107 protein-coding genes and 1 pseudogene (1 of these 108 running past the window's edge) are annotated in these 113,951 nt (G+C 63.9%); 34 read left to right on the forward strand and 74 right to left on the reverse strand.

Going from position 1 to position 113,951, the window contains the following annotated elements:
* Positions 1-1,839: the 5' portion of a S1 family peptidase gene (locus tag M1E17_RS18430; protein ID WP_457963373.1), read on the reverse strand. Its footprint begins 282 nt before the window's first position; only the first 1,839 of its 2,121 coding nucleotides appear in the window; its start codon is at positions 1,837-1,839; its stop codon lies beyond the left edge, outside the window.
* Positions 1,840-1,862: 23 nt separating this feature from the next.
* Positions 1,863-2,582: a tyrosine-protein phosphatase gene (locus tag M1E17_RS18435; protein WP_457963374.1), complete on the reverse strand. Its 720-nt coding sequence runs from the start codon at positions 2,580-2,582 to the stop codon at positions 1,863-1,865.
* A 153-nt stretch (positions 2,583-2,735) separates the two neighbouring features.
* On the opposite strand from M1E17_RS18435, the gene M1E17_RS18440 reads away from it, so the two are divergent.
* Positions 2,736-3,635 carry an SGNH/GDSL hydrolase family protein gene (locus tag M1E17_RS18440; RefSeq protein ID WP_457963375.1) on the forward strand — a complete coding sequence of 300 codons (900 nt, stop codon included), beginning with the start codon at positions 2,736-2,738 and terminating at the stop codon, positions 3,633-3,635.
* Between the two features lie 30 nt (positions 3,636-3,665).
* On the opposite strand, the gene M1E17_RS18445 is transcribed toward M1E17_RS18440, so the two are convergent.
* Positions 3,666-4,274, reverse strand: coding sequence for a GNAT family N-acetyltransferase (locus M1E17_RS18445; protein ID WP_457963376.1), 609 nt, complete (start codon positions 4,272-4,274; stop codon positions 3,666-3,668).
* Between the two features lie 110 nt (positions 4,275-4,384).
* Between M1E17_RS18445 and M1E17_RS18450 the strand changes: the two genes are divergently transcribed.
* On the forward strand, positions 4,385-4,627 hold the full coding sequence (locus M1E17_RS18450) for a DUF6480 family protein (protein ID WP_457963377.1): 243 nt from the start codon (positions 4,385-4,387) through the stop codon (positions 4,625-4,627).
* Positions 4,628-4,637: 10 nt separating this feature from the next.
* Here the strand turns inward: M1E17_RS18450 and M1E17_RS18455 are convergent, their stop codons facing one another.
* The 5 genes from M1E17_RS18455 to M1E17_RS18475 form a co-directional block, all read right to left on the reverse strand.
* Positions 4,638-5,510 carry a 3-hydroxyacyl-CoA dehydrogenase family protein gene (locus M1E17_RS18455; protein WP_457963378.1) on the reverse strand — a complete coding sequence of 291 codons (873 nt, stop codon included), beginning with the start codon at positions 5,508-5,510 and terminating at the stop codon, positions 4,638-4,640.
* Positions 5,510-6,322, reverse strand: coding sequence for an enoyl-CoA hydratase/isomerase family protein (locus M1E17_RS18460; protein ID WP_457963379.1), 813 nt, complete (start codon positions 6,320-6,322; stop codon positions 5,510-5,512). Before M1E17_RS18460 ends, M1E17_RS18455 begins: the two co-directional genes overlap by 1 nt.
* Entirely contained in the window at positions 6,322-7,551 is a 1,230-nt protein-coding gene (locus M1E17_RS18465) for a thiolase family protein (RefSeq protein ID WP_457963380.1), read from the reverse strand. The genes M1E17_RS18460 and M1E17_RS18465 overlap by 1 nt, the downstream gene beginning before the upstream one ends.
* Before the next feature lie 223 nt (positions 7,552-7,774).
* On the reverse strand, positions 7,775-8,437 hold the full coding sequence (locus tag M1E17_RS18470) for a pentapeptide repeat-containing protein (RefSeq protein ID WP_457963381.1): 663 nt from the start codon (positions 8,435-8,437) through the stop codon (positions 7,775-7,777).
* Complete coding sequence (locus tag M1E17_RS18475) at positions 8,437-8,895, reverse strand: SRPBCC family protein (protein WP_457963382.1); 459 nt, start codon at positions 8,893-8,895, stop codon at positions 8,437-8,439. Before M1E17_RS18475 ends, M1E17_RS18470 begins: the two co-directional genes overlap by 1 nt.
* 153 nt (positions 8,896-9,048) lie before the next feature.
* On the opposite strand from M1E17_RS18475, the gene M1E17_RS18480 reads away from it, so the two are divergent.
* Positions 9,049-9,225, forward strand: a complete 177-nt coding sequence (locus M1E17_RS18480) for a CsbD family protein (RefSeq protein ID WP_267279287.1) — start codon at positions 9,049-9,051, stop codon at positions 9,223-9,225.
* Between the two features lie 279 nt (positions 9,226-9,504).
* Positions 9,505-9,846 (forward strand): hypothetical protein, encoded by a 342-nt coding sequence (locus tag M1E17_RS18485; protein WP_457963383.1) that lies wholly within the window; start codon positions 9,505-9,507, stop codon positions 9,844-9,846.
* 1,364 nt (positions 9,847-11,210) lie between these two features.
* Here M1E17_RS18485 and M1E17_RS18490 read toward each other — a convergent pair.
* From M1E17_RS18490 to M1E17_RS18510, 5 genes are all read right to left on the reverse strand, one after another.
* Positions 11,211-12,134: a GAF and ANTAR domain-containing protein gene (locus M1E17_RS18490; RefSeq protein ID WP_457963384.1), complete on the reverse strand. Its 924-nt coding sequence runs from the start codon at positions 12,132-12,134 to the stop codon at positions 11,211-11,213.
* 118 nt (positions 12,135-12,252) lie between these two features.
* Positions 12,253-12,669, reverse strand: a complete 417-nt coding sequence (locus tag M1E17_RS18495; RefSeq protein ID WP_457963385.1) for a LapA family protein — start codon at positions 12,667-12,669, stop codon at positions 12,253-12,255.
* Between the two features lie 15 nt (positions 12,670-12,684).
* The gene (locus tag M1E17_RS18500; RefSeq protein ID WP_457963386.1) at positions 12,685-12,990 is read right to left on the reverse strand and encodes a DUF3040 domain-containing protein; all 306 of its coding nucleotides are present in this window, start codon (positions 12,988-12,990) and stop codon (positions 12,685-12,687) included.
* A gap of 416 nt (positions 12,991-13,406) precedes the next feature.
* Entirely contained in the window at positions 13,407-13,814 is a 408-nt protein-coding gene (locus M1E17_RS18505) for a four-helix bundle copper-binding protein (protein WP_457963387.1), read from the reverse strand.
* A gap of 59 nt (positions 13,815-13,873) precedes the next feature.
* The gene (locus tag M1E17_RS18510; protein WP_457963388.1) at positions 13,874-14,356 is read right to left on the reverse strand and encodes a hypothetical protein; all 483 of its coding nucleotides are present in this window, start codon (positions 14,354-14,356) and stop codon (positions 13,874-13,876) included.
* Between the two features lie 331 nt (positions 14,357-14,687).
* On the opposite strand from M1E17_RS18510, the gene M1E17_RS18515 reads away from it, so the two are divergent.
* The 5 genes from M1E17_RS18515 to M1E17_RS18535 all read left to right on the forward strand — a co-directional run bounded on the left by M1E17_RS18515 (position 14,688) and on the right by M1E17_RS18535 (position 18,269).
* Complete coding sequence (locus M1E17_RS18515) at positions 14,688-15,215, forward strand: DUF421 domain-containing protein (protein WP_457963389.1); 528 nt, start codon at positions 14,688-14,690, stop codon at positions 15,213-15,215.
* Positions 15,216-15,310: 95 nt separating this feature from the next.
* Positions 15,311-15,898: a hypothetical protein gene (locus tag M1E17_RS18520; protein ID WP_457963390.1), complete on the forward strand. Its 588-nt coding sequence runs from the start codon at positions 15,311-15,313 to the stop codon at positions 15,896-15,898.
* Between the two features lie 641 nt (positions 15,899-16,539).
* A complete protein-coding gene (locus M1E17_RS18525; RefSeq protein ID WP_457963391.1) occupies positions 16,540-16,965 on the forward strand; it encodes a hypothetical protein in 426 nt (141 codons plus the stop codon).
* Between the two features lie 560 nt (positions 16,966-17,525).
* Positions 17,526-17,885: a hypothetical protein gene (locus M1E17_RS18530; RefSeq protein WP_457963392.1), complete on the forward strand. Its 360-nt coding sequence runs from the start codon at positions 17,526-17,528 to the stop codon at positions 17,883-17,885.
* A gap of 51 nt (positions 17,886-17,936) precedes the next feature.
* Entirely contained in the window at positions 17,937-18,269 is a 333-nt protein-coding gene (locus M1E17_RS18535; protein ID WP_457967830.1) for a universal stress protein, read from the forward strand.
* A gap of 113 nt (positions 18,270-18,382) precedes the next feature.
* Here M1E17_RS18535 and M1E17_RS18540 read toward each other — a convergent pair whose 3' ends face one another.
* The 8 genes from M1E17_RS18540 to M1E17_RS18575 form a co-directional block, all read right to left on the reverse strand.
* Complete coding sequence (locus M1E17_RS18540) at positions 18,383-18,670, reverse strand: LapA family protein (RefSeq protein ID WP_457963393.1); 288 nt, start codon at positions 18,668-18,670, stop codon at positions 18,383-18,385.
* Positions 18,671-18,767: 97 nt separating this feature from the next.
* Positions 18,768-19,259 carry a hypothetical protein gene (locus tag M1E17_RS18545; RefSeq protein ID WP_457963394.1) on the reverse strand — a complete coding sequence of 164 codons (492 nt, stop codon included), beginning with the start codon at positions 19,257-19,259 and terminating at the stop codon, positions 18,768-18,770.
* 156 nt (positions 19,260-19,415) lie between these two features.
* Positions 19,416-19,835, reverse strand: a complete 420-nt coding sequence (locus tag M1E17_RS18550; protein ID WP_457963395.1) for a PRC-barrel domain-containing protein — start codon at positions 19,833-19,835, stop codon at positions 19,416-19,418.
* 493 nt (positions 19,836-20,328) lie between these two features.
* On the reverse strand, positions 20,329-21,627 hold the full coding sequence (locus M1E17_RS18555; RefSeq protein ID WP_457963396.1) for a DUF2254 domain-containing protein: 1,299 nt from the start codon (positions 21,625-21,627) through the stop codon (positions 20,329-20,331).
* A complete protein-coding gene (locus M1E17_RS18560; RefSeq protein ID WP_457963397.1) occupies positions 21,624-21,959 on the reverse strand; it encodes a hypothetical protein in 336 nt (111 codons plus the stop codon). Before M1E17_RS18560 ends, M1E17_RS18555 begins: the two co-directional genes overlap by 4 nt.
* Positions 21,960-22,404: 445 nt before the next feature.
* Positions 22,405-23,208 carry an SRPBCC family protein gene (locus M1E17_RS18565; RefSeq protein WP_457963398.1) on the reverse strand — a complete coding sequence of 268 codons (804 nt, stop codon included), beginning with the start codon at positions 23,206-23,208 and terminating at the stop codon, positions 22,405-22,407.
* Positions 23,205-23,783, reverse strand: a complete 579-nt coding sequence (locus M1E17_RS18570; protein WP_457963399.1) for an ArsR/SmtB family transcription factor — start codon at positions 23,781-23,783, stop codon at positions 23,205-23,207. Before M1E17_RS18570 ends, M1E17_RS18565 begins: the two co-directional genes overlap by 4 nt.
* Before the next feature lie 106 nt (positions 23,784-23,889).
* On the reverse strand, positions 23,890-24,960 hold the full coding sequence (locus M1E17_RS18575) for a DNA polymerase IV (RefSeq protein ID WP_457963400.1): 1,071 nt from the start codon (positions 24,958-24,960) through the stop codon (positions 23,890-23,892).
* 118 nt (positions 24,961-25,078) lie between these two features.
* On the opposite strand from M1E17_RS18575, the gene M1E17_RS18580 reads away from it, so the two are divergent.
* Complete coding sequence (locus tag M1E17_RS18580) at positions 25,079-25,804, forward strand: dienelactone hydrolase family protein (RefSeq protein WP_457963401.1); 726 nt, start codon at positions 25,079-25,081, stop codon at positions 25,802-25,804.
* Positions 25,805-25,925: 121 nt separating this feature from the next.
* Here the strand turns inward: M1E17_RS18580 and M1E17_RS18585 are convergent, their stop codons facing one another.
* The 6 genes from M1E17_RS18585 to M1E17_RS18610 form a co-directional block, all read right to left on the reverse strand.
* Positions 25,926-27,386, reverse strand: coding sequence for an amino acid permease (locus tag M1E17_RS18585; protein ID WP_457963402.1), 1,461 nt, complete (start codon positions 27,384-27,386; stop codon positions 25,926-25,928).
* Positions 27,387-27,559: 173 nt separating this feature from the next.
* Positions 27,560-27,928, reverse strand: coding sequence for a Rieske (2Fe-2S) protein (locus M1E17_RS18590; protein ID WP_457963403.1), 369 nt, complete (start codon positions 27,926-27,928; stop codon positions 27,560-27,562).
* Positions 27,925-30,360, reverse strand: a complete 2,436-nt coding sequence (gene nirB, locus M1E17_RS18595; protein WP_457967832.1) for a nitrite reductase large subunit NirB — start codon at positions 30,358-30,360, stop codon at positions 27,925-27,927. The genes M1E17_RS18590 and nirB overlap by 4 nt, the downstream gene beginning before the upstream one ends.
* A gap of 110 nt (positions 30,361-30,470) precedes the next feature.
* Positions 30,471-30,818, reverse strand: a complete 348-nt coding sequence (locus M1E17_RS18600; protein ID WP_457963404.1) for a molybdopterin oxidoreductase — start codon at positions 30,816-30,818, stop codon at positions 30,471-30,473.
* A 194-nt stretch (positions 30,819-31,012) separates the two neighbouring features.
* Positions 31,013-32,695: an ABC-F family ATP-binding cassette domain-containing protein gene (locus M1E17_RS18605; RefSeq protein ID WP_457963405.1), complete on the reverse strand. Its 1,683-nt coding sequence runs from the start codon at positions 32,693-32,695 to the stop codon at positions 31,013-31,015.
* A 113-nt stretch (positions 32,696-32,808) separates the two neighbouring features.
* Positions 32,809-32,952 carry a hypothetical protein gene (locus tag M1E17_RS18610; RefSeq protein ID WP_457963406.1) on the reverse strand — a complete coding sequence of 48 codons (144 nt, stop codon included), beginning with the start codon at positions 32,950-32,952 and terminating at the stop codon, positions 32,809-32,811.
* 182 nt (positions 32,953-33,134) lie between these two features.
* Here M1E17_RS18610 and M1E17_RS18615 point away from each other — a divergent pair, with 182 nt between their 5' ends.
* Complete coding sequence (locus tag M1E17_RS18615) at positions 33,135-34,091, forward strand: hypothetical protein (RefSeq protein WP_457963407.1); 957 nt, start codon at positions 33,135-33,137, stop codon at positions 34,089-34,091.
* A gap of 94 nt (positions 34,092-34,185) precedes the next feature.
* Here the strand turns inward: M1E17_RS18615 and M1E17_RS18620 are convergent, their stop codons facing one another.
* Genes M1E17_RS18620 through M1E17_RS18630 form a run of 3 tightly spaced genes read right to left on the reverse strand, consistent with a single transcriptional unit; the run spans position 34,186 to position 36,833 of the window.
* A complete protein-coding gene (locus tag M1E17_RS18620) occupies positions 34,186-35,052 on the reverse strand; it encodes a metal ABC transporter permease (RefSeq protein WP_457967833.1) in 867 nt (288 codons plus the stop codon).
* 12 nt (positions 35,053-35,064) lie between these two features.
* Positions 35,065-35,826 carry a metal ABC transporter ATP-binding protein gene (locus M1E17_RS18625; protein ID WP_457963408.1) on the reverse strand — a complete coding sequence of 254 codons (762 nt, stop codon included), beginning with the start codon at positions 35,824-35,826 and terminating at the stop codon, positions 35,065-35,067.
* 5 nt (positions 35,827-35,831) lie between these two features.
* Complete coding sequence (locus tag M1E17_RS18630; RefSeq protein ID WP_457963409.1) at positions 35,832-36,833, reverse strand: metal ABC transporter substrate-binding protein; 1,002 nt, start codon at positions 36,831-36,833, stop codon at positions 35,832-35,834.
* A gap of 154 nt (positions 36,834-36,987) precedes the next feature.
* On the opposite strand from M1E17_RS18630, the gene M1E17_RS18635 reads away from it, so the two are divergent.
* Entirely contained in the window at positions 36,988-37,749 is a 762-nt protein-coding gene (locus M1E17_RS18635) for a CPBP family intramembrane glutamic endopeptidase (RefSeq protein ID WP_457963410.1), read from the forward strand.
* On the opposite strand, the gene M1E17_RS18640 is transcribed toward M1E17_RS18635, so the two are convergent.
* Genes M1E17_RS18640 through M1E17_RS18655 form a run of 4 tightly spaced genes read right to left on the reverse strand, consistent with a single transcriptional unit; the run spans position 37,746 to position 42,745 of the window.
* Entirely contained in the window at positions 37,746-39,572 is a 1,827-nt protein-coding gene (locus M1E17_RS18640) for a hypothetical protein (RefSeq protein ID WP_457963411.1), read from the reverse strand. The genes M1E17_RS18635 and M1E17_RS18640 overlap by 4 nt on opposite strands.
* Before the next feature lie 26 nt (positions 39,573-39,598).
* The gene (locus tag M1E17_RS18645; protein ID WP_457963412.1) at positions 39,599-40,516 is read right to left on the reverse strand and encodes a carbohydrate ABC transporter permease; all 918 of its coding nucleotides are present in this window, start codon (positions 40,514-40,516) and stop codon (positions 39,599-39,601) included.
* A gap of 3 nt (positions 40,517-40,519) precedes the next feature.
* The gene (locus M1E17_RS18650; protein ID WP_457963413.1) at positions 40,520-41,464 is read right to left on the reverse strand and encodes a carbohydrate ABC transporter permease; all 945 of its coding nucleotides are present in this window, start codon (positions 41,462-41,464) and stop codon (positions 40,520-40,522) included.
* Positions 41,465-41,467: 3 nt separating this feature from the next.
* Positions 41,468-42,745: an ABC transporter substrate-binding protein gene (locus M1E17_RS18655; RefSeq protein WP_457963414.1), complete on the reverse strand. Its 1,278-nt coding sequence runs from the start codon at positions 42,743-42,745 to the stop codon at positions 41,468-41,470.
* A 231-nt stretch (positions 42,746-42,976) separates the two neighbouring features.
* Here M1E17_RS18655 and M1E17_RS18660 point away from each other — a divergent pair, with 231 nt between their 5' ends.
* The 4 genes from M1E17_RS18660 to M1E17_RS18675 all read left to right on the forward strand — a co-directional run bounded on the left by M1E17_RS18660 (position 42,977) and on the right by M1E17_RS18675 (position 46,611).
* Positions 42,977-43,417, forward strand: a complete 441-nt coding sequence (locus tag M1E17_RS18660) for a VOC family protein (protein ID WP_457963415.1) — start codon at positions 42,977-42,979, stop codon at positions 43,415-43,417.
* Positions 43,418-43,438: 21 nt separating this feature from the next.
* Entirely contained in the window at positions 43,439-44,407 is a 969-nt protein-coding gene (locus M1E17_RS18665) for a 1,4-dihydroxy-2-naphthoyl-CoA synthase (protein WP_457963416.1), read from the forward strand.
* 12 nt (positions 44,408-44,419) lie between these two features.
* Complete coding sequence (locus M1E17_RS18670) at positions 44,420-45,643, forward strand: AMP-binding protein (protein ID WP_457963417.1); 1,224 nt, start codon at positions 44,420-44,422, stop codon at positions 45,641-45,643.
* Between the two features lie 86 nt (positions 45,644-45,729).
* On the forward strand, positions 45,730-46,611 hold the full coding sequence (locus M1E17_RS18675) for a 1,4-dihydroxy-2-naphthoate polyprenyltransferase (RefSeq protein ID WP_457963418.1): 882 nt from the start codon (positions 45,730-45,732) through the stop codon (positions 46,609-46,611).
* A gap of 9 nt (positions 46,612-46,620) precedes the next feature.
* Here M1E17_RS18675 and M1E17_RS18680 read toward each other — a convergent pair whose 3' ends face one another.
* Positions 46,621-46,989 (reverse strand): DUF4229 domain-containing protein, encoded by a 369-nt coding sequence (locus M1E17_RS18680; RefSeq protein WP_457963419.1) that lies wholly within the window; start codon positions 46,987-46,989, stop codon positions 46,621-46,623.
* Positions 46,990-47,050: 61 nt separating this feature from the next.
* Here M1E17_RS18680 and M1E17_RS18685 point away from each other — a divergent pair.
* Positions 47,051-47,398: pseudogene (locus M1E17_RS18685) on the forward strand (PLDc N-terminal domain-containing protein); the annotation flags it as partial.
* A gap of 638 nt (positions 47,399-48,036) precedes the next feature.
* On the forward strand, positions 48,037-48,465 hold the full coding sequence (locus M1E17_RS18690) for a hypothetical protein (protein ID WP_457963420.1): 429 nt from the start codon (positions 48,037-48,039) through the stop codon (positions 48,463-48,465).
* A gap of 46 nt (positions 48,466-48,511) precedes the next feature.
* Here the strand turns inward: M1E17_RS18690 and M1E17_RS18695 are convergent, their stop codons facing one another.
* The 10 genes from M1E17_RS18695 to M1E17_RS18740 all read right to left on the reverse strand — a co-directional run bounded on the left by M1E17_RS18695 (position 48,512) and on the right by M1E17_RS18740 (position 62,553).
* Positions 48,512-49,996 (reverse strand): dynamin family protein, encoded by a 1,485-nt coding sequence (locus M1E17_RS18695; RefSeq protein WP_457963421.1) that lies wholly within the window; start codon positions 49,994-49,996, stop codon positions 48,512-48,514.
* Positions 49,993-51,822 (reverse strand): dynamin family protein, encoded by a 1,830-nt coding sequence (locus M1E17_RS18700; RefSeq protein ID WP_457967835.1) that lies wholly within the window; start codon positions 51,820-51,822, stop codon positions 49,993-49,995. Before M1E17_RS18700 ends, M1E17_RS18695 begins: the two co-directional genes overlap by 4 nt.
* Positions 51,823-52,029: 207 nt before the next feature.
* Positions 52,030-53,094 (reverse strand): IniB N-terminal domain-containing protein, encoded by a 1,065-nt coding sequence (locus M1E17_RS18705; protein ID WP_457963422.1) that lies wholly within the window; start codon positions 53,092-53,094, stop codon positions 52,030-52,032.
* Between the two features lie 166 nt (positions 53,095-53,260).
* Complete coding sequence (locus tag M1E17_RS18710) at positions 53,261-55,291, reverse strand: LuxR C-terminal-related transcriptional regulator (protein ID WP_457963423.1); 2,031 nt, start codon at positions 55,289-55,291, stop codon at positions 53,261-53,263.
* A 206-nt stretch (positions 55,292-55,497) separates the two neighbouring features.
* Positions 55,498-57,465, reverse strand: a complete 1,968-nt coding sequence (locus tag M1E17_RS18715) for an Hsp70 family protein (RefSeq protein ID WP_457963424.1) — start codon at positions 57,463-57,465, stop codon at positions 55,498-55,500.
* A gap of 156 nt (positions 57,466-57,621) precedes the next feature.
* On the reverse strand, positions 57,622-58,734 hold the full coding sequence (gene ccsB, locus M1E17_RS18720; RefSeq protein WP_457963425.1) for a c-type cytochrome biogenesis protein CcsB: 1,113 nt from the start codon (positions 58,732-58,734) through the stop codon (positions 57,622-57,624).
* Complete coding sequence (resB, locus tag M1E17_RS18725) at positions 58,734-60,473, reverse strand: cytochrome c biogenesis protein ResB (RefSeq protein WP_457963426.1); 1,740 nt, start codon at positions 60,471-60,473, stop codon at positions 58,734-58,736. Before resB ends, ccsB begins: the two co-directional genes overlap by 1 nt.
* Complete coding sequence (locus tag M1E17_RS18730; protein WP_457963427.1) at positions 60,473-61,228, reverse strand: cytochrome c biogenesis CcdA family protein; 756 nt, start codon at positions 61,226-61,228, stop codon at positions 60,473-60,475. Before M1E17_RS18730 ends, resB begins: the two co-directional genes overlap by 1 nt.
* 15 nt (positions 61,229-61,243) lie before the next feature.
* Positions 61,244-61,870: a TlpA family protein disulfide reductase gene (locus tag M1E17_RS18735; protein WP_457963428.1), complete on the reverse strand. Its 627-nt coding sequence runs from the start codon at positions 61,868-61,870 to the stop codon at positions 61,244-61,246.
* Positions 61,871-61,872: 2 nt separating this feature from the next.
* The gene (locus M1E17_RS18740) at positions 61,873-62,553 is read right to left on the reverse strand and encodes a histidine phosphatase family protein (RefSeq protein WP_457963429.1); all 681 of its coding nucleotides are present in this window, start codon (positions 62,551-62,553) and stop codon (positions 61,873-61,875) included.
* Positions 62,554-62,768: 215 nt separating this feature from the next.
* On the opposite strand from M1E17_RS18740, the gene M1E17_RS18745 reads away from it, so the two are divergent.
* The 3 genes from M1E17_RS18745 (at position 62,769) to M1E17_RS18755 (ending at position 65,505) form a co-directional block, all read left to right on the forward strand.
* Entirely contained in the window at positions 62,769-63,317 is a 549-nt protein-coding gene (locus tag M1E17_RS18745) for a YceI family protein (RefSeq protein ID WP_267276173.1), read from the forward strand.
* A gap of 229 nt (positions 63,318-63,546) precedes the next feature.
* Positions 63,547-64,368: a hypothetical protein gene (locus tag M1E17_RS18750; RefSeq protein WP_457963430.1), complete on the forward strand. Its 822-nt coding sequence runs from the start codon at positions 63,547-63,549 to the stop codon at positions 64,366-64,368.
* Between the two features lie 300 nt (positions 64,369-64,668).
* Positions 64,669-65,505 carry a hypothetical protein gene (locus tag M1E17_RS18755; RefSeq protein ID WP_457963431.1) on the forward strand — a complete coding sequence of 279 codons (837 nt, stop codon included), beginning with the start codon at positions 64,669-64,671 and terminating at the stop codon, positions 65,503-65,505.
* A gap of 101 nt (positions 65,506-65,606) precedes the next feature.
* Here M1E17_RS18755 and M1E17_RS18760 read toward each other — a convergent pair whose 3' ends face one another.
* Both M1E17_RS18760 and M1E17_RS18765 read right to left on the reverse strand, forming a co-directional pair.
* Complete coding sequence (locus M1E17_RS18760) at positions 65,607-66,422, reverse strand: redox-sensing transcriptional repressor Rex (protein ID WP_457963432.1); 816 nt, start codon at positions 66,420-66,422, stop codon at positions 65,607-65,609.
* A gap of 89 nt (positions 66,423-66,511) precedes the next feature.
* Complete coding sequence (locus M1E17_RS18765) at positions 66,512-66,766, reverse strand: glutaredoxin family protein (RefSeq protein WP_457963433.1); 255 nt, start codon at positions 66,764-66,766, stop codon at positions 66,512-66,514.
* Between the two features lie 88 nt (positions 66,767-66,854).
* On the opposite strand from M1E17_RS18765, the gene M1E17_RS18770 reads away from it, so the two are divergent.
* The gene (locus M1E17_RS18770; RefSeq protein WP_457963434.1) at positions 66,855-67,673 is read left to right on the forward strand and encodes an HAD family hydrolase; all 819 of its coding nucleotides are present in this window, start codon (positions 66,855-66,857) and stop codon (positions 67,671-67,673) included.
* A gap of 146 nt (positions 67,674-67,819) precedes the next feature.
* On the opposite strand, the gene M1E17_RS18775 is transcribed toward M1E17_RS18770, so the two are convergent.
* From M1E17_RS18775 to M1E17_RS18810, 8 genes are all read right to left on the reverse strand, one after another.
* Positions 67,820-67,918 (reverse strand): 30S ribosomal protein bS22, encoded by a 99-nt coding sequence (locus M1E17_RS18775; RefSeq protein ID WP_003792170.1) that lies wholly within the window; start codon positions 67,916-67,918, stop codon positions 67,820-67,822.
* A gap of 157 nt (positions 67,919-68,075) precedes the next feature.
* On the reverse strand, positions 68,076-68,288 hold the full coding sequence (locus M1E17_RS18780; RefSeq protein ID WP_457963435.1) for a helix-turn-helix domain-containing protein: 213 nt from the start codon (positions 68,286-68,288) through the stop codon (positions 68,076-68,078).
* Positions 68,289-68,430: 142 nt separating this feature from the next.
* Entirely contained in the window at positions 68,431-69,558 is a 1,128-nt protein-coding gene (locus M1E17_RS18785; RefSeq protein WP_457963436.1) for a 3-deoxy-7-phosphoheptulonate synthase, read from the reverse strand.
* Between the two features lie 311 nt (positions 69,559-69,869).
* Positions 69,870-70,889 carry an acetylxylan esterase gene (locus M1E17_RS18790; protein ID WP_457963437.1) on the reverse strand — a complete coding sequence of 340 codons (1,020 nt, stop codon included), beginning with the start codon at positions 70,887-70,889 and terminating at the stop codon, positions 69,870-69,872.
* A gap of 185 nt (positions 70,890-71,074) precedes the next feature.
* Positions 71,075-72,610 (reverse strand): rhamnulokinase, encoded by a 1,536-nt coding sequence (locus M1E17_RS18795; protein ID WP_457963438.1) that lies wholly within the window; start codon positions 72,608-72,610, stop codon positions 71,075-71,077.
* Entirely contained in the window at positions 72,607-74,646 is a 2,040-nt protein-coding gene (locus tag M1E17_RS18800) for a bifunctional aldolase/short-chain dehydrogenase (protein ID WP_457963439.1), read from the reverse strand. The genes M1E17_RS18795 and M1E17_RS18800 overlap by 4 nt, the downstream gene beginning before the upstream one ends.
* A 5-nt stretch (positions 74,647-74,651) precedes the next feature.
* Positions 74,652-75,830, reverse strand: coding sequence for an L-rhamnose isomerase (rhaI, locus tag M1E17_RS18805; RefSeq protein WP_457963440.1), 1,179 nt, complete (start codon positions 75,828-75,830; stop codon positions 74,652-74,654).
* A gap of 65 nt (positions 75,831-75,895) precedes the next feature.
* Entirely contained in the window at positions 75,896-76,249 is a 354-nt protein-coding gene (locus M1E17_RS18810; RefSeq protein WP_457967836.1) for an L-rhamnose mutarotase, read from the reverse strand.
* Positions 76,250-76,402: 153 nt separating this feature from the next.
* On the opposite strand from M1E17_RS18810, the gene M1E17_RS18815 reads away from it, so the two are divergent.
* From M1E17_RS18815 to M1E17_RS18825, 3 genes are all read left to right on the forward strand, one after another.
* On the forward strand, positions 76,403-77,446 hold the full coding sequence (locus M1E17_RS18815; protein WP_457963441.1) for a LacI family DNA-binding transcriptional regulator: 1,044 nt from the start codon (positions 76,403-76,405) through the stop codon (positions 77,444-77,446).
* 250 nt (positions 77,447-77,696) lie between these two features.
* The gene (locus M1E17_RS18820; RefSeq protein ID WP_457963442.1) at positions 77,697-78,416 is read left to right on the forward strand and encodes a GAF and ANTAR domain-containing protein; all 720 of its coding nucleotides are present in this window, start codon (positions 77,697-77,699) and stop codon (positions 78,414-78,416) included.
* A 12-nt stretch (positions 78,417-78,428) separates the two neighbouring features.
* Positions 78,429-78,836 carry a hypothetical protein gene (locus tag M1E17_RS18825; protein WP_457963443.1) on the forward strand — a complete coding sequence of 136 codons (408 nt, stop codon included), beginning with the start codon at positions 78,429-78,431 and terminating at the stop codon, positions 78,834-78,836.
* Between the two features lie 90 nt (positions 78,837-78,926).
* On the opposite strand, the gene M1E17_RS18830 is transcribed toward M1E17_RS18825, so the two are convergent.
* On the reverse strand, positions 78,927-79,145 hold the full coding sequence (locus tag M1E17_RS18830; RefSeq protein ID WP_457963444.1) for a hypothetical protein: 219 nt from the start codon (positions 79,143-79,145) through the stop codon (positions 78,927-78,929).
* 267 nt (positions 79,146-79,412) lie between these two features.
* Between M1E17_RS18830 and M1E17_RS18835 the strand changes: the two genes are divergently transcribed.
* Positions 79,413-80,156, forward strand: coding sequence for an ANTAR domain-containing protein (locus M1E17_RS18835; protein ID WP_457963445.1), 744 nt, complete (start codon positions 79,413-79,415; stop codon positions 80,154-80,156).
* A gap of 56 nt (positions 80,157-80,212) precedes the next feature.
* Here M1E17_RS18835 and M1E17_RS18840 read toward each other — a convergent pair whose 3' ends face one another.
* A complete protein-coding gene (locus M1E17_RS18840; protein WP_457963446.1) occupies positions 80,213-80,998 on the reverse strand; it encodes a rhamnogalacturonan acetylesterase in 786 nt (261 codons plus the stop codon).
* Between the two features lie 271 nt (positions 80,999-81,269).
* Here M1E17_RS18840 and M1E17_RS18845 point away from each other — a divergent pair, with 271 nt between their 5' ends.
* Positions 81,270-82,547 carry a Gfo/Idh/MocA family protein gene (locus M1E17_RS18845; protein ID WP_457963447.1) on the forward strand — a complete coding sequence of 426 codons (1,278 nt, stop codon included), beginning with the start codon at positions 81,270-81,272 and terminating at the stop codon, positions 82,545-82,547.
* 1 nt (position 82,548) lies between these two features.
* On the opposite strand, the gene M1E17_RS18850 is transcribed toward M1E17_RS18845, so the two are convergent.
* From M1E17_RS18850 to M1E17_RS18875, 6 genes are read right to left on the reverse strand one after another with little or no spacing between them, the layout of a single operon-like run.
* Complete coding sequence (locus M1E17_RS18850; protein ID WP_457963448.1) at positions 82,549-83,835, reverse strand: pyridoxal phosphate-dependent aminotransferase; 1,287 nt, start codon at positions 83,833-83,835, stop codon at positions 82,549-82,551.
* 55 nt (positions 83,836-83,890) lie between these two features.
* Positions 83,891-85,171 carry an MFS transporter gene (locus M1E17_RS18855; protein WP_457963449.1) on the reverse strand — a complete coding sequence of 427 codons (1,281 nt, stop codon included), beginning with the start codon at positions 85,169-85,171 and terminating at the stop codon, positions 83,891-83,893.
* A gap of 59 nt (positions 85,172-85,230) precedes the next feature.
* Positions 85,231-85,935 carry a Poxvirus protein I5 gene (locus M1E17_RS18860; RefSeq protein WP_457963450.1) on the reverse strand — a complete coding sequence of 235 codons (705 nt, stop codon included), beginning with the start codon at positions 85,933-85,935 and terminating at the stop codon, positions 85,231-85,233.
* Positions 85,936-85,958: 23 nt separating this feature from the next.
* The gene (locus tag M1E17_RS18865; protein WP_457963451.1) at positions 85,959-86,876 is read right to left on the reverse strand and encodes a carbohydrate ABC transporter permease; all 918 of its coding nucleotides are present in this window, start codon (positions 86,874-86,876) and stop codon (positions 85,959-85,961) included.
* A complete protein-coding gene (locus tag M1E17_RS18870) occupies positions 86,873-87,823 on the reverse strand; it encodes a carbohydrate ABC transporter permease (protein WP_457963452.1) in 951 nt (316 codons plus the stop codon). The genes M1E17_RS18865 and M1E17_RS18870 overlap by 4 nt, the downstream gene beginning before the upstream one ends.
* Before the next feature lie 45 nt (positions 87,824-87,868).
* Positions 87,869-89,158: an ABC transporter substrate-binding protein gene (locus M1E17_RS18875; protein ID WP_457963453.1), complete on the reverse strand. Its 1,290-nt coding sequence runs from the start codon at positions 89,156-89,158 to the stop codon at positions 87,869-87,871.
* Between the two features lie 169 nt (positions 89,159-89,327).
* Between M1E17_RS18875 and M1E17_RS18880 the strand changes: the two genes are divergently transcribed.
* Together M1E17_RS18880 and M1E17_RS18885 are read left to right on the forward strand one after the other, a co-directional pair.
* Positions 89,328-91,343, forward strand: coding sequence for a beta-galactosidase (locus M1E17_RS18880; RefSeq protein ID WP_457963454.1), 2,016 nt, complete (start codon positions 89,328-89,330; stop codon positions 91,341-91,343).
* A gap of 191 nt (positions 91,344-91,534) precedes the next feature.
* Positions 91,535-91,789 carry a hypothetical protein gene (locus tag M1E17_RS18885; RefSeq protein ID WP_457963455.1) on the forward strand — a complete coding sequence of 85 codons (255 nt, stop codon included), beginning with the start codon at positions 91,535-91,537 and terminating at the stop codon, positions 91,787-91,789.
* Between the two features lie 13 nt (positions 91,790-91,802).
* On the opposite strand, the gene M1E17_RS18890 is transcribed toward M1E17_RS18885, so the two are convergent.
* Positions 91,803-93,110: an IS256 family transposase gene (locus M1E17_RS18890; protein ID WP_457965858.1), complete on the reverse strand. Its 1,308-nt coding sequence runs from the start codon at positions 93,108-93,110 to the stop codon at positions 91,803-91,805.
* Positions 93,111-93,274: 164 nt separating this feature from the next.
* On the opposite strand from M1E17_RS18890, the gene M1E17_RS18895 reads away from it, so the two are divergent.
* The gene (locus tag M1E17_RS18895) at positions 93,275-94,894 is read left to right on the forward strand and encodes a DUF222 domain-containing protein (protein ID WP_457963456.1); all 1,620 of its coding nucleotides are present in this window, start codon (positions 93,275-93,277) and stop codon (positions 94,892-94,894) included.
* Positions 94,895-94,917: 23 nt separating this feature from the next.
* On the opposite strand, the gene M1E17_RS18900 is transcribed toward M1E17_RS18895, so the two are convergent.
* The 5 genes from M1E17_RS18900 to M1E17_RS18920 form a co-directional block, all read right to left on the reverse strand.
* Entirely contained in the window at positions 94,918-95,574 is a 657-nt protein-coding gene (locus M1E17_RS18900) for a class I SAM-dependent methyltransferase (protein ID WP_457963457.1), read from the reverse strand.
* A 90-nt stretch (positions 95,575-95,664) separates the two neighbouring features.
* The gene (locus tag M1E17_RS18905) at positions 95,665-96,132 is read right to left on the reverse strand and encodes an AAA family ATPase (RefSeq protein ID WP_457963458.1); all 468 of its coding nucleotides are present in this window, start codon (positions 96,130-96,132) and stop codon (positions 95,665-95,667) included.
* Positions 96,133-96,485: 353 nt separating this feature from the next.
* Positions 96,486-97,859 (reverse strand): ABC transporter substrate-binding protein, encoded by a 1,374-nt coding sequence (locus tag M1E17_RS18910; protein WP_457963459.1) that lies wholly within the window; start codon positions 97,857-97,859, stop codon positions 96,486-96,488.
* 272 nt (positions 97,860-98,131) lie between these two features.
* Complete coding sequence (locus M1E17_RS18915; RefSeq protein WP_457963460.1) at positions 98,132-99,082, reverse strand: carbohydrate ABC transporter permease; 951 nt, start codon at positions 99,080-99,082, stop codon at positions 98,132-98,134.
* A complete protein-coding gene (locus M1E17_RS18920) occupies positions 99,072-100,016 on the reverse strand; it encodes a carbohydrate ABC transporter permease (RefSeq protein WP_457963461.1) in 945 nt (314 codons plus the stop codon). The genes M1E17_RS18915 and M1E17_RS18920 overlap by 11 nt, the downstream gene beginning before the upstream one ends.
* 431 nt (positions 100,017-100,447) lie before the next feature.
* On the opposite strand from M1E17_RS18920, the gene M1E17_RS18925 reads away from it, so the two are divergent.
* From M1E17_RS18925 to M1E17_RS18940, 4 genes are all read left to right on the forward strand, one after another.
* The gene (locus tag M1E17_RS18925) at positions 100,448-101,614 is read left to right on the forward strand and encodes an acetylxylan esterase (RefSeq protein WP_457963462.1); all 1,167 of its coding nucleotides are present in this window, start codon (positions 100,448-100,450) and stop codon (positions 101,612-101,614) included.
* A 16-nt stretch (positions 101,615-101,630) separates the two neighbouring features.
* Complete coding sequence (locus tag M1E17_RS18930) at positions 101,631-103,742, forward strand: DUF6807 family protein (RefSeq protein ID WP_457963463.1); 2,112 nt, start codon at positions 101,631-101,633, stop codon at positions 103,740-103,742.
* Positions 103,739-104,932: a M24 family metallopeptidase gene (locus tag M1E17_RS18935; RefSeq protein ID WP_457963464.1), complete on the forward strand. Its 1,194-nt coding sequence runs from the start codon at positions 103,739-103,741 to the stop codon at positions 104,930-104,932. The genes M1E17_RS18930 and M1E17_RS18935 overlap by 4 nt, the downstream gene beginning before the upstream one ends.
* A gap of 466 nt (positions 104,933-105,398) precedes the next feature.
* A complete protein-coding gene (locus tag M1E17_RS18940) occupies positions 105,399-107,783 on the forward strand; it encodes a solute carrier family 23 protein (protein WP_457963465.1) in 2,385 nt (794 codons plus the stop codon).
* 78 nt (positions 107,784-107,861) lie between these two features.
* Here the strand turns inward: M1E17_RS18940 and M1E17_RS18945 are convergent, their stop codons facing one another.
* The 5 genes from M1E17_RS18945 to M1E17_RS18965 are packed head-to-tail and all read right to left on the reverse strand — an operon-like array spanning position 107,862 to position 113,783.
* Entirely contained in the window at positions 107,862-109,313 is a 1,452-nt protein-coding gene (locus M1E17_RS18945) for an aldehyde dehydrogenase (NADP(+)) (protein ID WP_457963466.1), read from the reverse strand.
* 27 nt (positions 109,314-109,340) lie between these two features.
* Positions 109,341-110,444: a mandelate racemase/muconate lactonizing enzyme family protein gene (locus M1E17_RS18950; protein WP_457963467.1), complete on the reverse strand. Its 1,104-nt coding sequence runs from the start codon at positions 110,442-110,444 to the stop codon at positions 109,341-109,343.
* Positions 110,444-111,349, reverse strand: coding sequence for a 5-dehydro-4-deoxyglucarate dehydratase (locus M1E17_RS18955; protein WP_457963468.1), 906 nt, complete (start codon positions 111,347-111,349; stop codon positions 110,444-110,446). The genes M1E17_RS18950 and M1E17_RS18955 overlap by 1 nt, the downstream gene beginning before the upstream one ends.
* On the reverse strand, positions 111,346-112,311 hold the full coding sequence (locus tag M1E17_RS18960; protein WP_457963469.1) for an NAD-dependent epimerase/dehydratase family protein: 966 nt from the start codon (positions 112,309-112,311) through the stop codon (positions 111,346-111,348). The genes M1E17_RS18955 and M1E17_RS18960 overlap by 4 nt, the downstream gene beginning before the upstream one ends.
* A gap of 14 nt (positions 112,312-112,325) precedes the next feature.
* Positions 112,326-113,783, reverse strand: a complete 1,458-nt coding sequence (locus tag M1E17_RS18965; protein ID WP_457963470.1) for a Gfo/Idh/MocA family oxidoreductase — start codon at positions 113,781-113,783, stop codon at positions 112,326-112,328.
* Positions 113,784-113,951 lie beyond the last annotated feature (168 nt).

Genomic DNA, 113,951 nt, shown 5'->3' on the forward strand with positions numbered 1-113,951 from the left:
GACCGGTGTGGGAGCGACCGGTGTGGGGGCCGCGAACTCAAAGCTGCCGGCTCCCGAGGCGCTGTAGCCGTTCCTTGTCTCTGCTGTGAAGCGCAAGGGGCCGGCCGTGTCAGGTGCGGTGAAAGTCCAGTGACCGGCCGCGTCCAGCGGGACGTCGAACGGGGCTTGTCCGGGGAGCGTGATCCTGACAGTGGACCCTGCTGCGACAGCGGAGGCAGGGGCCGCGGATACCTGCCCGGTCACTGTCTGGCCAGGCTTGACTGTTCCACCGGGCGCGGGGGAAACCACCAGCGGCTTGTTGAGGAAAAGCTCCAGCTGGTAGCCGGGCAGCACGGCCAGGGCGTCATCCAGGGTGGCCGCCACGGCGAAGTTCTGCACGTTGCCGAACTCGTCCGGAACGTCTCCGGCGCTGTGCGTGCCTACGGCGTAGTTGCCGCTGACCCAGGGTCCGCCGGAGTCGCCGCCGCTGGACTGGACACCAAAAGAGAGGAAGCCGTTGAAGGCCCGAAGGTCCGTAGGGTCCGCAGCGAATCCCGGCCCGGGCACCACATAGATGCCCACTTCGTCGATGGTTCCGCAGGACCAGGCCGATGACCGTCCCGACCGGCAGACCGGCTGGCCTTCCACAGGCGCCGCCGTGCCGATGATTTTCACGTCCGGTCCGGGTTCGGAAGAATGTCCCCACGTACTGGCGGCGGGTGCGGGGTCCAGGCCAGGGCGGATGGACTCGATGACCGCAATGTCCGTTCCCACATTCCCTGGCTTGTCCGGATCGGCAGTGTTGCCGTCAATCCCGGTTATGGCGCTGTTGCCGGGACCGCCGAACTGGTTGAATCCGAAGGTCCCCAGCAGGCCGATGGGATTCGCCTGGTATTCCAGGGTGGCTTTGTCTACGGAGCCGTCGTCCGAGCAGTGCCCGGCAGTGAGGACCGCTGGAAGGCCGGCGGGGTCAAAAGCCGAAAACCCGGTGGAGCATATCTGCCCGTTGTCCGCGAAGTAGCCCTGGCCGCCCAGAACCTCCGCCGCCTCGGGAACCAGCTCCGCACCGGCGTCGAGCTCCACATTCGCATACCTGGCCACGAATGCCTCCGCGGACATCTTCGTCCCGCCGCGTTGGGCAGCAGGCCCCCTGGCGGCCTGTAATTCCTGCTCAACAGATTCGGAGGCGGTGGCTCCCCCTGTACGGATGACAAACCTGCCGCGGGAGTAGGCCACAGCTTGGAGGTCCTCCGGCCCCACCTCACTGACATAGGCCTGGAACAGCTGCTGGGTGCTGGCGGCAAGCTCACTCCCGCGGACAGGAGCGGCGGCCTCACTCTCACGGGAAGCGGCAGTCTGGTTTGGGGTGGCCTGGTCTGCGGTGGCCTGGTGTGCCGTGGCCGGCTCCCCTGCGGCAGGCGTCTCGAGCAGCAGGGCAGGGATGCTTCCGGACAGCCCGGCCACCTTCGCCTCCAGCTCCGGGCCCTGGCCTGTAACCAGGATCCGGGTGTCCTGCAGCCGGATTCCAACGTACCCGGGGACGTCCCGGAGTGCCGAAGCCGCTTGGGCCGCCTGCTTGCCCAGCTCTCCGGCAGCGTTGAACTGCTCAGGACTGAGGCCAAGGTCGCGCAGGACGGCCTCGGCGAGGCCGTCCTCGCTGATTCCCGTGCCTGCCGCCGTCGGGCTCTCAGTCCTCGCGGGAGCCGAAGCTGCCGGCACCGGATCAGGCGGCAAAGTAGTGGCGACCGCGGGAACCGCCCCGAACGTCGCAGCCATGGCGAGGCCTGCCACCCCTCCCCAGGCAAGAGTGGGGACAGGCCTCCGCTTCAACGCTTTACCTGATGCCGTCGGGCTACTCATCGGCACGGCTTTTACAGCACCGTTCACAGCGCCACCCGGCTGCCCAACACAGACCGGACCGCGGCCAGTTCAGCCGGGGTCAGGCCGTGTCGGAGCAGGAAGGACGAGGTCTCGAGGGTACGCACAACGTCCACAACCGCTCGGCCACGCTCCGAGAGTATCGGCGCCAGCTCGGCCTCCTCGATATAGCGCTCCCTGTCATGCGGCGGCCCGTGCGTGCGGTAGCGCTCATTGATGCCCCGCGCAGCCTGCTCGTAGCCGCCGGCGATCTGCTTGTCCGAGTCCCCGGCCAGATCCTGCAGCATGGCCGCCACCATTCCGCTGCGGTCCCGCCCGGCAGCACAATGGATCACCACACCGCCCGCTGGCGCGGATGTGGCAATGGCGCGGAAGATGGCCACAAACTTCTCCGGATAGAGGCGAACGTTGTGGAGGTAGTGCGCAGGATCCTTGATGTAAGGTCCGCACACTGAAGTCAGCCGCGGATCGTCCGGATCCTCAGTGGGGGTGGACACCACGGCGAGTCCGGACCAGGCAGTTTCAGCTATCACGGGGTCGGTGTCCCGGCGGCGCGCTTCATGGGAGTTCCGGAGGTCAATGACCGTGCGGACGCCTTCGTCGTACGCCTGCCGCCAACCCGCCTCCGTGAGCCATTCGCGGCGGCCCATCCGGTAAACGCTGCCCGCCACGTGCCAGGCATTCACGGCGCCGTCCCAGTCCACCGCCCCGCCAGGTTTCTCCATCCGGACAGCTAACCACAAGCCCGCAGCGCCCGCATATCAAAAACAGGTAGTGCCGGCAGGAAATTAGGTACTCGGAGCCGGTGACCCGGACCCTTGTCAGGCGTACGGTGGCACATACCCTCACCCGCACTTTGATCAACTTTAGGGGACACAATGGCACACTCAACAGGACGACGGCGGCTCCCGGCTTTTGCCGCTGGCCTCGCCACCGCGGCCATGGCACTAGGCTTCACGGCCATTCCTGCGGGCGCAGCGCCGCCGGTTCCGGATGTCGACCTCGTGGCGGTCGGCGACTCTTACACGGCCGGTGTTGGGGCCGGGGACTACACACGGCCTTTCCCTTGCCCCCAGACAAGCACCGGCTATGTAGATCTGCTGAGAGCTCTGCCCATTATTGACGACGTTGCCAGCAATGAAGCGTGCGGTGGAGCGCTCCTGGTCGACAGTCCATCCGTCGTACCCAGCGTAATGGAGCAGATCGCGGCCCTCGCCGCCGCCGAAGGACTGTCCGGCCGGACCGAACTGGTCACATTGACTGCGGGGGCGAATGACCTTGACTTCACCACACCCTTGGCTATCTGCGCAACGTCCACGCTCTTTGACTGCGCCCAGGCTGTACAAGCAGCTCGCACCAAGTTTCCTGTCATTCAAGCCAACCTTGTGGAAGCGCTGATCGCAATCCATAAGGCCGCCCCGCGCGCCAAAATTGTGGTGTTTGGTTACCCGCTCCTTTTTGATCCCGAAGGCGGGCTGACGCTGCTGCCCCCAGAGGCACAAATGCTGGTCAACGCAGGCACGGCAGCCCTTAACGAGGCGATCTCCGACGCTGTGGCTATCGCCAACGCTGAGGCAAAGGCTAACGCTGTGTACGTCGACGTCACGGAGGAGTTCGCCGATCACGCCATTAACTCCCTCACCGCAGAATCGTGGATCAACTTCAATCCTCAGGTCCCATTTGCCCCGGAGAATTTCCACCCCAACCCGGCCGGACACGACGCTTACGCCGACGCCCTTGTCGCTGCGGTAAACCTCCAGGCGCTCGCCCGGCGTTAACCCACTGCGCCAACGCGGCCGCCAGGCAGCCTACCGCTGCCTGGCGAGCCGGAACTCCAACCCGGCGCGGACCATGGGCCACTCGTGCTCCAGGATTGAAAACACCACGGTGTCCCGGAGCACGCCGTCCGTGGTCCGCGAATGGTTGCGCAGCACACCGTCCTGCTTTGCGCCCAGCCGGGCAATGGCGTCCCGGGACTGGTGGTTGAGCCAGTGCGTCCGGAATTCAACCGCTGGGCAGCCCAGCACCTCGAAGGCGTGGCGCAGGAGCAGCAGCTTGGAGTCCGGGTTGGTACCGGTGCCCTGGACCGACGCCGCGTTCCAGGTGGAGCCGATCTCCACCCGGGGCGTACCGGCGTCGATGTTCATGTAGGTGGTCATGCCGATGATCCTGCCAGGGCCGCCCGTAGCAGGATCGATCAGCCGCGTGGTGAACGGCAACATGGATCCCTGGTCCTGAAGCCCGAGGCGCCGGCTGATCTCCGCCGCCATCCCGTCGGGCGTGGGGACCGAGGTGTACCAGAGCTTCCAGAGCTCGCCGTCCCGCGCTGCCGCCACGAGGCCGTCGTGATGCGCGTGGTTGAGGGGTTCCAGGATGACGTACTGCCCGGTCAAGGTGATGGGTTCGATGGAGGTCACCGCACCAGCCTAGGCCTGGACCTTGCCATCCCGTTAAGCTGATACATGTCCCATCAGGAGGCTCCGGCGTTTCCTGGTGGCCCCACGGCGCGCCTAGCGAGGGAGTTAACATGACAGGGCCAAATCCGGACCCACTGGAAAACAACATCTCCGGCCTGGAGCCCGGCGGCGGCGTTCCCCCGGGAGAAACCCCGCCCGGCGAGTCTTCCACCGCCGGCCCTCAGGGCCACGACGAACACGGCACCCGGAAAGTCACGCAGTACTTTTGGATCGGCGTCATCGCAGTGGTGGTCCTGCTGGCCCTGCTGTTTTTCGTCGGCTACCTTGTGGGGCTGCTCCCCCGCCTGACGTGAGCGGCACCCGCTACCCGGTCCAGTCGAAGAAGCCCTTGCCGCTCTTGCGGCCCAGTTCGCCCCTGGCCACCTTGTCCCGGAGAATCTGCGGCGGGGCAAACCGCTCACCGAGGGTGGAGTGCAGGTACTCGGCGATGCCCAGGCGCACATCCAGGCCCACAATATCCGTGGTCCTCAGCGGGCCGGTGGGGTGCTTGTAGCCCAGGACCATCGCAGCGTCGATGTCCTCAGCGGACGCCACCCCCTCCTCCACCATGCGCATGGCCTCCAGCGCGATGGCCACGCCCAGACGGGAGGACGCGAACCCCGGGGCGTCATTGACGACGACGGCGGTCTTGCCGAGTGCCTCAACCCACTTTTTTGCCGCAGCCGCCAAGTCCGGGGACGTCTGCTCGCCCAGCACCACCTCAATCAGGGTGGAGGCGGGCACCGGGTTGAAGAAGTGCAGGCCGAGGAAATTCCGCGGCCGCTTCAGCTCGCCGGCCAGGCCGTTGACGGACAGCGAGGACGTGTTGGAAGCGAGGTAGGCATCTTCACCGAGCCGCTCCTCAATCCCCCGCAGCGAGGTGACCTTAAGGTCCCAGTCCTCAGGTACGGCCTCCACCACTAACTGGCGGTCAGCGAAATCGTCATAGTCCACCGTGACCGCAAGCCGGGAAGCCATCTCCTCCAGGTTGCCGTCCGTGGTTCCGCGTTCGATGCTTGCGGCAGCCGCCGCTTCCACCCTCTCCTGTGCGGCCTGGGCTGACTCTTCGTCGCGCTCCACCACCACCACGTTGGCACCCTTGATCAGGAAGGCGTGCGCGATGCCGGCGCCCATGCGGCCGCCGCCCAGCACGCCCACGGACGCGGGTAAACCTGGGGCAAGTTCAGAGTTGGCCATCAGTTCTTCTTTCCGTCAGCCTGGTTCGCGGCTTCCTGGGCTTTCTTGTCAGCCTTCCGGTCCAGGAAAGCCTGCATCCGGTCAAACTTCGCCGGGGATTCAAACAGGATTCCCTGCGCCAGCTGATCCACCAGCGGGTGCGCCTCGGCCGGTGCATGGAACACTGTCTTGGTGATGCGCACCGCGAGCGGATCCTGGCGGCCAATCCTGTCCGCAAGGTTGTGCGCAGCCTCCATCAGGAGGGGCGCCTCGTGGATCTCCGTGATCAGGTGAAGCGCCAGCGCCTCCTCGGCACGGAGCACCAGCCCAGCCAACAGGATCTGCTTGGCCACCGGCTCCCCCACCAGTTCCCTGAGCCGCCAGCTTGCACCTGCCGCGGCCAGGATCCCCAGTCCCGTTTCCGGGTTGCCGATCCGGACGCTGGGGGTGCCGATCCGGAAATCAGCAGCGTAGGCGAGCTCGGCGCCGCCGCCCAGGCAGTAGCCGTCAAGCGCGGCGATGACAGGCATGGGAAGCTTGGCGATCCGCACAAAAAGCGTGGAGTTGATGCCCTGGAGGGCGTCGTCCCGGCGCCGTTCGCGCAGCTGGGAGATGTCCGCGCCCGAGGCAAATACACCGTCCACGCCGGCGATGATGAGCACCCGGGGATTCTGCTCCAGCGCCGCGCAGACCACGTGCAGCTCATCCACCATCTGCTGGTCGATGGCGTTCCTGACGTCCGGGCGGTTGAGCAGCACCACCACCCGGTCATCCCGCTCCTCGACCAGCAGGGTGCTGAAGTGTTCATTCGCGAGGTCCCGCGCGTCCGCCATCAGACCCGCTCCAGCAGCATTGCGGTGCCTTGCCCCACGCCGATGCACATGGTGGCCAGTCCGATCCCGGCATCCTCGCGTTCCATCCGGCCCAGCAGGGTAATGGCGATCCTGGATCCGCTCGAACCCAGCGGATGGCCCAAAGCGATGGCCCCGCCGTCGTTATTCACCATGTCCGGGTCCAGGCCCAGCCGGCGGATGCAGGCCAGCGACTGGGTGGCAAAGGCTTCATTAAGCTCGACGGCGCCGAGGTCACCGACGCTGATGCCCGTGCGCTTGAGTACCTTCTGGGTTGCCGGGACCGGGCCGATGCCCATGATTTCCGGTTCGCAGCCCGCGGAGGCGCCGTCGATGATGCGGGCCCGGGGCGTCAGCCCCAGCCGTTCGATGGCGGCCTCGGACGCGACGATGATGGCGGAGGCGCCGTCGTTGAGGCTGGAGGAGTTGCCTGCGGTCACCACGGAGCCGCCGTTCGCTACCGGTTTAAGGTTTGCCAAGACGTCCATGGTGGTTCCGGCCCTGGGCCCTTCGTCCGTGTCCACCACGTGTTCGGACTTGCGGCTCTTGACCGTGACCGGGACGATCTCATCCTTAAACCGGCCAGCCTCGATGGCGGCGAGGGAACGTTCGTGGGAGCGGACGGCGAAGGCGTCTGCGTCGTCCCGGGAGATGCTGTCCACTCGGGCCACTTCCTCCGCGGTTTCCGGCATGGAGTAAGTCATTTTCCCGTCCCGGGACAGCTCGCCGTGCTGGAACTGCGGGTTGGCGAAGCGCCAGCCAATGGAAGTGTCGAAGATCTGGCCCGGCTTGGCGAAGGCGCTTGTTGGCTTTTCCTGCACCCAGGGCGCACGGCTCATGGACTCGACGCCCCCTGCGATGACAACGTCCGCGGCGCCTGCTTTGATCATCTGGCTGGCCTGAATAATGGCGCTGAGGCCGGACGCGCACAGCCTGTTCACCGTGATGCCGGGAATATGGACGGGCAACCCTGCCAGGAGCGTGGCCATCCGGGCCACGTTCCGGTTTTCCTCCCCGGCCCCGTTGGCGTTGCCGAGGATGACCTCGTCGATGCTGTCCGGATCGAGCCCGGCGCGCGCCACTGCCTCCCGGATGACCAGGGCGGCGAGGTCATCGGGGCGGACCGACGAGAGGGCGCCCCCGTAACGGCCCACCGGTGTCCGGACACCGCCAACAAGAAAAGCCTGTGGTCCTGCGGTACCTGCAGCCATGGAAACACCCTTCACACGATAAACGGCTCTGTCATCATCTGCTTGCAAACGGACAGGCAGCAGGACGAATCCACTTACCGACCGTTCGTTCTGTAAAGACTACACTGTGGCGGCAAGGGCAACCAAGAGCCCGCCCCCTCCCCGGAGTTTTTGTCCATTTGTGGCGGGCAAAAGTGCCTTTTGCCCGCCACAAATGGACAAAAATTCTAAAGGGGGAAGGCTGTTAGAGGACCACAACGCCCAGGTGGCCGGCCAGAAGCGGGGCAAGAAGGCTGAGCTGGTAGTCGTCGATCACCATGCCGGCCATGCTCCCCAGGCCGTTGACTGTGCGGAAATCCGTGCCGCGAAGGTCCACGTCCTTGAGCTTGGCTCCGCCTATATCCAATGTGCCGATAGTGCAGTCCTTGAGCACCACCCTGGTGGCGGAGGCTGAGCCGAGATCAAGCTCATTGATGATGCAGCCCGTAATCAGGACATCCATCAATTTGGAGCCCCGGAGGTTCAGGAAGTCCAGCTTGCCGCCGTCGATCCGGACGGACTGCCAGCCGCTCTCATACATCTCAGCGGAACCCAGGCGGGGGTTGGTGATCTGCACGTCCCGCCAGGTGGAGCGGGCCGCCTTGAACACCGGCGCGTAGAGCTCGGCCAGGAGGCAGTCCTTGAAGGTGGCCCCGCGGAGCTGCGCGTCATTGAAGGAGACGCCCTGGAACTCACATTCGGCGAAGTCAGTGCCGCTCAGTTCCAAACCGTCAGCCGCGGCGCGGCTGTACCGGACGCCGTCGTACCTTTCGCCCCGCTGGAAGTCCGGCGCGGGGTCCTCCGCCAGCCCTTCGAGGTGGATTTCCGAAAGCCGTGGAGGTGTTACCTTGGGCGCTTTGGCCGCCACTACAGGGATTCCGCCTTGGCAGCGATTTCCGCCAAATCCTTGGCCAGCGCCTTCCGGGTCATCTGCATGCCGAGCTTACCGAAAAGGGCCATAGTGATCCGGCTGAGCAGGCCGGGCTTGACCACCTCGGCGCCGAAGGTCAGGGTGAGGTCGGTTCCGTCGCCGCGTTCCGCCAGGTTGAAGCGCGTGGTGTAGTCGGCGCCGTTCTGCATGGCCTTGACCGTGGTGCTGCGCGGCGGATCAGCCTGCGCCACCCACATCTCCACCGTTTCCGACTTCCCCATCATGGTGCGGGTTTCCTTCCAGCGGGTCCCTTCGCCATAGGGTCCGTCGCTGAGCATCTGTACCGACTGGACGCCGGACAGGGTTCCCGCCGAGCCCGGAATGTCCGAAATGACGGACCAGACCTTATCCGGCGAAGCGTGGATGTGCTGGGTGAGGCTGGTGCTGTGATCCATGCTTCGAGCCTAGCCCCAGCCCCGGACATTCAACAGACGTTCCATACAGGGTCCACGGGGACGCTCAGGTGGGGGCTTGAAATAGTAAGCATGCTTCGTGTTATGGTGAAAAGGCATTGTTTGATCAATCGGAAACGAAAGGTGGCCGACACCATGGGCCTCGGAGACAAGATCAGTAACGCAGCAGAAGACATGGGCGGCAAGGCCAAGGAAGCGGCTGGCAAAGCCACCGACAACGATCGCCTCAAGGCAGAAGGCCAGGCCGATCAGGTCAAGGCCGATGCGAAGAAGGTCGGCGAGGACGTCAAGGACGAATTCAAGAGGGACTAGTCCCCACCGCCGCTCCCCCGCGGCGCCGCACTACCTGGCAACGGGGCAGCGGCCCACAGACGAACGACGGCGGAATCCCATGGGGGATCCGCCGCCGTTCTTTTTTGTAACCTGTTCCTTGGTGGATCGCAGCGGCTTATGGCGTTGTTTTGTCACCACTATTGGGCGCCGCCTTCAGTCCTCGTCAGATGGCCTCGCTGCTGCCAAAACATGGCGCCAAAAGGCGGTGACCGGCCCCGCCGGGCGTATCCTGTTTGCACACTGATTGGGGGAATCACGATGAACCAGGATGCCGACGTTGCGCCAGCGGTTGAGGACGGCGGTTCATTGGAGTTCGTGCGCGCCCATGCGTGGGAAGTTAAACACAAGCTCGAGCAGAACCCGGATGAGATGGTGCACTTCGTCTGTTGCCGTGACCTGGACTGGCGGAAAGCTCTCTGCGGGTATGAGGAGCCCGAGATGACGCTCGCACCGCAGGCCACTGTCTTCTGCACGATGTGTGTTGAGGTCATGACAGCAAAGGGGGGTCTCCCCTGGGACGGAAATTGCCCGGTCGACGACCAGCCCTGCCCTGATGAAGAGGAAATAGACAGAATGATCGACGAGCGGACTTCCCGGTAGCGCGCGCAGGGCCTCTGATCCCTGTCCTTGCGCTTAAGAACCGTGCTGCAGACCGAAACTCCCCACCCACAATTTAACAAGCTGGTCGTTTTTGACCTCACCAGAGTCGCGCGTGGTGAGAGGTCTCTGCTGCTCCCGGAAGCGTCAGGCGGCTAACTGCGCTGACCGGACGCCGAGGGGCGGAGAGATAGAAAACGCGCAGGAGTCACCTGTCATAGCGCCGGGGCCGGTGGTGGTTCGAAGGTTTGCTCCGGGGAACAACAATCCTTGTGACCGAGGAGGAAACTTCCAGAGGCCTCCCACTAGTCGACGTGAACACCCTTTAGGAACATCCCCGCAGGGCTTCATGTTTCGAGCACGTCCCTCGGCCGGATCAGGCATCGTTGACCTGTAGGTCACATCCGGAGACCATGTGCTTATGAGACGGCTGTTTGCGTCTGCTGTGACGCTTGTCCTACTTCTGGGTGGCTGCTCGGGAGTTCCAGAACCCTTGGTCTCGGGAACACCGGCCAGCCCCGGATCTTCGGCGACTTCTCCGGACGGGCCGGTCGGCACCGCCCCGGAGGTAACGATTCCCCCTGAGGGAGTAGGCCCGGGCACCGGTCGTCCGGATGATTCCGGGCGCTATGCCTATGTGTGCACGAGTTTGTATCCCGTGCCGGATGTGAAGCTCTCCAGCCTGGCCGAGGTGTGGGCATCGCCGGGTTATCTCAGGCTGCGTTCCTGCACGGCACTCTACGAGGGCCCCGAACCATATGTACCAACAGAGGGTGAGGCCGGCATCATTGCGATCGCCGCTCCAGGGACACCTCCAGCCGAGGGGCTGGAGGTGTTCCTGTCCGCACTTGAGCTCTGCACGAGGGTCAGCGATGAGGTTGCATCCGAAGTGTTTGGAGGCAGCAGCCGCCAATTGCTCCTTGCGGCAAGCAAACTCTGCCCGAAGGCCCCACAAGGTAAAATACTAGCCCTGTGGGCTGAGGGGTCCCGGGCCGGCGACGGGGAGCACCACGTGGGTGACACTGGACTTTCTTCCGGTACGTTTCATCTGAGCAAGGCCCCGCCCCAGGAATGCACCTGGACCATCGAGGCCCCGGACGGCCATATTAGGACCTCTGGTGGCCCAGCCGAAGGGCAAGAGGGCATAACGTTGGCCGAAGGCGAGGTCCTGAACAGCGAAGCCTGCGGAATCTGGGAGAAACTCCCTTGATGGCAGGCAGCCACAGCGGCGCAGCAGCTCAGCAGCTCAAGCCCATAGCCGCAACTGACGTCCCGTCAGCAGAAGGACAAACACAAGCTCCCCTTCAAACCCTCCCGTGGGAGGCAAAGAGGCCGGAGCTGCGCCGTCCAGCCTCGCTACCAAAGGGTCATGGGTCAAAATGAACAATGATGCTGGTATCGCCGGAGACCGTTGCGACGACGGAGGCGGCCAGGTCGCGTAGTTTCACGTTTCTGGAACTGGCAGCGCGGAGGAGAATCTTGAAAGCCGTGTCATGGTCACAGCGGTTCTGGCCCATCACCACTCCCAGTGCTGAATCAATGACCGTTCTATGTTCAAGTGCTGCGTACAGGTCCTGTACGGTTTCCGTTAGCTTGCTGATCCGCAGGGCAGATCGGAGCACCCTTGAGGCCTGCTCTGCGAATACCTCGGCGGCATAGATGTCCTGGGGCGAGAAAGCACCTGATGTGACGGCAGTTAGGCTCATGACTGCCCGGTTTGGGCCTTCCACTTCCAGGGGGATGCTCAGGCAGGATCTGATGCCTCGTTCGGTGGCGGATCTAGCAAGGCGGGGCCAGCGGTGATCGCCGGTTAGGTCGGAGGCATGGACCGTGCGTTGCTCGGTCATGGCTGTCTGGTTTGGCCCTTGTTTGAGGTTGTCCTCCAATTGGTTCAGTGACCGGGCCAAGGGCCCACTTGAGGCCTCTATTGGATGCTTTTTCGGGCGACTGATTGTTATGGAGCAGACGGCGTCGGGGCTGTCGCAGTTCACCGTGTTTGCCGCAACGGCGGTGAGGCTTTCCACGAAATCCTCGAGTTTTCCGTTGTTCAGAATGAGGTCCTCCAGTTCCATAGCCAAATCCGGTTTCGGTATGGCCGTGACCGTGGTCTTTCTGCGGTGGTCCTTGCTCGGCCCAGTACGGGCGCAATCGGGGAGTTCGGTGATTGCAGCTACGGCGGCGTGTTTGTCGGCGAATGGTCCGGATACGGCGAAGACGCTGCCATCGGGTGCGAGGAGCTGGAAACGTATCTGGAACTGATGATCGGTGAAGACTTCGGTATGTCCGGCCATGATGGCCATCCTCCTTGCAGGGTCAAGATCGAGGTCCTGAGCTGTCGGCGGGTAGAAATTAGGTTTTGGTAGGCGCATGGTCAGAGGTGCGTCAGGTCCCGGTGGCTCGCTGCCTCCATCACCTGACGGGGTGTCCGTGTCTGAACAGTTGATGCCCCACCTTTGTTGGCCTCGTCGGGGAACGGTGTCGTAGGCGAGTGGCGGCAGTTCGCAGTTGCACGATACGGATTGCGCCGGTGACTGCCACGAGGAGTCCGCCGACGACTGCGGCGATGGAAAGGGCGATGCCAAGGGGCACCGCGCCCGCGAGCCCGAAATACTGTACGTACACCTGTTCCTGGTTTTGCAGGATGAAGACAATTACGAGTCCCAGGAGTACAAGGACAGCGATGGTGGCCGTCCATACAAGAGCGGCGCGGGTGGGGTGCGGCGGGTCTGCGTTGGTGCCGTTGGAGGGCGTGCGCGGGCCGACCGCCGGTTGCCGTGCCGGCGGTGGAGGGATGGAAGTTCGAGGAGTTAGCGGATTTGTTTGCATGTTGCCACCTTCCTTTCAGGTTTCATGGTGTGTCTCCTCTGTCCCTGTTTGAAGTTCGAGGCCTTTGATGAACCAGTGTGCGCCGGCCATCATCAGCAGGAACCCTACGGCGCCGATGATGATGAGTTCTGTTGCGATGCCCACAATGACAAGGGCGAATCCGGCTACCAGCGTGAGGATTCCGCGGACCATCGTGGTGGCCTCCCGAGGGTGGTGCCCGGGCGCTCCGGTCTGCAGTGTCCGCTCCAGATCCGGGTCGCTGGAAGCCAGCTCCTGTTCGAGCATTTCAAGGCGTTTTCGTTCTTCCTCTGACAGTGCCATGGATTCCTCGCTAAGTTCTTGGGTCAGGCGGGGTGGGAAATCAGCCTTGGGCACGCGGATGTGATGTGACGATTTTTGAGTGCTCGGTGCATGGCTGTTTCCGGTGTCCGGCAACAAGCGCCCAAGGAGACTCCTGCGGATTAGTCGCTCCGTTGATCAAATCTGAATCCACACGCGCACCGGTAAGTGTGCAGCCCGCGGTCGTTCTTTGCTGTGGCTCGGTCGCCCGGCAGGGCGGGATGAACGATGATCAGTTCCATGTCCTGGCCACAGTGGATGTGGGAGGTCAGCATGCGGCGCAGTTGCGGATCCTCGGAAGGTCTCCCGCCTCCGGCGCCCTTTAGTCGTTCCTTCCGGCGTGCACGACGAGCTGGTCGGGAAAGCTGTGGATGGCCCATTTTGACGGCTCCCCTAGCTCAGTTCAGCGAGGCGAGAAGTTCGGCGCAGGCCCGCTCACACCGGCGGCAGGCTTCGGCAGAAAGCTCGCAGTGGCGGTGCATGGAGGCATGCCGCCCGCATTCGTCGGCACAGGCCTTACAGGCTGCGCGGCACGCTTCGAGCACCGAGCGGGTGGTGTCGGTGTCAAAGCCCGCTTGGCGGGAGAGGATCTTGCCGGCGGTGGCACAGATGTCAACACAGTCGAGGTTGGTGCGGATGCATTTGGTGAGTTCGGCGACCATGTCTTCATTGAGGCAGGCATCGGCGCAAGCGGTGCAGGTTTGCGCGCAATCAAAGCACGCCTGGATACATTCAGCGAGCTTGGTCCTGTCGACGCTTCCGAGGTCTTTCGGGCGTGCTTCCAGCATGGACTGTACGTGTGTCATTGCAGTCTCTTTCCAGGTGTAAAACAGCAGGGGTTGACGAGGTTGAACGGCGAACCGTTCTACGTCCTGCTGATGGAAAGCTCGACCACGGTAAGCGCCGGCAGGTCCGGCTCCGGAGGCGCTGCACCATTGAGCAACGCGTCACCGGGCTGTTGGTAAGTCACGATCGGCGGGTCCAGGGCACCAGTCCTCATAGGGGCTGGTTCTCCGCGGGGCGCATGGCGGCGCTGGCAGCAGTCCTTTTCGACGTCTTCAGTCCCCAGTGATGGCGCGGCCAGGTGTACGGCACGCGTTGCCTGAGAGGTCCATAGTGAAGTATCAGCGGGACTGGCTGCGGGTTCCGCTTGCGGCGGCACTTCCTTGGGACCCAGATCGTCTGCTGTCTGAACCGGGCCGTATCCGGGAACGATAGCGTACCGGCTGCCGTGGGTATAGGACGCGGCTCCCGTCAGGAGAAGGGTCAGAAGGAGCCACACGAATAGGCTTCGCAGCGAAAGGGGGCTGCGAAGCATTCCCAGTGAGGACCAGTTCAGCGCGGCCATCTCCGAGTCCCGGTATGTGCCATTTAAATAGCCTAGCTACGGGCGCTCGTCTCATGGTCACGCATGTATCACTTTTAGGCTTCAACTTTAAGGACGCGCAGGATAAAGCGGACGGCTTCCTGATCTCCAATGAAAAGAAATACTTCCAGCTGTAGTGAGAGTGCTTCAAACATGAGCTCCTGCTTCCTGCCACGGCACGCCCGGTGCCATGCGGCCGGCGCCCATTGCCCCTTGGTGCAGCTAACCCAAGGGGAAATACTAAGCGTACTGTCAGTGACGATGTCCCCGTCCTTGATACTGGCGAATTCTCTATCGAAGGAGCTTGAAGCGTATGTGGTTTGATTCCTGGCCGGAGATTCTCCGTGTCCTGATCATCGGCTCGGTGTCGTATGCCGCCTTGGTGGCGGGCCTGCGGGTCACTGGCAAAAGGACACTGGGGCAGCTGAACGCGTTCGACTTCATCGTGACAGTCGCCTTCGGATCCACGCTGGCGACAATCCTGCTCAATTCCGAAGTCGCGTTCCTCGAGGGGTTTACGGCACTCGCGCTGCTGGTGGGCCTTCAGTTTCTCGTGGCGTGGGTGTCCGCGCATGTTCCTGGGGCCAGATCAGCTGTGACGTCACGACCAGTGGCACTGGTTGTGTCCGGGGAACTTCAGCATGCCCAACTGCGCAGGAACCGCCTCAGCCAATCCGAGGTCCTGCAGGCGGTCCGGGCCACCGGTTCGGGTGACCTCTCGAACGTTGCAGCGGTGATACTGGAGACCAACGGGACCATCAGCGTCATTCCCCGGAGCAAACTCGGCAACGGATCCGCTCTTGATGGTGTCCAGGACGCTCCCGGGCCCGAACATCCATGAAAGACCACGAACGCCGGTCAGGCTCCACGGGTGCGTCTCTAGGAAGAGGCCGGCTTCGCCGTGCTGAAATACTGGCCCGGCGGCTGGATAAACCTATGGGAATCCTCGGCGTGATCTTCCTCTTCGTAGTACTCGGCCAGCTCGTGGCCAAAGAACCGGCCATGGTCAGTGCGTTTGCAGTCGCGGGTTGGTTGTTCTGGGCTGTGTTCGTTGCTGAATTTCTGTTGCGGGCCTACATTGCCGGCTTCAGTAAGGACTTTTGGCGGAAAAGCTGGTGGCAGGTCATCTTCCTGCTCGTACCGTTCCTGCGGTTCTTCCGGGCATTGCAGGCACTTCGGCTCTTCCGTATCGCCAGACTGGCCCGCTACGGCTCCATCCTTTCAGCCGGCGTCCGGGGTTCCCGGTCGGCTGGGCGGCTTTTGACCAGCAGGATCGGCTGGCTCACCGCCGTCACCGCGGTGGTCATCCTCGCCTCCAGCCAACTCCTCTACGCAACAGGTGAGCTCAGCTCCTACGCCCAGGCCCTGTACGAGTCGGCCATGGCTGCTATCACCGGTGACGGCATCACCGGGACCAGCACCTTCTCACGCATCATCCAGGTCCTGCTGGCCATCTACTCGGTGGCCGTCTTCGCCACGCTTGCAGGTACCCTCGGCGCCTTCTTCCTCCGGCAAAAAGAATGACGAGAAATCGCAAGATGGCCCCACGCCCTGATGCACGCACTTCAGGTGGCCCCTGGCTTGGAGCAGAGTTACGGGCGCGTCAACAATGACCCAACGCCATCACAGGTGCATAACACGGGGTTGTCAAGGCAGATCTGGCACGTAGCCTGATTAATAAGGCATTGCGGAACCGGCACCGGAACCGAATGCGAGCAGGATGCAGAACCTGCTATCCCCCCAACGGGACCCGTGAGATATCCGGGACCAACCCCTTGCAAGATGGGCGCACCGGCGCAGCCGATGGCTTGGCAGACGCATCACCACCTGCCTTTATTCGGCAGTGGCCGCAAGCAGTAGCCGGCCTCAACCAACACGCGGTTGTGTTCTTGTGCGCCGCACGGGAGGAGCAACACCATGCCAGATGAAAAAAGGTAGAACTAAGGAAACTCAGCGACACCGCCCAAACAGTAGACCTTGTACAGCTACTACGGCTATGCGCCCTACTGGACGCCAGGTTACGTCTACCCGGCCTACCCTTTCGTGCCCCGCTAGCACCAAGAGTTGCGGCCGGGACGGGCCCTGCCCCCCGGGCGCCAATGACAGGGCAGGAAATCCCACGCCGGCAGGGACGTCCGGCCGGAAACCAGTAAAAGGAAGTGATTGTGATGGCACTGAAAAGCAAAGCAGGCGTACTGATCGCAGGATCTGCCCTGGTGGCAGGCCTCCTCACAGGTTGCGGGGAAGAAACAGTGGTCGAAGAAGCCCAGGAAGCGGGACCGACCGCGGAGGCGGCCATTCTGGGCGAGACCGTCACCGTGCAAATAGAGGTCCAAGACGTGGCCGGCCCCAACGCCTTCACCGTAGGCGACGCGCTGGAGGAAGGCACTCTGGTCCTGGGCAAGGGAATCAGCGAAGGTCTGGAAGAGGGTAACAAAGTACAAATTACCGGCACTGTCCGCAGCTTTATAAAAGCCGAAGTGGAAAAGGACTACGACATCGATTTCAACGACGATGAAGATAGTTTCGTGGTCGAATACGAACAGGACCTCGCCGTCGTGGCCGACAAGGTTCGGGAACTTCCCGAATAAGCAAACCTCCGGAACCGTCTATCACGCCTGCAAACAAAAGGCAGCCAGAGGCTCTTCACTCCTTTGGCTGCCTTTCAGTGGCCGATCAAGCCGCTGTCGCGAAAAACTGGCAGCCCAACAGGCCTCCCCGTTCTCTTCCCCACAGCCCCTATTGCTTAGAACCCATGCTCCGCGATCAGTGCAATTCCTCTGGAAGGACACCATTGTGAATAACGCAAGAAGTGCTCTCGCGGCGGTGTTGTCGCCGTGTGTTTGTAAGCCATTCGCAGACCCGGATCCAGATCCCGCCACCAAAGCCGTAGGCAACACCGTTTGTCCTGTTGCTCTCCTAGGTGAAGGGATGGATTTCTCTTGGCGTCTTCCATTCGGCGTCCGACGCTTGGTCCGTGTGCGCTCGATGAGGTTTCGCTGCCATTACCCCGCTGATCCCACTGGCCGGTGCCTGCCGACTAATCTGGAGGCCGGTCAGTCCCGCCGTTGATCGAAGGTGAACCCGCACGTGCACGCGTCATCGCGTAGGCTCTGTTTGAGAGCCCAGACGGATGTGGTCAGGAGTTTCAATGAGCCGGTTCAAGTTCGTTGCATCCATACCTCAGCCGCTGAAGACCCTCTATATCCTGTTCTTCATTGCCTTTGCTGCCGCTCTTGTCTCGATTCCGCTCGGCGTCCCGGATATCGCACGCTGGTCATTCGCGGCCCTCGGTATCGTGGCCGTCCTTCTCGGACTCTGCTTAGCCAGCAACCTCAATGGCTCCGCTTCTGCAACGGCAAACTATCTGAAGAGATCCAAACGGATGGGCATCGATTACTCAAGAACCTTTTTGGCCAGTACCGGATATGCCAGATTTTTCGGCGGATTCTTCGCACTCGTCGGGCTGATTTTGACAGTCGTAGCGTTCACCCGATCCGGCATCATCTGATGTCCTCGGGCAGAACGTCTCGCAGTCCCCTTGAGCGCCGACATCGAGGCGTTGGCTTGCTGGGAGTATCCGAACACATATCAGTCTTATCTGGCTGTTGGAATCGGAAGATTCAGGGAGCATGCCGAGCAACTGCTGGAAGACGCCCTGATCAGGGCCTTCGGCAGCGAACGTCCAAGTAACGTACGTGCCCGCCTCGTGGAAGGATACGCACGGATGATACTTATCGAGGCCAGCAAGGAAGCCGATCTTCTAGTACTCGGACCCAGAGGGCACGGCGCGTTCGCTGGGTTGCTACTCGGGTCGGTAACCTCAGCATGCATCGCCCACGCTTACTGTCCCGTTCTTGTCGCCCACGGACGCGCCGCTACAACGGGCCCGTGACCCGCGAATCATCCTGATTCAAGTCCACTGTCGACGAGGGCGCCGCTACCGGAACTGTCCGTTATCAGGGCCAACAGAATTTGGTTCGGCGGGATTTCCGGTGCTGTCTGTTGTCAGAACAGCCCGGCTTTCCGCTGGTGGCGTCGGGATTTGAGTTGGAGTATCCGGGCTGTCCCGGCCGCCGCCACCAGCAGGCCACCGCCTGCGGCAGCGATAAGGAGAGCGAGGCCCGATGCGATGGTGGCTTTGAGCCCGAACAGTGTGATGGTTAAGTCTTCCTGATTCTGGACGATGAAAGCGATAAGCAGAACCAATAGGATTAGTGAAGTTATTGTCGCGCTCCAGGCCATCCCCGCGCCGCTGGCGGCAGCCTGGTCGCGCATTTGTTTTCCTTTGCTCACTGTTCCTCCTCCAGAAATCCGCAGGGTTCTTTCCCGGGCCACGCCACTTGGCGTATTCCGCCAGGGGAAGGATCGGCTCTTCAGATGCGGCTCGTTACTATTGGGCTTCGACGCCGGAGGCGACGATGTAGGAATCTCCCTGCCACTGCTGGTTCAGGGATTCATCCAAATCAATCCCGGTTTCCTTTTCAACTTCAGCTACATTGAAGCCCCGGTAGACGATCCCGGTGACTTTGACTCTGGATTCAGGCCGCACGTCAGCGAGATCGGTTTCATGGACTATGAGAAGGTCGTCGACCAAGGGTTGCCCGGGATCGCTGATAGAGAAAGCTGAAGGGGAGATGATGTCATTTACTACGCCGGGCACTGTGACTCGCTTGTACTCCAGATTGGCATCCGGGACGACTTCCCTGATGGCATCAAGGTGAACATCTTCTATCTCAGTTGCTGCCTCCGGCTCTGAGGTGCCGCAGCTGCCAATAGCAGAGGCAGCCGCAACTACGGCCACTGCCACTGCCGTCATTCTGAGGAGCGGGCCTGCTCGCCAGGTCCGTGCCCTGTCCGTTGGATTCTCGGCTGTCTTTCCCATCTCTCCTCCTTGTTCCTAAGGTGCAGTGCTCAGACGCAGTTAGCGGGTTCCTTGCCTCGAACTTGCCAGGGCCCCGGTCGCTGTACGCCCGATCTTGGACTCCCTTGGGACGGTTGGTGCCGATTCAGCCGCTGAGAAATAGAAGGGCGGCTGGCATCAGCGGAAACGGTGAGGGTAGCCGCCATAGACGTAGCCTGGGCTCCAGTACGGGGAAAAGCCGTAGTAGCCGTACACGCTTTCGTAATAGGACCTGTCATCGGCCAATGCCGGGTCATACTCGGGTGCTCCGGCAATCTGCTCCCGGGTCCGGTCAACAACGACTTCCTCGTCATGGATGTTGCTCAGCGCGTCTACAGGAATGAACGTTTTCTCCTTTCCGATGCCGAGGAACCCTCCGGAGGCAACAATGAGGAATCTGACCTTTTGCTCCCTTACATCGACCAGGAGTTCTTCGACCTTGCCGATTTCCTCACCTGACGTTGTCCGGACGGTGTATCCCCGTATGTCTTCTTCCGCCCCTGCGACGGTTTTGCCGGTGTCACCGAGTTTCACCAGTTCAGTTGTATTTTCTTCCATCAGGGTTCTCCTTTCGTTCTTTGCGGGCCAACGACCCTACCGAGAAAAAGGGCTGGCGGTCCTGCCTTCTAACATGGTGAACCTAGGCTGGCTCCCCCGCTAACGGAGGCTGGCGGAGAAATTGCCGCAGAAGGCTTGTGAGCCCTTGAATGTAAGTTTCGACTGCGCCCGGGACGACGTCCTTGGTTTCAAGAACAGCCATAGCATGAGCTCCAGCGTTCCTTCCCTCTGAAGGATTGGGCTGCGCCTCGGGTTCACTATGTACTTCCCTCGATTTCCACGCTAAGCATGGCCCACAAGCCGTTCAACACCTTTAACTAAAATGCAACAGCGTTCGGGCCGCCTTAATTCGCCTGTTATTAGGTCCAGCTGCACGCTTCAAAGACCTTTGCCTCTCTCCCTGGTTACGACAGGCAACCGCCAACGGACTGTCGTTTATCGGAAAAATGTGCCGGGCAGCGTCAGCTTCCAAGCATTGATTTGATGGTCTGGATCAATGCCAGAAGGTGGAGGCGCTCTGCCGCGGCGTAGCTGCTGGCGTCAATGACTTCACGTAACCGGCGCAGCTGTTCCTCGATCTCAGTTCGGAAGGCGTGCCGATGGTCACACCAGGCAAGTTCCTGGAGCAAGAGCAGGAGCCGGCCGACGACTGCAGGGTCAGCGGCGCCGTAGAGCCTCGGCTGCGCCAATGCCAGGTCCAGCAGGTCACCAAAGGAAGGGAAGGCAAGGCAAGGACCACCCTCACACGCCCTTCGTCGTCAAGGAGCTCTTCCGGGCCCGGATTCCTGTCCACCAGCCGGCACAACAGGACGGAGAGATGGCCGATGATATGCACAGCCGTTGTTGGGTCGTTAATGCCGGGTGAGAGCGCCCGGACGGCTACGTCCACCAGTTGACGAAACCCGAAGCCGACGTCCTGGACGTTTGTCCGTTCGAAACCGGTTGAGATCGAAGCGTTGATGGCCATCTGAAGGTCTGCCGTTGTTTCCGGGCTGAACGTCCTGCCTTTGGAAAGGGGCCATGCTGTGGCGAAGGGAACCCCTTCCACTAAAGAACTGCCCGGCTGGCAATCCATCCGCACCACGGCCCCGGCCTCCACCGCCGACCCCAGGAGGGCATCTTTATCCACCGAGGTCAGGAACCCTGAGTGTGTAGCCCGGACCAACAGCGCCCCGTCCGGTTCCGGCGGCCCGGACTGGAGGAGCGGGCGGTCCTGGGGAAAGACCCGCTCGATGGTCGCCTGCGTTTCGACATTGACGCGCCGCATTATGGTCTCGACACGGATCTCCCGAGTGAGGTGAGCCAGGAAGAGCACCAGGCCTATGACACTGGCGATTGCCAGTGCAAACGCCACGGTGATCGAGATTTCAGGGACGAAGGCCGTAATCCCGCTGCCTTCGGCCCGCACAGTTCGAAGCACCGTCAGGGCGAAGGCAAAGGCAGCCAGGAACAGGGCCAACGTGGCATGGACGAAACGGTCCGCGGAAAACGTGCGCAGCAGCCGGGGGGAAAACTGGCTGCTGGCCAGCTGCAGCGTCACAACAGTGAGCGAAAATGTAAGCGACGTAACCGTGATCAGGGAACCGGCTATCGCCTGCAGCACTGACCTGGCCGCTTCAGGTCCGCCGCTGAAGAGTGGGGCGGCCCCGCTCTCGGGGATCTGGCCGTCAACAGCGGCGTCCACCGCCGGAAGCACGACGCCCAGCACTACCGACAGCACCACGGCGACCACCGGCAAGGGCCAAAGCTGGGTCTGCAGCGCGTCCCTTATTCGTGCTGCACGTCTATTCATCTGTTTCTACTTGTGGGCGGTTGGTGAGGCTCACCTTGGGGCTCAACGCGGACAGCGGCCCTGTCGTCCTCATCGGAAAAGACCAATTCCACCGGCTGCTCAGAAGTATTCAAAAGCATCCCCAAAAACCTTCCCGATTCATTGGCATTTTCAGCGACAAGGAGCAGGCTGCGAACCTCCACTCCACCAATATCGGCGTCCACGCCATTGGCCATCGCCTGCCAGTCTTCCTCAGGGGTTGCAGTGCTGCACCCCGATACACCCACAAAAAGGAGTACGCCTGCAAGGACGGGGCCAAGGATCTGGCTGTGTTGTCGGTAAGGTGTTCGCATCCTCGCTCCTGACTAAGCTGCATCGGATCAGGGGACCTTCGGGACCTAATCAGCCTCGCACCATCTGTACTTGTCAGCAAGGCACCCTGGGCCGGGCGTTTTTAGAGCTAGCGGCATTCAATGGACCCCGGCCCGCCTTTCGATGGGTTTCTGTACTGTCCGGGATCTGGTCGGGAGTACCTTGACGCCCCAGAGCTTCGTCAGTTGGTGCTTAGAACGCTCAATGAGCTGGAAAGATGAGCCGGGCTTGAGGAGAACGTTCGCCCACTACGAACGCCCGGGCGATATTCCAACTCGTCCCATGCGATAGAAACGGTCGTTCTTGATGACTTCCATGAGAAGGCCCAAGCTCATAGTCCGGGTCTCGCACGTACTCAGTCAACGGTTGGCCTGCAAATCCAGGGTTCAGCCCGAACAACGCCCCGGCTTCAGGCTGCCCGGAAGGTCAGGCCAGGACGACGAGCTCCTGCAGCCAGGTTTGCCACGCCGGCTCTTCGCGCCGCACGTAGTCCTGCGCGTCCGGGGAGAACAGGTACGCTCGTACGCCTGCCGTCGCCGTACCCTCGCGCGTACCCTCACCCTCGCCGTAAGCAAAGATGCTGAGCATCCCGGGCACCGGTGCGGTGAGCCGGACCAGCGCCTGCCGCTCGCCGGCACGCTCGACCCTGCCGGTAGCGCCGCGTATCTCGACCGCCGTACCCTCGTCGCCGAGCCGGAGGGCGTCCTGCAGGGTCGACCAGAGTGCCTGTGCGTCGCCGGGGTGGGAGGCGGTGGCCTCGAGCTGTGTGGCCTTTTGGCCTGGGAAGTGCGACAGGTAAAGGCGCAGGTTGTCGAAGAACGGCATCCAGTTGGCTCCCATGTCATCCCAGAACTCCGACTCCCAGTCAGCGCCGGTCCCAAAGCCGCTGGTGGTGACGCGCACAACGCAGGTGCCGCCGGATTGCGCCTCGACAAGGAACTCTGACGTCAGCGGGCTGAGTGCATCCGGGTCTTTGCCCATGAGGGCCGCCCAGTCCTCCTCGTATGCGAAGCGGCGCGGTGGATCCCAGCCAGTGACTTGGCCGTCTGAGCCCATCTCCGGGCCCATCGTGAAATGTAGGGAGCCTCCCTCGCGCTCCTCCATTTCGGTCGGCAAGAACCAGGCGCTCATGCCCGTGGCGGTAGCGATGGCCTGCCAGACCTGTTCAGGGGTCCCCGGTACCTCAATGCTGAACTCCAGGCGGTAAGGGACGGTTGGGGTCGTGCTCATCGGTTCTCCTCAGGAAGGGGGTGTGCTGCGACGACGAGCCTGTGCGGGCGCCCGTCGTCATGGTGGTAGCGAGCGGCCAGGTCGAGCACCGCGGCGGTCAGATCGTCAGCAAAGGCAGCCCGGTCGGCCGCCGATTGGAAGCCGATTTTCGTGTCGATGGTCAGCGTCGGCAGGCCCTTGCCGGACGCGTCGGCCCTGCGCGCCATGGCCCCGACCTCCCGCATCAGCCTTCCTGCCAGGGCAACGAGGTATCGCACTGACAGGTGGTCGTCGTTGGCGTCCGGATCAGCCGCCGTCGCGCTTAAAGCCGCTGGTGACACGACGAACGATGCAGCCGAGGCCCGCAGCACCCGCTCGGTGATGCCCCCGTGCTGGCGCTCTTCAAACAGCTCAACGAGGCCGTGCTCCTCAAGCGCCTTGAGGTGGTAGTTAATCTTCTGGCGCGTGATGCCGACTCGGGCGGCGAGGCCCCCGGCGGAGGCCGGAACGGCCAGCTCGCTGAGTAACCTGGCCCGGACCGGATCCAACGCGGCGGCCGCTGCCTTAGTGCTTTCGATAACTTCAACGTCTTGCACGTCACCATAGTGGCCTTGACAATAAATCTTGTCAAGGGTTTGTTGGACTGGTTGGACGAGCGAAAGTCCAAACGCCGCCGCCCCTGGCGCCGTCTCTAATCGCCCCTCACCATCCGCTGCGGGTGGGCGTATGCCCCTGCCGGGAGTCTTCGGGCATCGGCATTTCGGCCCGCAGCCCGAGGAGCCGGATGGGGCGGTCCGGCTCAATCTTCGCCACAAGGTCCAGGGCACGCGCGAGCACCTCCGCCGGGTCCGACGTCTCGGGGATCTTCCGGGCGTAGGTCTTGGTAAGGAACGGGGCGTAACGGACCTTGAGGGTCAGCCCGATCACTGGCCGCCCTTCGGCCGCGACATCTTCCAGGACGTGCCCCGCGAGCTCCCTGACGGCGTCGTCAATTTGGCCTGGCTCCGTCAGGTCACGCTGGAAGGTGGTTTCCCGGCTGTGCCCGCGCGCCACCCAGGGCGTGTCATCAACTGTCCGCCCGCCGTCTCCCCGGCCGAGCTGCGCATACCAGGGGCCCATCTTGGGGCCGAATTCTGGGACCAGGTCGTCGGGATTGCACGCGGCCAGCTCCGCAACCGTCCTGATGCCAAGCGTGGCAAGCCGGCGCGACACCTTCGTTCCCACGCCCCACAGCTCAATGGTGGGCCGGCTGCCCATGACTTCCAGCCAATTCTGGGCCGTAAGCCGGAAGACGCCGGCCGGCTTGCCGAAGGTCGTTGCTACCTTGGCGCGGACCAGGGTGTCGCCGATGCCCACGCTGCAGTGCAGCCGGGTCTCCTCAAGTACGTCGTGCTGTAGTTGCCGGGCATACGCCTCGGGATCCTCCACAACCACACCAACGAACGCTTCATCCCAGCCGAGCACCTGCACCGTAGCGCCGGGCTGCGAGCGCAGCACCGACATGACGTTTTCGGAGGCAGCGAAATAGGCCTCATGATCCACGGGCAGGATGACGGCGTCGGGCACTTTCCGTGCGGCGATGCGCAGCGGCATCCCAGAGCCGACGCCGTAGGCCCGGGCTTCGTACGAAGCAGTGGACACCACCGCCCGCTCGGTCGGATCGCCGCGGCCACCCACGATGATGGCCTTGCCCGCAAGCTCAGGCCGGCGCAGCACTTCAACGGCCGCAATGAACTGGTCAAGGTCAACATGCAGTACCCACGGTTCGCCCACAAGCCCCAGTCTGCCCCGGCAGCGCGCTACGCACCACCATTTCGCCTGCCCGCTTTCAGGATCCAGGAGAACGCCGACGGCGGGACTCACCTTCGGCGGGCCCGGTTAGCCTTGGGGCATGACCTACGCAGACCTGAGCGTCGAGAGCACCGCGGCGGGCGGCTCCCCATCCCTGGGCGGCTATCTTGCCACGCCACCCGGCGCCGGCCCGTTCCCCGCCGTCCTGATGATCCACGAAGCGTTCGGGCTGAACGACATGACGCGGCGGCATGCTGACCGGCTGGCGAAGGCCGGCTATCTGACCCTGGCGCTGGATCTGTTCAGCGCTGGCGGGCCGAGCCGCTGCCTGGTCAGCACGATGCGCAGCATGCTCAAGGGAACGGGGCGCCCTTTCACGGACCTGGCCACGGCCCGCAAATGGCTCGCCAGAGCCCCGCAGTCCAACGGCAAAACCGGCGTGATCGGGTTCTGCATGGGAGGCGGCTTCGCTCTGCTGGTGGCACGCGATGGGTTTGACGCTGCCTCAGTCAACTACGGCCGGCTGCCCGGCGACCTCGAGGAGGCGCTCCGCGGCGCCTGCCCCATCGTGGCCAACTTCGGCGGCAAAGACACCACGCTCGAGGGAGCCGCACACAAGCTCGAGACAGCCCTCACCAACCTCGGGATCGAGCACAGCGTCAAGGAGTTTCCCACCGCCGGCCATTCCTTCCTGAACGATGCGCACCTTGGCCCTGCAGTGTTCCGGCCGCTGATGCGGGTCATGGGAATCGGCCCGGATCCGGAAGCCGCCCCCGAGGCGTGGCAGCGGATCGAGGACCACTTCGCCCGGTACCTGAAGGACTGAACCCGCTGTCACTCCAGCCCGGAAGAACGACGACGGCGGGACCCGCCCCTCGCAAGGGCGGTACGCCGTCGTCGTACTGCTTTAGTCGTACTGCTCTAGCAGTACTGCTTCAAGTGAACCCTTAGCTGTACAGCGCGTTCTTCGGTTCGTTTTTCTTGACCTTCTGCCAGCCCAGCCAGAGGACCACGGCGAAGAACGGGATGGTGGCCAGGGTCCACAGGCCCAGGTAGAACACGTCGCCGCTCTTGCTGGTCATGGTGTCGAAGCCGATGAGCACGGTGATGGCCAGCAGTCCGATCAGGCCGGCCCAGCTGGCCCACGGCGAACCGGGCATGGGCAGGCTGGAGGTGACGCCCTTGCGGTGGCGCAGTGCGATCTGGCTGGCGAAGATGGCGCCCCAGGTGAAGATCACGCCGATGGAGGCCGTGTTCAGCGCCAGGTCAAAGGCGTGGGAGCCGCCCAGCCAGATGTTGAGCAGGATGCCCACCAGGTAGAAAGCTGCAATGGCGAGGATGGCAGCGTACGGGACGTGCCGCTTGGACATCCGGGTGAGCCACTGGGGCGCGTGCCCGTTGTTGGCCATGGTGCGGAACACGCGGCCGATCGAGTACAGGCCGGAGTTGCAGGAGGACAGGGCCGCGGTGATCACGATCATGTTCATCACGTCACCCACCCAAGCAAGGCCCATCTGGCCAAAGACCGTAACGAACGGCGAGGTGCCGGCCACGTACTGGTCGGACGGCAGCAGCATGGCCAGCAGGGTTACCGAACCGACGTAGAACACCACGATGCGCAGGACGACGGCGCGGATCGCCTTGGGCACTTCGCGTTCCGCGTTCTGCATCTCGCCGGCGGTAATGCCCACCAGTTCGATGCCGTTGTAGGCGAAGATAACGGCGTTGAGGACCAGGACCATCACCAGCGCGCCCTTGGGGAACATCCCGCCGTCGGCGGCAAACAGGTTGGCCACGGAGGCGTTGCCGTCACCCACCTTGGCGTTGGTGACCACCATAAACGTGCCCACGGCCAGGAAGATCACGATGGCGCCCACCTTGAGGCAGGAGGCCCAGAATTCAAACTCGCCGAACGCCTTCACGCTCAGCAGGTTCACTGCCACCAGGAGCGCCAGTGCCGCAATGGCGGAGGCCTCAACCGGAACGTTGGGGAAGAAGAACTGGAAGTAAAGCCCGATCGCGATCAGTTCCGCGATGCCGGTCATGCCCCAGTTGATGAAGTACATCCAGCCGGAAAGGAACGCGCCCTTCTTGCCGAACATTTCACCGGCGTAGCTGACGAAGGAGCCGGAGGTCTGGCGGTACATGATGAGTTCGCCCAGGGCCCGCATGAGGAGGTAGGCGATGACGCCGGCAATGGCGTAGGAGAAAATCAGGGCCGGGCCGGTGGAGGCAAGGCGTCCGCCGGCGCCCATAAAGAGGCCGACGCCGATGGCGCCGCCCATGGCGATCATGGTGACGTGGCGGCGGCCAAGGGTCTTGCTGTAGCCCTCGGCGCTGAGGGAAGGGTCGACGGCGATGGATGGTGCCGTGGGGTTTTGCAGGTCGATGGGGGTACTTTGAGGCACAACTGTTCCTTGTGGGTTGGGAATTGGCCGCATCCGTAACATGAATGATTCCGGCCACAAAATTCGGCATTTTGCCCTTCGGGCAACCGATTGTGATCGGAATCTCTCGTGTCGCCGAAGCTTCACGCGGCTTGACCATCCTACAAGACTGACCAGGCAGCACTGACGGGGACTTACACCTGGCCGGTCCGCAGGACGATGTTCTGCTCCTCGTCCGACGTCACCTGATACCTGGTCAGCGGATCGGCGCCGGTGGTGGAACAGCCTGTCCCAAGGTCAAAGGCATGCTGGTGCAGGGGGCAGATGACCACCTCCTGGTCAATGGTCCCGTCGGCGAGCGGGCCTCCCCGGTGCGGGCAAACTCCGGAGAGCGCGCGCAGGGAACCGTCCCTGAGCCGGAAGACGGCCACCTGCTTTCCCTCGACGGCGAACGCCCGCCCCTCGCCCAGCGGAATCTGTTCCACCGGGCCCAGGACGTGGAGAGCACTGGCTCCCGGTCCGCCGTCGTACGTCACTCCCAAGCCGGGCGATTCCGTACTCATCGGACCGGCACCTGCGGGAGGACCGTTAGCGGCAGGGATGTCCTGAACTGGCCCGGAGTAAGGGGATCGTCCCGCTCGCTCCAGGGATCCACATAATTGTCCACGGAAGCCTGCATTGCGGAATCGAGCCGGCCGGCAATCCCCTCCGAGTCCTCCACAATGACCGCCCTGATATGTTCGATGCCCACCCGGGGGACAAAGGCATACGTCCGTTCCAGCCAGTTGGCGTTCTCACGGTAGTACTGCATGAACCGGCCGGTCAGGACCTTGACCTCCTCCGGATCATCCACGGTTGCCAAGAGGTCCCCTTTGCGGATGTGAGCGCCGGCGGCCCCGCCAACGTAAATCTCCCAGCGGCCGCCCTCCACTGCCACCACGCCCACGTCCTTGACCAGGGATTCGGCGCAGTTCCGGGGGCAGCCGGACACCGCGAGTTTCAGCTTGGCCGGGGACTCAATCCCCTGGAAGCGGGACTCGATCTCGATGCCCAACTTGGTGGAATCGCCAGTGCCGTACCGGCAGAAGTCCTTGCCCACACACGTCTTGACCGTCCGGAAGCTCTTGCCGTAGGCGTAGCCGGAGGGCATGTCCAGGTCAGCCCAGACCTGCGGCAGGTCCTCCTTGGGCACCCCCAGCAGGTCGATCCGCTGGCCGCCGGTCAGTTTGATCAGGGGAATCCTGTGCTTCTCGGCCACGTCCGCGATCCGGCGCAGCTGCTGCACCGACGTCACGCCGCCCTTCATCTGCGGCACCACGGAGAAAGTGCCGTCGCGCTGGATGTTGGCGTGCACGCGGTCATTGATGAACCGGGCATCGCGTTCGTCGATGTACTGGTCCGCCAGCATCATCTTCAGCAACGAGGCCAGTCCCATTTTCGACTTGGCATCCTCGGCGCTCCCCGGCGCGAGCGACTGGAACACCTGTGAGACGGAGCGCAGCCCGCGTTTGCGGATCTCCGCCATCAAGGAGGGCTTGTCCAGCGGGATGCCGGGGACGTAGTAGCTGGCGGCCGGATCCTCCTCCACCGCTCCGTCCGCGGCCCATTCCACCACCTGCCGGACCAGGAGCTTGCAGGAGCCGCAGCCCTTGCCCGCGCGGGTGGCGTCCATGGCACCGGCAACCGAGGTGCAGCCACCCTTTACCACCCCCACCAGGTCCTTTTTGCTGACGCCGTTGCAATTGCAGACCTGGGCATCGTCATCCAGCTCGGCCACGCCCACGTCCTCCCCCGGAGTGCCGAGATCGAATAACAGGCTGATCCGTTCCTCGGGCAGCGGCAGCCCGCGGTCATAGGCCTGGGTCAGGTAGGCCACCTTGCGGCTGTCGCCCAGGAGCGTGGCGCCCACCATCTTGTTGTCGCGGACCACGATGGACTTGAACACGCCACGGCTGGGCTCGGAAAAGACAATGTGCTCGTCTGTTTCGCGTTCCGGGCCGTGCAGGCCCATGGACGCCACTTCAACCCCGGCCACCTTGAGCTTGGTGGCCGTGCGGGAACCCAGGTAGGCAGCACTGGTGTCGGTGCCGGTGACGTGGTTGGCCAGTACCACGGCCTGCTCCCACAGCGGCGCCACGAGCCCGTACACCTCGCCTCGGTGCTGCACGCACTCCCCCACGGCATAGATGTCGTCCTCGTCCTGGACGCGGAGCTGGTCATCCACCACGATGGCCCGTTCCACCGGCAGCCCGCTGAGCACGGCCAGGTCCACGTTGGGCCGGATGCCTGCCGCAACCACCACCATGTCGCAGCCAATATCCGGCTTGTCACGGAGCCTGACGCCGCTGACCCTGTCTGTTCCCAGGACGGCCGTGGTGCGGCCGCCGGTATGCACCCGGATGCCGAGCGCTTCCACACTGCGACGAAGCACCGCACCGCCGTCGGGCCCCATCTGGGCGTTCATCAGGTGCCCGCCGGAGTGCACCACTTCGACGTCGATGCCGTGGCTTTTCAAGCCATACGCGGCCTCTAATCCCAGGAGCCCGCCGCCGATAACAACCGCCCGGCTGTGGTGTTCATGCTGGGCGTGCTGGACCATTTTGCGGGTGTCATCGATGGTGCGGAACCCAAACACGCCGGGTTTGACGGATCCGCCCGGGGTGTACAACCCGTCCATGGGCGGCATGTGGGAGCGGCTGCCCGTGGCGATGATCAGGACGTCGTAGGGTGTCACCCGGCCGTCGTCGGAAAAGACGTTCTTGGTGAACCTGTCGATCCGCTCTGCCCTGACCCCGGAATGAAGGGTGATGTTGTTTTCCCGGTACCAGGAGAGGGCGTTGAGGAAGATGTCCGCATCGCTTTCCTCCCCCGAGAGCACGTGGCTGAGCATAATCCTGTTGTAGTTCCCGTACGGTTCGTCGCCGAACATGGTGATGCTGAACTGTTCGGCTCCGCCCCTGGCCAGGATTTCCTCAACGGCGCGGGCGCCGGCCATCCCGTTGCCGATCACCACCAAGCGACGGCGGGAAGCGGGCTTTCCTGAATGGGCACGTTCGTGAGGCTTATGCTCAGGCTTCTCCAGAGGCTTTTCCATAAGACCCGCCATCAGTGTTCCACCATGCCCAGGTCAATCACCACGGCTCCCGCGACGCCTTCTGGGGCCACCAGGTAGAGCTCGATCACCGAGCCGCCTTCAATGTCTTCCACCACCCGCAGCGGCACATGGACATCGCTCCTGGCTCCGATCGGGAAGTACCGCATGGGCACTCCGTCCCGCATCAGCACCACGGTGACCAGCTCCGGGCTGGAGTTCCCGCCCCGGAAGTAGAGCGTCTGGTTGATCACCCCGTCCGGAACGTAGTGCAGGAGTTCGCTGTGGATCGGGACCGGTTTATCCAGCCCCGCCCCGGCAAAGGGATAGATGCCCTGCAGGAAAAGGTTCTTGGTGATCACAGTGAGATCCTTTCGGCCGCCTGAGACTGGCATAGCCCCATCCTGCGCTGCCGATGTTTCCGCCTGCCGGTCCCCGGGTAACGATCCCTTAACGCAAATCTCACCGTTTTCGGGCACTCGGGCCGGCAGCGGCTCAGGCTAACCGTGCACGCCAATAGCGCGAACGGACACTTGAGGCCCCTCCGCCTGGGGCCTCAAGTGTTCGTTCGCGCTTCCTCCGCGAGCGCGCCGTTCTCCATCGAGTACCTGACCCAGCGCCCGGCGTCGTCCGTTCTTGCCTTATCGCTCTTCCGCGCGCAGGAGGCGAACCACTCTCGCAGGGCGCGGTCGTGGCTGACCATGACCAGCGTCCCGGCAAAGCCCGCGAGCGCCTCCTCGAGCTGCTCCACAAGCACCGGTGCCAGGTGGTTGGTGGGTTCGTCAACGATCAGGGTTCCGTAGCCGCCGAGCAAAAGCCTGGCTAAAGCAAGCCGGCGCTGCTGGCCGGCGGACATGCCACCCACCGGGACATGGAACTCACTGGTGCGGAACAGCCCCAGGCGCAGGAGCGCCTCCGCGTGCTCGTCGATGTTTCCACCCAGCCCTGCGGCAAACGCGGGGAGCAGCCGCAGCCCGGGCCGCTTCGGGAGCTCAAGCTCCTGCTGCAGGTAGCCCACCCGGGCAGGGCGCGTCACCTTCCCTGCAGCCGGCTCCAGCGTGCCTGCAAGCACCGAAAGGAGCGTGGATTTGCCTGCGCCATTGGGGCCGGTAATGAGAATTTTCTCCCCGACGGCGGCGGAAAAGTCCGTGGGGTCCAGGCGGCCCGGCACGGCCACGCCGCGGGCTTTGAGCACGGGAACCGCCAGCTGGGGCGCATCCGAACCAACGGTGAGCTCCGCGGCAAGGCGCAGCGGGACGGGCGGACGGTCCACCGGGCTGGCTTCCAGCCGGCGGAGGCGCTCCTGCGCGTTGCGGACCTTACTGGTGGCCGCCTTCTGCCAGGTGCCTGCCTTGAAGTCGAAACCCATCTTGTCGCCGTCGCGCTTGCGAGCGTAGCCCATCTTTCCGGCCACGGTGTCCGCCTGCCGCTGTTCGGCTTCCATCGCGTCCAGCCAGGTCTGATACTGCTGGACCCAGCGCGAGCGTTCGGCCGCCTTCTCCCGCAGGTAGCCCTCATAGCCGTTGCCGTAACGGGTGACGGAGCGGCGCTCGGCATCCACCTCGATCACGGTGCTGGCAACCTTCCGCAGGAGCACCCTGTCATGGGAGACCACCACCACCGTGCCGCGGTGGTCGGCCAGCCTGTCCTCCAGCCAGGCCGTTCCGCGCGCGTCCAGATGGTTGGTGGGCTCGTCCAGGAGCAGGATGTCGGCCGGGTCCGCCAGGATGCAGGCCAGGGCAACGCGTTCCTGTTCGCCGCCGGACAGCGAGCCGAGCACCCGGTTCCGGTCCAGGCCGCCCAGCCCCAGCCGGTCCAGGGCTGCCTCCACGCGGGACTCAGCAGCATAGCCCTCGCGCAGCTGATACTCGGTCTGTAAAGCGCCGTAGGCTTCCAGTTCGTCCGCTTCGGCCTCGGCCAGCCCGGTCTCCAGGCGGTCAAGTTCCGCCTCGAGGGCGCGCAGGGACGCCAGGGACTCGTCGATGGCGGCGCCAACGGTGAATGATTCCGGGAGTCCGTGGGTCTGGGCCAGGTAGCCCACCCGCCCGTGGCTCGCCACAGTTCCTTCATTCGGCGCCTCAAGCCCGGCCATCAGCCGCAGGAGTGTTGATTTGCCGGCACCGTTTTCGCCGACGATGGCCACGTGCTCGCGGGCGGTAATGACCAGGCTGATGTTGTCCAGCAGCTGGCGGTCTCCGTAGCCGTGGGAAACGCCCACAAGGCTGAGGTGTTCAGTCATCAAAAGTCCTCGAATAATCCGCAGTTTGGCCGCCGGAGCTGAAGGTGACTTCGGGTAAACGCTCAACGGGGCCCTGGCATCGGTGGAACAGCCCGGTCTGCTTGGGCTGCTGGCTAGGACTTCATCGCTCCAGCCTGCCCGGTGACGCCGTGAACGTCAAGGTGGGCGCCGCCGTCGCCCGCTTTGTCCGTTGCATTGAGAGGCTCCCCCAGCGCGAACTGGCAGGTAATGCCCTCAAAAGGCGGATCTGCGGGCATTACCTGCCGGTTCGCGCTCAGTCTCAGGGTCAGACGGCGAGGAGCGCACCACGAGTGAGGAAACGAAAAAGGGGTTGTTTGAAAGATTTTTCGATGCCGGTGTAATCATCCGGCCCGTGCTGGAAACAACATGTACGAGCAGCCAAACTGCTCAGTCAGTCCATGGGGGAAGGAACCCAACTATGAAGTACCGCCGATCCGACTATGCCAAGTACGCGACTCTCGCAACGCTTGCGCTGGCACTCACTCTCACCGCCTGCATACCGGCAGCCCTCGAAGCCAGTACTTCGATCACACCCGCAGCGTCAGAGGAAATCTCGATCCCTCCGCAGTCACCAGTTGTGCCTGTAGAGGTTAAGCTGCCTGAAGCCAGCGCTCCCAGCCAGGAAAGTGAACCGGCACAGATCACCGTTCCTGCACCCGCTGTCGTGGCTCCCGTCATTGCCACTCCTGTGAGGCAAGCGCCCGTGTCCGTGCCGGCAGCACCAAGCGTTCCTGCCCAACCCACTGTCCCCGCGCCCCAGGTCCCCACCCCACCTGCGGCACCCGTGGTAACGCCGATTACCCCCGTTGTTCCCGCAACCCCGCATGTCTCCCCCGACTACCCGCAGATCGGCACGTTCACGTTCCCTGATGGGCACATCTCCTTCCAACTGCCGGCAGGGTGGACAGTGCAAACCGAGCACCAACCCAATCTAGAAGACGATGACTACGCTGACGAGGACCACGCCGTCATTGCCAAGATCTACAACGAGATCGGCTACAACGTAGCGCGCATCGGCAGCGGTGGTTCCGGTGGTGTCGTCGCCGGACCGGTGAACCGCACCATCCTCGACTCACAGAAGCTCACCGCCTTCGAGAGCCGGGACGGTGCCTCCCACTTCGCCTTCTTCAAGGATGAATACCCCTTCGACCCCTCAACCACCCGCTACTTCATGGGTGTCGTGTCGGACGACCACATGACCGCAGGCCCCGGCAGCACCTCCGCCCATAGTTTCCTGGTCATGGACAACGGAGTAACCAACGCGGTTGCCCACATCGACGTTGCCATGTCCCCCGAAACCGCGGCGACGTGGATGAAATCGGTCCAGTACAGCAATCTGAAGGCCCTGTTCACCAGCATCAAGTACGCGGACTAGGCACAAACGGCCTCGCGACGATACCCGGCAGCCCTTCGAGAAGGTTTGCCGGGTATTACTGGTCCCCAAGGGCGTGTCGCGCTCAGCCTCAGGGTCAGACGGCGAGGACGGCAGCCTTCTTGCGGCGGGCCTTCGCGAGCCGGGTACCAATCAGTCCCTGCCTGGGACTGAAGAGATAGACGACGGCGAACACCGCACCCTGGGTGAGGACCACCATGGCGCCGGACGCGGTGTCCAAGTAGTAGCTGAGGTAGATTCCGGCGATGGAGCAGGCCGCCGAGATAGCGGGGGCGATAACCAGCATCCGGGAGAAGCGGTCAGTCAGCAGATAGGCCGTGGCGCCGGGGATGATCAGCATGGCCACCACCAGCACCACACCCACGGTTTGCAGCGCCACTACCGACGTCAGCGCCAGCAGGCCAAGGAGCAGCGCGCCGAGCCGTTTCGGGGAAAGTCCAATGGCGTGGGCGTGAGTGGGATCAAAGGCGTAGAGGGTGAGGTCACGGCGTTTCAGGATGAGGATGGCGAACGCCACCACGCCCAACACCACAACTTGGATGAGGTCAGGAACGCTGACGCCCAGCAGGTTGCCGAAGATGATGTGGTTCAGGTCCGTCTGGCTGGGCGTGACCGAGATGAGGACCAGGCCCAGCGCAAACAGCGAGCTGAACACAATGCCGATGGCGGCGTCCTCCTTGACCCGGCTGGTGTTGCGGACCACCCCGATCAGCGTCACGGCGATCAGCGCGAACACCAGGGCGCCCAGGGCAAACGGAGCCCCCACGATGTACGCCAGGACCACCCCCGGGAGCACGGCGTGGGAGACGGCGTCGCCCATCAGGGACCAGCCGATCAGCACCAGCCAGCAGCTCAGGACCGCACACACAACGGCGGCGAGCGCCGTGGTGATGATGGCCCGGACCATAAAGTCGTAGCTCAGCGGTTCCAGCAGCATGTCCAGAAGATCCACGGTTCAGCCCCTGCTTTCGGTGCGTGCCGGCTTGTCGCGGTTCAGGACGTCCAGGCCGAACGCCATCGCCAGGTTCTCGGGCTGCAGCACCAGTTCGGGCGCACCGTGCATCAGGACCCGGCGCATGAGCAGCACGGCTTCGTCGCACAGTTGCGGGAGGGCGTGCAGATCGTGGGTGGAGATGAGGATGGTGCAGCCGTCCGCGGCGAGTTCGCGCAGCAGCCTGGTAATGGTGGCCTCGGAGCGTTTGTCCACGCCGGCAAAGGGCTCGTCCAGGAGCATCATGGTGGCGCCCTGGGCAATTCCGCGGGCCACAAAGGCACGCTTTTTCTGGCCGCCGGAGAGCTGCCCAATCTGGCGGCCGGCATACTCCCCCAGTTCCACCCGGTCCAGTGCTTCGTCGACGGCGGCGCGGTCCGCCTTCGACGGGCGCCGGGTGAACCCCTGGTGCCCGTAGCGGCCCATCATCACCACATCGCGGACAGAAAGCGGGAACTGCCAGTCCACATCCTCGCTCTGCGGCACGTAGCCAATCCCGCCCTCCTTACGCGCCCTGGAAGGTGACTGGCCGTTGATCAGGACACGGCCGGCGTCGGGCTTGATCATCCCCATAATGACTTTGAACAGCGTGGACTTTCCGGAACCGTTCATGCCGATCAGGCCGCAGATCCGGGCAGCATCCAGTGTGAGGGAGGCGGAGTCAAGCGCCAGGACCTGACCGTAGTGGACGGTCACGTTCTCCACGAGGATGGCTGGTTTGTTCATGGTAATCATTGTGCTGCAGTAGTGGACGCCCCTGTAAGCGCCTTAGTGATGACCTGGGCGTCGTGGCGGATGAGGTCAAGGTAGGTGGGAACGGGACCGTCGGCTTCGGAGAGCGAATCCACGTACAGGGTCCCGCCGAACTTGGCGCCGGTGGCGCCCACAACCTGCTGCATGGGCGCGTCTGAGACGGTGGATTCACAGAAGACTGCGGGGACCTTGTTGGCCTTGACGTACTGGATGGCCCGGGTGATTTGCTGCGGCGTGGCCTGCTGCTCGGCGTTGACCGCCCAGATGTAAACCTCGTGCAGGCCGGCGTCGCGGGCAAGGTAGGAGAAGGCGCCTTCGCAGGTCACCAGGGCGCGCTGCGCCGCCGGCACGCCGGCGAGGCTCGATCTCATCTCGTCCTGCACAGCCTGCAGCTCGGCTTTGTAGGCGTCACCGTTGCTCCGGAATTCCCCGGCATTATCCGGGTCCAGTTCGGAGAAGGCCTTCACCATGTTGTCCACATAGATCTGGACGTTCACCGGGGACATCCAGGCGTGCGGGTTGGGCTTTCCCTGGTAGGAATCCTCGCTGATGGACATCGCCTGGACACCGTCGCTCACCACGGCATGGGGAACGTCCAGGCCCTCCACGAACTGCCCGAACCAGGCCTCCAGGTTCAGCCCGTTGTCCAGGATCAGGTCCGCCTTGGAGGCCTTGCGAATATCGCCGGGCGTGGGCTCGTAGCCGTGGATTTCGGCTCCAGCCTTGGTGATTGACTCCACGGTCAGCTTGTCCCCTGCGACGTTGCGGGCGATGTCCGCCAGCACAGTGAAGGTGGTCAGCACCACGGGTTTCTCCCCGTCACCGTTGGCGGACGTGTCGCCGGGTGCGGCGCCGCCACAGGCGGCCAGGGAAAGGGACAGGAGGACGACGGCGGCGGCACCGATGGCGCGGGACGCCACCGATCGCCGGGCTGAGGTTCGGCGGACTACTTTGGCGCACCGAAACAGAAAGTTAGGCATACCGAATATTCTACGGGACGCCGAAGTTGGACTGCAAACCTGCGCCCGTCCGCGCAGGCCTCCTCTACCCCCAACTGGGTCGCGCTAACTGTCGTTATGGACCCCCAAAACGACAGTTAGCGCTACATAGTTGGGGTGGGGATACGCTGAAGACATGGCTACACAACGTCGGAGACCACCTCCTCCGCAGCCTGAGCTGTACCGGTTCTCCGGCCTGGATTTCACCACCGTGGGCCTTTACGTCGGCCTGGCTGCCTTCATCGCCCTGGCCGGGCAGCTGCTGCTGCCACTCCTGCGCCAGCTCGGACCCTCCCGGCTGGCCGCTTCATATGGCCTGACTTTTGTTTATTTTGCAACGGTCGCGGTGCTGGCCCTGCTTGCTGCGCGCAGGGTAGTGGCCAGGGACCTCCGGGTGCTGGCCACCCGCCCGTGGTTCACCTTGTTCATTGTGCCCGCCACTGTAGTGGCCATGCTTATTTTCACCAGCCTGGTGGCGGCGGCAGTCGGTGGAACGGAGACTTCAGAGAACGAGGCCGTGTTCAAGGAGCTGATGCAGCGGTTCCCCATTTGGGTTACGGCTCCCCTGGTTGTGGTGATTGTCCCGTTCGTGGAGGAGTACCTCTTCCGTCACCTGCTGATCGGCAAGCTGAGCCGGCGGGTCAACATCTGGTTGTGCTCCGTAGTATCCGCGGTTCTCTTTGCCGTCCTGCATATGGTGGGCCAGGACGCTATCACTGTCGCAGTGTTGCTGCCTTACCTGGCAGCGGGCAGCGTGCTGGTTCTGGTGTATCTGTGGACGGGTAAGAATTTGATGTTCGCCTACTTCGTGCATGCCGCCAATAACCTGCTTGCCCTCGTCATCGCCTACGCCATTCCGCCCGAGGTCTACGAGCAAATCCAGCAGGTGCAGCCTTAGGAGGAAACGGAGATCCCGCGCAGGGTGAACGTGTGGCTGCCCCGGGTCCGGCCTGTGATGTAGACCTTCACCCCTTCCGTTGCATTCGTTCGATTGAGGTAGCGGTAGGCCTCCCCGGGGTTGTACACCGGCGGGTTGTCGGGGTCCGCTGCGTTGCCCGGACCGAACTCGATGACGTGCCCGCCTACGCGGTAACTGCCTGTTCCTTCCACGAGCTGGAAGGCATCGGGACTTCCGGCAGGCTCAACACCGTCAAGCTCGCCCCCCGGCCTGAATGTCAGTTCCAGGGCGAAGGACGTGTCAACGCCGTCAAAGCCGATCTCCAGGACGATTTCATTCCCGCTGACCTGGACCGCAACAGCCGTGGCGAGGCTGTGAACCACCGCCGGCCGGCTGGCAAAGTCCATGCTGGCACTGAAGCGGCCCTCGTGGGTGAGGCTGTAGATGCCGTCGCCGCGCTGCTTCTCCGGTGGAAGCGGCAGATAGAAGTTGGCGGCAAGGCTTTCGGACAGCGATACCGTGGAATTCCCCCCGGCAGCCGTCTCCTGGCTCCGGAACGGGCCGAGATCAAAGAAGCTCCGTGACAGCCGGACATCGCTCAGGACCGCCGCGCCATGTTCTAGGCGGAGGAACGTGGGGTTGGCGGACAGCCCTGAAACCACACCCGGCACCAGCTCGTCGCACCCGCCATAAACGGTGGTAACTGTCTCCCCTCTTCGGAACCGGTACAGGCCGCAGCTGTCCAGCGAGGCCTCAGCGGGGGCCAGTGCGTCCGGCAATGGATCGTAGGCGCCAGCGTGCGCGGCCATATCGCCCGCGCCCGCATCCGCCCCCGCGCCGGGCAGGGTTTTCGTCAGCCAGGGATCCAGCCGCATCCGAGCGAGCAGTTTGTCAGGTCCGTGCAGCGGGAACTGCTCCAGCCAGCGGGCGGCGGCGGTGAAGTCTTCCCGCCCGTCCTGGTTGGCCAGCCGGCGGTAAAGCATCAGGAAGACGGTAGCGTCAAAGGTCAGCCATTGGTCCTGGCGCCTCGAGAAGACGGATTCCACACTCCCGTCCGGATTGAACCAGGGCAGGAAGGCTGCCAGGTTCCGGCGGACATGGTCCAGCAGATCGGGCCTGCCGGCATTGTCTGCGATGGTCAGGAGCGACGGGTTGGTCACCGCCGTGGCATACAGGGGGCTGCGTTCGGAATACATGCCGTCCGGAAGCTGGTCGATCCCTTCGGCAAGCCATTGCCCGATGCGGGCCTCTATCTCCGGCTGGGGCGCATCCTCGCGGAGCTGGAGCTGATGGATCTGGGCCAGAGCGGCAGAGAGTTCCCAACGGTGGTTGGGGGTGTGGACCCCGCCGTCTACCAGGGACGCCGTGGCACGGGCAACGATCAGCCTGAGCCTGCTGCGGACGTCCCGCCAAACGCCGTCCCACAAAACGCCACCCTGCACCCCGCCGGCCTGCGCCCCGCCCGCCAGGGAGTCCATCAGGCCCAGGGCCAGGCAGGCGTCATTGATGGTGAAGGCCGAGTCCGGCGGGGAGCTCAGGTTGGTGCCGTCAAAAAGGCCGGCCGGGCCCTGGAGGCGTTCAAGCCGGTCCAGGCATCTCCCCATCGGTTCCTGCAGCCCTGATTGACCGTAATAGGCGGACCCCGGCTCGGAAAAAACCGTCACCAGGGCCAGCAGGCGGCTCATGGCGCCGCGGTGCGGAAGAGCCGCAACACCGCCGTTGGACGTTTCAAGGAGGGTGCCAACATGCCTGTCCGCTTCATCCACCACCCGGCGAAGAAAAACGGTATCGATGGCCGAATCCGTCTGCTGTTCGTTCAACATTCCATCTTTTCCAAGCGGCAAGGGAGCTAGTCCTTCAGGCCGGCGCTGACGTCGGCGTTGAGGACGTATTTCTGGAACACGAAGAACACCAGGACCAGCGGCAGGATGGAGATCACCGACGCGCCGAGGAGGACGGGCCAGTCGATGTTCTCGGCGCCCACGATGCTCCGCAGAGCCACCTGGAGGGTGTACCACTTGGGATCGTTCAGCACGATCAGCGGCCAGATGTAGTCATTCCAGCGCCACTGGAACGAAAAGATAGCCAGCGTGAACAGGATGGGCCGGGACAGCGGCAGCATGATCCGGAAGAAGATGGTCAGCTCGCTGGCACCGTCAATCCGGGCTGAATGCAGGAGGTCATCGGGGACCGTCAGGAAGAACTGGCGGAACATAAAGACGCCTGTGGCCGTGAGCACTGAGGGCACAATGATGCCCGACAGCGAGTTGTACAGGCCCAGATCCCGGATCACGGTAAACGTGGGGTTCAGGATCACCTCGGTGGGCAGCATGGTGGTTGCCAGGATGCACACGAAGAACAGGCGCGTGCCTGGGTTGTTGTACTTGGCCAGGGCATAGCCTGTGCAGGCGCTGAAAAAGACGGTCAGCACAGTGGTGACCAGCGCCACGGTGGCGGTGTTCAGGAAATACTGGGCAAAGTCCACGCGCTCCCAAGCGTCAACAAAGCCCTGGAAGGTCCATTCCCTCGGGATCATGGACAGCGGATACGTGAACAATTCGCTGCCCGGCTTGAAGGAACTGAGGATGAACCACAGCAGCGGCAGCGCGTAGATGGCGACGATCAGCCACATGAGGCCCGTCAGCGGCGCGGACAGTTTGGTCCGCCCGTTCCGCATGTTCCGCTGGTCCGCGGTGCGGGCGGCTTCTTCGGCCCCGATGACGGCCACTTCGTCCGAGACGGGAGGCAGGTTGGCAGCTGTTGCCATGGGTCAGCCCTTCTTCTTGTTGAAGCGAAGCTGGATCAGCGCGATAGCCAGCAGGACCACCATCAGCACCATGGACGCGGCGCTGGCGTAACCCACCTTGGACTGCTCAAAGCCGGTCTTGTAGATGTACTGGACGATCAGGACGTTCTCCGTGCCGGGACCGCCGTTGGTCAGCGCCTGAATCATGGCGAATTCCTTCATCGCATGGATCGTTGAAAGCAGGATGACCATGAACGACGTCGGGGCGATGCCGGGCAGTGTCACATGCCGGAACCGTTGCCAGGCGTTGGCCCCGTCCAGTTCGGCAGCCTCCAGCAAGGCTTCGGGAATGTTCTTCAGCGCTGCGATGAACAGGAGCATGTTGAAGGCGGTTCCGCCCCAGGCCGCGGCAAAGATCACCACGGTCAGGGCCAGGTTGGCGTTGCTGGACCACGGCAACGGGCTTCCACCCAGGGCGGAGATCACGAAGTTGACGAACCCGAAGTCCTGTCCGAACATCCATTTCCAGATGACACCCACCACAATCGGGGAGATCAGCCAGGGCAGGAAGATCACGATCTTGGCAGCGGTCCGCCCCCTGACGGCCCTGCTCACAAGGAGGGCCGCAACGCCGAGGGAGGAAACGTAGATCAGCGGCACCGACAGCAGGGTGTAGAGGAACGTGCGGGTCAGTGCAGCGTAAAACGTGCTGTCCGCGAAGAGCTTCTGGAAGTTGGCCAAGCCAATGAAGTTCAGCCTGCCCACACCGCGGTAGTCCGTGAATGAGTAGATCAGGCCCAAGGCCCCGGGCCAGACGAAAAACACGAGGAAGAGCACCACGTTGACCCCGATGAGGATCAGCGGGGCAATGACGTAGCGGTTGTGGCGCTTCTGCTGGGACTTGCTCCGCACGGCCGGCGTGCGGAGCGTCTCAGGCGTCAGCGTGGATCCCCTGGTTGGAGTAGCCACGGCTTAGCCGCCGTTGTAGAGCTTCACGATGTTATCCACCGTGGTTTTGGCGTCCTGGCTGCCGCCGAGCATCTTGACGGTTTCCTCACGCAGCGGGTCCCCGGAGAACGGGGTCTCGGCGTATGCTTCGGCCACCACCCGCTTGATGGCATTGTCACCCTTTGCCTCATTGCCGGCGATCTGCTTCTGGTACAGCTCGAAAGAGGCCTGCTGGAACGGGTACTCCACCTTCAGGTCTGCCTTGACGGGCAGGTAGCCGCCGAGCTTAGCGAACTCCGTGTAGTTGGCGTCATCGTAGAACCACTCGATGAACTTCTTGGCTTCCTCGTCGGCGCCGGTGTCCTTGAAGGCGACCATGAAGCCGCCGCCGAGGTTAGTGGCGCTGACTTCCTTCTTGGGCAGCGGCACGGAAAGCCATTCGAAGTCCTTGATGTTCTTGTTGAAGTCGGCAACCTGCCAGCTGCCGGAGTAGTACGCCGCCACCTGGCCGCTCTTGAACATGGCGTTGCCGTCTTCGCCGCTGAGCCAGACGGACTTCGGCATGGTTTTGTCGTCGTTGATCTTTTGGAAGTACTCCAGCGTTTCCACGGCCTTGTCGTCGCCGGCGTACTTGTCGCCTTCCTTGGCGAAGGCGCTGCTGCCGAACTCGTACATCATGGCGCGCAGGCGGTGGCCGGACCGGTCCATGACCACGCCGTACTTGGCGCCTGCCTTCTCGCGGACCTCCGTGACGGCCGCAACAAACTCATCCCAGGTCCAGGCGTCCTCAAGAGCGGAGGGGTAGGCCACGCCGGCTTTGTCGAAGAGGCTCTTGTTTACAAACAGTCCGACGGCGGTGAGGTCGGAGGGGATGGCCGGAATGGTTCCGTCCGGGGCCTCCTGCAGGAACTTTTCGTCGATGTTCCGGGACTTGGCGATGTCTGTCAGGTCCTGGAGCTGGTTGACCCACAGCGGGTCAATGCTGGTCACACGCGCCAGGGCCGGCAGGTCGTTGGCGGTGGCGGCGTTCTTGAGCTTGGTGGTGATGTCCGCCGTGGGGACGTCCACCACTTCGATGGTGATGCCGGTGGCTTCCTTGTACTTCTTGGCGGCTGCCGCAAACGCGCCGCCCTGGTTGGTATCGCCGGAGAGGATCAGCTGAAGGGGCTTTGAAGGATCTGCCGTGCCCCCTCCGCCGCCGCTTCCACAAGCGGTAAGCCCCGCGGCAAGGGCCGAAAGGCCAAACGCCGTCAGTCCGAACTGCCTGCGGCTGATGCTGGAGATTCTTGTCTGCTCTGACAATGCTCTGTCCTGTCTCTTGCGGGGCGTGGGCCGCTGCCTGCGGACCGGGCTGGGTAAAAAATGGAGGGACGCGGAGGCCACCCTGCCACTGGTTGGGAAAAGCCTTTCCCTCGCCCCCATACTGTGACTTATGTCATGACAATCTGTCAAGCGAACGTACATGCATTTGTCCACCTGAAGAAGGGAGCCTTGGCCTACCGGCCGGGCCTGCCGCCGTCGTAGGTTGGGTCCATGGGACTGAACATTCAGATTGTCACCGACTGCAGTAACCCGCACCAGCTCGCTGATTGGTGGGCCGAAACGCTTGAATGGGAGGTGGAGCCGCAGGACGAGGCCTTCATCAGGTCAATGATCAACCAGGGGTTTGCCACGGAGGACCAGACGCTGGTCCACAAGGGCAAGCTCGTCTGGCGCGAGGGCTGCGCCATCCGGCCGCCGGAGGAGCTCGAGGCGGCCAAGCCCACCAGGCGCCTCCTCTTCCAGACTGCACCCGAAGGAAAGACCGTCAAGAACCGGGTGCACTGGGACGTGGACCTGGACGGGCGGGACAAGGATGAGGTAAGAAAGGCACTCGAAGCCCGGGGAGCCACATTCCTTTGGACCGCAAGCCAGGGCCCGCATTCCTGGCACACCATGGCGGACCCCGAGGGCAACGAGTTCTGCATCAGCTGAGCCGATTACTAGACTTGTCCGGTGAGCAACCAATTCCCCGCCAAGGTGTCCGACGTTTTTGATCCTTCCCGCTGGCGCACCGTGTCCGGCTTCGACGACTTCCAGGACATGACGTACCACCGCCAGGTGGAACGGGGAGCCGACGGCTCGGTGATCAGGGACCTGCCCACGGTCCGGATCGCGTTCAACCGTCCGGAGGTGCGCAACGCCTTCCGTCCCGGCACCGTGGATGAGCTCTACCGCGCCATGGACCACGCCCGGATGACGCCGGACGTCGCCACCGTGCTGCTCACCGGCAACGGACCTTCGGAGAAGGACGGCGGCCACTCGTTCTGCTCGGGCGGGGACCAGCGGATCCGGGGCCGTGACGGTTACCGGTACGTAGTACAAGACACAGGCGATGGCGAGACGACGGAAACCATCGATCCCGCGCGTGCCGGCCGGCTCCACATACTGGAAGTCCAGCGGCTCATGCGCACCATGCCCAAGGTGGTCATCGCCGTCGTCAACGGCTGGGCGGCCGGCGGCGGGCACTCCCTGCACGTGGTCTCGGACCTCACCATCGCCTCCCGCGAGCACGGCAAGTTCAAGCAGACAGATGCCACCGTGGGCAGTTTCGACGCCGGCTATGGCTCCGCGCTGCTGGCCCGCCAGATCGGCCAGAAGGCCGCCCGGGAGATCTTTTTCCTGGCCCGTGAATATTCCGCTGAGGACATGGTTCGGATGGGCGCCGTGAACGAGGCCGTGGACCACCACCGACTGGAGGACGTTGCACTGGAATACGCGGCTGACATCGCCCGCCAGTCCCCCCAGGCCATCCGCATGCTCAAGTTCGCCTTCAACCTCGCCGACGACGGCCTTGCCGGCCAGCAGGTCTTCGCAGGCGAGGCCACCCGGCTTGCCTACATGACGGACGAAGCCGTGGAAGGCAAGGAAGCGTTCCTGGAAAAACGCGACCCCGACTGGTCCCGTTTCCCGCACTACTTCTAAGGCAGGACTTCCATGACTTTCGAACCCATGAATCCAGGCCCCATGAACGCTGGCCCCGTGGACATCGACCCTGCTCTCAAGGCACTCGCAGCTGCGCTCCATGGCGAGGGCCCCGCCGTCGAACTTTCCATTGGCCCTACCGGGAACCTGGTGGTGGGACACGTTGAGACCCCCGGCTGCGACGACGCCGTCGCCGTGGTCCGCACGTCCGGATCCACCGGCGCCCCCAAAGCCACCATCCTGACGGTGGAGGCCCTGGCGTCGTCCTCCATGGCAACGGCCCTGGCACTGCGGGGCGAAGGCCAGTGGCTCCTGGCGCTGCCCGTGCAGTATGTCGCGGGGCTGCAGGTCCTGGTGCGCTCGCTGTTTGCAGGCACGCGTCCATGGGTGATGGACATGTCCGAAGGCTTCACGCCGGAGGCCTTTACCGCCGCCGCGCTGGAGCTGACGGACAAGATAAGGTTCACGTCGCTTGTGCCCACCCAACTGCAGCGGCTGCTGTCCTCGCCGGCTCCCGAGACGCTGGCTGTGCTGCGCCGCTTCAACGGCATCCTGCTCGGCGGCGCCCCGGCGTCGGCGGAACTGCTGGAGGCAGCACGTCAGGCCGGAGTCCGGGTCATCACCACCTACGGCTCGGCCGAAACCTGCGGTGGCTGCGTGTATGACGGCGTGCCGCTGGAAGGGGTGAACGTCCGGGTGGAGGAGGACGGCCGCATCCTCCTGGGCGGTGACACGATAGCCGCCGGCTACCTTGACTCGCCTGAAGGCACCGACACGTTCTTCGAGGAGGACGGCGTGCGCTGGTTCCGTACCAGCGACCTGGGCATCCTTGATGCTGACGGACGGCTGACGGTGCTGGGCCGGGCCGACGACGTCATCGTCACCGGCGGCGTGAAGGTTTCGGCCGCGCACGTCCAGGCTGAGCTGGAAAAGTCCGACGGCGTCCTGGCGGCTTTTGTGGCCGGCGTCCCGTCAGCGGAATGGGGCGAGGCCGTGGCCGCGTATGTCGCACTGGCCGGACATCCTGCCGGACATCCCGCCGGGTCTGCCAGCGCGGGTGACGATCACGGCGCCGGGGATCCCGCCGTCGTCCTCGAGCAGGAGTGGCGCCAGGCCCTGGGACTCCTCGCCCCCAAGACAGTGCTCGCCGATTCGGCGCTTCTTATGTTGCCAAATGGGAAGCCGGACCGCCTGGCTATGACGGAGCGGCTCAACGCTTTGCATCAGGGAAAGTAGAGTAGTCCTGCACCTCCCGGCCCTATCGGGACCGGCTGCACCGTCACTGATTCACTGTTTTTCCGACCCAACACGAGGTACTCACCGTGGCCACAGCCGCACAATGGATCCAAGGCGCCCGCCTCCGCACTTTGCCGGCGGCGATCGCCCCCGTACTGATCGGCACCGCCGCTGCATTCGAAATGGATTCGTTCCGCCCGGTCAATGCCGTGCTGGCCGCCCTGGTGGCGCTCCTCCTGCAGATCGGCGTGAATTACGCCAACGACTACTCAGACGGAATCCGCGGCACGGACGAGGACAGGGTCGGCCCGCTGCGCCTGGTGGGCTCAGGCGCTGCCCGCCCCGAACAGGTCAAATATGCGGCGTTTGGTGCGTTCACGGCGGCCATGGTGCTGGGTCTGGCGTTGGTGATCATCACGCAGAGCTGGTGGCTGATCCTGGTGGGAGTAGGGTGCGTCCTGGCTGCCTGGGGCTACACCGGCGGCAAGAACCCTTATGGCTACAAGGGCCTGGGCGATGTGTTTGTGTTTGTGTTCTTTGGCCTGGTGGCCACCCTGGGCACCACGTACACGCAGGCCGGGCAGATCAACCTGGCGTCCATCATCGGCGCCATCGGGACCGGGCTGATTGCAACGGCGCTACTGATGGCCAACAACGTCCGGGACATTCCCACCGACATGCGGGCAGGCAAGAAGACCCTCGCTGTCAGGCTGGGTGACAAGCATGCCCGCGAAAGCTACGTGCTGATGCTGGCCATTGCGATCCTGCTGGTGATCATCCTGGCCCCGGGACGGCCTTGGATGCTCATTGTCCTGCTGCTCATTCCGGCCTGCCTGATGCCGGCCTGGCTCATGATTAATGGCCGCAAGCGCAAAAGCCTGATTCCGGTGCTCAAGCAGACCGGACTGATCAACCTCGGCTACAGCGTGCTTTTCTCGCTGGGCCTTGCCCTCAGCCACGGGTTCTAGGGCCAGTCCTCAGCTGTTATGCAGGCCCTTTGGCCTGCTGTCCTTGGCCCTGCTGTTTTGGGCCGGGCTTGCGGGCCTGGGGTCTGTGGCATCCGTACGGATGACAGCGTCCGGGTTCGCGTCCAGAACGGAATCCTCTGCCGCGGCATCCTCCACCTCACCCGCCGAGCGGAGCGGCTTCGCCTTGCCGGAGAACCGGTGTTGGAGAGCCATGGCGGCCTCATCCCGCTGTTTCTGGAAGAACAGGTAGCTCACCGCGAACGCGATCAGGGCCGCGCAGACGACGGACATCAGCGCACCCAGCCCCAGGAAATAGAAGAGCAGGAAGAGCGGCGCGAAGAGCGCCAGACGGATCAGGGAATATTTCAAAAAGGCCACTATTCAAGTTTAGCCGCCGCTCGCCGAAGGCCCTGCCCCGTCCGAACGATAGACTTTATGCATGCTCTTCCGTGTGGCTCTCGCCGTCGCAGTACTCGCCATTTTTGTCTATGGCCTGGTGGACGTGATCCGCACTGACGGACGCCTCACCCGGGGCATCTCCAAACCCGCCTGGATAGTGGTGATGATTGTCCTGCCGGTGGTTGGGGCCATTCTGTGGCTCCTCATCGGCCGCCCGCGCGGCACTTCCCAAGTCCGGCAGAATTACAGCCACCCGACAGCTCCCGACGACGACCCCGCCTTCCTGCGCAACCTCGAAGTCCGGCGTCGCAATCAGGCCGAAGCCGCCCGTCTCCAAAAACTCAAGGATGAACTGGACGCACAGGGGGCCAGCCCCGAAGGCAGCGGCTCAGCGGGGCCAGGCACCTCCGGCTCCGCAGGGTCCGGCGGCGGCTCTACAGGCTCCGGCCCAGCCGGTTCCGGCGGTCCAGGCTCTGGCGGCTCAGGATCTGGCGGCTCAGGCACCCCTGGTTCAGGACCTGGCGGCTCAGGTTCTGGCGGCTCAGGTTCTGGCGGTGCAGGTTCTCGCGGTGGAGGCGCCCCCGGATCAGGATCCTCAGCTTCGGGAGACTCCGGTTCAGGAAGCAACGGCGCTGCCGGTAAGCGCAACGGCCCGCTGGATGAAGAAGGCGCCGGCGGTGCCGATGCGGATGCACGCGATACTGATGAACTGAAGTAGGCACCATGGCCCAGCGACCCGACGGAGAACACCAGCTACCGGCTTCCCAGGCCCAACCTCCGTCAGGCGAGCCGCCTGCCCCTGCCACCCATCGTTCGAGTCAGCCCGCCAGCCCTGCGGCTGGGTCTCCGGAGCCAGCCAGCCAGTCCACTGGCAGTCATGCGGCCTGGTCTCCAGGTCCAGCCGGGACTGCCGGCCAGCCTCCCGCCAGTCCCCCTCCCCGGCCAGGGTTGTCCTACTCCGCCCCCGCTCCCATAGTCGTGATCCAGCCGCCTCCGCGCATGGTGAGGCTGGCCAGGACTCTGTGGGTGTTGAGTTTTCTGTGCGGCCTGGCGGTGCTGGCAGCAGCATTCTTTTCGCGGGACGCCCATTTGGAGCGCCTCCGCGGTGTAGTGGACCAGATGGCGCCCGGCGCCGAAGCCGATGCCCTGACCACGTCGGTGGCCATCGTGTTCTGGGGCAGCGTCGGCACCCTGCTCCTGGTGATCCTCCTGGAGGCCATGACCCTGGGAAGTGCCATGAACCAGCGCGGCTGGGCCCGCTGGGTCATGATTCCGCTGCTCCTTGGCCATGTGGGCGCCATGCTGGTGGCGGGGTCGTTCCTGGTACCTGCGAACGACTCTGGCAGCTACGTAGTGCTGCTCTGGGCCGCCCAACTGCTCCTTGCCTTCGCCGGGCTGGTGCTGCTCTTTCTGCCTTCCAGCGCAGCGTGGTTCCGCTCCCGGCAGAGGCTGTAAATCACACCCGTCAACTGCAGGAAAGATCCTCTACCGGTACTTGTGCCTAGCGGTTCAATTGAAGTGCAGCGCATTCGGCGAGAACACCCTCACAGCTTCGCATCACCACACGGCATACGTCCGCGGCCGATCGGTCCGTCACGGGGCTTTCACTCACCATCCGCCACCGTTGCAGGCACCTGCGCGCCTCAGCGCTGATCTCCTCCGGGCCTGACTCCGGCTGCAGGCAAAGCCGAAGGCGTGGTGCCGTTCCCCAGCCGCCCACCAGCCGCTCCGCTTCTTCGGCCAAATCATGGTTGAGCGCCACTCCGGTGGTGCGCAGGGTTGCCAGAAGGCGGAGCTCGCGGAACTCATGCGCATTGACCTGTATTCGCTCCAAAGCCGCCGCCAATTGTCCTGAGCCGTCCCGTGGCGAATCTCGAAGCAGTGCCTCAACTCCCACCAGCGCAGTCCGGGCTTTGAGCGTATCGGCCCGGGCCTGGAATTGGCGGTTCAGCATGTCAAGGAGCGGATCCAGGCCGCTCCGGCGTGCCAGTTCGTGTGCCAGCGGGGTGGGCTCCGTGAAGCCACTCCTGATGAGCACCACGCCCAGCCTGATGCCGAACAATCCAAACCGCGCCAGGAGCGAGGCCCGCGCGTCCTGATCCAGTCCCTCAGGCACGGAAGCGCGCAGGAACCTGTCTGCTGAGAGCAGTATCCGTTCCCGGGCCGGCCGGTCCATGCTGGCGAGGAGCGACAGGGACTCGAAGTCGGACTGCCGCAGGCTGCGGGCACTCTGCGCCAACAGCCCGGCCACCGGGACCACCCCCAATGCCAGCTTGCGCAGGCTGTGGTCCCGACGGTACCTCTCTGCAATATCCCCGGCGGAAAGCAGCGAGTCGATGCGGCCGGCACCGATCTCATCTGCCCGGGATAAGACAGCCAAGGCATTGACCGTCCCGGACCTTCCCGCCTCCGTGTCTTTGAACGACTCAAGGAACCGAAGATCCGCTGCATGCATATGCCGCATGAGGTATATGACGGCGTCGGCTTGGGAGGGAGCATCGGCAGGGGTTAGGAAGCCGGTGGACAGGGCCGATACCTTCTCAGACAGCGAGGCGATCCCGGGAGTATCAATAAGGGTGACATCGCGGAGGTTCCGGGACGGCCAGTCAACCACCAGCCGCTTCACATCCTCTGCGCCCATCCTGCCCAGGACGAACACCAGCCGGCCATCAACGCGTTTGACGGGCAGGGCCAGCGGCTCGCCCTGCACGGGATACATGGTGATGCGAGGTGTTTGCCCGAAGCGGTACCAGGTGATGATCTTCGTGGATTCACCGGTGTCGGTGGGGGCTATCTCCTCGCCGATAATCGCATTGAGCAGGGTGGATTTTCCTGCCTTCACCATGCCTGCCACAGCGATCCGCAGCGGTTCGGCCAGCCGGCGGGCATAGCCTTCCAAAGCCGCAGTGGCTGCCGGATCATCACGGTAGACGTCGAGGGCCTCCTGCACGAGGTCGGACACCTCTGTGATGGTCTCTTCCGTCATGCCGAGACCACCGCCGATTCGGTGGCGAGTACTTCGGCCGCGCCGTGCAGGGCGTCCACCCTCGTAAGTTCAGCCTTGATCTCCCGGATGCGCAGGTCCTTTTCCAGCGTGAACGTGGTGGCTGCCTTTTGGGCCGCCGCCACAGAATCCGCGAGCGAACGGTGATGCTCGTCCGCGATCTCCGTGAAATGATCCCGCGTGGTCCGCTGGACCATCCTGAGCCTGTCCTTGAGCTGCTTCCCGACCTGGAAGACAACATCGTCAACCTGGCGCCGGACCAGTGCCTTTGCTTCGCCCTGGCGTCGCTTAAGCCGGGCCTCCTGGTCCTCGCGGTATGCCTTGCGCCCCAGCAGCAAACCAGCACCCACCGACAGCGGATTGATGAGCGCCATGCCAAAAATCCCGGTCAACAGGCCGAACATGAGCACTCCGCCATATGACCCGCGCATGCCAATGAGGACCTTTTGCATGGGCTTGATGTGCCCATCGTCCAAGGTCGGCATCTCGTCCACGGGGTCCAGGGCGTCGCCCGTATCGGCCACATGCAGCACCGGCAGGGCCACCTCGTCCTGGGAGAAGTGGCCCGCCACCTGCGCTGCCAGCCACTGAGCCCGCTCGCTGGTCCAAACGAAGGTGTCCGACACGGCGGCAGCGACACACTCTTCAAGCCACAGTGAAAACTCCGGCCAGGTGGGGCCAGGGTCCCCCTGGTCAATGGCCGTCTCAGCTTCCCGTTGGATGCGGCGCAGCCGGTCCCGCAGGTCATACTCCATGTCCGCTATCAGGTCGGTGATGCCGTCGTTGAGGGTAAGCTGCCAGCGGGCCGACCGTTTGCGCAGCTCGTCGGCCTGCGCTTTCGCCTCTTCCAGGCCGGCAATCATCTGCGGTGTGCCTTCCGGGTCCTCCAGCGCTCCCAGTTCAGATTGCAGGGAAAGTCGCAGATTCTCAGCCACCGACAGCAGGTCCTGGCTGACGGACCGGCGCTGGATGCGTTCTGCTTTCCCTACCACCTCCTTCCTGAGGTGGGCCACCAAGTCCGCGAAGCCCGATTCAGTGTTCAGTTCGACGTCCCGCAGACGCGCGGCCTCAAGCCTGAGGTCGGAGGAGACAGGGAAGATGGGGATATCCGGCGCCACTTCGGCGAGGTGGCCGCGGTCCAGTTCCACCACGCGGCGCCAGTCCGGATAGAGGTCGGTCTTGGACACCACTCCAATCACGCTCGGCGTGATGCGCATGGCCTGGCGCAGGAATCGGATTTCAGGTTCGGTGTACTCCTGTGATGCATCGGAAACGAACAGCATGGCATCCGCTGAAGGCAGGGCGGTCAGGGTAGTCAAGGTATGCGTGGACGCCAGTCCCCCCACGCCCGGCGAGTCGATGACCGTCAACCCACCGGTGAGTACTGTGCGGGGCAGGAACACTTCTGCCGCTACGAGCTTCTTTCCATTTCCGGGATTCCCGCGTTCCGAGACATAGACGGCGAGGTCTTCAATGTTGATGGGCTGACGCTCCAGTGTCCCTTCCTCGCCGGGTTCAGCGTCAGGCCTGGGCAACAGTATCGACGCCGAGGCGCTGTCACCGTGCCGGACGACCGTGGGGACCGAGGTGGCAATATCGTCGTCGACGGGGCACACCGGGGCGTTAACCAACGCGTTGATGAGCTTGCTTTTGCCCTGTTTGAATTCGCCCACCACGATCACGCGGATGCTGGGATCCTTCACGCGGCGCAATGTCTGGTCCAGCCGCCTGCGAAGGTCTGCCCTGTCTCCTGCCCCCACCAGCTCAATGCCCTGCTCCACGAGCTTCGCCAGTTCGGCTGACCGCATGGGCTGGATGGGTTTGGCATCGCCTGCCTGGCTGGCAGAACCCGCCGGACTTACCCTTGTTGCCAGCCCCCCGGATGGTTGCGTTTCAGCCACGATCTGTCCTTCGCGTCAAGACTATGAATGCGTACGTACGGTGGGCGGGCAAGTGCCCGGCGGGAGGTTGTTGGTCCCCCTGCCGGGCGCTTTCCCACTGCCGGGCGCTGACGCTTAGCCCGCTTCCGAGTCATTGATAGCGGTGTTGTTCTCAATCTCGACGTCGTTGTCCTTGATGACCGTGATGTCGTCGATTTCGGTGTACTCGAACTCGTTCTCCGCCACCACCGTGTTGCCTGCAACAACGGTGTTGTCCTCGACGTTGGTGTAGTCGATGTTGTTGTCTTTGACGACTATGTTGTCCTCGATGTTGGTCTTGGTTGTGTTCGTCGTCGTGTTCGTTGTCGTGTTTGTTGTCGTGTTGCCCACGTTGTTCAGGTTGGCGTCCACGTCAACCGACTTGTCAACGTAGGTGTTGCCCACGTTCTCCAGATCAGCCTCGATCTCGACCTCCGTCGAGTGGTCCTCGTTGAAGGAACCCACGATCGTCTTGGAGTTGTCGGTGTTTCCAACATTCTGCAAGTCAGCATCGACATCGATTTCGGTGTTGCCAACTACTGCGTCACGGCCGGCGTAGATCGAGTTGTCTGTGGAGTGATCCACCGAGTTATCCGTGTTGTACGAATCCTCCACATTGAAGGAATCCTCGACGTCGATGTCGTCACCGGCCGCCATGGCCTGGTCGCCCGAGGCGATGATGGCATCGTTGTCGAAGAACTGCCTGACATCGCCGTCGGCCCAGATGTTCTGGTTGACTGACTGGTCGGTGATCGTGTCCCGGTCATCCACTGTTGTGGTGTAGGAGTAGTTGTTCACGACGTGGTGCAGCTGCTGTACGGCGTGGGCGTGGTCCTCGTGGTGTCCGCCGCCGCCACCGCCGCCATGTCCACCGCCGTGTCCGGGGTCACGACCGCCGGCGCCGCCGCTGCCGCCATTGTGCCCAGTCCAGGCGGTGTTGCCACCTGTGTTGTACTCACGGTCAAACGAGGCAGCGTTGACCGTGATGGGCGCGTAATCCAGGACGACTGGCATCGCTGCGTCCACATCTGCTGAGCAAACACCGCCAAGCCCGGCATCGTCCAGTGCCTTTTCCGGATCATTCAGGAATTCCTGGGCGGCGACAGGGTTGTTGAACAGGCTCATCAGGAACTGGACGAGCTGATTTGCGAGAGTAGGCATTTGGGTGGACCTCATATCTTCTCTAAGTTTCGGATCGCTCGGCGTCCTCGCCGGGCTTGAATCCAACGTACGGTCCCACCCAAAGACCGGGCATCGGGTTCGGGCCCCCTACCGGACGGCCCCCAGCTAGGGGATTACCTGCTTCCGCTTTAGGGGCCATAGGGGATCACTCCGGCGGCGAGTGCTCCGGGCCCAGGACCAGCCGCAGCCGAACCAGGAGATCCGAGCGGTTTTCAGCCCCTAACCGGCGTCGGATCCGTGCCATGTGGTGCTCAGCCGTACGGGGCGAAATGTAGATGGTCTCCCCTATTTCGCGGTAGGTCTTGCCCTCCAGGACCAGCCGGGCCACTTCCTTCTCACGTTCGCTGAGGACGGGGGCGGCCGGCTGGCGGACCTTAACTTGTTCTGGAGCGGCATTTTCACGGATCTCAGAAGGTGAAGATGCGGCCGACGCCGGCGCCGGGCTTACTGTCCCGGTTCCGGCGGAGCTTGCCTGCGGGTGCAGGTCCCGGGCACACGCCAGCAGCCTCACCATGTCCCTCCGGTCATCAGCCCGGGCCGCTGCGTGGCCAGCCAACCGTGCACCTTCCCATGGCATGCCCACAGCATTCAGGCCGTGCGCGGCCTGTTCCACGGCAGCAGCCTGAAAGCGGCCCGCCAGGACTGAAACCCATGCCTTGCCCGCCGCCGCGAGCACCGCGGCCAGATGGCTGTGGCCTGCTGCCCGCACCAGGCTTGAGGCATGCGGCGCCAAGGCAGCGGGGCTCTCGTTCAGCAGCGCAGCTTGGACTGCAGCCCAGTGCAGCGGTACGGCCCAGAGCGGAGGCTCGCCAAGCCTGGCCAGCAGTTTCCAGGCCTCGTCAAGGTAAGGCGACACCCGCCGGCTTTCCCGCAGTCGGGCACCGGCAATCATGAGCTCACCCCACGGCAACAAGCTATAAAGATCCACCGTGGTGTGCAGCATTGCCTCGCGCGCACGTTCCCAAGCCATGACCAGGTCATGGACCTCACCGCTTCTCCGGGCGAGGCCCACTTCCAAGGTGGCGCAGAGGAACTCATCGCGCGGTACAAGTGGCCAGTGGTTCGCTTTCGAGGCCTCGTTGATGGACAGCCGGGCTTCGTCTGGATTGTCCTGCTGCATGGCTGACCAGGCCTGAAGCAGGCATAGCCGTGGCTTGGCGGCATCACCTCCCTGCCCGGCAGCGATAGCTGATCGGAGGATGGTGTCTGCAAGGTGGGGTTCCCCGGTGTGCAGCGCCAGCAGAGCGGCCAGCGCCCCGGGGGTGTCCGGAAGCGGGGGTGCCACTCCAGCTGAGTTCAGCATGTCCGAAGCATGAATCAACACGGGCAGCCCCTGATGGGGTTCACCGGCAAGCGACTCAAGGATGCCTTTTCCCATCTGGCTCAGCGCCACACCCAGCAGTGTGGGAGAAGCAGGCTCTGAATCCGGGGAAAACATGGCCTCGGCACCCGCCCGGTTACCGCATCCCACCAAAGCCACTGCGGCCAGGGGCGCGGAAGGCCCCACTCCCTCCTTGCCAAGCCAGCTGTAGACGTCGGCGCCGCGGGCCAGCATGCCACGCTGCGCCCATACCGCGGCGGCAACGTCCACGCCCAGGCGGAGGCCGGGAGCATGCGGCGCCACCAGAAGTTCGTCAACGATGCGTCCCGCGGCATCCAGGTCCCCCATGGCCGCAGCAGCCTGCGCACGGCGGGCTGCTGTGGCCAGCTCATCGGCTCCCGCCAGCAGGGCTTCGCCGTAAAGTTGGGAGGACAGGCCCGGATCATGCTCGAGCGCTTTGTCCGCCGCTTTTTCAAGTTCCGCCGCCACCCGTGGATCGGCCAGGCCGCTCCGTGCCAGTTCGCGGGCAAACTCACCCAATGGCCGCCCCTCCGCGGCGAAGTTTGATACGAGTTCCTTCTGCAGCGCGTGGATCCTGGCCGTAGGTGTAACGGTCAGGAGAGCATGCTGTGCGGGACCTACTACTGTGCCGCCCGGCCCCAGCAGGCCTGATGCTTCTGCCCTGGCCACCAAGGCGTCGATGCCCTCCACTTCGGGGCTTTCCAGCCTCCGTTCCAGTTCCCGCGGCAGTGGGCCTGGCAAGGTGAAGCCAACCGACAGGGCGAGCAGGAGTTCCCGCACCGCGGCATTTTCACCCCGCAGCTGCTTGGCCATGTACTCGGCACTGCCGTGCATTGGGGGCTGAACCCTTGGCTCCTCCGGCATAGTGCTTTCAGTGCTTTCAGTGCTTTCAGTGATTTCGGTCTGCACCCCGTTCTGCAGCCCGGCCTGTGATAGCGGGCTGGAGCTGCTTGCGGGGCCTGTCAGCGGGGGGCTCGGCCATTCCTCCATGCCATGGCCCTGGACGGCTCCGGAAGGCGACGTATTGTGTCCGGTCATGGTTACACCGCCGGTTCTGACGCTGGCATCGGATCCGCAGGGGGCGGGGCAGGGGCAGTGGCGGTTGGTGCCACCGTAGCGGGCGCCGGCTCTGTAGCAGGCGGGGGTGCCGTGGCCGGCGGCGGTTCGGTAGCCGGCGGCGGTTCGGTGGCCGGCGGTGGAGTCACCGTAGCGGGTGGAGGAACCGTAGCTGGTGGAGGTTCGGTAGCTGGCGGGGCCGTGGTGATTGGACCAGCTGTGGCCGGATCCGACGGTGTGGTGGGAGAAGCGGTGCCCGCTGCCGGAGTAGGATCAGCCACTGCCGCCGCGCCCCCGCCTTCACCCAGAGAAGAACTGGCAGCACCAATGGCTGTGCCATCCCCGGCCGGTTGGGACGAGGGCCCGGAGGCTGGACTGCTGGTGGGCAACGCCGCCTGCGGGCCTGCACCGCCGGAAGGCTGGCCGATGCTCCGCTGTGCGCTGGCCTCAAGCCCCGGCTGTGGTGCCTGCGTCCCCCCGGTGGCATCGCTGTCAGCTTCACTGGTGCCGGTGGACCCGTTAGCATCCGGCCCCGTCCCGGCGCCCGCTTCCTGCGGAGTGAAGATCCCCGTGAGCGTGCCCAGGCCCTCCGGACTTTGGGCCGCGGTGGCAGTCAGCACAGTAAAGAGCGCCGCCACTGCAGCGACGGCGGTCACACGCACTGTAGGCCTGTTAGCGTGGGTGCCCGGCCTGCTGTCGTCCGGCTTTCGGGACCAGCTGGCGCTGCGGCTGCCTCTGTGGGCTGCCAGCGCTGCGCCAGCAGCCGCGGCCACTCCCAAGGCAGGCTCCTGGCCAGTATCCGGCTGCGCCGCAACAACCTGCTCCGCAGCAACAACCCGCTGCGCATCAGCATCCCGCTGCGCTGCAGCTTCCTGCGCCCGCACAGCTGAGACGGCGGCCCCATAGCAAATGGACGACTTCGGATCCGCGTCCACGGCTATGGGCCTGTCCAGCGTTTCGGAAAGGAGCTGCGCCACCAGGGGGATGCGGGAGGATCCGCCGATCAGCAGCACAGCCGACAAGTCCCCGGCGTCCAGTCCCAGGTCCTGAAGGGAGCGCTCCAGTGCCTCCACGGTTTCGCGGACAGGCTCTTCAATCATCGCCTCGAACTCGGACCGGACCAGCCGTACCTGCTGCTGTACACCCGGCAGCAACACCGGGATGCTTGCCTCGCTGTCAGAGGAGAGGGCTTCCTTGGCTTCCACGCATTCGCGCCGCAGCCGGGCCAGCGCTGCACGTGCGGCGGGTAATTCCGGGTCCAGGCCGGCGAGGGCGGCACCCGTGTGTTCGGCGACATGGCGGAACACGGCTGCATCAAAATCAGCGCCACCCAGGCCCTCAATTCCGTGGGGGCTGCCGAGGAATTCGAAATGGCCCGCGCCGGCCTTCCTCAGGATGGCGGTGTCGAATGTTCCGCCGCCAAGATCGTAAATGGCAACGGTGCTGCCGTCCTCCACGCGCACCTGCGAGGCGTAGTGCAGCGCCGCGGCTTCGGGCTCGCTGATCAGCGTGACGGAAGGGAGTCCCGCTGAGGACAGGGCATCCAGGATGCGCGTGGTGCGGTGTCCGCCCCACGACGCCGGATGGGACAGGATGATGTCCGACGGCGGCTCCCCCTCGCGCTCCTGCGCCCGGTCCACCACCCAGCGGGTCATCGTGGCGAAGACGTCCTCGGCAGGCAACGACAGGGTGCCCACCGAAATCGGTACGGCGTCACCCACCCGCCGTTTGAACTCGCGCACCACCCGTTCAGGGGAGTCAAGACCCCGGCGCTCGGCGGCCTCCCCCACCAGGATTGGCCCCTCTTCCGGATAAAACACCACAGACGGCACAGCCGTTCCGCGGAGCCCCAGCGGGAGGCTCTCCGGAACACGCGGAGCATTCTGATCACTTCGGCTAACTGCAGCGGCCGTAAAACTGGTCCCGACATCGATGGCGAGAACGTAGCTCATAGGTACCTCGAAAAAACACGCGGCGAGTCGTCTGCAACTGCATCACAGGCGAGCTCCAACCAACGTAGCATCACCGTTTCGCGGGCGACACCCTTGTTGCTACACCGATTTGTTATTTACGGGCGGTACCTTAGCGCCCCTTCGAGTAACCCCTGCTCAGAGGCCTGAATAGGAGTGCAGCCCATTAAAGAATTGGTTCACAATCGTGAAGTTGAAGATGACGCAGAGGTAGCCGACGATCGACAGCCAGGCGGCGCGGGTGCCCGTCCAGCCACGGGTGGCACGGGCATGAAGGTACCCTGCATAAACCACCCAGATCACGAACGTCCACACTTCCTTGGTGTCCCAGCCCCAGAAACGTCCCCAGGCCTTTTCGGCCCAGATGGCACCGAACATCAGGGTGAAAGTCCAGCCGATAAAGGCGATCGCGTTGATCCGGTAGGACAGGTTTTCCAGGCTCAGGGCAGACGGCACCAGGCGCATGAAGCCCAGCTTGTCAGCTCCACCCGCGGCCACGGTCTTTTGCCGGTGCGCCTGCACCAGCTGCAGGGCGGACATGGCAAAGGTGAGGGTGAACAGTGCCGACGACAACACGGCAATGGAAACGTGGATGATGAGCCAGTAGCTTTGCAGGGCCGGGACCAGGTGGCCTACCGGGGTCCAGTACGCCACCGAGGCGGCCACCAGCATGATGATGGAAAGGCCCACCACGAACGTTCCCAGGAACCTGAGGTCCCGCCGGATCAGCGCCAGCAGGAACACGGCCACGGCCACAAAAGCCCCGGTGGTGAGGAATTCGTACATGTTTCCCCAGGGCACACGCCCGGCGCCAAGGGCACGGGTGACCACACCCGCACCGTGGATGAGCACGCCCAGCACGGTCAGCGCCACCGCCACCCGTGCCGGAACGCGGCGTTCGGCCGCGTAGCGCATGTCGGCGTCGGCGGTCTTTCCCGCCCCGGACTGAGCGCTGCCCTGGCTGGCGACCGACGACGACGACGGCCGCTCGGCCCGTCCGGCCGGCCCGGCCAGGTGCGACTCAGTCCTGTCGGTGCCCGCCCCCGCGGCAGATGTACCTGCACCTGCACCTACAGGGACCTTGGCCCCCTGCTCCGCCTGGGCCGCTTTGAGGTCAACGGCGAGCAGGGCTTTGCTGCTCTTCGCCAGGTCCCAGGCGAAGGCGATGAAGGCCACGGTGTAGGTGCCGGCCGCAAGCAGCATAAACAACTCGCTGTACTGGCCCATGGTTTCGTTGATGGCGAAGGGCATTACTGGTCCTTTTTCGGCCCGGTGGGGCCCGCTGGGGTGGTGACAGAGTCTGCGCCATTATGGTCATAACGGCTGGGAGTTTGCTGGGTTCCGGCGGGCTCGTCGTGAGGAATGGCAGGCACCCGCCATTCCTCGGAGAGGAGCTTTCGGAGTGCGGCCGACTCGGCCGCGAGACGATGGTCTTCGCCGCGCGCCAGGAGGCCGTATTCCACCATGGTCCGGCCGTCCTCGTGCGTGCCGGTTCGGATCCAGACCCGGCGGCGGTTGACGTAGAGCGACATGACCAGCCCGGCGACGGCCAGCAGGGCAAAGATCAGCGCGTACAGCTGGCCGGGGTTGTGGTGGATGTCCACGCCCACGTACCGCTTCACGCCGTCAAAGCTGATGCTCCCCTTGCCGTCGGGCAGGGTGAGGCTGGCGCCGGGCGTCAGCGTGAGGCCTCCGGCGTCGAGGTTGCGGGCGTTCAGCGGGGTCAGGTCCCCGACGTCCAGCTCAAAAACGTTCTGCGGGGCGCCGTCGTCCAGGCCCAGGTCCCCGTAGTACGAGTTCAACGTCAGCTGCGGGTTGAACAGTTCGGGGTCCCCGCTGAAGGACACACCTTCAGGGGTGACGAAGGCGGTGGGCAGGAAGAAGCCTTGGAACCCCAGCTGGTCCGGCTTGGCGTCCGGAACCTTGATGACCACCGACGAGTAGTAGTTCTCGCCCTGCAGCTTGCCCACCACAGGGCCCTGGAAAGCCACATTGCCCGCCCCGTCACGGACGGTGACCAGCGGGGCATAGCCGTTTCCTGTGAGGTAGATGCTGGTGCCGCCCAGGGTGACGGGATCGTTCACTTTGAGGGTTTCCTGCCGCGCGGGCGCGTCAGGGTTTTCCTTGGTGGTCACGGCTGCGGAGAAGTCGATGGGCTGGCCGAACTTGCCCTTGGATTCCCGGTCAAAGGTGATGTCGAACTTATCCAGCTGAATGGAGTACGGCTGCAGCTGGCTGGACTGGAAATTGGTACCGGGCGTGAATTGGTCATAACCCACCAGGGTGTTCACGAACGTGTCGCCTTCCACCAGGATGCGCTGCCCGCTGTACCCAAAGAGTCCGCCAACCGCCACGGATACCAGCACGCCGATCAGGGATGTGTGGAACAGCAGGTTACCCACTTCCTTCATAAAGCCGCGCTCGGCCCCCAAAGACGGCCGCGCGCCGTCGTCGTCCCTTACCTCAACGCGGTAGCCGCGCTTCTTGAGCAGCCCGGCTGCGCTGTGAATAGCGTCCGACGCCGGGAGGCCGGCCGCCGCCGGCACCACCAGCGTGCCGTACTCGGGGAGGCGGGAGAGCCGTTTCGGAGTACGCGGCGGCTGGGACCGCATCGCCTTGTAGTGGGCCATGGCGCGGGGCACCACGCAGCCGATCAGGGAAATGAACAGCAGCAGGTAGATGGCGGAGAACCAGGCAGACGAGTAGACGTCGTAAAGCTGCAGGGTGTCCAGCAGCTTGCCGTAGCCCGGGTTGTTCCTTATGTACTCCGTGACGGTGGAAGGGTTCGCGGGCCGCTGGGGGAACAGCGAGCCGGGCACCGCAGCAACCGCCAGCAGCAGGAGCAGGAAAAGTGCCGTCCGCATGCTGGTGAGCTGCGTCCACGCCCAGCGCAGCATTTCCTTGGGGCCCAGGGCCGGCAGCGCGGCATCAGCCTTGGCCTCGGCCACCGGGGTGGAGGACTTTTTCTCTGCGTTCACTCGTTCGCTCATCAGATCGGCAACTTCACATCGGTTTGGAACCAGTACTGCAGCCCGGTCACCCAGGCGCCCCAGACGCCGCTGGCCATCAGCAGGCCCAGCACGATCAGGATCGCTCCGCCGGTCCGCTGGATGGCCAGCCGGTGAGTACGGAAAAAGGACATCACGCCCATGCCCCGGCGCACCGCGAGGGCAATCAGGAGGAACGGGATGCCCAGGCCCAGGCTGTAGACAAAGGCCAGGAACGCGCCCTTCGCAGCGGACGAACCGCCGGAGAGGCTCAGCAGCTGGACAGCGGAATAGGTGGGGCCGATGCAAGGCGCCCAGCCCAGCCCGAACGTTATGCCCAGCAGCGGGGCACCCCACAGCCCGGCCGGCGGTTTTGCATGGATTTTCGCATCACGCTGCAGCCAGCCGAAACCACCCATGAACACAACACCCATGACGATCACCAGGACACCCAGGAGCTGGGTGATCCAGGCATTCTGGGAGCCGGTGATCAGCGTGCCAAGTTGCCCGAAGGCACCGCCCAGGAGCACAAAAATCGCGGAGAACCCCAGCACGAACAGCCCAATGCCCGCCAGCATCCGGCCCCGCTTCTGCTTTTGCAGGTCCACGCCGGTCAGTCCCGTGACGTAACCCAGGTACCCCGGCACCAGCGGAAGCACGCACGGCGACAGGAATGACACGAGTCCTGCAAGCAGCGCCACCGGAATGGCGAGGAGCAGGGAGCCGCTCAGGATGGCTTCAGCAAAGGGGCTGTTCACGGTCCGGGGCCGCCGCTACTCTGCCACTGCGGCGGTAATGAGGGCTTTGAGGGTGCCCTTCTGGATTTCGCCGAGCACGCGCGAGGCAACGCGGCCCTGCTTGTCCAGCACCAGCGTGGTGGGGACGGCGCCTGGCGGAACGATGCCGGACACGGCCAGGAGCACCGCACCGTCCTTGTCGTCAAAGCTGGGATAGGTCAGGTTGAAGGACTTGTCGAACGCCTCGGCGGTGGCTTTTTCATCCCGGAGGTTGACGCCGTAGAACTGCACATCCTGGTCCTTGAATTCCTGGTGCAGGGCCTCGAGCTGCGGAGCCTCCACCCGGCACGGCGCACAGGCGGCAAACCAGAAGTTCAGGACCGTCACCTTGCCCTGGAGATCAGCAGGGGTCACGGATGTGCCGTTGAAGAGTGTGCCGTTGATTTCGACGGCGGACTTGCGGTCCGCGGGGGCGAACTCCGTGACGGAGCCGTCCCCGGCAACGTAGTTTTTGTTGTCTCCTGCTTTGGCCTGCTTGGCCAAGGCATCCTCCTGGGCGCAGGCAGAGAGCCCCAGGGTAAGAGCCGTGAGGGCCACGCCGCCGGCTGCAAGCAGGCTGCGGCGTGAGGTAGCCGGGGTGGACCCGGCGGACGTCTGCGGCATGGCTAGGCTCCGGGGGTGCTGGCGGCACCGGGAAGAAGGGCGGCAGCGGGCTCAGTGTACTGAACGCGCAGGAGCGAGCCGTCGTCGTCGAACACCAGGGAGGTGATGGACGTCAGCGTGCATTCGCGTTTCCGGGGGTCGTGCCACAGGGGCCGGCCTTCGGCGCTGAGCCGGGTGGCCCAGATAGGGAGCTGGTGGCTGACCATGATGGCTTCGGGCCCGCCTGTTCCGTAGTCTCCGCCCGCGAGCTCGATCGCGCGGAGCCGGGCATCCTGGACAGCGGCCCTGACCCTGGCCGCCTGGTCCTTGTACGGCTCGCCCCACGACGGCTTCAGCGGGTTGACCAGCCGCGGCCAGTGCTTGGGCCGGCGGAGCTCGGCCTTGCTGACCTTCATGCCCTCGAAGTAGTTCTCGGCCTCAATGATCCGCGGGTCCGTGTGGATCTCCAGGCCCAAAACATCGGCCGTGGGGGCTGCTGTTTCCTGCGCTCGGACCAGCGGCGATGATGCGAGGTAGACGATCCTGGCGCCCGCGGCGGCGCGGTCGCTAAAGTGCCGGGCGAGCATCTCGGCCATCTGCCGGCCCAACGCGGAGAGGTGGAATTCGGGCAGCCTTCCGTACAGAACGCCGTCGGGATTGTGGACCTCGCCGTGGCGGAGCAGATGGACAGTGGCTTGGGGCATGTTTACCAGTTTCTCAAAGATGGCGTGCTATCCGAAATCTTCTTCACAGCTTTCTACAAAGAGTAGAACTGAGGTTTTTCAAAAAATGTTCCGGAACGGGGAACAAAACATGCAAATGCATGTTTATACTGGATGCAGCAGTTAGTTGAGACTTCAACAAATGAAGTGTCAACCAATCCAGCAGTACTCACCCGACATACCTCAAGGAGAACACCATGGCACTTCCCGCAGACGTCACCACCGGCACCTGGACCCTCGACAACTCGCACAGCGAAATCGGATTCACCGTCCGGCACGCAGGCATCAGCAAGGTCCGCGGCCAGTTCAAGGATGCAGAAGCAACCTTGGATCTGGCTGAAAACGTCGCCGATTCAAAGATCAGCGCCACCATCAAGACCTCCAGCTTCGACTCCGGCGATGTCAACCGCGACGGCCACGTCCGCGGCGAAGACTTCTTTGACGTAGAGAAGTTCCCTGAAATCTCCTTCGTTTCAAACGGCCTGGTGGCCAACGGCAACAGCTACGAGCTGACCGGGGACCTTACCATCAAGGGCGTCACCCGCCCCGTGTCCCTCGAAACCGAGTTCAACGGTGTGGCCGTGGACCCGTTCGGCAACACCCGCGCCGGCGTTTCCGCGGAGACCACCATCAGCCGCAAGGATTTCGGCCTCACCTGGAACGCCGTCCTGGAAGCCGGTGGCGTCCTGGTCAGCGACAAGGTTGCCATCAACCTCGAGCTCGCCTTCATCGCACCGGCAGCCTGATTTCCCCACTCTGATTTCCCCTGTTTTCCCACCGCACCCCGGCCGCTGATTCCCCAGGAGTCTCTTCGGCCGGGGTGCCGTGTTTAACGCCTTATCCAGGCCGTGGGCCCGTGCCTCGGACCCTGCCTTGGGCCGACAAGTCACCCGTCTGGAACAACCCCTGCTGTTCCCCGACATGTCGCCGCAAGTCTCCTAGATAAGCGGTGGTGCCCGGTCTACAGTGAGAGCCATGACCAACCCCAGTGAAGTACCGCAGCCCCAGCAGCCGGGTGCCCAGCCCCCGGCCGGCAACGTTCCCCCGGCTGGCAACGTTCCTCCAGCCGGCGCGGTGCCGCCAGCCGGCGCGGTGCCGCCGCAGGGTTACCAGCCACAGCAGGGTTACCAACCGCCGCAGGGCTATCAGCCCCCGCCGGGTTATCAGGCACCGCCGGGCTATCAGACGCCGCCCCAGGGAAATGGGGCACCGCCCCAGGGATACGGCCAGCCCTATCCGCCTCAGGATCAGCCCTATCCGCCGCAAGGTCAGCCCTATCCCCCACAGGGTCAGCCCTACGGCCAGCCCGGCTACGGTGCCGGTGCCGGCCCCAGCAACGTCCCGCCGTCGGGCCTGGGCTACGCCGCCCCGCCACGCAACGTCTTTGGCCTCAGCCTGGACAACATTCAGCAGCGGTTCATTGACACCCAGGGTGTGCCGCAGCAGCTGGTTACGTCCTACTGGCTCTGGATCGCTGCAGCAGCGCTCGGGGTCGTCTTCAGCCTGGTCAACATGTTCACCGTTAGCAGCGCCTTCGGCGGCATGATGATGGGGGCAGGGATTGGCGGATTTGTGTTCCAGCTCATCTTCGCGGCCCTGTACGTGTTCATCGCCATCCGACTGAAGGAGGGTGCACGGTGGGCCCGCCTTGTCCTCTCCATCCTCGGCGGTCTTGCCGTGTTGGGTTTCTTCGCAAACCTTGTGTTCTTCAACCTCAGCCTCCTCAGTTCCGCCGCCGCCGTAGCGGCCGCGGTCATGATGTGGCTGCCGCAATCCCAGGAACATTTCAAGGGCTGACACCCCGGAGTTGGAATCATGTTGAAGGGGCCGCGGCCAGGATCATCGGCCGCGGTCCTTTCCTGTGGTTGCTTCAGTTTCGTGCGGACAAGGAGGCCAGGCCGGGCCGGCTCCCCCCGCCGACCGCTCCTGTCCCCATAGTCCCTGCTCACCGCCCGAAACCACGTTCAGCGGAATACCTCTCTGGAATGACCCACTGTGGGCCCGCCCGGGGGTACGGTGGACTTAAGCCACGCTGGGGTAGGGCCAGTGAACCGATCCCGGCAGCCGATCAAGAACTCGACATGCAAAGGACCGTCCATGAGCACTCCTCCTGTCCCGCCTCCGACTCCCAACGAGCCTGAGTCCGGCGGCCAGCCGCAGGCTCCCCGTTACGGCGAGAATGCGCCCCAGTTTGGTCACCCTTCGCCGCAGTCCGGCGACAACGCCCCGCAGTACGGGCAAAACGCACCGCAGTATGGCCAGAACGCACCCCAATACGGGCAGAACGCGCCGCAGTACGGCCAGAACCCGGCTACACCGCAGTACGGGCAGAACCCGCCACAGGCACCGGCTTACGGCCAGAACCCGCCGGCTCCCTACGGCCAGCAGCCCTACGGTCAGTCACCCTATGGCCAGTCGCCTTACGGACAGTACCCCTCCGAGCAGCCGCAGGGCTCAGGTACCTCGGGGGTCCCACAGTTGGTCAATATTTCGTTCTGGCTGCTGATTGCATCCGGCGTTATCTACGTCATTTCCATGCTGATGGGCCTCGCCATGCTGGACGATCCGTCAATGCGGCGCCAGTTTGAGGACGCCATGGCCAGTGGCGGCGCCGCGGGGGAAGTTGCGTTTGAAGATATCAAGGGCGTGATCGCCGGCACCCTGGTAGTGGTGGCCATCATCGGCGCCGGGTTGTACGCGCTGGTGGCGTTCTTCGTCCGCAAGGGTAAGAACTGGGCCCGGATCCTGGGTACGGTCTTCGCAGCCATCTCGGTCTTCGGACTGTTCGGCCCCCCGAGCATCGGCACTTTGGGAACCCTGGCGGGAATCGCAGCCATTGTGTTGCTCTACCTGCCTGCCGCCGCTCCGTACTTCCGCAAGCAGCAGCCTTTCGCCAACCCCTACGGCGCACCCGGCAACCCCTACGGCCGCTAGCCGCAGCGGGCCGAGCCCAGATAAAACGGCGCCCAGCTAAACGGCGCCAGCTACACAGCATGGCCACTCCCACGGGCGTGGATCCCGCAGCCGCCGGAAAACTAGGCGGTCTGGCCCGGGGTCTGCGCCCGTTGTGCATGGTAGGCGAGAATCTGAAGTTCGGTGGCCATGTCCACCTTCCGGAGGTTGACGCCGTCGGGGACCTGGAGCATCACGGGCGCGAAACTCAGGATGCTGCGGACACCCGCCGCCACCACCCGGTCACAGACCGCCTGGGCAACAGCTGCCGGCAGCGCCAGGACCACCATATTGGCGCCGGTCCGTTCCAGGACTGCTTCAAGGTCGGCGACGTCGCTGACGCGCAGCCAGCCAACTTCGTTGCCCACCACCATCTGGTCGGCGTCAAAGATGGCCACAACATCAAAGCCCCGGGATTCGAAACCGCCATAGCGTGCCAGGGCCTTGCCCAGGTTACCGGCACCAACTATGGCAACTTTCCAGTCGTGGGTAAGTCCCAGGGCTGCGGCAATGTGGCGGCTGAGGTATTGCACCTCGTACCCCACACCGCGGGTGCCGTAGGAGCCAACGTGCGAAAGATCCTTGCGGAGCGTTGCAGAACTCACGCCCGAGGCTTCCGCCAGGGATTCTGAGGAAACCCTTTCCACACCCTCTGCCAGCATCGTATTCAGGGCGCGGAGGTACAGGGTCAGCCGGGCTACGGCAGCAGGCGGGATCTGCTTGCCGGCGGCTACCTTCTCGCCCTGGACGGTTGCGTCTCCGTGGACGCCCGCAACGCCCTGGACGGCGCCTGGAACACCGGGGGTAGCCGGAACACCCGGCACATCCGGTAGCGCGGGCACACCCGCAAGCTCGGAAGCAGCAGGGACCGCAGCAGGAGATGAATCCAGTGAAGTCACTTTCCCCTCCATCGCGTCGCGTCGTGACTCCACTCTAGAGCCCTCTCATGCGTGCCAACAAAGCTGTGCCATTGCGTGGGATCGCTTGCCTACTCCGCCATGGCGCGCTGGAGGACCCGCTCCAGCCTCAGCTCGTCAATCTTCCAGAAGTCCCGCTGGATTCCATCCACCAGCACCACGGGAATTTCCTCAGCGTAACGTTCGCGCAGCTCCGGCAAGTGGTCAACCGGCTGTTCGGTCCACTCAAGTCCCAGAGAGGCTGTTACCCGCCCGACGGCGTCGCGCGCCTCTGCGCACAGGTGACAGTCTGCTTTGGTGATGAGGACAACCTCCGGTTTCGCCATGGATTAACCGTATCGCCCTTTGACTCAGACAGCGCGGTGGAGGGTGGGCGGACGGTGGTGGGCCTGAGCATTGACTAGACTCATGCACATGCCCGAGGAGAAGTACGTCGCTGTGGTCACCCAGCCGGTCGCGATGCCGCAGACGGGCGAGGCCGCTTTCTTCGACGTCGACAACACCCTGATGAGGGGTGCCAGCCTGTTCCACGTGGCACGCAAAATGCACCAGCGCGGAGCCTTCACCTTTGCACAGGCCGCCGGATTCGCCTGGCAGCAGTTCAAGTTTGTCACCCGCGGGGAGAACATGGATGACGTCCATGCCGTCCGCGATTCCGCCCTCACGCTCGCTGCGGGCATCACTGTGGAAGACGTCAAGGCCCTGGGCGAAGAGGTCTACGACGAAATGATTGCGTCCAGGATCTGGCCCGGCGCCAAGGCCTTGGCGCAGCAGCACCTCCGCGTAGGGCGCAGGGTATGGCTGGTCACCGCCACCCCCATCGAGGTAGCCACCGTGATCTCCACCAGGCTTGGCCTGACTGGCGCCCTCGGAACTGTGGGCGAAGTCGCCGACGGAATGTACACCGGCCGGCTGGTGGGCGATATCCTGCACGGCTCAGCAAAGGCAGTGGCGGTACAGGGCATCGCCGACATCGAAGGACTGGACCTCAAACGCTGCTGGGCCTACAGCGATTCCTACAACGACATCCCGCTGCTGACCCTGGTGGGACACCCTGTGGCCATCAATCCGGACTCCAGGCTTCGGCGCCATGCCCGTGACAACAACTGGCCGGTCTACGACTTCCGTTCGGGCCGCCGGGCCGCCACGCTTGGGCTCAAGGCTGCAACCGCCGGCGGTGCCGTCTACGGCCTCTGGAAAGGCTTCGCCCGCATCCGCGGCCCCCGGGTTTAGGCGCATCCCGCGAATCATAAGCTTGTCCGCGAATCCGAACCATGACGTTTAGGATTTGCGAACAAGGCCAGGAAGCTCCAGCAGGGAAAACAAAATGCCCGCCGCCTCCGAAGGCGACGGGCATTTCTACGCTGTTCGAAGTATCTCTACTTCTTGTTACGGCGCTGGTGACGGGTCTTACGAAGCAACTTGCGGTGCTTCTTCTTGGCCATACGCTTGCGACGCTTCTTAATAACTGAACCCACGAAAGTTCCTTACAAACTAGATGCAGTACCTGTCTGATGGAAATGGTCCGTGGACAGAGCTACAGACTGAACAACTGACAGATTCTTACAATGACGTAAAACGTTCCTTAACAGGGTACCGCTTATCGGGAGGGCCTACTGACAGCCCTGCAGCACCTCAGGCTGTTTCGGTGTGGCCCTCCACCACAGCACCCTTAAGGTACTGTTCGACGGCCTTTTCCGGCACACGGTATGAGCGGCCGAAACGCACCGCGGGCATTTCGCCGGAATGAACCAGCCGGTACACGGTCATTTTGGAGACGCGCATGACCTCGGCCACTTCGGCGACGGTCAGGAACTTCGCGTTCGAGAAGTTCTGTTCTGCGGACATTTCCCTTATTCCTTTGCTGACGGATGGACAACACTGACCCCAGGTATATGCCATTGCGGTGTGCCGATGCTGAGCCATCCACCAACCATGTGCTAGATACTCTAGAGGTTTATGTGGCCATTGTGAAAGTCATGGAGGGTAATCAATTCGCGGTCCGGCGCTTGCGGGCCGACGCCGCCAACTGGTCCAGCACCGATACCGAGACATCCCACTCCATGCAGGCGTCCGTCACGCTCTGCCCGTAGACCAGCCCGGACCTGCCGGCCGCGTGCTCGGCCACGTCCAGGTTCTGGGCACCGCCCACCAGGAAACTCTCCAGCATGACACCGGCGATGGCCTGGGCTGCCGCTCCCCCGTCCTCCAGCTGGGCCCCGATTTCCAGTGCCACTTCGGCCTGGCGGTGGTGGCTCTTCCCGCTGTTCGCGTGGCTTGCGTCCACGATCAGCCTGGGGTTCAGCTGCTTGCCGGCGAGCGTTGAGGATGCCGCCTCGACGTCGGCGGAGGAGTAGTTGGGTCCCTTGCGTCCGCCACGGAGGATGACGTGGGTGTCCGGGTTACCGGCGGTGGCCACCAGGGCCGCCCGGCCGTCGCCGTCAATGCCCAGGAAAGCCTGTGCGGCCGCCGCCGCACCGCAGGCGTCGACCGCCACCTGGAGGTCGCCGTCGGTACCGTTCTTGAAGCCGATGGGCATGGACAGCCCCGATGCCAGCTGGCGGTGGATCTGGCTCTCCGTGGTGCGGGCCCCGATGGCGCCCCAGGAAACCAGGTCTGCCATGTACTGCGGGCTGATGGGTTCCAGGAATTCGGTGGCGGCCGGGAGTCCCAGCGATGTGACCTGCTGCAGGAAACTGCGTGCCGCCCGGAGCCCGGTGGCCATGTCGTGGCTGCCGTCCAGCCGTGGATCGTTGATCAGGCCCTTCCAGCCAACGGTGGTGCGCGGCTTCTCGAAGTAGGCGCGCATCACGATCAGCAGGTCTTCCTTGTGCTTCTCCGCCTGGCTGACCAGCCGGCGGGCGTATTCCAGGCCCGCCTTGGGATCGTGGATGGAGCAGGGGCCAACGATCACCAGCAGGCGGTCGTCCACGCCATCCATGATGGCCCGGACTTCATCGCGTCCACGCTCGACGACGTCCGTCACCCGGGCGTCCATGGGCAGCTCAGCAATGAGCTCCTGGGGCGTGGGCAGCGCCGTGAATTCGCTGACACGCAGGTTGGACGTTGACTTGCCGGTGGGTGTGGTGCCCGTTGTGGCGGCTGTTGCGGTGCTCATGGTGGGGTCCTGTTCCAGAAGGGAAGCGGGCCCAGATCAGAACCCGCCGAAGAAATGGCGAAGGGCAGAGAAATGATCTCTGCCCTGTTGGCTCTGAAGGAAAGTTGGATGCGTGTCAGTTAGACGCGGGCCCCTCCAGAGCCAACGAAAAATACGCATACCAACGGTTAGTCATAGCCAAGACCATAACCCCACCGTGCGGCCACCCACAAATCCGCCCGTAACATGGCGCGAACGGGCAGATAATGCCCTCAAATTCCTTGGGAAAGGTCATTACCTGCCAGTTCGCGCGAGGTGTTCTTGGCCGCGGGTCAGCCCAGTAGCTTGCGGAGGAACTCCAGTTGCCTGATCCAGTGGTGTTCCTGGCCGCCCTCATGGCTGTTGAACCGGTACACCTCGATGTCCTTGGCCGCCCCAGTACCTGAGGAGCCTGCTGCCCCGGAACCGTAGGCGTCGAAGCTGGCAAACACGGTTGACGGGGGGCAGATATCGTCCATCTGTGCTGCGGAATAGAGCGCCGGAACGGTGGCCCACCGGGCCAGGTTGACGCCGTCGAAATAATTTAGCACCGCAAGCATGGGCTCATACCGGTCGCGGTGCCGGCCCAGGAACCCGGCGATTTCCGGGTACGGCCCGCTCGGAGTGATGTCGATGGCGCGGGGGAAGTCCTGCAGGAACGGGACATCAGGCAGCGCGGCGATGACGCCGTCGAGCCGTCCGGGAACGAGTCCCGCGACGGCAATAACTATGCCGCCGCCCTGGCTGACGCCGGCCAGGACCACTCGTGAGGCGTCAACCGCAGGGTGGGACTGGGCAGCCTCCACGGCGCGGAAGGCGTCCACGTAGACCCGTCGGTAGTAATAGTCCTCCCGGCTTCCGGCTCCCCGCGTCATCAACCCGGCGTAGGCCACCTCTCCGGCACTGGGGTGCGGGTCAGCCGTCTCGCCGAGCGCCCAGCCATAGCCCTGACCGCGGGTATCCATGATGAAGTGCGCATAGCCCGCCTGGGCCCATCGGGTGTCTTGGTTGACCAGGCCCCGCCCGCCGGAATAGCCAACATAATTCACGACGACGGGCAGCTGGGTTCCGGGCATCCGGTTCGCTGGGAGGTGCAGCCACCCTTTGATGGGGGCACCGCCGTAGCCAGCGAACGTCACGTCGTAGGTGTCGATGACCGAAAGGTAGTTCTCCACGGGCTCAAAAGTGGCTCCAAGGGGAAATGTTCGGGCTTCCTCGATGGTGCCGTCCCAAAAGGCCTGGAAGTCGTCCGGGGGCGTCACGGGTGAGGTGTACCCGCGGAGCTGCTCGAGGGGAAGGTCAAAAAGAGGCATGGGTGCAGTCCGGTCCTGTCGGTTCTGGTGGGTTGGTTGAACTGGCGGCTCTGTCGGTTCTGGCTGCATTGACTGATCCGCTTCCACGTTAAACCGCGAACGAACACTTGGGCCCCTCTTTACGAAAGTTTTTGGTCTAAAATGTTCGTTCGCGCCAAGGCGTGAGGCTTAAGTGTCCGTTCGCGCTAGAGGCGGGAAAGCTGCGGCCTGAACTCCTGCAGCCCGCCGGCACTGGCCACCAGGCACCGGAGCTCGGACAGCCCGCCGGAGACAGCCCCTGCCGCCCGGGCCTGAACCAGCACGTTGCCCAGGGCCGTGGCTTCCACGGGTCCTGCCACAACCGGCATTCCGGTCGCGTCCGCTGTGAGCTGGCAGAGCAGGCGGTTCTGCGAGCCTCCACCCACCACATGCACCACCTCGACCTGACGGTCCGAGAGCCGTTCCGCCGTTGAAATGGCCTTGGCGTAGCCTGCGGCCAGGCTGTCCAGGATGCACCGGGTGATGGCCGCTGGATGGTCCGCGAGCAGTCCCCCGGCGCTGTGCACTGCCGCGCGGATGCGTTCGGGCATGTTGTCAGGGGCAATAAACGACGGATCCTCGGCGTTGATCCTGGGACCGCCGGGTGGCAGTTCCGCAGCCGCCTCCAACAGTTCCTCCAGGCTGCCTGCGTAGCCCTGTTGGGACCACTCCCGCTGGCATTCGCTGAGGAGCCAGAGCCCGCCCATGTTGCGCAGGTACCGGATGGTGCCGTCCACGCCGCGTTCGTTGGTGAAGTTCGCTTCCCGGCTGGCCTCGGTGAGCACCGGGTGCTTCAGCTCCAGCCCCACCAGCGACCACGTTCCGGAGGAAATGTAGGCGAAATCCCGCTGCCCCTCTCCCGCTGCCGCGGCAGGGACGGCCGCGACGGCGGAAGCTGTGTCGTGCGAGCCGACGGCCACCACCGTGGTGTCTTGCGGCAGTCCCACCTGGGCGGCGATGGCCGGCAGGAGGGTGCCATAGGTTTCCCCGGGCTGGATCAGCGGCGGGAACAGGTCCTTCCGCAACCCGAGTGCAGTGAAGAACTCGGTGGCCCACTCCCCCGCGACAGCGTCGAAGAGACCGGTGGTGGAGGCATTGGTGGCCTCGGTCCGCCGAACGCCGGTGAGGAGGAATGCGATCAGGTCCGGTATCAGCAGCGCCTGCAGCCCGCCTAGATCGGGTTCAGTGGCCAGCTGGTAGATGGTGTTGAACTGCAGGAACTGCAGGCCCGTGGTGCCGTAAAGCCGCGCGGGATCCAACTTTCGGTGGACGGGTTCGACGGCGGCGCGGCTGCGGTCATCCCGGTAGCTGAAGGGCTGGGCCGTCAGTTCCCCGTCCGCATTGACCAGCCCGTAGTCCACTGCCCAGGTGTCGATGCCGATGCTGGCCACGTGCTCGCCCTGCGCTGCTGCGACGGCGGACGCCGCCCGCAGGCCCTCGAGCACCTCGGCGAAGAGGGCGTCGAAGTCCCAGCGGAGGCCGCCGTCGATCTCTACCACCCCGTTCGGGAAGCGGTGCACCACTTCGAGTTGCACACTGCCGTCACCGTCGGCGCCGCCGGTGACCCGGCCCAGGATGACCCGGCCGGAGGAGGCGCCAATATCGACCGCGGCGAAGACACTGCCGGTAAACACCTTGCGGGGACCAGCGGAAACTTCCCCGGCCTGGACCGGGGCAGTTTCGTTGGTGCGTTCGGTGCTCATCGCAGGAAGGCTGCGGCCACTCCGGCGTCCACGGGGATGTGCAGGCCGGTGGTGTGGGACAGTTCGTTGCTGGTGAGCACGGCGGCGGCGTTGGCCACGTGCTCGGGCAGGACTTCGCGCTTGAGCAGGGTGCGCTGGGCGTAGTACTCGCCCAGCTTTTCCTCGTCCACGCCATAGACTGCCGCGCGCTTGGCACCCCAACCGCCGGCGAAGATGCCTGAGCCGCGGACCACGCCGTCGGGGTTGATGCCGTTGACGCGGATGCCGTACTCACCCAATTCGGCCGCGAGCAGGCGCACCTGGTGGGCCTGGTCTGCCTTGGTGGCGGAGTAGGCGATGTTGTTCGGGCCGGCGAACACGGAGTTCTTGGAGGAGATGTAGATGATGTCCCCGCCCAGGCCTTGGGCGATCATGACCTTGGCTGCGGCCTTGGCCACCAGGAATGAGCCCTTGGCCATGACGTTGTGCTGCAGGTCCCAGTCCTTCTCGGTGGTTTCCAGCAGCGGTTTGGAGATGGACAGGCCAGCGTTGTTGACCACCAGGTCAACACCGCCGAACGCCAGGACAGCGGCGTCAATGGCGGCTGCCACCTGGGCTTCGTCAGTGACGTCCGCCTGGACACCGATGGCGACGTCGGGGCCGCCGAGCTCTTCGGCCACCTTTTCGGCATTCTCGAGGTTCAGGTCGGCGATAACCACGCACGCGCCTTCGCCGGCGAGGCGGGTGGCGATGGCCTTGCCGATGCCGGAAGCTGCACCGGTGACCATCGCGATGCGGGTGGCGTGCGACTTCGGCTTGGGCATCCGGGCCAGCTTGGCTTCCTCCAGCGCCCAGTACTCGATCCGGAACTTCTCGGATTCCTCGATGGGGCCGTAGGTGGAGATCGCTTCGGCGCCGCGCATCACGTTAATGGCGTTGATGTAGAACTCACCGGCAACGCGGGCGGTCTGCTTGTTCGCGCCAAAGGAGAACATGCCCACTCCGGGCACCAGCACAATGGCCGGGTCCGCGCCGCGCAGGGCGGGGCTTTCCGCTTCCGCATGACGGTCGTAGTAGGCCTGGTAGTCCTCGCGGTAGTCGGCGTGCAGCTCATGCAGCCGTGAGATCGAGTCTTCGATGGAGGCGTCCGCCGGCAGGTCAAGGATCAGCGGCTTGACCTTAGTGCGCAGGAAGTGGTCCGGGCAGGAGGTGCCCAGAGCGCCCAGGCGCGGGTGCTCGGCAGCTTCGAGGAAGTCCAGGACGACGGCGTCATCGCTGAAGTGCCCCAGCTGCGGCTTGTCCGTGGAAGCCAGTCCGCGGATCACCGGTGCCAGCGCTGCGGCCTTGGCTTTGCGCTCGGCCTCGGGCAGGGCGCCGTAACCGGGCAGCTTGGGCCCGAAGGGTTCGGCCTTGCCGTTGTCCCGGATGTACTTCTCGGCCTGTTCGATGATCCACAGCGAGTTCTGTTCAGCCTCTTCGCTGGTGGCGCCCCAGGCGGTGATGCCGTGCCCGCCCAGGATGGTGCCGATGGCCTGCGGGTTGGCTTCCTTGATTGCGGCAATATCGAGGCCCAGCTGGAACCCGGGACGGCGCCAGGGAACCCAAAGAACCTTGTTGCCGAAGATCTTGGTGGTCAGGGCCTCGCCGTCCACCGCGGTGGCGATGGCGATGCCGGAGTCCGGGTGCAGGTGGTCAACGTGCGCGGCGTCTACCAGCCCATGCATGGCGGTGTCGATCGAAGGAGCGGCACCGCCCTTGCCGTGCAGGCAGTAATCGAAGGCGGCCACCATCTCGTCTTCACGTTCCACGCCCGGGTAGACGTTCTTCAGCGCGTTCAGCCGGTCCAGGCGCAGAACCGCAAGGTTCTCCGCCTTGAGGGTGCCCAGGTCCCCGCCCGAGCCCTTGACCCACAACAGCTGGACGTCCTCGCCCGTCACCGGATCCTTTTCGGTGCCCTTGGCGGAGGTGTTGCCGCCGGCGAAGTTGGTGTTCCGCTTGTCCGCGCCCAGGCGGTTGGAACGGGAGATCAGGTCTTCAACAGTCTTGTTGGTGGTCATTGCAGTTACGCGCCCCATCCGGCTTGCTGGCCGCCCACGCGGTCCTCGTTGATCTTCTTCTGGTAGCCGCTGGCCTTGAAGGCAGCCAGCGGGTCCGCTGGCAGGCCGCGGGATTCACGCCACTCGGCCAGCAGTGGCCGGACGTCCGTGTAAAAGGCATCGTTGAAAATACCGTTGGCAGCCAGGACATCACCGGCACGCTGCGCTTCGCCCAGGGCCTCGGTGTCCACCAGCAGTGCGCGGGCGGTCATTTCCTGGACGTTCAGGACCGAGCGGATCTGGCCCGGGATCTTCTCTTCGAGGTTGTGGCACTGGTCCAGCATGAGCGCGACAGCGGAATTTCCTCGAGCATCCTTGCCGTAGCCGCCGCCGCGGATCACCTCGTACATGATGCGGAAGAGCTGGAACGGATCCGCGGCACCCACGATGAGGTCGTCGTCGGCGTAGAAGCGCGAGTTGAAGTCGAAGGAGCCAAGCTTGCCCAGGCGCAGCAGCTGCATCACGATGAACTCGATGTTGGTGCCCGGGGCGTGGTGGCCGGTGTCCAGGCAGACGAATGCCTTCTCCCCGAGAGCCAGGGTCTGGGCGTAGGAGGTGCCCCAGTCCGGCACGTCGGTGTGGTAGAAAGCGGGCTCGAAGAATTTGTATTCCAGCACCAGGCGCTGTTCGTCGCCCAGTGCGGCGTAGATCTCCTGGAGCGATTCTGCCAGGCGGTCCTGGCGGCCGCGCATGTCATCCTGGCCCGGGTAGTTGGTGCCGTCCGCCAGCCAGATCTTCAGGTCCTTCGAGCCCGTGGCGTGCATGATCTCAATGCAGTCCAGGTGGTGGGCGATGGCCCGGCGGCGGACTGACTCGTTGGAGGATGTCAGGGAGCCGAACTTGTACTCGTCATCCTGGAAGGTGTTGGAATTGATGGTGCCCAGGCCCATACCCAACCCGGCGGCGTACTCCTTCAGCGCGGCGTAGTCATCCACCTTGTCCCATGGAATGTGGAGGGCAACGGTGGGGGCCAGACCGGTCAGCTCGTGGACTTTGGCGGCGTCCGCGATCTTCTCCTGCACCGTCCGCGGCGTGCCCGGCGTGCCGAACACCCTAAAACGCGTGCCTGAATTTCCATAAGCCCACGAGGGGACCTCGATGGCAAGCTCCCCGAGCCTGCCCAGCGCCGTTGCTACGTCATTCATGATGATGGTTCTTTCCGGGTCTTTGTTGCTGCGGTCTGGGTTCAGTACGATGGCGGCCTGAGCCGCTAGGGCTCAGCAGCTGCCGCGGCGAGCTGGTCATCAAGATTGAAGACTTCCTCCAGGACCTGGAACCCCTCGTCGGGCGCCTGGTCCGGGTTGTCCGGGTTGTTGAAAAGAGCGGCCATTTCCGCCTGCCAGCGGGCATTAACCTCTGTCAGCGCCATTCTGGCGCGGACGGCGTCGAAATCGTCGCATTCGACGTAGCCAATGAGGAGGCCGTCAGATCCAAGGAACAGCGAGTAGTTGTTCCAGCCGGCTTGTTTGAGTTCCACCAGCATCTCCGGCCACACCGCGGCATGCCGGCGCCGGTATTCATCGATCAGCTCCGGCCTGACCGAGGAGCGGAAACACACCCTCATCTGCAACTCACCGAACTTCCTCTTCTTTGAATCGTTTCATTGTTACGATTCAAAGTACTCTTGTACATAAGTAGGTGTCAAGCAAATTCCAGCGCATGGCGTGAAACCAAGCCTGGGGCCGCTGCAGCACATGGCAGACAAGCACGGAGAATCATGAATCGTTCAGCCAGTATCAAGGACGTCGCGAACCACGCGAGCGTGGCAGTGGGTACCGTGTCCAACGTCCTGAACTACCCTGACCGCGTCTCCGAGCGGACTAAGGAGCGGGTACTCCGGGCCATCGACGAGCTGGGCTTTGTCCGAAATGATGCTGCGCGGCAGCTCCGCGCCGGCCATAGCCGGACCATCGGCCTGATTGTCCTGGACGTGGGCAACCCCTTCTTCACGGCCGTGGTGCGCGCCGCGGAAGACGCCGCCGCGCTGCAGGGCAGCGCGGTGCTGCTGGGCGACAGCGGCCATGATGCGAGCCGTGAGTCCAACTACATCGATCTTTTCCAGGAACAGCGTGTCCAGGGCCTGCTCATCTCCCCCGTGGGCGACGTCACCGAGCGGCTGGACCTGCTTCGCGAGCGCGGCGTTCCCACCGTTCTGGTGGACCGGCTCGCCGATGAGAGCAAGTACAGTTCAGTCTCCGTGGACGACGACGCCGGAGGTTACCTCGCTGCCCGGCACCTGCTGGACACCGGCCGCCGTCGGCTTGCCTTTGTGGGCGGCCCGGCATCCATCCGCCAGGTGGCGGACCGCCTGCAAGGTGCCCAGCGTGCTGTGAAGGAGGAACCGGATGCCACGCTTGAGGTGCTGGATTCAGAGGGGCAGACAGTGCTGGCAGGCCGCAGTGTGGGCAATGCCCTGGTAGAGCGCAGCGGGGCGGAACTGCCGGACGGGATCTTCTGTGCCAACGATCTCCTCGCCCTGGGAGTGATGCAGTCCCTCACCATGACCCACTCCCTCAGGATCCCGGAAGACATCGCCCTGATCGGCTATGACGACATCGACTTTGCGGTCTCCGCGGTGGTCCCGCTGTCCTCCATCCGGCAGCCCACTGAGGCCCTGGGCCGCACCGCCATAGAACTGCTCGCCGAGGAAGTGGAATCCGAAAACCCCAGGCACCGAGCGGTGATCTTTACACCGGAGCTGGTGGTCCGCCAGAGCACGGGACCCACCACAGGGCTCAATCCCCTGGCGCATCCGCACTGACTCGCGCACCCGCACTGACTGGCCCATCAGCACTGGTTTTCCTGCGAACCGGACCGCCCAGCACCACCGCCCCCGCAACCCGTCCGGGCATTTTCCCGCCGTTTTCACACCCGTAAAATCTTGCTTCCATGGCATGCCACCTGGGCGTCGGCGAAGGTTATCCTGAAGATGGTGCGTAGTTGCTGCACCGCAGTTATCTCCGGATCGTGCCGAATGCTGGGCTCTCCGGATATTGCCGGAGGAAAGAACAATGGAGCAGAATCTCCCTCTTGATGAACTCTCCGTTGTGATTGGCAGGATCAACGGCCTGCTCCTCACGGAAGAAAAAGTAGACCGCGCCGTGCACCTCCTGGCCCGGGCGGTCAAGGACGCGATACCAGGGACCGTGGGGGCAGGCGTGTCACTCCTGGACAGTCACGGCCGCAGGACCAGTGCCGGATTTACGGATCGGATTGTCGAACGCGCTGACGCCCTGCAGTATGAGCTTGGACAGGGCCCCTGCCTGACTGCCTGGGCAGCCGAGGAAACTGTGCATGTTGATGACGTCCGGGCCGATAATCGCTGGCCGGACTGGAGTGCTGCGGTGGAAGCGCTGCCGGTCCGCTCGGTGGTCAGTGCCGCGCTCGTCTCAGGGAAGGAATGCATCGGCGCACTGAAGGTCTATGCCGCTCTTCCCTCTGTGTACGATTCAGGCACGGGCCAACTCCTTGAGCTGTTTGCGGCCCCGGCAGCGACGCTGCTGTCCCACATACAAACCAGTGAAGCACCGCACCGTATGAGTGCCGGGCTCCAGGCCGCGCTGCACAGCAGGGATGCGGTCAACCGTGCTTGCGGGATCCTGATGGAACGGCATGGCATGAGTCATGAGCAGGCACTGCAGCAGCTCATGCGCCGGGCCCGCGACACAGGACAAACCCTGCCTCAGACCAGCGCTGAAACAATCGCCGGAACGCCGGCGAACCGGAACTAAAGGTGTACCGCCGTGGGCTTCGATCCCCATGAACCCGAACAAAGCCGCCGGCTTCGGGAAGCGCTCAAGGCCTCAGACCTCGGCATCGGGGAGCTGTGGCTGAATTACTTCAGCCTTGGCGGCAGTGTGGGCGAATACGAAGTTGAGGCCTACTTGCAGGGCCTGCTGTCCCTCCCGCCCATCGAACGGGATCTGCTGGCCATGGCGGGTAACGAACTAATCGATAAGGCTCCGCGGATCCACGCCCCCTATTCAGATGACCTCGACTCAGACGACCTCGATTCAGACGACCTCGCCCGACCAACCCAAGAGAATCGTGGCGAACAGGAGCAAATTGGCTCAGGCGGAGAACTGAGCCAGCCGGGCAAGGATCAGGGCACGGGCGAGGACGAACACGGCCAGGAACCGCCCCGGGCGTAGCAACGGCTTCACCCCTGCGGACCACCGAGGACTGACGCATCAACAGGAGTGACGCATCACCGCACGGGTTGCATCACCTTAGTGAAGGCATCACCGGAAAAGCCACGTTCCGTCCGACGGCGATTTGGGCTTTCCCCGCCCCCGCAGCCTGCGAATCAGGACGATGAAGGGCAAGGCAATAAGCTGCAGAATGCCCGCTATCAACAGCAGCACCACCACAAGAATCAATACGGGCGAGTACAACAGGAACACTGTGATGGCTGTTGCGAGATACCCGCCGATCAACGCGAGGATCGACTCTGCACCCATCTGGACTCCCATCAACTGGCCGCTCCCTGCGCGGAGCGGCGATGCCGCTGAAATCCTTCTCTGCTCGCCAGTATCGAATTTTTCGCTGCAACTTTTTGATACCAACGTGATAGCACTTCAAGGCCCCGAAGACAATGGGATTTCTGCCTCCCTCTTCCAGGACCAGCCCCACGGACACTGCACAGGCGTAGACTGAGAACTCGTCACCCTGACGGATCTTCGGTCCAAGAGCCGCTCCTGAAGGGACCAACCAGGATCGAGGCCGCCATGGCCCAGGAACCCAACATTTTGCCCGAAGCGGACGTCGCAGAGCACCTTCAGGACTTGGTCCTACAGTGTGCCGACGTAGAGGAGCTCCTCAATGAACTTGCGGCCTTCTCAGCCTCAAGCCTTTCCACCCGTCATGAGGTGTTCTGCAGCGTCACGTTGATGCGGAAGAAGAAGGCAGCCACCGTAGCCTCCAGCGATCACCGCGCCCTTCCCCTGGACGAACTGCAGTACGGCTTGGGCGACGGCCCCTGCCTCACTGCCATCCGGGAGCTGACCACCATGCACGTCCCCGATCTGCAGGAGGAACGCCGCTGGCCCGGCTACATCGCCGCTGCCTGGAAACAGGGAGTCGGTTCAATCCTGGCTGTTCCCCTGCCCCTCGAGGGCGAAGCGAACGCGGCTTTGAACGTATATTCGGCCAAGACACACGCCTTCAGCGGGGAAGACATTGAAAAGGCCGAGGCTTACGCTGGGCAGGCTTCCAAGTCATTGCGACTGGCCGTCCGAATCGCCCGGCTCACCGACGACCGGAATAACCTGAAAGCGGCAATGGAATCCCGCACCACCATCGACCTTGCAGCCGGCGCGATCATGGCGCAGAACCGCTGCAGCCAGGACGCGGCATTCCAGATCCTGAGAATCGCCTCGAGTTCGCGCAACATGAAACTCCGGGACGTCGCGACCTCAATCGTCACCTCAGTGTCCCGGGATCCAAACGTCCTCACCCACTTCGACGCCTAGTCCGGGAAGATGCGGGCGGCAGGTTCCGACGCGAGGGCCAGTTGTAGTTCCAGGAGCTAGCGGACCGCCGCCGCCAGGTCCTCCGGCGGGCGTACCGCCGTCGGACTTCCAGCCACTTCCCAGACCTCAGGTTCCCGGCCGTCAGGTTCCCCGCTGTCAGGGTTCCGGCTGCCAGGGTCCCGGCTGCCAGGGGCGAGGCCCAACAGCGCTATCTGGCTGGCGACGCGCTCCGCCACCAGGGCTGCCCCTTCCTGCGAGAAGTGGGTGTTGTCCGCCAGCCCTGCCGGCCAGTACGCATGTTCGCCCGGCCCGAAATGACAGAACAGCTCTTTTGATTTCTCCACGCCCAGGTGGGTGTACAGGTCTCGAGTCCAGGAGTTGAGGTCGACGACGGGCAGCTGCAGTTCAAGGGCAATCTCACGGACCACCTCCGGATAGTCCTCCAGCGTCTGTTCCAGCTCGGCGACACCGTCCGCTTCCTCAAGGAAGTGCCGGCGCTCCACCGACGTGCACAACACAGGCCTGGCCCCGCGGGCGCGGACCTCCGCCACCATGGTGCGCAGGTTTGCGGCGTATCCCGTCCGGGCCGCAAGATGGACTTTTTTCTGGTCGTTATGCCCGAACTGGATCAGGACCAGGTCCCCTTCCTCGACCAGTTCCAGGAGCTGACGCCATAGCCCCTCTGCGCGGAAGGACTCCGTGCTGGCACCGCCCTTGGCGAAATTGTGCACGGCAGCCCAGGTGTACACGTGCGGGGGTAGCTGCGCTCCCCAGCCGCTCATGGGGTACTCGTAGGTGGGACAGTTCGCCACGGTGGAATCTCCGGCGAGCAGGATTTTCATTAGGTACCCTCTGTTGTTGGACGGCAGCAGCCGTCCGGTGGTAATCGGTTTCTGACAAGAAACTAGACTCCAGCGGCCGGCTCGTCAAGCACATTCTGAATCGTTACAGGACTGGACTCGGGGCTATTCCCTGGTTCACACTGGAAGGGAGGGAAAGCGCTTGCCGGACTAAATGGGACGGCAGACCTGCGATTGTCGCCCACATCGTCCTAAAGCCGCATCAGCCGCAGGCACCGAAGCCTGTGCCCCTGCCGGGGAGAAACGGAGACCCATGGGAACGCCATCCGGCACCCACGCCGAGTCAACTTTCAAGGAGCCACACTCGGCCCGCACCCAGCCCGCCACGCGGGAGGGCAAGCCGGCAACCCGCGTTGCACTGGTAGGCGTCCATGGGTTTGGTACCCATCATCTGCGCAATCTTGAACGCCTCCAGGCGAACGGCGTTGTGGACCTCGTGGCGGTGGCCGATCCGCAGCCGCCCTCACCCGGTTCCGTGCCCGCCACAGCTGCTGTTTTCCCGGGGCTCACTGAACTCCTGGCGGAAACCCGGGAACTGGACGTCATTATCGTGGCCACCCCTATCCAAAGCCACGCACCGCTGGGCCTTGCCGCGCTGGCAACGGCTGCAGATCTCTACCTGGAGAAGCCGCCCGTTGCATCGCTGGCAGACTTCGACAGGCTGCGTAACGCCGCCGCCGCCTCCGGACGGAGCGTGCAGATTGGCTTCCAAAGCCTCGGTTCGCATGCACTGAAGGCCATCGAGGAATTGTTGGCGGCTGGGACCATTGGCTCCCTCCAGGGCGTCTCGGCAACAGGCCGGTGGGTCCGGGACCGCGCGTATTACCAGCGCTCCCGCTGGGCAGGAAAGCGACGTCTGGACGGTGTTGACGTGGTGGACGGTGTGGCCACCAACCCGCTGGCCCATGCGGTAGCCACCGCGCTGCGGATAGCTGGCGCACGGACGGTGGATGACGTCGCATCGGTGGAAACAGACCTGTACGGCGCCAACCAGATCGAATCTGACGACACCTCTGTGATCCGGATCCGCACGGCGTCCGGGATCTCAGTCACCTGCGCACTGACGCTGTGCGCCGGTGAATCCGTGGAACCGTACATCACCCTGCAGGGGTCGGCCGGAACTGCTGTGTTCCACTACACCGAGGACCGGCTCACCGTCAGCACCAAAGAAAGCTGGACCGAACAGGTTTTCAGCCGTGACGATCTGACCGAGAACCTGATCGCCCACCGCAACCATGGCACTGCACTCATCAGCCCGCTCCTGGACAGCGGTGCCTTCATGCTGGTCCTTGAGGCCATCCGCACCGCACCACCTCCGACGCCGATAGATCCCGGTTTCGTGCGGTGGGAGGGCGACGGCGACGCAGCGCACGCGGTGGTCATCGGGATAGAAGACGCATTGGAACAGGCCACGCAGGAACACGCCACGTTCAGCGAGCTTGGAATCCCTTGGGCGGTCACCGAAAAGGCGAAGACCAGCGCAGCACCCCATCCTGCCCGGCCCCAGTTGGCGTACGGGGGCAGTAACTAGTTCACCCCGGATCAGGCGTCGCAGCAAGAACCGGCGTGAGCGGCGGCTGCGGCAGCCGTTCCGTCACAGCCTCCGAGTTGCGGTAGGACGCCAGGAAGGCTGCGATCCTCCGTACCGCCTCCCTGATGTCCTGGACAGCCGGCAGAATCACAAACCGGAAGTGATCAGGCCTGGGCCAATTGAACGCCGAACCGTGGGACACCAGGATCTTCTGTTCCCGCAGAAGGTCAAGGACAAACTGCTCGTCGCTTACGAAGGGGTAAACCTCCGGGTCCAGCCGCGGGAAAAGGTACATGGCGCCGGCAGCGGGAACGCACGTCACGCCCGGAATGGCCGTGAGGAGCTCCAGCGCCAGGTCCCGCTGTTCGCGGAGCCTGCCACCGGGCCGGATCAGTTCCTCAATGCTTTGGTAGCCGCCAAGGCAGGTCTGGATGGCGTGCTGGGCGGGGACATTGGGGCACAGCCGCAACGAGGCCAGCAATTCCAGCGCTTCCCGGTACGCCAGTGTTGCCGTGCGCGGACCGGTGATGGCCACCCAGCCCGCCCGGTATCCCGGCATGCGGTAAGCCTTGGAAAGTCCGCTGAAAGTCAGGCAGCAAACATCCTCTGCCACGGAAGCGGTATGGAAGTGCTCGGCATCCTCATACCTGACTTTCTCGTAGATCTCGTCAGAGAAAAGCACCAGGTCATGTTTGCGGGCCAGGGCAGCAAATTGTTCCACGATGCGCCTGGGATAGACGGCGCCTGTCGGATTGTTGGGATTGATGATGACGATCCCCTTGGTCCGGCTGGTGATCTTGGACTCGACGTCCGCCATGTCCGGCCACCAGTTCTGGTCCTCATCACAGAGGTAGTGGACAGGCCGGCCACCAGTCAGCGTCACTGCAGCTGTCCAAAGCGGATAGTCCGGCGCGGGGACCAGGATTTCGTCATCGTTTTCCAGGAAGGCCTGGAGGGTCATGGAAATGAGTTCGCTGACACCGTTGCCAATGAAAATGTCCTCGACGCCGATCTGCATCAGCCCGCGCGTCTGGTAATACTGCGAAATGGCAGTCCGGGCCGAGAATATGCCTTTTGAATCGCTGTAGCCCTGTGCTCCGCGCAGATGGTGGATCATGTCCACCACTACGGATTCAGGCGCTTCCAGGCCAAAGGGAGCCGTGTCTCCAAGATTCATTTTGAGGATCCGGTGCCCCTCCGCCTCCATCTTTCGTGCCGCCTGGAGGATGGGACCCCGGAGTTCATACTTGACGTTCTGGAGCTTGCTGGAATATTGCATCGGAGGCATGACTCATCATTTCACAGCGGGGGCCTGTCAAGGGGAGCCCGTCAGGAGGAGCCCGTCAGGAGGCAGCTGGGTGGACCGGTGTGGGTGTAGGCCGCGAGTTCATCCACAACAGCAGGCCAATGACTGCGGCCGACACCATGCCCAGCGTCCCCGTGACCACCAGTCCCGTCCGAACACCGAAGGCCTCGGTGAGCCAGCCCGCCAAGAGGCCGCCCAGGGCATGCCCGCCCAGCAGAAGCGGCAAGTACAGCGCCATCACCCTTCCGCGGATTTCCGGACCGGCTTCCAGCTGAACGGCGGTGACCGCACTGGTGAGGAACAGCAGGGTCATGAGGCCCACAATGACCAGCATGATGGCGAAGAGCACCAGGGAGGGCATCAGCGCGGCCACCAGTTGGGACAGCCCAAAAAGTCCGGCAGCGGCAACGATCCCCCTGCGGCCCATGTTTTTGAGGCGGGCCGCCAGCAGCGCTCCGGCCAGTGCGCCCAACGAGCTCAGGGTGTTGAACATGCCGAATCCGGCCACACCGTTGTGCCACACCCGTTCGGCGAAGGCGGCCAGCACTACGGGACCGTTCATGCCAAATGCCCCCATGAGGCCGGCAAGGGCGATGATCAGCAGGAGCGAGGGCCTGTCCCTGACGTAGCGGAACCCGGCCAGGAGCTGCCCACGTCCACGGACGGCGGGTGGGCTGGGATGCAGCTGTGCAGGACGAATGGCCGCAATCATGGCCAGCACCAGCAGGCAAAGGACGGAGTTGGCGGCGAACGCCACTGCCGATCCGGCCTGGGCGATGACCACACCGCCCAACGCCGGACCGGCCATCGCTCCCAGCTGGGCAACGGCGTTATTTAGGCCGATGGCAGGCTGCAGCGCGGCGTCGCCCACCACCTCGTTCACGAATACGTGGCTTGCAGGCTGGTTAATTGCGGCGGTAACACCCAGCGCGACGCAGCTTGCGTACACAGCCCAGACGGTGATGGTGCCGCTGGCTGCCCAGGCGGCCAGGCCCATCGCAAGGAGGGCAATGACGGCCTGGCAAATAAGCATGATGCGGCGTTTCGGAAAGACATCCACCACCAATCCGGCCAGCGGCCCAACAATCAGCATGGGCAGAAACTGCAGGGCTACGGCTACACCCACCGCAGCGGGGCTCCCGGTCAGCTGGAGCACCAGCCAGTCCTGGGCCAGTCGCTGCATCCACACGCCCACGTTGCCGGTTAGCTGGACACCCAGAAACAGGCGGTAATTGCGGTGGGCCAGCGGGTGATACCAACGGAGCGGAGGCTCGGGAACGCGGAGGGACTCTGGGGACTGGTGGCGGTCGGAAGACACGTCGGACTCAACTCGGTAGCTGGTAATGATGGGGAGGGCCTGGACGGACCCCGGGTGGTCTAGGTGCGGGTGGAGCGCATCTTGACTGAAGCGGATGCCAGGATCAGGGTGCCCGGAACCACCACAAACAGGGCCGCGAGCATCCAGACGAACACAACTGTGGCAAACAGTGCGGCGGCGAGGAGGAGGGAACCTGTCCAGTCACGCAGGGACAGCACTTTCGCCGTCGCCAGCGCCGCCGTCCAGGGTCCATCTTTCAATGCCGGGTCTTTCGCTGCTGGTCCGGACGCCGCCGGGTTTTTCTCTGTCGGCCCCGGCCCTGTAGCTCCCGGCCCTGCGGCGTCGCCGGAAAAGTCGGACCACGCTGCGGCGGTGCGCAGGAGCAGGACCGCCGCCGCGGCGGCAAGAACCAGGGTGGCCGGAAGGATGACCGCCCGGCCGGGCAGCTGCCCCACCAGTGCGAGCAACAGGTTCAGCCCAATAACGACGGCGGCTGCCGCCGTCGTGATTCCCAGCTTCCAGCTGCCCGGAAGGGCTAAGCGGAAGGTGCCCCAGAGGGCACGGAGGGAATCGTCGCGGCCGGAGAGGTGGCGTTCCAGGTGTGCGATGCCTGCCGCGTAGGCGGCGGGAATGGTAACAAGCGGAATGGACAGCACCAGCACCAGCAGGCCGGCCAGCAGGGTCTCGGAAAACAGTGCGAAGCGGTTGACCGGGATGGGTTCATTGCGGCCGGATGCGGGTGTGGTGCTGTCCATGATGCTCATATTCTGTCAGCCCTTGGTTCTGTTTAGCCCTTGAGGCCCTGGGTGGAGACGCCTTCAACGATGTAGCGCTGGAACACCAGGAAGAAGATCAGTACCGGAAGCAGGGCCAGGACTGACATGGCGATCATAGCGCCGTAGTCCGAGCTCTGGGTCTGGTCCTGGAAGAGGCGCAGCGCCAGCGGGAGCGGGTACTTTTCCGGGGTGTTCAGGTACAGCAGCGGAGCGAGGAAGTCGTTCCAGCTCCAGATAAAGGAGAAGATCGACGTGGAGATCAGCGCCGGCTTCATCAGCGGCAGCATGATGGAACCGAAGATCCGCACGTGCCCGGCGCCGTCGATGCGTGCTGCCTCGTCCAGTTCCGCAGGAAGGTTCCGCATGAACTGCACCATGAGGAACACGAAGAATGCGTCAGCGGCGAGGAACTTGCCGATCAGCAGCGGGATGTAGGTGTCGATCAGGCCAAGCTGCTGGAAGACGATGTACTGCGGAATGATCACCACGTGGAACGGCAGGAGAAGGGTGGCGATCATCATGCCGAAGAACACGCTGCGGCCGGGGAACTTGATCCGGGCGAAGGCATAGGCCGAGACGCTCGCCGACAGGATGGTGCCGACCACGGCGCCGACGGCCAGAATCAGGGAGTTGGTGAAGAACTGCAGGGTGGACACCCCGCCGATCCCGTCCATGGCCGTGACGAAGTTGTCGAAGCTGAAGTTGTTCGACCAGAGCGCGGTGTTGCCGCCGCCGATTTCGTCGTTCGGCTTGAAGGACGATGTGACCATCCACAGCGCCGGGTAGAGCACTATGGCGGTCAGGGCCAGGGCCACGAGGTGGAAGACGGCGCTCTTGATCCGTTTGGTACCGGCTGATTCGGACTTCGGGTTGTAGTGTTCGGCCGCCGCTTGGGGTGCCGACTGGGTGGGGGTTGCCATGGTTGTCATTTTGCATCACCGCTGTAGTGGACCCAGGACTTGGACGTTTTGAAGAAGATCAGGGTGATGATGCCGACGACAATCACCAGGAGCCAGGCCATGGCCGAGGCGTAGCCCATCCGGAAGTCGCTGAAGCCCCGCAGGTACAGGTAAAGGGTGTAGAAGAGTGTGGAGCCCGCCGGGCCGCCCTCACCGTTGGAGATGATGTAGGCCGAAGCAAAGATCTGGAATGCGTGGATGGTTTCCATCAGCAGGTTGAAGAAGATCACCGGGGAGAGCATGGGCCAGGTGATGTTGAAGAACTTCCGCACCGGTCCGGCACCATCCATGGACGCCGCTTCGTAGAGGTCTGTTGGGATCTGCTTGAGGCCGGCAAGGAAGATCACCATCGGGGCGCCGAACTGCCAGACGGTCAGCAGGACGAACATGGGCATGGTCATGGAGGGGTTGCCCACCCAGCCACCGAGGTTGATACCGAAGAAGGACAGGCCCTCATCCACCGGGCCGGCGTCGCCGAACACGGCTTTCCAGACGATCGCAATGGAGACGGACGCGCCGATCAGGGAGGGTGCGTAGAACGCCGAACGGTAGAAGCCTTGGCCCTTGCGCTTGCTGTTGAGCAGCATGGCCACTGCCAGCGCGGCCGCCAGCTTGAGCGGGGTACCGAACACCACGTAGGACACGGTGACACCCACCGACTGCAGGAACCGTTCGTCCTGGAACAGGGTGGTGTAGTTGTCCAGCCCGATCCATTTGGGCGGCTCGAAAAGGTTGTAGTTGGTGAAGGAGAGGTATAGCGAGGAAATCATCGGGCCCACGGTGAGTGCGATGAATCCCAGCAGCCAGGGCAGCAGGAAAGTGTAGCCGGCGCGGGCGTCCGCCCCGCGCTGCTTTGACTTACGCAGCGCGGGAGCGGGCGGCGTCGAACGCCTGCTCAGGGTTGGGCTTTGAGTCACGAGTTCATTCCGTCAGTTATGAAGGTCTGGCAGACAGTCTGCTGCTCAGGCGTTCTGCTTGATGAGGTCTTCGGCTTCCTTGAACCATGCGTCCGCGGCGCCGTCGATCGTCACCTTGCCGTAGTTCAGGTCCGAGCTGATGCGCTTGAAGGAAGCCTCCAGCGTGCCGAAACCGACGATGGGCGGCTCAGGAGCATCCTTGAGGTACTTCTCGATGGACTTCTCGTAGTCAACAACCAGCTTGTCGGTACCTTCGAACGTTGTGCCGTCACGCTGGGTCTTGGACGCCGGTACGCCGCGGGAGGTCTTGAAGATCTCCCCGACCTCAGGATCGTTGACCATGAAGTCGATGAAGCGGGCCGCAGCGTCCTTGTTCTTGGTCTTGGCGCTGGCCACCATCAGCATGGAGGGCTTGAGGAAGAGGCCCAGGTTGTCCTGGTCATCCGAGGGAACCGGAACGAGCTTCAGTTCCTTGGCACCGCTGTCCGAGAGGTAGCCGGCCATGAAGTTGTCCCAGGTGACTTCCGTTGCGGTGACGTTGGAGCCGAACGGGGATTTCGGAGCGAGCTGGGTAACGCGCTCTTCCGAAACAATGGCTGGGGTACCGCGGAGGCCTGCGGTGGTATTCCACCACTTCTTCATATCGTCCTTGGTGAAGCCGAGCTTGCCGTCTTCGGTGAACGCTTCGATGTTGTTCTGGCGCAGCCAGATGTTGAACATCCACCACACACCGGTGTAGTCGGTTCCGCCGAAGATCGCGCCGTTGCTCTTGGTGCCTACTTCGGTCAGGAACTCGTTGAATTCCTTGTAGGACCAGCTGCCGTCCGGCTCGGCAATGCCGAGGGAGGCCAGCTTGGCCGGATCGTAGTAGACGGCGAACGCGTTGGTGCTGGTAGGGATGCCGTAGGTCTTGCCCCTGATCTGGCCGGAGGGCAGGAGGGACTTGTCGAAGGCGTCCGTGTTGATCTTGACTGTGCTCAGGTCCAGGAGCTGGTTGCGCTGGCCGTAGTCACGCAGGTAGGAGAGGTCCCACTGCATAACGTCAGGCAGCCCGCCGCCGGCTGCCTCGGTGGCACGCTTCTGCCAGTAGCCAGCGAAGTCGGTGAAGTTGCCGTTGACCTTGATGTCCGGGTTCTTTGACTCAAACAGGGCGATGGCCTTGCGGGTGCGCTCGGCGCGGTCGTCGTTGCCCCACCAGGTGTAGTCAATGCTGACGGGGTTTTCCGCGGAGCCCGTCTCCCCGGACGTGCTGGAGCCTGTGCCACAAGCCGCCAAAGCTGCGGCAGATGCGGTGCCTACAGCCACAGTGGTGAGGAAATTCCTTCGGTTGATCATGAGAGCCTCCTTGCTCGATATGGTGCAAACCCTATTCCCCCATTGGGAGCAGTGAGCTGGCTTACACACCTTCTGAAACGATACAATATCGTCAATTCCCTTGATGGGCAAGCGTTTTCCAAACATCCGATTTCCGGTACGTTCTACTTACCCCTAAACAAGGAGTCCTATGACTTTGCAGCAAACCCCTGGCCCGGCGAGTGTTTGGAGCAAGGTGGAAGGGATCGCCTATGGCGGCGACTACAACCCCGAGCAGTGGCCTCAAAGCGTCCGGCTTGAGGACCTGGAGCTGATGAAGGAAGCCGGCGTTAACTTCCTTAGCGTGGGGATCTTCTCCTGGGCCCTGCTGGAACCGACCGAAGGCACGTACGACTTCGGCTGGCTGGACGAGGTGATGGACAACCTTGCATCCGCGGGCATCAAAGTAGCCCTGGCAACGGCAACCGCGGCTCCCCCGGCCTGGCTGGTGCGCAAGCATCCGGAAATCCTGCCGGTGACGGCTGACGGAACCGTGCTGGGACCGGGATCGCGGCGGCACTACTCGCCGTCGTCGGCTGTTTACAGGCGGTATGCAACGGGCATTACCCGGGTCATCGCGGAGAGGTACAAGGACCACCCGGCGTTGGCGCTGTGGCACGTGGACAATGAGCTGGGCTGTCACGTCAGCGAGTTCTACGGGCCGGAGGACGCCGCCGCCTTCCGGGTCTGGCTGGAGCGCCGGCACGGCAGCATCTCCGCACTCAACGCTGCCTGGGGGACTGCATTCTGGTCGCAGAACTACGCATCGTTTGACGAAATCCTCCCGCCCGGAGCGGCGCCCTCCACCCTTAATCCAGGGCAGCAGTTGGACTTCAAGCGGTTCAGCTCCTGGGCGTTGATGGACTACTACCGTGAGCTCGTGGCGGTCCTGCGGGAGGTCACGCCGGGCATTCCGGCCACCACCAACCTGATGGCATCGAGCGGCTGCAAGTCATTGGACTACTTCGACTGGGCCAAGGACCTGGATGTCATCGCCAACGACCACTACTTGGTGGCCGACGATCCGGAGCGGCACATCGAACTGGCATTCAGCGCGGACCTGACCCGGGGAATTGCGGGCGGTGACCCGTGGATCCTGATGGAACATTCGACGTCGGCCGTTAACTGGCAGCCACGCAACCAGCCCAAGATGCCCGGCGAGATGCTGCGCAATTCCCTGGCCCACGTCGCACGCGGCGCGGACGCCGTGATGTTCTTCCAGTGGCGCCAGAGTTTTGCGGGTTCGGAGAAATTCCATTCGGCCATGGTGCCGCACGCCGGACGCGAAACGCGGGTTTTCCGGGAGGTGGTGGGCCTGGGTGCCGCGCTGAAGCAGCTGGCCTCCGTCCGGGGCTCACGGGTGGAGTCCAAGGTGGCGATCGTGTTCGATTACGAAGCGTGGTGGGCCAGTGAAATCGACTCCAAACCGAGCCAGGACGTTAAGTACCTGGACCTGCTGCGGGCTTTCCACCGCTCACTTTTCCTGCGGGGGATCTCGGCGGACATCGTCCATCCTTCTGCCTCGCTGGAGGGCTACAGCCTGGTTCTTGTCTGCACGCTGTACTCCGTGACTGATGCCGCTGCCGCGAATATTGCGCACGCTGCTCGCGCCGGTGCCACCGTCCTGATCAGCTATTTCAGCGGGATCGCGGATGAGAACGACCACGTCAGGCTGGGCGGCTATCCCGGTGCTTTCCGCGAGCTCCTGGGCGTTCGCGTGGAGGAATTCCACCCGCTGATGCAGGGAGTCCAGCTGAAGTTGAGCGACGGCGGAGTGTCTTCTGTATGGAGCGAACATGTCCAGCTGACAGGGGCCGAGGCCATCCAGACGTTCAGCCAATACCCTTTGGAGAATGTCCCCTCACTGACGCGGAACGCCGTTGGCGACGGCGCTGCCTGGTACTTGGCCACGTTCCCGGACCGTGACGGCATCGAAGCGATCATGGACCGGCTGGTGACTGAATCCGGTGTGGCAGCCGTTGCCTCCGCGGATGCCGGCGTGGAACTGACCCGGCGCCGTTCTGATGACGGCCGGAGTTTCCTGTTCGCAATAAACCACTCACGATCTTCAGCCACGGTGCGCGCCTCCGGAATTGATCTGCTCACTGGAGATCGATTTGAGGGCAGTGTTGAGGGTGGAAGCGTGGCGGTGATCGCGGAGGACTAACCGGGGTCTCGGTTATTGTCGTACCCGCTTGGCAGAGTGGACCTATGGAAGCCATCTGGGAACAGCTTGCGGAGCACGGCGGGGCTGCCGCCGCACTTCCCGGAAGTGGTTACGCGTCCCCGTTCCTCCGGGATCACTCCGCTAAATCTGCTGCCCCCTTAAATGTCGTACCCCCTTGGCAGAGTGGACCTATGGAAGCCATCGGGGAACAGCTTGCGGAGCACGGCGGTACCGCGCTGCTGACACCCGCAGGCACCCCGGCAGCAGCCGTTTCAAATTCAGCTAAGGCGTCCGACGGCGGGGCCAGGCACGGCGGGCCGTCCCACCTTCGTGCCGTCCCGGCCGGAATGGCTGAGACCGCGGCCCTGACTGAAACCGTGGAGCTGGCCGGCCTTGTTTCGCTTCTGACACCCCCCCTGCCGGAGCCTGTCAAGTTATTTGTGTAAGTCGGGTGCAGTCTCATCGGTTTAGGTAAGGTCCGAGTCTGTCGGGATAGTTCAGGAGGAGGACGCCAAGGGCTTCGCTCCATCCAGGTGTGAAGGTTCCCTCGATGAGTTTGTTCACCGTCTTGGCACGGTTTTCCCGGGCTCTGCCTTCAAGCTTGGTCCGGGCACTGGTGCGTTTGTCCTCGATGTTGCAGATCGCCAGCCAGAGTAGCTTCACGGCCGCCTGGTCGTTGGGGAAATGCCCGCGGTTCTTGATGATCTTGCGCAGCTGGTAATTCAGCGACTCGATCGCGTTCGTGGTGTAAATAATCCGTCTGACCGGCGGTGGGAACGCCAGGAAGGGGATGAATCTCTCCCAACCGTTGCGCCAGGTTCGTACAGTTGCGGGATACTTCCGTCCCAGATCGGAGGCCTCGAATGCATCGAGTGCCTCCTGCGCGGCGTCGGCCGTCGGGGCGGTGTAAACCGGCCTCAGAGCGGACGCGACCTTCTTCCGGTCCTGGTAGCCGATGAAGCGCATCGAGGCACGGATCAGGTGCACGACACAGGTCTGGACGGTCGCGGCCGGCCAGGTCGCGGCGATCGCCTCAGGGAAGCCGGTGAGCCCGTCGCAACAGACGATCAGAACGTCCTTCACGCCGCGGTTGGCGAGCTCGGCGCAGACCCCTGCCCAGAACTTCGCACCCTCGGTAGCTTCGACCCAGATCCCCAGAACGTGCTTGATCCCGTCCATGTCCACGCCCACGGCAATGTGCGCGGCACGGTTCTGCACTTGGTGCCCGTCACGGACCTTGATGATGATCGCATCCAGATACAGGATCGGATACAGCGGCTCCAGTGGGCGTTTCTGCCACTCCATCACCTCGTCCAGGACCTCATCGGTGATCTTGGAAATCGTCTCGTGGGACAGCTCCGTGCCCAGCGTGGATTCCAGATGGTGGGCGATGTCCCGGACCGTCATCCCGCCGGCGTAAAGGCTGATAATCATGTCATCCAGGCCACCTGTCCGGCGCGCACCCTTCGGGACCAGATGCGGGGTGAATGACCCAGCACGGTCACGAGGCACGGCCAGATCCACGTCCCCCGCGGAGGTCCCGAGCGTCTTCGGATAAGACCCATTGCGGGCGTTAGGCAGGAAACGCCCGATCGGATCGCCCTTGTCATAGCCCAGATGCCCCGACAGCTCGGCCTGGAGCCCGCGTTCCAGCGAGGCCTTGATCAGCTGCTGGATGAAACCGTCCTTGCCGTCGAGTTCCAGCTGTCCGGAATCGATCTGGTTCATCAGCTCATCGAACGCGCCCGAAGCCTTCAACGCCTCCATGCTGCCGGCCGCCGCAGCCCTGCGGGCCAACTCCTCCGGGGACACCTCACGGGGTCTAGTCATAGCCACAATGATTCTCCAATCACCCAGCGACTACAGCCCTCCTACACAAACAATCTGACACCCCCGCTGCCGCTCCGGAAACTCTGGCGCTGGCAGGCTACGTGGAGGCTTCGAACTTCGCCGGCCTGGTCGAAGAGTTCTCTCGGACCGTGGACTACCTGCAAATCCTCTCCGCCGGCGCCGTGGACCGCACCCGGACCCAGGCCATCACCGAAGCCAACACCAGAACCCGCCGCACCAGCGCCAGCACAGCATCAGCCAGCACCGGCACCACCGGCTGGGTCACCGGCCCGGACACCGGAACCGAAACCCTCCCCGAAACCGACGCCGCCTGGCCCGCCACCAGCCCCACAAGCACAAACCCCGAAATGTCAGTGCCGCGGTCCCCGGCCGACGACGGATGCCGGAACACCGCCGAATTCCTCCGCCTCAGACTCAGGATCGGCATCAGCGAGGCCCGCCGCCGGCTCCACCTCGCCCATGACACCCTTCCCGCCACCACCCTCACCGGAGACCCCACACCCCCACCCCGGGAACACCTCGCCACAGCACTGGCACCAGCAACCGGCACCGAAGAAGCCGACACAGAACAAACCGACACCGAGGCGGGACTGGCTGTCACCGGCACCGTGGGCAGCCCGGTGGTGTCCTCCCGGGCCGGGACCATCATCGCCACCACCCTGGACCGGCTCCGGCACCACACCACCCCCCAAACCCTCAGCCGGATCGAACAGCACCTCACCGGCACCGCAGCCACCGCCGACCCCGACTTCCTCACCCGCGTCGCCCGCCGCTGGTCAGACACCATCGACGCCGACGGCACCGAACCCAGCGAAGAAGCCCTCCGCCACACCCAAGGCGCCTTCATCCGCAAACCCCGCCACGGCCTCCACCGCATCGAAATCCTCGCAACCACCGACCAATACGAACACTTCCTCACCGTCATGAACACCGCCACCAACCCCCGCACCCACACAGCCACAGGAACAGCGCAAGGTGACGGTGCAGACGGCGGCGGGGACGGCGGACAAAGGGACGGGAATCAGCAGGTCTGGCAAACCGCGGACCTGGACCGGCGCACCCGCTCCCAAAAACAACTCGACGGCATCATCACCGCCATCAAAGCCGCCCTCACCACCAACACCCTGCCCACCACCGGCGGCAACAGACCCCAAATCCTCGCCACCATCAACTACCAAGACCTCCTCCCCCACCTCCCCCAACCCACCGCAACCCACACCACCACAGGCACGGGCCCCGGCACGGGGACCGGCGCAGAGTCAGGGACCGGGAACTTCACCTTCACCGGACCCGTCGCCGCCACCACCCTGCGCAAAATCGCCTGCGACGCCGACATCATCCCCGCCCTCCTGGGCACCAACAGCGAAATCCTGGACCTCGGCCGCAAAACCCGCCTCTTCACCACCGCCCAACGCCTCGCCCTCACCGCCCGCGACCAAGGCTGCACCTTCCCCAACTGCACCATCCCCGCCCCCTGGTGCGAAGCCCACCACATCACCTACTGGTCACACGGCGGCCCCACCACCACCAACAACGGCACACTCCTCTGCCCACACCACCACCACCTCATCCACAAAGAACAATGGACCATCCACACCCACCACGGCACTCCCTGGTACACACCCCCACCCCACATCGACCCCCACCAAAAACCCCAACAAAACAACTACTTCAAACCACCACCCCCACCACAGGAATAAACCTGCGGGATGGCGATGAATGTCTACGCCTTCGTCGGTCCTAGTTCCGACGAATGGTATGACCGGGACGGAACGTTTGAGCGGCTGAGGCGGGCGCTGATTGCGACATGCGGGCGGTGACCGGGCTCAGTTCGTCTCTCATGGGCAAGGGTTTCGAAGCCGGCCGCTCCAAGCATCCGGGCGAATTCTTCCACGGGCCAGGAGTATGCGGGCGCTACTGCGTGGGGAATCTTCTCGATTTCCTGCCCTTCAAACAGACCCACCAGAAGTAGCCCGCCAGGAGCCAGACGCCGCGCCAGCTCCTGGAGAACGGAGGCAATCTGGTCTGGTTCACAGTGGATCAGGGAGTACCAGGCCAAGATGCCGGATGCATAGCCGTCCGGCACTCCAGGATTTCTGAGCGAGGCGACGCGGAACGGAACGCCTGGGTAGCGTTCCTTTGCTTGTTCAATGAATGACGGCACCAGATCGATTCCTTCGACGGCGGCCCCCTGGTCAGCAAGGAACTTGGTCCACTGGCCGGGCCCGCACCCCATGTCCAGCACCGGCCCTCTGATAGTCGCAGCCCAATCGGCTATGAGCTTCCGGTCAGCTGGATGCATGGACTCAGCCGACCCGAATCTGGCAGTGTACTCGGCGGCCCTCGATGTATAAGCGGCCTGCACCTCGGTGTCGGTCATGCAGCCACCCTATTTGATGCAGGAGTTTCCCGATGCTGGTGCAGGAGCTTCCCTATGCTGGGACAGCATGTTGCCTTATCCATGGAACTTCTACGGGCTAGCAATGACTTTCAGCGGACCTTCCTTCACTGTAGGAACCTCGAAGTGGTCAAAATACTCGGCTGCCAACTCCTCACTTAAAGTGAAGTCGTTCGCATGCGCGGCCACTCGGGATCGAATTCGGGACAGAACCAGCTCCCGGGATGTAGCCAGATAGATTGTCTCCGGCTCCACACCCAGCGGCCTCAGCAGACAACGGTATTCCTCACGCATTTTCAAAGACCAGAAAGAAAAGTCGAGGACCACGTCCTTCCCTGAATCGACAAGGGCGACAAGACGGGCTTGAAGTGCTGCCTCAATTTCGGCCTGCACCTGCGCCTCCAAAGGCATGGTGCGAAGGCCCAGCTGCCAGGCAGCCTCATCGAAGGAGAGCCGCACCATTCCGTCCCTCTCCAACTGGCGAGCGATGGTGGATTTGCCTGCGCCTGCTGGGCCACACATGAAAATGACCTGAGACATGTCCCCGATCGTAGGCGCGCAAACCGGGGACGTCACTGCCTATCGTGGACCATGATCGTATAGCCCGCCGTATCCAGAAAAGTAAACGTCTTGCCGAAGGGCCCTTCGAAGGGTTCCTGCACTTGGCCGGGCGCTGGCCAGCTGCGTCGCGGCCCTGGAAGACTCTCCCCATCCCCGTGAAAGTGGAGCGCGAACCAAAGTCGCGAGTCCAAAGTGGACAGTAACCATACCTCTTAAACAGCTCCGTCCCGGCCGGAACCAGAGGTTCCAGCCGGGACGGAAGCCGCTTCCCGCCGTCGGACGCTCCCTGCAGCTAACTGCGTCAGCAGCGGATGCCCTGAGCGGATGCGGACTTAGCCGCTGATGGCCGACTTCATTTCGTCGTGGGCCTTTTTGCCCGCCTCATCGGTTGAAAGCCTGTTGAAGAGCACCTCGGAGGTGTAGCGCTTGACGATCTCCTGGATGGCTCCGGCACCCTTCGGCGGCGGAGCGGGGGCCTCACCCAGTTCCTCCTTGATCTGGTCAATGAACTTGACCACCTTGATGTCGGCGGGGGTCAGCTTGGACTCAATGGCCGCCCGGACGTCGGAGTTCGGGTAGACGCCGCGGTCCGCCAGCAGTGCCTCGCCGGCCTTTTCGCTGTTGGCCAGGAAGTTGATGAACTTGGCGGTCTCCTCGGGGTGCTTGGTGCGTGAGGAAGCTGACCAGAACTGGGATGCCTTGTACCAAAGCTGCGTATCCGCGGCTTTCCCGGTCTTGGACGGGAAGCGGAGGATCTGGAGTTCGCTGCCTGCTGCCTTCTCAAGTGCCGGAAGCTGGTTGGACCACCAGAAGGCGAGCCCGTTCTTGCCTGTGGCCAAGCCACTCTGGTCCAGCGGTGCAGCCTCTGCCTCCACAACCTCGGACGCTGAGGGAACTGCCTTTTTCTCGCTGAGCTGCTTCAGGAAGGCCCACCACTCGGCGATATCGCTGGGCTCAAAACCCAGCTTGCCGTCCGAGGTGTACAGCGACTTGCCGTTCTGACGGAGCCAGACGCCCAGCGAAGCTTCATCGGTACCGTACGCTGCAGCGCCGTAGCTGCCCTTAGGGGATTTGGCCGTGACCTCCGCGGCGATCCGCTCGAAGTCCTCCCAGGTCCACGTCTTGTCATCCGGAAGCGGCACACCAGCAGCCTGGAAGACGGCAGGGTTTGCGATGATCGTCGCCGCATTGATGCCAGCTGCGATGCCGGTCAGCCCATCCTCGCTCTTTCCGGCATTGAGGGCCGCTTCGTCCAGCTTGGACGTATCAATCTCGTACTTGGACAAGTCCAGCAGGGCACCCCGGCTTGAATATTCCGTGATGTACTTTTCATCCATCTGGATAATATCCGGGGCGTCATTGGCAGCAACCTGGGTGGCCAGCTTGTCCCAATAGCCGCTCCAGTCGCCATATTCAGGCTTGATCTTGATCTTCGGATTCTCGGCTTCGAAAGCGTCAATGGCCGTCTGGGTCAGCTGGGCCCGCTTGTCGCTGCCCCACCACGAGAAGCGGAGCTCAACGGTTCCATCCGCACTTTGCGGGGCAGCACCCCCGCCGCAGGCACTCAGGGCAAGGACGACGGCGGCTGCCGCGGCGACCACGCCCGTCTTACGTAGGGGGCTCTTACGCCGTGGGCGGATTGCTCCGGTGGATGATGTCTCTGCCTGGCGTTGCCTTGCAGAGTCAGGGCGGGGAAAAAGCTGCACTGGGTACTCCGATCTTCTTTGATCTTGTCGCTGGGGATGAGAAACGAGGAAACGCTTTCTTGGATCTGATGCTACAAGTACAACACTTGTATTACAAGACGTTGTCCAAGGGAAATAGTGGGCACAATCTGGAGCCCGATGGACACGGGCGCCATTGCAGATCCGACGGCCTGCCCCGAGACGGGCCGCCGGATCAGGAGGGCACTGAGCGGATGTTGCCTTCTTGCGGGCCGGGAGTCTGCAGGAGACTCCCGGTCCAGTAAGGCCTTGGCCTATTTGATGCCGGTGGTGGCGATGCCCTTGATGAGGAACCGCTGGCCAAAGAGAAACACCAGGAACACCGGCAGGAGCGACACGATGGACATCGCAAACAGCGATCCCCAACTGGTGGCGGACTGTGAGTCCACAAAGGCCCGCAGCGCCACCGGAACCGTGAACATGTCCGGATCCGTCAGGTAGATGAGGGCCCCGAAGAAGTCGTTCCAGGTCCAAATGAAGGTGAAGATGGTGGTAGTGGCCAGGGCCGGAACCATCAGCGGCAGGATAACCCGCAGGAAGATGCGGGGGTGGCCGGCGCCGTCGATCCTTGCGGCCTCATCCAGATCCTTGGGGATGCCGCGGATGAACTGGACCATCAGGAAGATGAAGAACGCGTCGGTGGCCAGTAGCTTGGGCACCAGGAGCGGCCAGAAGGTGTTCACCCAGCCGATCTGCGAGAACAGGATGTACTGCGGCACAATCACCACGTGGAACGGCAGCATGATGGTCAGCAGCATGATGCCGAAGAACAGCTTCTTGCCGGTGAACTGCAGGCGGGCGAAGGCATAGGCCGCCATGGAGCATGAAATCAGGTTTCCGAGGATGGACCCAACCACCACTATGGCGGAGTTCAGCATGTAGTGCCCAAAGGGATGGGTCAGTGCGGACCAGCCATCGGTGTAGTTGCTCATCTCCAGGCTGTTGAGCCAGAGGCCGGGCTCCCGGAAGATGAGATCGTTGGGCCGAAGCGAGGAAACCACCATCCACAACAGCGGGTAAATCATCAGGCCGCCGGCCAGGATCAGGATGGCATGCTTCATCAGGGCTTTGGAGCGGGCCGCTCGGCTAAAGGCAAGGGTCCCGCGTGATTCCCGGGGCCTCCTGGGCTTGCGGTGGTTCGTTGGCGTACCGGCGCGGGCAGATTCTTGATCCGGGGCGGGCAGCGTCTGAAGCTTAGTCGTCATAGAAAACCCAATACTTTGCGGCGATGAAGTTGATGGCGGTAAACACACCGATGATGACCAGCAGGAACCACGCCATGGCGGAGGCGTAGCCCATGTCGAACTGGCCAAAGCCCTTCTGGTACAGGTACAGGGTGAAGAACATCGTGGAGTCGGAGGGGCCGCCGTTGCCGCCCGAGACGATGAACGCCTGCGTGAAGGACTGGAATGACCCGATGATCTGGAGCACCAGGTTGAAGAAGATGATGGGGCTCAGCATGGGCAGGGTGATCCGCCAGAACTGCTGGAGCGTGCCGGCGCCGTCCACCCTCGCTGCCTCGTAGTACATCACGGGAATCTGCCGGAGGCCGGCCAGGAAGATAATCATGGGAGCACCAAAGGTCCATACGTGCAGCAGGATGATGGAACTCAGGGCGGTGCTGGGATCGGAAATCCACCCCGGCCCCTGGACCCCGAACATTGCCAGGGCTTGGTTCACCAGGCCGGTGGTTCCAAAAATCTGCTTCCAGAGGATGGCCACAGCCACCGAACCACCGAGGAGCGATGGCAGGTAGAACACCGACCGGTAGAACGGAAGGCCGCGGAGGCCCTTGTCCAGCACCAGCGCGATCAGCAGCGCCACAGCAAGCTGGAGCGGCACACCCACCAGGACGTAAGTGAAGGTCACACCCAGCGAGTTATGCAGGCGGGCATCGCTGAACATGCGGATGAAGTTGTCCAGCCCGGTCCATTCCGGCGGCTGCAGCAGGTTGTAGTCCGTGAAGGAGAGATACAGCGACATCAGCATGGGTCCGATGGTGATGGCCACCAGGCCCACCAACCACGGCAGGAGGAAGATGTATGCGGCCTTGTTATCGCGGCCGTTTGCCTTCTTCTCTTCGGCCGTTACGGGTCCCTTGCGCTTGGCCAGGGAGCTTAATTCGCTGATGGCGCTCATTGCGGGGATCCCGTTGCTGGCAGGAGCCCCGCACCGGCAGGCATGCCTGCCGGCTGCGGTGCCCCGGGGATATGTTTAGCGGCCATCTGGTCTCCTTTGGTCATCGTGGCCATCCACGTCGTGGTGATCGCCGTTAAACGATCAGTGTTTGGTCCGCCCCCAATGGCGGAGCTGTTGTCAAAGCTCTCCCATCCGACCCTTGGGCCGCGGAGCGTTGAAAGCGGCTCCGTACCAAAGTAAACGGTTTCTTGACTCCTGTATAGCCCTTTGTTAGTTTTTGAGAAAGCGTTTTCTGCTCGAGTGGCCACTCGACCTGTTTCTTCCTCGGCATATTGTGGGAACCGGTGTCCTCTTGGCAAATCCAGCACTCCCGAACAGTAGTAGACCCCAGCAGCAACATCCTCCAGTCACAGCAATCCACAGGCAGGCCAGTGAGCATCCAACCCGAGCCCGTCCGGCCAAGCGCCATCGCCGGCTACGAAGACTGGCCTGCGTACGTTCGGGACAGTCCCCGCTACCGGGCTGCCAGCCCGCAATCCCAGGAACTCTCGGACGCCCTCGGCGTGCCGGGCGCTTCCCCCACACCGGATGTCACCACAGATTGGGAGCAAACGTACGACGGCGTCACCACCTCCCAGCTCAGCTGGCAGTTGGGATTCGGTCCCCGCACCATTGGCTGGCTTCTGCGTCCGGCCGGAAGCATCGGACCGCTGCCCGGAGTCCTGGCGATGCATTGCCATGGCGGGAACAAGTTCGGCGGGGCCGACAGGCTGGTGGACCTGCCGGATCCCCACCCCTCGGCAAAGGCAGCCCGCGCCGCCCTCTATGACGGCCATTCACTGGCGACAGACATGGCCCGCGCTGGCTTCGCCGTCCTGGCCCACGACGCCTTCGCCTGGGGCAGCCGCTGCTTTGACCTCTCCGTCCCTCCGTGGCGGACGGCCGCCGCGCTGGAGGCGAGGATGTCGCAGTGGCGGCAGGACGGCGTCGTACCTTCCGACGCTGACCTGTACAACGCTGCCGCGGGAATCCATGAGGACACCGTGGCGAAGGCCGCGGGCCTGCTGGGCACAAGCTTTGCCGGCATGGTGGCGCACGATGACCTTGCGGCACTGGAGATCCTTGCAGGGCTGCCGGGGGTGGACTCGGAGCGCCTGGGCTGCATCGGCTTCTCCGGCGGCGGTGGGCGCGCACTGACGCTGGCAGCCCTCAGCCCACGGATCCGGAACTATGTGGTGACGTGCATGATGGCCACGTTCCAGTCGCTGATGCCGGCCTACCTGGATGCGCATTCCTGGCTGCTCCAGACGCCCGGGATCTGGAAACTCGGCGATTGGCCTGAGCTGACCGAGAGGTCGGCTGCCAACGGATTTCTGGTGCAGTATGCGCTGAACGACGAACTGCTTCCGGAAGCGGGCATGCGAGACGCCCACAAGATCCTGGAGTTCCTGCACTCCCCCGGTTACCGAGGCAGCTGGTGGCCGGGCCAGCACGTCTTCACCGCTGAGATGCAAAACGAGGCCATCAATTATCTCGCCGATGCCCTGGGTGCCCAGAGTTCTTCCGGCCCCAATCGTCCAACCGTGCCCACCTTCTAGCAGCCAAGGATCCTTGATGACGCAGCAACCCGCCCCCACGGCACCAGGTATTTCTGAAGCGGCAGGCGAAGCCACCGTCCCGGAAGCCCGCCCCCGCATAGCCTTAGTGGGCGTGCATGGCTTCGGCGAACGGCACCTTGCGAACCTGGCGCGGCTTGAGGAGTCCGGCGCTTTGGAACTGGTGGCCGTGGCGGACCCGAATCCGCCCCAGCCGGGACGGCTCGCCGAATCGGTAGCGGTTTTCAACACCCTGGACCAGCTGCTGGCCGCCGGCCCGGTCCCTGACGTGGTCATCCTTGCCACTCCGATCCAGACCCACGCACCTTTGGCGCTGGCAGCCCTGGCAGCGGGAGCGGACGTTTACGTGGAGAAGCCGCCGGTGGCCTCCATGGCCCAGTTTCAGGAAGTCCTGGCCGCGGCGGAAATCTCCGGACGGCTGGTCCAGGTGGGCTTCCAGAGCCTCGGGTCCCAGGCCCTGCCGGCTATCCGGGACGCCATTGAGTCCGGTGCGGTCGGCCAGGTGCTCGGCTTCAGCGCCACCGGAATGTGGCAGCGGAGCAAAGGCTATTTCAAGCGCTCACGCTGGGCTGGCAAGCGAAGCCTGGACGGGGTGGACGTGGTGGACGGCGTGGCAACCAATGCGCTGGCTCACGCGGTAGCCACCGCGCTCAGCATGGCCGGCGCCCACACCGTGGCGGACGTGGCATCGGTGGAGACGGACCTCTACCGCGCCAACGGGACCCAAAGCGATGACACGTCCGTCCTCCGCGTCCGCACCATCGCCGGACAAACCCTGCTCTGCGCCCTCACGCTCTGCGCGCCGGAACAGCAGAATCCGTCCGTTACCGTCCACGGGACCCTGGGCGAGATCACCTTCTTCTACACCGAGGACGAGCTGGTGATCACCACATCGGCCGGGGAACGCCGTGAAACTTTCGGCCGGACCGACCTGCTGGAGAACCTGCTCGAAGCCCGGAACTCCGGAACACCGCTGCTTTGCTCCCTTCCGGACACCGGTGCGTTCACTTCCGTACTCGAGGCCATCCGCACGTCGCCTGATCCGCAGGAGATCGGCCCGGAATACGTCACATGGGAGGGCGAAGGGGACGAGGCCCATCCCGTGGTCCACGGCATTGCAGCATTGATGGAACGCGCCGTCAAGGCCCAGGCCACCTTTGCAGAGCTGGGTGTCCCGTGGGCCCGCAGGCTGCCGCCGGCCCACACCTTCAGCATCGGCAGACAGCCAGTGGCCGACTACCAGGACGGGAGCCACATCCGGGTTGTTTCTTCACCCCGGCCGTACCTGCACCCGGTCCGGACTCTCGCCGGAACTGTAGTGACCGACCATCAGCCCCTGGACCATGTCTGGCACCTGGGCGTTGGAGTGGCCCTCCAGGATGTGGATGGCGTGAATTTCTGGGGTGGCCGCACCTATACCCGCGCCGCCGGTGAATACATCTGGCGCCCGGACCATGGCCGGATCGAGCGCACGGCGGCTGCCGAGTCGGAGGGCCGGCTGAGCGAGACGCTCTCCTGGAACGGACCCGACGGCCACCCGATCCTCAACGAGCAGCGCACCTGGACGTGGGACGCTGTGAGCCCCTCCGTCTGGCGCCTGGCGTTGGATTTTGCGCTGTCCCCCGCCGGCAATCAACCGGTGAGCCTGGGCAGCCCCGGTTCAAACGGCCGCCACCAGGGCGGTTACGGCGGCTTCTTCTGGAGGCTTCCCCAATGTACCGGGGCCATTGTGTGGACCCCTACGGCTTCCGGCGAGGCCGCCGTCCACGGGAGTGTGGCGCCATGGCTGGCCTGGTCCGGAACCTTTGATGCAGGAGGATTTAGCAGCGGAACGGCCGACGGCGGGACGGCCGACGGTGGATTGGCGGCCGACGGTGGCACTGACCGGAGCGCCACCCTGGTGTTCGTTGCCCAGGAAGGTTCCACGGATCCGTGGTTCGTCCGGGTGGACGGATACCCGGGTGTGGGCCAGTCGCTCGCCTGGGATGCCCAGGTCATCGCCGAATCCGGTGGTGCCGTTCGCCGCGGAGTCACTGTGTTCATAGCTGACGGGATCCTCGCTGCGGCAGACATCGAGGCATTGATCAACAAACAGGGGGAAAAACGATGAGCCAGACAGCCACCGAAGCAACGGCCACCCGGGTGGTGCCGGCACAGGATCCGAACCGGTCACCAAATGTGACCGGACGGGTTGCGCCGGCGTCGCCGGAAGACCGGGCCGTCAAACGGCGCCGTGTCCTGGATATCCTTGACTCCACGGGCCGTGACTCGCTGCTGCTGACCAGCCACACGGCGCTGACCTGGTACCTGGACGGAAGCCGGGTGCACATCAGCCTGGCAGGGGACCCGATCGCTGCGTTGCTGGTGGACCGCGAGGGCGATCACCTGGTGACGTTCAACAACGAGGCCGGACGAATAGCCGCCGAGGAGCTGCCTGCCGGCGTCACCCTTCACTCCGTGCCGTGGTACGGCAACCTGCACGAGGCTGCTGCCGCCGTCGGCCTCAAAACCGGTTCCACACGTTCTACTGCCAACCTCTCGGCTCCACACGAAGGGCCGCTGGCGGAAGCCGCCGTCGCCGATAAGCTCAGGGCGGCACGCCAGCAGTTGCTGCCGGCTGAAAGCGCACGTTATGCCCAGCTCAGCGCGGAACTGGCAGGCATCATGACCGATGTCCTTTCCACAGCGAAGCCTGACACCACAGAGTTCGAGCTCGTGTCGGCACTCGCCGGCCGCGTGGTAGCCGCGGGCGCCGAGCCGCTGGTGCTTTTGTGCAACGGCAGCTCACGCAGTGGCTTCCGCCATCCCCTGGCCACACACTCCCCGCTGGGCCGCCGCGCCATGGCCGTGGTGTGTGCCCGCCGGGACGGGCTGGTCTCCAACATCACCCGCTGGGTGAGATTCGACGCCGGCACTCCCGGAGAGTTGGATGCGGAGGCCCGGATTGCGGCCGTGGAAGCCGACGTCTTTGACGCCACTGTCCCTGGCGCACGGCTGGACCGGATCTTCACCGAAATCAAGGCCGCCTACCTCCGGCACGGGTTTGGGGCGGACCAGTGGGAGAACCACCACCAGGGCGGTCCTGCCGGTTATGCGGGACGCGATCCAAGGGTCACCGGTGCAGCCACCGATACCGTCGTGCTGAACCAGACGTTCACCTGGAACCCGTCCGGCCCCGGCGTCAAGATCGAGGACACTATCCAGCTCACCGAGTCAGGCATTCAGGTACTCACCCTCGACGAACGCTGGCCTGCAACCCTCGTGAACGGAATCCGCCGGCCCCTGACCCTTCAGCTCTGACCCGCTCTGACCCGCGTTCCAATCACCCAAGTAGGTCGCGCTAAGTGTCGTTTTGAGGGGTCATAACGACAGTTAGCGCTACATAGTTGGGAGGCCGGAATGGTCCTTGGCCCACAACCGGTCCGGGGAAGGCAAATCAGAGGCGCAACAGAGCGTCATTGGTATAGACCAACGCGCCGTTTCGGTCCATCGGCAGGCAGTAATTTCACCTGGATGCTGCTCCCGGAGTGCTGTTGAGGCGGATTTGACTTGAATCCGAAGCCGAAGTGGGCAGGCCGTCCCTCCCTTGGCCAGGCCGCGGCGTGTGCCACTTCGAAACCCCAGGCCAGGCCCCAAATGGACCCGCGGTTGGAGGCCCGGAACAGTTTTTTTGCCGTGTTTTTTCTCACCCTGGCTGTCCTTGCAGGCCGGACCGGCGTCTCAATAGCGTGGCACGGGACCGCGAAGCATCAGCGAAGGGACCGCAATGCCATCAGAAACTATCATTACCCCAGCCAGCAAACTCCGAAGATCCCTGACTGCAGGGCTCCGTTGGGACCTTCCGGCGTCACTCGTGGTTTTCCTTGTGGCAGTACCCCTGTCCCTCGGAATAGCCGCTGCATCCGGCGCCCCGGTTATGGCCGGCCTGATTGCCGCGGCCGTGGGAGGAATCGTGGCAGGAAGCCTCGGTGGTTCAGCTCTTCAGGTCAGCGGACCCGCCGCCGGGCTGACTGTCATTGTGGCCGGACTGATCGAACAGTTCGGCTGGCAGACAACCTGTGCCATCACCGCCGCAGCCGGGGTGCTTCAGGCGTTGCTTGGCGCGGCCAGGATCGGCCGGGTGGCGCTGGCCATCGCCCCGGTGGTGGTGCATGCCATGCTGGCCGGCATCGGCATCACCATCGTGCTGCAGCAACTTCACGTGATGTTTGGTTCGGCATCCGCCAGCTCCGCCTGGGAGAACATCACCGCCATCCCGGCAAGCATCTTCTCCGTGGACATCGCCGCAGCGCTTCTCGGGGCCGTTGTCATTGTGGTGCTCGTCGCGTGGAAGCACCTTCCCTCCGCCGTCCGCCGGATTCCGGGGCCGCTGGTTGCTGTCATCGCAGCAACCGTCCTCTCCCTGCCTTTCACGGTGGACAGAATCACGTTCGACGGCTCGCTTTTGGATGCCCTCTCCTTCCCCCAGCTGCCCGACGGGAACTGGACAGCCGCAGTCATCGGCGTGCTCACCATCGCACTGATTGCCAGCGTTGAGTCCCTGCTGTCGGCGGTGGCAGTGGACAAGATGCACCATGGACAGCGGACCAATTTCAACCGGGAGCTCGTGGGCCAGGGCGCAGCCAACCTGACTTCCGGGCTGCTGGGCGGGCTTCCGGTGACGGGCGTCATCGTGCGCAGCGCCACCAATGTTGAGGCCGGCGCCCGGACACGGAAATCAGCGGTGCTCCACGGTGTGTGGGTGCTGGTCTTTTCGCTGCTGCTGGCGGGCCTGATCCAGCTGATTCCGGAAGGTGTGCTCGCAGGCCTGCTGATCGTGATCGGCTCCCGGCTGGTCCGCGGCGCCGACATCCGGACAGCCCGGCGGACCGGCGATCTTACGGTCTACGGCGTCACACTGTTCTGTGTTGTTTTCGTCAACCTGCTTGCCGGCGTATTTGCCGGCCTGCTTCTCGCGGTGGGACTTGTCCTCTGGCGGGTTGTACGCGCGAGCATCCATGCAGAGCCGCTTGCTGACCACATCAGCAGCGGATCCACTGCCAGCTCCGGGGACGGGGACCGTTGGCGGGTGGTCATCGACGGATCGTGCAGTTTCCTTTCCCTCCCCCGCTTGAGCACCGTCCTGGCCTCCGTGCCGGCAGGCACGCACGTCACGGTGGAACTGGAGGTGGACTTCCTCGATCACCCGGTTCACGACACCCTGGACGCGTGGCGGAACCGGCATGTGGGGAACGGCGGCACGGTGGTAATCGAGGAGAGTGGAACCGCCACGCTCCATGGCGCCCAGGCCGGTCCGCCCAGCCGCGGCAGCTCACGCTCGGCGCTTCGGGGCGGGTTTGCCCCGTGGCGCAGCTGGCAGCAGCGGATCCTGGCCGGGCATGCTGCAGCAGCCCCTGACGTTCCGGGCCCCCTGCGTTCCATTCTCTCCGGCGTGGACAACTACCACCGGCGCAACGCCCACCTTGTCCGGCCGCATGTCCAGGAGCTGGCCTCGTTCCAGGATCCCAACACATTGTTCCTGACCTGCTCGGACTCCCGCCTGGTGCCGAACCTGATCACCAGCAGCGGTCCCGGAGACCTCTTCACTGTCCGGAATGTGGGCAACGTGGTGGGCAGCAAATGGCTGGATTCCTCTGTTGAAGCCGCCCTGGACTTTGCGCTCAACAAGCTGTCGGTGGAATCAGTAGTGGTGTGCGGCCATTCGGGTTGCGGTGCCATGACCGCGCTGAGTGATGACCCACGGCCCACTGAGGCTTACGACGGCGGCCTGCAGGGCTCCGCACGGGAAGGCACCTCCAGTGCGGCAACTGCCGCCGGGGAGCGGGGCGCTGTTGACGTCTGGCTTGACCACGCCAGGCCCAGCCTTGGCGCGTTCCGCGGCGGGCATCCCGTCCAGGTGGCTGCAGCCGAAGCCGGGTACGACGCCGTCGACCAACTGGCGATGGTCAACGTCGCGGTGCAGCTGGACCGGCTCAACCGGCAGCCCGGCCTCCGGGAGGCGCTGCACGCGGGACGGGTACATGTGGCCGGGCTGTTTTACGACATTTCCACGGCACAGGTCCTTCGGATCACTTCCACCGGCATCAGCCACCTTGATCCGCTGCCGTCCCAGTCCCTGGAGACCATGGAGGAAGAACAGCCTGTCCACTAGCAGCAAGCGGTTTCGTTCTGACACTGCAGGCGGGGAACCATCTAAGGTTCCCCGCCTGCAGTGTCCGTACAGCGCTCGCTAGGGCAGCACCAGCTCGTCATCAACACGGCGAGGGATTCCCAGCGGATTGCTCTCCCGGAGAGCCGGATGCAGGACGGCTTCCGGAGCGTCCTGGTAGGCCACCGGCCGCTGGAACCGGCGCACCGCCGTCGCTCCCACCGAGGTGAACAGTGAGGTGGTGGCCGGGTAGGGTCCGCCGTGCTGCTGGGCCCAGTTGACGGCGACCCCGGTGGGCCAGCCATCGAACAGCACCCGGCCGGCAAGGCCGGACAGCTGCTCAACGAGACCTGAAACGTCCTCGCCGGGAAGCGCATGAACGGTGGCGGTAAGACTGCCCGGGACCTTGGCCAGGGCAGCGGCGAGCTCATCCCGGTCCGTATATTCGATCAAAAGGGTGGTGGGACCGAAGCACTCCTCCAGTAACTCGTCCGGGCGTTCCAGGACATTGGCGGCGGAGGTGGAGAAAACCACCGGCGCCGCACCGTCCTGGCTGGCGTCCTGCTGCACCCTGCCACTGACTACAGCCACGCCGGGGACGGAAGCCACGCTGCGCAGGCCGTCCGGGTAGGCGTCAGCGATGCGGCCGGTGAGCATGGCCGACGTCGGCTTGTCTTTGGTTGCCGCTGCCAAATCAGCGGCAAAACCGGTGCCGCTGGGGATAAACACCAGACCCGGCTTGGTGCAGAACTGGCCTGCGCCCATGGTGAAGGACCCTGCCAATCCGGCGGCGAGTTCGGCGGACTTCTCAGCCATGGCCGCACTGGTGATGACCACGGGGTTCAGGCTGCCGAGTTCGCCGTAGAAGGGGATGGGATCGGGCCGGGAAACGGCCAGGTCAAACAGTGCGCGGCCACCGGGGATGGAGCCCGTGAAGCCGACAGCCCTGATGGCGGGGTCCTGCACCAGGGCGGTGCCAACCTCGCGGCCGCTGACCAGGGCGAAGATGCCCTCCGGGGCGCCGGCCGAGTGTAAGGCCGCTGCCATAATCTCAGCGGTCCGTTCAGACAGCTTCAGGTGCCCGGAGTGGGCCTTGACAATAACCGAACATCCAACGGCCAGCGCGGATGCTGTGTCGCCGCCGGCCACGGAGAAGGCGAAAGGGAAGTTGGAGGCCGAGAACACCGCCACCGGCCCGATGGGCCGCAGCAGGCGCCGCAGGTCAGGCTTCGGCGGAGTGGCGGCAGCGTCAGCATGGTCAATGATTGCTTCGAGATAGGACCCCTCAGTGATCACCCGGGCAAAGAGGCGCAGCTGGCCGGAGGTGCGGCCCACTTCACCGGTCAGGCGCACGGATCCCAGGCTTGTCTCGGAGTGGGCGATGTCCACGAGTTCGGCCACGTTGGCGTCAAGCGCGTCTGCAACGGCCGTCAGCCAGGCCGCGCGTTCGGCATCCGTTGACGCTGCCGATATCTGCGCGGCCCGGGTGGCCGCGGCGGTGAGTTCGGACAGGGAAAGGGTTGCAGTTGTCACGTCAGGTACCTGTTCTTCGTGTTTAGTTTAAAGTTCGTCCCGGAAGCGGAAGCCCAGGCCCGGCTGGTCCGTGAGCGTTACGCGGCTGTTGCTGAAGCGGACCGGAGAGGGCGCTGCCAGGATGCCCAACTGCTCGAACGAGGCGTCTTCGACATCCTCAACCAGGGTGGGTTCGGCCAGGGTCAGGGCAAGCTGGCCGGAGAGCTCGGGCAGCAAGTGCGGCATCACCCGGATGCTGTTGGTCCGTGCCAGTTCAACAATCCGCCGGAACGGGGTGATGCCGCCTACCCGGATGATGTTTGGCTGAATGATGTCTACGGCTTCGGCTGCTATGAAATCCCGGAAGCGGTAGATGGTGTGCAGGTTTTCGCCCAGGGCGATGGGCACGGGCGAATGTTTGCGGAGCCTGCGGTAGGCCCAGAGATCGTCCGCTCGGATGGGTTCTTCGAGCCATTCCAGCCCATATTCTACGAGGACTTCCAACGCTCTAAAGGTGGCGGGCAGGTCCCAGCGCTGGTTCGCATCGACCATCAGCTTGCGGCCGGGCCCCAGCACGGAACGGACGGCGGCCACCCGCTCGGCGTCCTCCCGGATGTCGGGCTTGCCCACCTTGATCTTTACGGCCTGGTGCCCCGCGCTGATCCAGCGCTCAACCTGGGCCACCAGCTCTTCAAGGGTGTAGTGCAGGTTTACGCCCGAGCCATACACCTCTGCAGACTCCTGCCGCTGGCCCAGGAGCCCTGTCACGGAGGTGTTCGCCCTGTGAGCCTGCAGGTCCCAGAGGGCAAGGTCCACGCCCGCCATGGCGATGGTGGTCAGTCCCCCGCCCCCGGCCTCATGCAGGCGCTTCCACAATGCGTCCCACACCGTCTCAGGGTTGGCGGGCAGCCCGGTAACGAAAGGGGCGATGTCGTAGTCGAGGAGTGCTTTGACGGCATGCGGGCCGATGGTGGGCGTCCACGAAAAACCGTGGCCCGCGCCGCCGTCGTCCGTTTGGATGTCCGTGACGATCACATGGTTTTCCGGCGCCTCCGCACCCCAACTGCGCCGCAGCGGGACGGTCAGTAACCGGGTGGAAAGGCCGGTGATGCGCGGTGCTGTCCGGACGGCTTCGGCGACGGACGTGGTCATCAGCGGCCAGCCAGCTCGTGGCCCTTGGCGAGGATGGCCTTCAACTGCACCAGCTGCTCGTCCGTGGGATCCACCAGCGGCGGACGGACGGAGCCAACAGCCAGCCCGCCCAGCCGGAGCCCGGCCTTGATCAGCGAAACACCAAAGCCGGGGGTCTGGTCGCGGAGCCGAACCAGCGGAGCGTAGAAGCCTTCCAGCAGGGCATTGCGGCGGTCCTCGTCCCCTGACATGTAAGCGTCGTAGTAGGCCTTGGCGATCTCCGGAGCCATGGCGAACGCGGCGGAAGAGTACAGCGGGATGCCGAGTCCCCGGTAGGCGCCCTGCGTCAGTTCGGCGGTCAGCAGGCCGTTGAACAGGGCAAAGTCTTCGCGGCCGGTGGCGCGGACCGCGGTGACGATCTCCTGCGCCAGGCCAACATCGCCCAGGCCGTCCTTGAAGCCGATGACCTTGGGGTTGCCCGCGAGCCTGGTCATGGAGGCGGCGGTGAACCTGGCGTTGCCGCGGTGATAGACGATCACGGGGAGGCTGCTGGCGTCCGCCACGGCCTCGATGTAGGCCACCAGGCCCTCTGTGGGGCCGGTGACAAGGTACGGCGGCAGGACCAGGAGCGCGTCGGCGCCCGCTTCTTCGGCAGCGCGGGCGGCAGCGATCGCGTGGCCCAGGGGGCCTCCTGCTCCGGCAACCACGGGCACCTTGCCGGCCACAACCTCGACGGCGGCTGTCACTACTGTGCGCACCTCTTCGATGCTCAGGGCATGGAACTCGCCCGTCCCGCAGGCCGGGAAGACGCCGCCGGGGCCGAAAGGCAGGCGGGAGCTGATGTGCTCCTTGAGCAGCCCGACGTCGACGCCGCCTTCAGGCGTGAACGGGGTGACGGGGAAAAACAGTACGCCGTCGAATTTCATGGTGTCTCCTTGGATCCCGTGCCAGCCGTCACCAGCGCGGCGGAGGTCCCTTCGTAGGGGGTGGATGTTTTGAGTTCGGTCCGCCAGCTCCGTTTGGGTTGCCAGCCGAGCAGGTCACGGGCTTTGTCAATCGAAAATGCCGGAGCGGTCCCCGTGAGACCGGAGCACAGCTCTGCAGTGCCGGGAAGGAACCGCGGCATGAGGTCAGCCAGCGGGGCCGTTGCCAGGGCGTCTGCGGCGCCAACAAAGAACGTTTCGCCGTTGGGGATGGAGTCCATCTTCCGCAGCAGGACGTCCAGGAAGTCGGCCACGTCGCGCGCATCCACGTAGTTAAACAGGGCAGGGGCGGACAGTGCCGGATCTGTGAGCCGTTCGGCAACGGTGTGACCCTGCTGAGTGGGCGCGCCCTCCCATTCCTCCGGCGAGATGACGTAGCAGGGCCGGAAGGCCGCGTACCGGATCCTCTCGCCCTGGGCGGCGGCGAACATCTGCACGGTCTGTTCCGCGATCAGCTTGGACAGCGCGTAGGCGTTCCAGGGCTTGGGCGTGGTGCGCTCATCCAACGGGAAGCTGGCCGGGAGCCAGCCTGCCGGCGAGCCGTAGCCCAGGACGGTAGGGCTGCTGGCGGTGACGATTTTGCCGATCCCCAGCTCCGTAGCCGCACTGATCACGGCGTAGGCAAGACGGGTGTTGGTGGCGAAGATGACGTCTTCCGGCGCGCTGAAGGGGACGGCAATCGCGGCAAGGTGGATGACGGCGTCGGGAGTGGTTTCCCGGAGGAAGCGCAATGCCTCGCCCGGGGCGAGGAGGTCTGCCGTTTCCTGCACGACGCCGGCCGCCAGCTGATCCGCCGGAACGGCCTCGCGGTCAACCGAGATCACGTGGTGGCCTTTTTCGGCCAGCCCCGCCACAACACTGCGGCCCAGGCGGCCGGAGCCGCCGGTGACAAGGATCCTGCTCATGGTTTTCCTTACGTTTAGGCGCCGGACTGGGCACCGCGGCGGAGGTCAACGCCGAGGTCAAGGTCTTCAATGCGGACGGGAAGAGAGGATTCGAGGGAGCGGTTTCCGGCGATGCCCACAGAGACGGAACGGAGACCGTCCAGGTAGCCCGAGGGGCGTCCCAGCGGGTCTTCGCCCGGTCCGTTGAAGAGGTCCGAAAGCAGGAGCTCGTCGCCGCCGCCGTGGCCGCCTTCACCATTGACGATCGGCACCTCATAAGCGGCTTCCCAGTGGCGCTGGACCACCAGGCGTTCGCCGTTGCGGCGGATGGCGTCGTCCTCCTCGATGGGGGTTGCGCTGGGGTCCACCACCGTTTTCTTGTCCGTGCTGGAGGTGACTGCTGCGCGTTCCACCACTTCGAGTTCTGCACGGCCTTCTGTCCCGTTGACCGCCACCCGGTAGCCTTCCCAGGGGCTGTGGGCGTTCAGCGAGTAGCTCAGGCGCGGACCGCCCTGGTACTCCACCACCAGCGCCAGGTTGTCCTCGATGGTGATGCCGCCGGTGAAGACGTCCTGGTCGCGGCGGTAGCCGTCGTAGTGCTCGTTGTCCAGGAAAAGTGCCTTGAGGCGCTCGTCCTCGCGCAGGTCAAGGGTGAAGGGGTCCTTCTCGGCGCTGGCAGGCGCCGCGGCATCCGGGGTGCCGCGTTCCGGGCGGGGACCAAGTCCGCGTTCGGCCGCATTCCTGTCGCCGTAGAACTTGAGTCCGCCGGAGGCGAAGACGCGCTCCGGGACGTCATCGATCCACCAGTTAACAAGGTCGAAGTGGTGGGACGCCTTGTGGATCAGCAGGCCGCCGGAGTTCTTCTTTTCCCGGTGCCAGCGGCGGAAGTAGTCCGCACCGTGGACAGTGTCCAGGACCCAGCTGAAGTCGATGGAGGTGACCTTGCCGATCACGCCGCTTTGGATGATCTCCTTGAGGGCGCTGTTGCGCGGCGAGTAGCGGTAGTTGAAGGTGACCACAACGTTGCGGCCTGTTTCGTGCACAGCTTTGGTGATGCAGCGGCAGCCCTCGGCGTCGATGGTGAGGGGCTTTTCAACCACGACGTCGGCGCCTGCGTTGAGCGCCTCCACGATGTAGTCGGCGTGGGTGTAGTCGGGCGTCGTCACCACGACCCGGTCGATGTTGTTGTCCTTGACGAAGGCGGTGAGATCTGCGGGATCAAAAGAGGCCACAGGGCCGGCGGCGCCCAGGTCCTGGATCAGCTTCTGGTAGAACTGAACCCGCCCGGGGTTCACGTCGGAGAAAGCCACCAGCTCGGCGGTGTCCGCGTGCTTGCCGAAAATAGCCCGGATGTACATTTCCGAGCGGCCGCCGGTGCCGATCAGGGCAATGCGCGCCTTGGAGGGCTGCCCTGCCTGCGTTCCTGCTGCCCCCTTGAGGGTTTCAGAGCCCGAAGCCGCGGTGGCGGACGTCGACTCGGCTGTGTTGACCATGAGGGTCCCTTTCGAAAGGCTTCGGTACCCGGCCGATTGCCCGGCCGTTGTTCGATGGAGTTACTGAGGTTCGATGAGTAACTGAGGGGATTTTGCTCACTCCTCAGAAACCGTTTTCTCAATGCGTTATTAGATTTGTATCAAGAGATGCCGGCTCCCGTCAACCAT

The organism is Arthrobacter sp. D1-29 (assembly GCF_054130585.1).

Excerpts from the sequence above, each read along its gene's own strand:
- M1E17_RS18435 (WP_457963374.1), bottom strand. The coding sequence starts at position 2,582 with ATGGAGAAACCTGGCGGGGCGGTGGACTGGGACGGCGCCGTGAATGCC.
- M1E17_RS18440 (WP_457963375.1), top strand. The coding sequence starts at position 2,736 with ATGGCACACTCAACAGGACGACGGCGGCTCCCGGCTTTTGCCGCTGGC.
- M1E17_RS18450 (WP_457963377.1), top strand. The coding sequence starts at position 4,385 with ATGACAGGGCCAAATCCGGACCCACTGGAAAACAACATCTCCGGCCTG.
- M1E17_RS18455 (WP_457963378.1), bottom strand. The coding sequence starts at position 5,510 with ATGGCCAACTCTGAACTTGCCCCAGGTTTACCCGCGTCCGTGGGCGTG.
- M1E17_RS18460 (WP_457963379.1), bottom strand. The coding sequence starts at position 6,322 with ATGGCGGACGCGCGGGACCTCGCGAATGAACACTTCAGCACCCTGCTG.
- M1E17_RS18465 (WP_457963380.1), bottom strand. The coding sequence starts at position 7,551 with ATGGCTGCAGGTACCGCAGGACCACAGGCTTTTCTTGTTGGCGGTGTC.
- M1E17_RS18475 (WP_457963382.1), bottom strand. The coding sequence starts at position 8,895 with ATGGATCACAGCACCAGCCTCACCCAGCACATCCACGCTTCGCCGGAT.
- M1E17_RS18480 (WP_267279287.1), top strand. The coding sequence starts at position 9,049 with ATGGGCCTCGGAGACAAGATCAGTAACGCAGCAGAAGACATGGGCGGC.
- M1E17_RS18485 (WP_457963383.1), top strand. The coding sequence starts at position 9,505 with ATGAACCAGGATGCCGACGTTGCGCCAGCGGTTGAGGACGGCGGTTCA.
- M1E17_RS18490 (WP_457963384.1), bottom strand. The coding sequence starts at position 12,134 with ATGGCCGGACATACCGAAGTCTTCACCGATCATCAGTTCCAGATACGT.
- M1E17_RS18495 (WP_457963385.1), bottom strand. The coding sequence starts at position 12,669 with ATGCAAACAAATCCGCTAACTCCTCGAACTTCCATCCCTCCACCGCCG.
- M1E17_RS18500 (WP_457963386.1), bottom strand. The coding sequence starts at position 12,990 with ATGGCACTGTCAGAGGAAGAACGAAAACGCCTTGAAATGCTCGAACAG.
- M1E17_RS18505 (WP_457963387.1), bottom strand. The coding sequence starts at position 13,814 with ATGACACACGTACAGTCCATGCTGGAAGCACGCCCGAAAGACCTCGGA.
- M1E17_RS18510 (WP_457963388.1), bottom strand. The coding sequence starts at position 14,356 with ATGGCCGCGCTGAACTGGTCCTCACTGGGAATGCTTCGCAGCCCCCTT.
- M1E17_RS18515 (WP_457963389.1), top strand. The coding sequence starts at position 14,688 with ATGTGGTTTGATTCCTGGCCGGAGATTCTCCGTGTCCTGATCATCGGC.
- M1E17_RS18520 (WP_457963390.1), top strand. The coding sequence starts at position 15,311 with ATGGGAATCCTCGGCGTGATCTTCCTCTTCGTAGTACTCGGCCAGCTC.
- M1E17_RS18530 (WP_457963392.1), top strand. The coding sequence starts at position 17,526 with ATGAGCCGGTTCAAGTTCGTTGCATCCATACCTCAGCCGCTGAAGACC.
- M1E17_RS18545 (WP_457963394.1), bottom strand. The coding sequence starts at position 19,259 with ATGGGAAAGACAGCCGAGAATCCAACGGACAGGGCACGGACCTGGCGA.
- M1E17_RS18550 (WP_457963395.1), bottom strand. The coding sequence starts at position 19,835 with ATGGAAGAAAATACAACTGAACTGGTGAAACTCGGTGACACCGGCAAA.
- M1E17_RS18555 (WP_457963396.1), bottom strand. The coding sequence starts at position 21,627 with ATGAATAGACGTGCAGCACGAATAAGGGACGCGCTGCAGACCCAGCTT.
- M1E17_RS18560 (WP_457963397.1), bottom strand. The coding sequence starts at position 21,959 with ATGCGAACACCTTACCGACAACACAGCCAGATCCTTGGCCCCGTCCTT.
- M1E17_RS18565 (WP_457963398.1), bottom strand. The coding sequence starts at position 23,208 with ATGAGCACGACCCCAACCGTCCCTTACCGCCTGGAGTTCAGCATTGAG.
- M1E17_RS18580 (WP_457963401.1), top strand. The coding sequence starts at position 25,079 with ATGACCTACGCAGACCTGAGCGTCGAGAGCACCGCGGCGGGCGGCTCC.
- M1E17_RS18590 (WP_457963403.1), bottom strand. The coding sequence starts at position 27,928 with ATGAGTACGGAATCGCCCGGCTTGGGAGTGACGTACGACGGCGGACCG.
- nirB (WP_457967832.1), bottom strand. The coding sequence starts at position 30,360 with ATGGCCGGCGCCCGCGCCGTTGAGGAAATCCTGGCCAGGGGCGGAGCC.
- M1E17_RS18605 (WP_457963405.1), bottom strand. The coding sequence starts at position 32,695 with ATGACTGAACACCTCAGCCTTGTGGGCGTTTCCCACGGCTACGGAGAC.
- M1E17_RS18610 (WP_457963406.1), bottom strand. The coding sequence starts at position 32,952 with ATGCCCGCAGATCCGCCTTTTGAGGGCATTACCTGCCAGTTCGCGCTG.
- M1E17_RS18615 (WP_457963407.1), top strand. The coding sequence starts at position 33,135 with ATGAAGTACCGCCGATCCGACTATGCCAAGTACGCGACTCTCGCAACG.
- M1E17_RS18625 (WP_457963408.1), bottom strand. The coding sequence starts at position 35,826 with ATGAACAAACCAGCCATCCTCGTGGAGAACGTGACCGTCCACTACGGT.
- M1E17_RS18630 (WP_457963409.1), bottom strand. The coding sequence starts at position 36,833 with ATGCCTAACTTTCTGTTTCGGTGCGCCAAAGTAGTCCGCCGAACCTCA.
- M1E17_RS18635 (WP_457963410.1), top strand. The coding sequence starts at position 36,988 with ATGGCTACACAACGTCGGAGACCACCTCCTCCGCAGCCTGAGCTGTAC.
- M1E17_RS18640 (WP_457963411.1), bottom strand. The coding sequence starts at position 39,572 with ATGTTGAACGAACAGCAGACGGATTCGGCCATCGATACCGTTTTTCTT.
- M1E17_RS18645 (WP_457963412.1), bottom strand. The coding sequence starts at position 40,516 with ATGGCAACAGCTGCCAACCTGCCTCCCGTCTCGGACGAAGTGGCCGTC.
- M1E17_RS18660 (WP_457963415.1), top strand. The coding sequence starts at position 42,977 with ATGGGACTGAACATTCAGATTGTCACCGACTGCAGTAACCCGCACCAG.
- M1E17_RS18670 (WP_457963417.1), top strand. The coding sequence starts at position 44,420 with ATGACTTTCGAACCCATGAATCCAGGCCCCATGAACGCTGGCCCCGTG.
- M1E17_RS18695 (WP_457963421.1), bottom strand. The coding sequence starts at position 49,996 with ATGACGGAAGAGACCATCACAGAGGTGTCCGACCTCGTGCAGGAGGCC.
- M1E17_RS18700 (WP_457967835.1), bottom strand. The coding sequence starts at position 51,822 with ATGCGGTCAGCCGAACTGGCGAAGCTCGTGGAGCAGGGCATTGAGCTG.
- M1E17_RS18705 (WP_457963422.1), bottom strand. The coding sequence starts at position 53,094 with ATGCCTACTCTCGCAAATCAGCTCGTCCAGTTCCTGATGAGCCTGTTC.
- M1E17_RS18710 (WP_457963423.1), bottom strand. The coding sequence starts at position 55,291 with ATGCACGGCAGTGCCGAGTACATGGCCAAGCAGCTGCGGGGTGAAAAT.
- M1E17_RS18715 (WP_457963424.1), bottom strand. The coding sequence starts at position 57,465 with ATGAGCTACGTTCTCGCCATCGATGTCGGGACCAGTTTTACGGCCGCT.
- ccsB (WP_457963425.1), bottom strand. The coding sequence starts at position 58,734 with ATGCCCTTCGCCATCAACGAAACCATGGGCCAGTACAGCGAGTTGTTT.
- resB (WP_457963426.1), bottom strand. The coding sequence starts at position 60,473 with ATGAGCGAACGAGTGAACGCAGAGAAAAAGTCCTCCACCCCGGTGGCC.
- M1E17_RS18735 (WP_457963428.1), bottom strand. The coding sequence starts at position 61,870 with ATGCCGCAGACGTCCGCCGGGTCCACCCCGGCTACCTCACGCCGCAGC.
- M1E17_RS18740 (WP_457963429.1), bottom strand. The coding sequence starts at position 62,553 with ATGCCCCAAGCCACTGTCCATCTGCTCCGCCACGGCGAGGTCCACAAT.
- M1E17_RS18745 (WP_267276173.1), top strand. The coding sequence starts at position 62,769 with ATGGCACTTCCCGCAGACGTCACCACCGGCACCTGGACCCTCGACAAC.
- M1E17_RS18750 (WP_457963430.1), top strand. The coding sequence starts at position 63,547 with ATGACCAACCCCAGTGAAGTACCGCAGCCCCAGCAGCCGGGTGCCCAG.
- M1E17_RS18755 (WP_457963431.1), top strand. The coding sequence starts at position 64,669 with ATGAGCACTCCTCCTGTCCCGCCTCCGACTCCCAACGAGCCTGAGTCC.
- M1E17_RS18765 (WP_457963433.1), bottom strand. The coding sequence starts at position 66,766 with ATGGCGAAACCGGAGGTTGTCCTCATCACCAAAGCAGACTGTCACCTG.
- M1E17_RS18770 (WP_457963434.1), top strand. The coding sequence starts at position 66,855 with ATGCCCGAGGAGAAGTACGTCGCTGTGGTCACCCAGCCGGTCGCGATG.
- M1E17_RS18780 (WP_457963435.1), bottom strand. The coding sequence starts at position 68,288 with ATGTCCGCAGAACAGAACTTCTCGAACGCGAAGTTCCTGACCGTCGCC.
- M1E17_RS18785 (WP_457963436.1), bottom strand. The coding sequence starts at position 69,558 with ATGAGCACCGCAACAGCCGCCACAACGGGCACCACACCCACCGGCAAG.
- M1E17_RS18790 (WP_457963437.1), bottom strand. The coding sequence starts at position 70,889 with ATGCCTCTTTTTGACCTTCCCCTCGAGCAGCTCCGCGGGTACACCTCA.
- M1E17_RS18795 (WP_457963438.1), bottom strand. The coding sequence starts at position 72,610 with ATGAGCACCGAACGCACCAACGAAACTGCCCCGGTCCAGGCCGGGGAA.
- M1E17_RS18800 (WP_457963439.1), bottom strand. The coding sequence starts at position 74,646 with ATGACCACCAACAAGACTGTTGAAGACCTGATCTCCCGTTCCAACCGC.
- rhaI (WP_457963440.1), bottom strand. The coding sequence starts at position 75,830 with ATGAATGACGTAGCAACGGCGCTGGGCAGGCTCGGGGAGCTTGCCATC.
- M1E17_RS18810 (WP_457967836.1), bottom strand. The coding sequence starts at position 76,249 with ATGAGGGTGTGTTTCCGCTCCTCGGTCAGGCCGGAGCTGATCGATGAA.
- M1E17_RS18815 (WP_457963441.1), top strand. The coding sequence starts at position 76,403 with ATGAATCGTTCAGCCAGTATCAAGGACGTCGCGAACCACGCGAGCGTG.
- M1E17_RS18820 (WP_457963442.1), top strand. The coding sequence starts at position 77,697 with ATGGAGCAGAATCTCCCTCTTGATGAACTCTCCGTTGTGATTGGCAGG.
- M1E17_RS18830 (WP_457963444.1), bottom strand. The coding sequence starts at position 79,145 with ATGGGTGCAGAGTCGATCCTCGCGTTGATCGGCGGGTATCTCGCAACA.
- M1E17_RS18835 (WP_457963445.1), top strand. The coding sequence starts at position 79,413 with ATGGCCCAGGAACCCAACATTTTGCCCGAAGCGGACGTCGCAGAGCAC.
- M1E17_RS18840 (WP_457963446.1), bottom strand. The coding sequence starts at position 80,998 with ATGAAAATCCTGCTCGCCGGAGATTCCACCGTGGCGAACTGTCCCACC.
- M1E17_RS18845 (WP_457963447.1), top strand. The coding sequence starts at position 81,270 with ATGGGAACGCCATCCGGCACCCACGCCGAGTCAACTTTCAAGGAGCCA.
- M1E17_RS18850 (WP_457963448.1), bottom strand. The coding sequence starts at position 83,835 with ATGCCTCCGATGCAATATTCCAGCAAGCTCCAGAACGTCAAGTATGAA.
- M1E17_RS18860 (WP_457963450.1), bottom strand. The coding sequence starts at position 85,935 with ATGAGCATCATGGACAGCACCACACCCGCATCCGGCCGCAATGAACCC.
- M1E17_RS18865 (WP_457963451.1), bottom strand. The coding sequence starts at position 86,876 with ATGACAACCATGGCAACCCCCACCCAGTCGGCACCCCAAGCGGCGGCC.
- M1E17_RS18875 (WP_457963453.1), bottom strand. The coding sequence starts at position 89,158 with ATGATCAACCGAAGGAATTTCCTCACCACTGTGGCTGTAGGCACCGCA.
- M1E17_RS18880 (WP_457963454.1), top strand. The coding sequence starts at position 89,328 with ATGACTTTGCAGCAAACCCCTGGCCCGGCGAGTGTTTGGAGCAAGGTG.
- M1E17_RS18885 (WP_457963455.1), top strand. The coding sequence starts at position 91,535 with ATGGAAGCCATCGGGGAACAGCTTGCGGAGCACGGCGGTACCGCGCTG.
- M1E17_RS18890 (WP_457965858.1), bottom strand. The coding sequence starts at position 93,110 with ATGGAGGCGTTGAAGGCTTCGGGCGCGTTCGATGAGCTGATGAACCAG.
- M1E17_RS18900 (WP_457963457.1), bottom strand. The coding sequence starts at position 95,574 with ATGACCGACACCGAGGTGCAGGCCGCTTATACATCGAGGGCCGCCGAG.
- M1E17_RS18905 (WP_457963458.1), bottom strand. The coding sequence starts at position 96,132 with ATGTCTCAGGTCATTTTCATGTGTGGCCCAGCAGGCGCAGGCAAATCC.
- M1E17_RS18915 (WP_457963460.1), bottom strand. The coding sequence starts at position 99,082 with ATGACGACTAAGCTTCAGACGCTGCCCGCCCCGGATCAAGAATCTGCC.
- M1E17_RS18920 (WP_457963461.1), bottom strand. The coding sequence starts at position 100,016 with ATGAGCGCCATCAGCGAATTAAGCTCCCTGGCCAAGCGCAAGGGACCC.
- M1E17_RS18930 (WP_457963463.1), top strand. The coding sequence starts at position 101,631 with ATGACGCAGCAACCCGCCCCCACGGCACCAGGTATTTCTGAAGCGGCA.
- M1E17_RS18935 (WP_457963464.1), top strand. The coding sequence starts at position 103,739 with ATGAGCCAGACAGCCACCGAAGCAACGGCCACCCGGGTGGTGCCGGCA.
- M1E17_RS18940 (WP_457963465.1), top strand. The coding sequence starts at position 105,399 with ATGCCATCAGAAACTATCATTACCCCAGCCAGCAAACTCCGAAGATCC.
- M1E17_RS18950 (WP_457963467.1), bottom strand. The coding sequence starts at position 110,444 with ATGACCACGTCCGTCGCCGAAGCCGTCCGGACAGCACCGCGCATCACC.
- M1E17_RS18955 (WP_457963468.1), bottom strand. The coding sequence starts at position 111,349 with ATGAAATTCGACGGCGTACTGTTTTTCCCCGTCACCCCGTTCACGCCT.
- M1E17_RS18960 (WP_457963469.1), bottom strand. The coding sequence starts at position 112,311 with ATGAGCAGGATCCTTGTCACCGGCGGCTCCGGCCGCCTGGGCCGCAGT.
- M1E17_RS18965 (WP_457963470.1), bottom strand. The coding sequence starts at position 113,783 with ATGGTCAACACAGCCGAGTCGACGTCCGCCACCGCGGCTTCGGGCTCT.